The sequence below is a fragment of the Vibrio neptunius genome (assembly GCF_000967495.1).
Classification (GTDB): Bacteria; Pseudomonadota; Gammaproteobacteria; order Enterobacterales; family Vibrionaceae; genus Vibrio; species Vibrio neptunius.
The window spans coordinates 1-87155 of record NZ_JXXU01000020.1 but is presented as its reverse complement, the minus strand read 5'-3'; the positions used below and the strand labels follow the sequence as shown (position 1 = coordinate 87155).

64 protein-coding genes and 3 tRNA genes are annotated in these 87155 nt (G+C 45.2%); 38 read left to right on the top strand and 29 right to left on the bottom strand.

The genetic code is table 11. The features are described 5' to 3' along the window. The first annotated feature begins 431 nt into the window (after positions 1 to 431). From TW84_RS07890 to TW84_RS07875, 4 genes are all read left to right on the top strand, one after another. Positions 432 to 3044: a G8 domain-containing protein gene (locus TW84_RS07890; protein ID WP_045975113.1), complete on the top strand. Its 2613-nt coding sequence runs from the start codon at positions 432 to 434 to the stop codon at positions 3042 to 3044. Between the two features lie 364 nt (positions 3045 to 3408). Then, positions 3409 to 5037, top strand: a complete 1629-nt coding sequence (locus tag TW84_RS07885; protein WP_045975112.1) for an ABC transporter transmembrane domain-containing protein — start codon at positions 3409 to 3411, stop codon at positions 5035 to 5037. After that, a complete protein-coding gene (locus TW84_RS07880; protein ID WP_045975111.1) occupies positions 5034 to 7235 on the top strand; it encodes a peptidase domain-containing ABC transporter in 2202 nt (733 codons plus the stop codon). Before TW84_RS07885 ends, TW84_RS07880 begins: the two co-directional genes overlap by 4 nt. Further along, on the top strand, positions 7228 to 8541 hold the full coding sequence (locus TW84_RS07875; RefSeq protein WP_045975110.1) for an HlyD family type I secretion periplasmic adaptor subunit: 1314 nt from the start codon (positions 7228 to 7230) through the stop codon (positions 8539 to 8541). Before TW84_RS07880 ends, TW84_RS07875 begins: the two co-directional genes overlap by 8 nt. A 113-nt stretch (positions 8542 to 8654) precedes the next feature. On the opposite strand, the gene TW84_RS07870 is transcribed toward TW84_RS07875, so the two are convergent. Beyond that, entirely contained in the window at positions 8655 to 17165 is an 8511-nt protein-coding gene (locus TW84_RS07870) for a VCBS domain-containing protein (RefSeq protein ID WP_045975109.1), read from the bottom strand. Between the two features lie 365 nt (positions 17166 to 17530). Here TW84_RS07870 and TW84_RS07865 point away from each other — a divergent pair, with 365 nt between their 5' ends. The 4 genes from TW84_RS07865 (at position 17531) to TW84_RS07850 (ending at position 22431) form a co-directional block, all read left to right on the top strand. Beyond that, positions 17531 to 18226, top strand: coding sequence for a substrate-binding periplasmic protein (locus TW84_RS07865; RefSeq protein ID WP_045975108.1), 696 nt, complete (start codon positions 17531 to 17533; stop codon positions 18224 to 18226). A 337-nt stretch (positions 18227 to 18563) separates the two neighbouring features. Continuing rightward, on the top strand, positions 18564 to 20111 hold the full coding sequence (locus TW84_RS07860) for an EAL domain-containing protein (RefSeq protein ID WP_045975107.1): 1548 nt from the start codon (positions 18564 to 18566) through the stop codon (positions 20109 to 20111). Positions 20112 to 20265: 154 nt separating this feature from the next. Beyond that, positions 20266 to 21942 carry an LruC domain-containing protein gene (locus TW84_RS07855; protein ID WP_045975106.1) on the top strand — a complete coding sequence of 559 codons (1677 nt, stop codon included), beginning with the start codon at positions 20266 to 20268 and terminating at the stop codon, positions 21940 to 21942. A gap of 9 nt (positions 21943 to 21951) precedes the next feature. Beyond that, positions 21952 to 22431 (top strand): hypothetical protein, encoded by a 480-nt coding sequence (locus TW84_RS07850; protein WP_045975105.1) that lies wholly within the window; start codon positions 21952 to 21954, stop codon positions 22429 to 22431. A 26-nt stretch (positions 22432 to 22457) separates the two neighbouring features. Here TW84_RS07850 and TW84_RS07845 read toward each other — a convergent pair whose 3' ends face one another. Both TW84_RS07845 and TW84_RS07840 read right to left on the bottom strand, forming a co-directional pair. Further along, positions 22458 to 22715 (bottom strand): hypothetical protein, encoded by a 258-nt coding sequence (locus TW84_RS07845; protein WP_045975104.1) that lies wholly within the window; start codon positions 22713 to 22715, stop codon positions 22458 to 22460. Between the two features lie 245 nt (positions 22716 to 22960). Beyond that, complete coding sequence (locus TW84_RS07840; RefSeq protein WP_045975103.1) at positions 22961 to 24511, bottom strand: alanine/glycine:cation symporter family protein; 1551 nt, start codon at positions 24509 to 24511, stop codon at positions 22961 to 22963. A gap of 481 nt (positions 24512 to 24992) precedes the next feature. Between TW84_RS07840 and TW84_RS07830 the strand changes: the two genes are divergently transcribed. Together TW84_RS07830 and TW84_RS07825 are read left to right on the top strand one after the other, a co-directional pair. Beyond that, entirely contained in the window at positions 24993 to 25244 is a 252-nt protein-coding gene (locus TW84_RS07830) for a DUF6482 family protein (protein WP_045975101.1), read from the top strand. A 161-nt stretch (positions 25245 to 25405) separates the two neighbouring features. Further along, positions 25406 to 25657 carry a hypothetical protein gene (locus TW84_RS07825; protein WP_045975100.1) on the top strand — a complete coding sequence of 84 codons (252 nt, stop codon included), beginning with the start codon at positions 25406 to 25408 and terminating at the stop codon, positions 25655 to 25657. Between the two features lie 65 nt (positions 25658 to 25722). Here TW84_RS07825 and TW84_RS07820 read toward each other — a convergent pair whose 3' ends face one another. Next, positions 25723 to 26418: a pirin family protein gene (locus TW84_RS07820; protein ID WP_045975099.1), complete on the bottom strand. Its 696-nt coding sequence runs from the start codon at positions 26416 to 26418 to the stop codon at positions 25723 to 25725. A 24-nt stretch (positions 26419 to 26442) separates the two neighbouring features. Beyond that, on the bottom strand, positions 26443 to 26886 hold the full coding sequence (locus TW84_RS07815) for a DoxX family protein (RefSeq protein ID WP_045975098.1): 444 nt from the start codon (positions 26884 to 26886) through the stop codon (positions 26443 to 26445). A gap of 350 nt (positions 26887 to 27236) precedes the next feature. On the opposite strand from TW84_RS07815, the gene TW84_RS07810 reads away from it, so the two are divergent. The 4 genes from TW84_RS07810 to TW84_RS07795 all read left to right on the top strand — a co-directional run bounded on the left by TW84_RS07810 (position 27237) and on the right by TW84_RS07795 (position 30428). Beyond that, complete coding sequence (locus TW84_RS07810; protein WP_045975097.1) at positions 27237 to 27830, top strand: LysE family translocator; 594 nt, start codon at positions 27237 to 27239, stop codon at positions 27828 to 27830. 16 nt (positions 27831 to 27846) lie between these two features. Continuing rightward, positions 27847 to 28659 carry a helix-turn-helix transcriptional regulator gene (locus TW84_RS07805; RefSeq protein ID WP_045975096.1) on the top strand — a complete coding sequence of 271 codons (813 nt, stop codon included), beginning with the start codon at positions 27847 to 27849 and terminating at the stop codon, positions 28657 to 28659. Between the two features lie 10 nt (positions 28660 to 28669). Beyond that, positions 28670 to 29383, top strand: a complete 714-nt coding sequence (locus TW84_RS07800) for a helix-turn-helix domain-containing protein (RefSeq protein WP_045975095.1) — start codon at positions 28670 to 28672, stop codon at positions 29381 to 29383. Positions 29384 to 29486: 103 nt separating this feature from the next. Then, positions 29487 to 30428 (top strand): DMT family transporter, encoded by a 942-nt coding sequence (locus TW84_RS07795; RefSeq protein ID WP_045975094.1) that lies wholly within the window; start codon positions 29487 to 29489, stop codon positions 30426 to 30428. On the opposite strand, the gene TW84_RS07790 is transcribed toward TW84_RS07795, so the two are convergent. The 5 genes from TW84_RS07790 to TW84_RS07770 all read right to left on the bottom strand — a co-directional run bounded on the left by TW84_RS07790 (position 30408) and on the right by TW84_RS07770 (position 35361). Beyond that, positions 30408 to 31313 carry a hydroxymethylglutaryl-CoA lyase gene (locus TW84_RS07790; RefSeq protein ID WP_045975093.1) on the bottom strand — a complete coding sequence of 302 codons (906 nt, stop codon included), beginning with the start codon at positions 31311 to 31313 and terminating at the stop codon, positions 30408 to 30410. The genes TW84_RS07795 and TW84_RS07790 overlap by 21 nt on opposite strands. Then, positions 31310 to 32122 (bottom strand): enoyl-CoA hydratase/isomerase family protein, encoded by an 813-nt coding sequence (locus TW84_RS07785; RefSeq protein WP_045975092.1) that lies wholly within the window; start codon positions 32120 to 32122, stop codon positions 31310 to 31312. Before TW84_RS07785 ends, TW84_RS07790 begins: the two co-directional genes overlap by 4 nt. Before the next feature lie 9 nt (positions 32123 to 32131). After that, positions 32132 to 33736 carry a carboxyl transferase domain-containing protein gene (locus TW84_RS07780; RefSeq protein ID WP_045975091.1) on the bottom strand — a complete coding sequence of 535 codons (1605 nt, stop codon included), beginning with the start codon at positions 33734 to 33736 and terminating at the stop codon, positions 32132 to 32134. 10 nt (positions 33737 to 33746) lie between these two features. Further along, the gene (locus TW84_RS07775) at positions 33747 to 34916 is read right to left on the bottom strand and encodes an isovaleryl-CoA dehydrogenase (protein ID WP_045975090.1); all 1170 of its coding nucleotides are present in this window, start codon (positions 34914 to 34916) and stop codon (positions 33747 to 33749) included. A 67-nt stretch (positions 34917 to 34983) separates the two neighbouring features. Further along, a complete protein-coding gene (locus TW84_RS07770; protein ID WP_045975089.1) occupies positions 34984 to 35361 on the bottom strand; it encodes a MerR family transcriptional regulator in 378 nt (125 codons plus the stop codon). Positions 35362 to 35615: 254 nt separating this feature from the next. Here TW84_RS07770 and TW84_RS07765 point away from each other — a divergent pair, with 254 nt between their 5' ends. The 7 genes from TW84_RS07765 to TW84_RS07735 are packed head-to-tail and all read left to right on the top strand — an operon-like array spanning position 35616 to position 43157. Continuing rightward, positions 35616 to 36827, top strand: a complete 1212-nt coding sequence (locus tag TW84_RS07765) for an acetyl-CoA C-acyltransferase (protein WP_045975088.1) — start codon at positions 35616 to 35618, stop codon at positions 36825 to 36827. A gap of 17 nt (positions 36828 to 36844) precedes the next feature. Beyond that, entirely contained in the window at positions 36845 to 38338 is a 1494-nt protein-coding gene (locus tag TW84_RS07760) for a CoA-acylating methylmalonate-semialdehyde dehydrogenase (RefSeq protein ID WP_045975087.1), read from the top strand. 11 nt (positions 38339 to 38349) lie between these two features. Beyond that, positions 38350 to 39504 carry an acyl-CoA dehydrogenase family protein gene (locus tag TW84_RS07755; RefSeq protein ID WP_045975086.1) on the top strand — a complete coding sequence of 385 codons (1155 nt, stop codon included), beginning with the start codon at positions 38350 to 38352 and terminating at the stop codon, positions 39502 to 39504. An 18-nt stretch (positions 39505 to 39522) separates the two neighbouring features. Beyond that, complete coding sequence (locus TW84_RS07750; protein WP_045975085.1) at positions 39523 to 40311, top strand: enoyl-CoA hydratase; 789 nt, start codon at positions 39523 to 39525, stop codon at positions 40309 to 40311. Between the two features lie 8 nt (positions 40312 to 40319). Next, the gene (locus TW84_RS07745; RefSeq protein ID WP_045975084.1) at positions 40320 to 41450 is read left to right on the top strand and encodes an enoyl-CoA hydratase/isomerase family protein; all 1131 of its coding nucleotides are present in this window, start codon (positions 40320 to 40322) and stop codon (positions 41448 to 41450) included. Between the two features lie 33 nt (positions 41451 to 41483). Beyond that, entirely contained in the window at positions 41484 to 42386 is a 903-nt protein-coding gene (mmsB, locus tag TW84_RS07740; protein ID WP_045975083.1) for a 3-hydroxyisobutyrate dehydrogenase, read from the top strand. A 12-nt stretch (positions 42387 to 42398) separates the two neighbouring features. Continuing rightward, entirely contained in the window at positions 42399 to 43157 is a 759-nt protein-coding gene (locus TW84_RS07735; RefSeq protein WP_045975082.1) for an SDR family oxidoreductase, read from the top strand. Positions 43158 to 43219: 62 nt separating this feature from the next. Here the strand turns inward: TW84_RS07735 and azu are convergent, their stop codons facing one another. Then, complete coding sequence (gene azu, locus TW84_RS07730; protein WP_045975081.1) at positions 43220 to 43675, bottom strand: azurin; 456 nt, start codon at positions 43673 to 43675, stop codon at positions 43220 to 43222. Between the two features lie 101 nt (positions 43676 to 43776). Continuing rightward, entirely contained in the window at positions 43777 to 45444 is a 1668-nt protein-coding gene (locus TW84_RS07725) for an electron transfer flavoprotein-ubiquinone oxidoreductase (RefSeq protein ID WP_167336325.1), read from the bottom strand. Positions 45445 to 45661: 217 nt separating this feature from the next. On the opposite strand from TW84_RS07725, the gene TW84_RS07720 reads away from it, so the two are divergent. The 3 genes from TW84_RS07720 (at position 45662) to TW84_RS07710 (ending at position 48621) form a co-directional block, all read left to right on the top strand. Then, positions 45662 to 46411 (top strand): electron transfer flavoprotein subunit beta/FixA family protein, encoded by a 750-nt coding sequence (locus tag TW84_RS07720; protein WP_045975079.1) that lies wholly within the window; start codon positions 45662 to 45664, stop codon positions 46409 to 46411. Positions 46412 to 46422: 11 nt separating this feature from the next. After that, the gene (locus tag TW84_RS07715; RefSeq protein WP_045975078.1) at positions 46423 to 47361 is read left to right on the top strand and encodes an electron transfer flavoprotein subunit alpha/FixB family protein; all 939 of its coding nucleotides are present in this window, start codon (positions 46423 to 46425) and stop codon (positions 47359 to 47361) included. A 102-nt stretch (positions 47362 to 47463) separates the two neighbouring features. Continuing rightward, complete coding sequence (locus TW84_RS07710; protein ID WP_045975077.1) at positions 47464 to 48621, top strand: GGDEF domain-containing protein; 1158 nt, start codon at positions 47464 to 47466, stop codon at positions 48619 to 48621. Here TW84_RS07710 and TW84_RS07705 read toward each other — a convergent pair. From TW84_RS07705 to pdhA, 3 genes are read right to left on the bottom strand one after another with little or no spacing between them, the layout of a single operon-like run. After that, positions 48618 to 49754: a dihydrolipoamide acetyltransferase family protein gene (locus TW84_RS07705; RefSeq protein ID WP_205622475.1), complete on the bottom strand. Its 1137-nt coding sequence runs from the start codon at positions 49752 to 49754 to the stop codon at positions 48618 to 48620. The two genes, TW84_RS07710 and TW84_RS07705, sit on opposite strands and share 4 nt — an antisense overlap. Next, a complete protein-coding gene (locus tag TW84_RS07700; protein WP_045975075.1) occupies positions 49751 to 50734 on the bottom strand; it encodes an alpha-ketoacid dehydrogenase subunit beta in 984 nt (327 codons plus the stop codon). The genes TW84_RS07705 and TW84_RS07700 overlap by 4 nt, the downstream gene beginning before the upstream one ends. After that, the gene (gene pdhA / locus TW84_RS07695) at positions 50727 to 51821 is read right to left on the bottom strand and encodes a pyruvate dehydrogenase (acetyl-transferring) E1 component subunit alpha (protein WP_045975074.1); all 1095 of its coding nucleotides are present in this window, start codon (positions 51819 to 51821) and stop codon (positions 50727 to 50729) included. Before pdhA ends, TW84_RS07700 begins: the two co-directional genes overlap by 8 nt. 787 nt (positions 51822 to 52608) lie before the next feature. Here pdhA and TW84_RS07690 point away from each other — a divergent pair. The 6 genes from TW84_RS07690 (at position 52609) to TW84_RS07665 (ending at position 56871) form a co-directional block, all read left to right on the top strand. Continuing rightward, positions 52609 to 54921 carry a methyl-accepting chemotaxis protein gene (locus TW84_RS07690; protein WP_045975073.1) on the top strand — a complete coding sequence of 771 codons (2313 nt, stop codon included), beginning with the start codon at positions 52609 to 52611 and terminating at the stop codon, positions 54919 to 54921. Positions 54922 to 55200: 279 nt separating this feature from the next. Beyond that, a complete protein-coding gene (locus tag TW84_RS07685; RefSeq protein ID WP_045975072.1) occupies positions 55201 to 55545 on the top strand; it encodes a HopJ type III effector protein in 345 nt (114 codons plus the stop codon). Between the two features lie 46 nt (positions 55546 to 55591). Next, positions 55592 to 55948: an MmcQ/YjbR family DNA-binding protein gene (locus TW84_RS07680; RefSeq protein ID WP_045975071.1), complete on the top strand. Its 357-nt coding sequence runs from the start codon at positions 55592 to 55594 to the stop codon at positions 55946 to 55948. Between the two features lie 162 nt (positions 55949 to 56110). Next, positions 56111 to 56184 (top strand) — tRNA-Cys (locus TW84_RS07675). A 514-nt stretch (positions 56185 to 56698) separates the two neighbouring features. Further along, positions 56699 to 56785, top strand: a tRNA-Leu gene (locus TW84_RS07670). A gap of 12 nt (positions 56786 to 56797) precedes the next feature. Then, a tRNA-Cys gene (locus tag TW84_RS07665) sits at positions 56798 to 56871 on the top strand. A 104-nt stretch (positions 56872 to 56975) separates the two neighbouring features. On the opposite strand, the gene TW84_RS07660 is transcribed toward TW84_RS07665, so the two are convergent. The 3 genes from TW84_RS07660 to TW84_RS07650 all read right to left on the bottom strand — a co-directional run bounded on the left by TW84_RS07660 (position 56976) and on the right by TW84_RS07650 (position 61888). Continuing rightward, on the bottom strand, positions 56976 to 59375 hold the full coding sequence (locus TW84_RS07660) for a coiled-coil domain-containing protein (RefSeq protein ID WP_045975070.1): 2400 nt from the start codon (positions 59373 to 59375) through the stop codon (positions 56976 to 56978). Positions 59376 to 59503: 128 nt separating this feature from the next. Further along, entirely contained in the window at positions 59504 to 60739 is a 1236-nt protein-coding gene (locus TW84_RS07655; RefSeq protein WP_045975069.1) for an alpha-xenorhabdolysin family binary toxin subunit A, read from the bottom strand. A gap of 711 nt (positions 60740 to 61450) precedes the next feature. Beyond that, positions 61451 to 61888, bottom strand: a complete 438-nt coding sequence (locus tag TW84_RS07650; protein ID WP_045975068.1) for a DUF4174 domain-containing protein — start codon at positions 61886 to 61888, stop codon at positions 61451 to 61453. 108 nt (positions 61889 to 61996) lie between these two features. Between TW84_RS07650 and TW84_RS07645 the strand changes: the two genes are divergently transcribed. Next, entirely contained in the window at positions 61997 to 62191 is a 195-nt protein-coding gene (locus TW84_RS07645) for a hypothetical protein (RefSeq protein ID WP_240457323.1), read from the top strand. Between the two features lie 29 nt (positions 62192 to 62220). Here the strand turns inward: TW84_RS07645 and TW84_RS07640 are convergent, their stop codons facing one another. Then, the gene (locus TW84_RS07640; protein WP_045975114.1) at positions 62221 to 63381 is read right to left on the bottom strand and encodes an MFS transporter; all 1161 of its coding nucleotides are present in this window, start codon (positions 63379 to 63381) and stop codon (positions 62221 to 62223) included. Between the two features lie 199 nt (positions 63382 to 63580). Further along, positions 63581 to 64015: a thioredoxin TrxC gene (gene trxC, locus TW84_RS07635; protein WP_045975067.1), complete on the bottom strand. Its 435-nt coding sequence runs from the start codon at positions 64013 to 64015 to the stop codon at positions 63581 to 63583. Between the two features lie 175 nt (positions 64016 to 64190). On the opposite strand from trxC, the gene TW84_RS07630 reads away from it, so the two are divergent. From TW84_RS07630 to TW84_RS07615, 4 genes are all read left to right on the top strand, one after another. Then, positions 64191 to 65279, top strand: coding sequence for a ketoacyl-ACP synthase III (locus TW84_RS07630; RefSeq protein ID WP_045975066.1), 1089 nt, complete (start codon positions 64191 to 64193; stop codon positions 65277 to 65279). A gap of 83 nt (positions 65280 to 65362) precedes the next feature. Beyond that, a complete protein-coding gene (locus TW84_RS07625; protein WP_045975065.1) occupies positions 65363 to 66493 on the top strand; it encodes an exonuclease SbcCD subunit D in 1131 nt (376 codons plus the stop codon). Between the two features lie 9 nt (positions 66494 to 66502). Then, the gene (locus tag TW84_RS07620) at positions 66503 to 69550 is read left to right on the top strand and encodes an AAA family ATPase (protein WP_045975064.1); all 3048 of its coding nucleotides are present in this window, start codon (positions 66503 to 66505) and stop codon (positions 69548 to 69550) included. Positions 69551 to 69746: 196 nt separating this feature from the next. Continuing rightward, positions 69747 to 71792, top strand: coding sequence for a hybrid sensor histidine kinase/response regulator (locus TW84_RS07615; protein WP_045975063.1), 2046 nt, complete (start codon positions 69747 to 69749; stop codon positions 71790 to 71792). A gap of 35 nt (positions 71793 to 71827) precedes the next feature. Here TW84_RS07615 and cqsA read toward each other — a convergent pair whose 3' ends face one another. The 6 genes from cqsA to TW84_RS07585 all read right to left on the bottom strand — a co-directional run bounded on the left by cqsA (position 71828) and on the right by TW84_RS07585 (position 80040). Further along, positions 71828 to 73009, bottom strand: a complete 1182-nt coding sequence (gene cqsA / locus TW84_RS07610; RefSeq protein ID WP_045975062.1) for an alpha-hydroxyketone-type quorum-sensing autoinducer synthase — start codon at positions 73007 to 73009, stop codon at positions 71828 to 71830. Positions 73010 to 73226: 217 nt separating this feature from the next. Then, the gene (locus TW84_RS07605; RefSeq protein ID WP_045975061.1) at positions 73227 to 74201 is read right to left on the bottom strand and encodes a TDT family transporter; all 975 of its coding nucleotides are present in this window, start codon (positions 74199 to 74201) and stop codon (positions 73227 to 73229) included. Positions 74202 to 74317: 116 nt separating this feature from the next. Next, complete coding sequence (clcA, locus tag TW84_RS07600) at positions 74318 to 75718, bottom strand: H(+)/Cl(-) exchange transporter ClcA (RefSeq protein ID WP_045975060.1); 1401 nt, start codon at positions 75716 to 75718, stop codon at positions 74318 to 74320. A gap of 402 nt (positions 75719 to 76120) precedes the next feature. Then, positions 76121 to 77098: a CobW family GTP-binding protein gene (locus tag TW84_RS07595; protein WP_045975059.1), complete on the bottom strand. Its 978-nt coding sequence runs from the start codon at positions 77096 to 77098 to the stop codon at positions 76121 to 76123. 94 nt (positions 77099 to 77192) lie between these two features. Next, the gene (ylqF, locus tag TW84_RS07590) at positions 77193 to 78137 is read right to left on the bottom strand and encodes a ribosome biogenesis GTPase YlqF (protein WP_045975058.1); all 945 of its coding nucleotides are present in this window, start codon (positions 78135 to 78137) and stop codon (positions 77193 to 77195) included. Positions 78138 to 78555: 418 nt separating this feature from the next. Further along, positions 78556 to 80040 (bottom strand): lytic polysaccharide monooxygenase, encoded by a 1485-nt coding sequence (locus TW84_RS07585; protein WP_045975057.1) that lies wholly within the window; start codon positions 80038 to 80040, stop codon positions 78556 to 78558. A gap of 630 nt (positions 80041 to 80670) precedes the next feature. On the opposite strand from TW84_RS07585, the gene TW84_RS07580 reads away from it, so the two are divergent. Continuing rightward, positions 80671 to 81150, top strand: coding sequence for a GrpB family protein (locus TW84_RS07580; RefSeq protein WP_045975056.1), 480 nt, complete (start codon positions 80671 to 80673; stop codon positions 81148 to 81150). An 82-nt stretch (positions 81151 to 81232) separates the two neighbouring features. Here the strand turns inward: TW84_RS07580 and TW84_RS07575 are convergent, their stop codons facing one another. After that, complete coding sequence (locus TW84_RS07575) at positions 81233 to 81928, bottom strand: substrate-binding periplasmic protein (protein WP_045975055.1); 696 nt, start codon at positions 81926 to 81928, stop codon at positions 81233 to 81235. Between the two features lie 116 nt (positions 81929 to 82044). Continuing rightward, on the bottom strand, positions 82045 to 83577 hold the full coding sequence (locus TW84_RS07570; protein ID WP_045975054.1) for a diguanylate cyclase domain-containing protein: 1533 nt from the start codon (positions 83575 to 83577) through the stop codon (positions 82045 to 82047). A gap of 243 nt (positions 83578 to 83820) precedes the next feature. Between TW84_RS07570 and TW84_RS07565 the strand changes: the two genes are divergently transcribed. Then, a complete protein-coding gene (locus TW84_RS07565) occupies positions 83821 to 85383 on the top strand; it encodes a methyl-accepting chemotaxis protein (protein ID WP_045975053.1) in 1563 nt (520 codons plus the stop codon). Positions 85384 to 85413: 30 nt separating this feature from the next. On the opposite strand, the gene TW84_RS07560 is transcribed toward TW84_RS07565, so the two are convergent. Next, positions 85414 to 86376: a hypothetical protein gene (locus TW84_RS07560; RefSeq protein ID WP_045975052.1), complete on the bottom strand. Its 963-nt coding sequence runs from the start codon at positions 86374 to 86376 to the stop codon at positions 85414 to 85416. A gap of 151 nt (positions 86377 to 86527) precedes the next feature. On the opposite strand from TW84_RS07560, the gene TW84_RS07555 reads away from it, so the two are divergent. Beyond that, entirely contained in the window at positions 86528 to 86998 is a 471-nt protein-coding gene (locus tag TW84_RS07555; protein WP_045975051.1) for an Lrp/AsnC family transcriptional regulator, read from the top strand. Positions 86999 to 87155: the final 157 nt, after the last annotated feature.

Here is an 87155-nt window from a genome sequence, read left to right as displayed (position 1 = left end):
GCGTTCATATCATTTTCCTTGATGTCACTTTACACATAAGCGTAGCACACGGTCTTATTCACCATCTTCCATCTTGCTTGGCTTGCAATAGCTGAGAAGTTCACTGCGTCAGATTTAAAAAATGATATTCGTCAGAGCCAGAGAACCCTCAACATCGTTCGATGAGTGATGTGAAGGAAAACGTTGAATTTGTGCTTTCAACATTACCCAATTATGTCTTCTCCCGCTCTAATTGTTAGAGATTTCATACACATTTGTATGAATAACCTTGCTGTTATGTAAAGTTGCTGGTGTTCAGGGACCGCTATTATTACTCTCGCTTCTCTCGTAGTAGAGAGATAGCAGCTATCGGAGAAAAACTATATTCCTCAAGTACCTATAACCCTATAGCGAGCTAGGGTTGACATTGAACAATTCGTTTGGGAGGCACCATGCTTACAATGTCACGCAATATATTGGTCTTTATCGCGGCTTGTGTTTATGTCATGCACGGACATGCAAAAACACCAAGGGAAGTCGCGGGAACGGCGACAGTCACGGCCGTCTCATCAGGCCCCTGGACGTCGCCTGCGACGTGGGGCGGGGTTTTGCCCATAGATGATGACCGGGTCTTGATTCCCAGTGGGATTACAGTCACCGTTGACGGTCTCGTTCCAGAAGAATTTAAGTCTATTACAATCGGCAGTGGTGGTAAGCTTGATTTTGCGACTGATTCTAATACTGAATTGAGAACCGAGTATCTGTTTGGTGCGTTGAATAGCCAGCTGGAGATTGGAACAAGTAACAACGGAATATCGAAATCAGTAACAGCGAGTTTAGTGTTTGCAGAACGCGGAGGGACTTCGGAGTTAGAAGACCCTCAGCGATACGCTCCGGGTGCTATTCTCATGGGTTCGACTAAAATGCATGGTGCGAGCAAAACCAGCTGGTTAACTTTAGCTAAACACTTGTCAACCGGTGCTACAGAGTTGGTACTAAGTTCAACACCAAATGGGTGGCAAGTTGGCGATCGGTTGGTTATCGCTGGGACAGATCCTATCACCAATGCTTCTCGATATAGTACGGACGAATTCGAGCGTGATGAAGTTGTCACCATTACTCATATTAACGGTGATACTGTCTCGTTTACCCCTGCATTAGTCAGAGACCATAAGGCGCCATCTCAAGTACCCGATTTAAATGTACATGTAGCGAATTTAAGTCGAAACATCGTTATCTCATCAGAAAATACGAGCGTCAAAGCACTAAGTGGAGAGTTCCATAAACCGCGTGGTCACCTTATGTTTATGCATACATTGGATGTAGACATGCGTTATGTAGAGGCAAGCAACCTTGGTCGCACTGATAAAAGCATTATTTTGGACGACTGGGACTTCAGCGATCTGGATGCGAACAAAAACACAGGTTTTCCTGTTAATAATGGCTTACGCAATCCAAGAGGGCGTTATTCTATTCATTTCCATCGTGGTGGACTGGACACGTCAGTATTTCCTGCTCAGCCTCAAACCCCTCTTGCTACTCCTGCACATGTTGAGGGATGCGTGGTCAATAACGACCCAGGTTGGGGGTACGTAAATCATTCTTCCCGTGTCAATTTTGTCAGGAATGTGAGTTATAGTGTGGTGGGAGGCGCATTTAATACTGAGTCAGGCAATGAAACAGGATCGTTTATCGAAAATATTGCCATTCGTACTGTTAACCCTAGCAATCCAATCATGGCTGCACCAAGGCCAAGGAATTCATACTTTGATGGAGAAACCACTCAGTCCCTCGTTGATCTTAGAGAAAGCCGGCAGGATTTCGCATGGCAGGGAGACGGTTTTTGGTTCCACAGTACTGGGGTTAAGGTCGAAGGTAATGTGGTATCTGGTGCGAGTGGCCATGCGTACGTTTATTGGACTGAAGGGTTGGTTGAGAAGGGGCTTGGCATGGCGAGAGGGAGTATTGATGCTCATGTTCCTGCCTCTGAATTTCCTGTTTTGAACCAAGAGCTTAAGGCGTGGAAGCGGGCATATCCTAACTTTGTTCTGGATGTTTGGTACCTAAAGCCTCGTCCTTTTAAAAACAATACCGCCTATAATTTCGCCAGAGGTGTTCAGACTTATTACACCCATACAGAGTTTCATCGTAAGGTTTCTCCAGCAGAAACAGATCCAAATTTATGGATGAATGACTTACCTCCTATGTATAAAGATCAGCTTAACATGGTGTTTGATGGTACGACTTTATGGAATATCGGCCGTGTTGGATTTGAACATAATCATAGCGCCAATATAACTATCCAAAACTCGAAAATTTATGGCTTTGGTGCACGAACAGGGTTCGAAGACTACGGCAAGAATCCATTGCCAGCCTATGTCAATGATGAACCTGAAGTTATAGGATTAGATCTCGATTATTATCACAATACCCACCGATGGACACTGAGCGATAATCAAGTTGAGGGCTTTTCTGGAAACGCAATTGGTATTTCACTGCCCAAAAATGCGCAAGTAACAATCGATGGCGGCATTTTCAATAATTCAGGGATCGACATTCAAGTGAATGCTGCAAGTGAGCATCTAGTCAACGAGAATGGTGAAGGGTTTGGTGTAGGTATGTTGTCTACGGCTCCCACACAGTCAACAATACTGGTTAAAGGAAACATAGTTTTCAAAAACCCCAAAAATAACATAGTGATGGATGCTGAGATAATCTTCGATGAGGTACCACAGAAAGGTTTTCCAATGATTTCCGGCAAGAAGGTTGACCCGTTGTATTTCTTTGCACCTCAAGAAGTGTTGCTAGATTTTGAACCATTTTTCAATGCCCGAGCGTACTTTGATCAACAAGACGGTGGGTATATTCCATTGGTCTCTGGTTCGTCTGGAAATCTATGCGCAGTCAGTGAGCCTGAAGAGTGCGTTGAGCAACAGTATGCGGACAAGACCAACCGCCAATTAAAATCAGAGTTTAAGCGTTCCTTTCTTGGCGAAATCACACCTGAAAGCGCAACTTTACATAAAGTCGTTAGCGGAGGTAAAGTTTCGGGTATAACACTGTGATACGGTCAATCAAATCATAGCAACACAAACGCTGGAGGTCTTGAGTTTGCTATGGCGTATCAGTTAGCTAAATTTAGAGACGTTGGCACGCTGAACCGTTCGATCTTTCCGTAGAGTGGGATAACTCTAGCGCTATATATGCTAGAGTTATTTCCTAGTTGGTATGACTTGAGTTGATCTTGATGCTCATCATTGACGCAATGTGGTGGATGGGTCGTGAAACGCCTCCTATTTAGACTAGCAGGCTGTATTGAGACAACGGAATCTCACCTATATCTTAAAATTTCATTAAATCAGAACCTTACCTTGCATAACCCAATAGCTTATACCAATCTTATTTCATATTGATGGAAAAGGATTGGATATGTCCGCGAGTTTAATGAAAAAGGTCCGAGGGATAAGGCAGGTTATATTGCCTTCTTTGCTGGTTAACCTTCTTTCTTTAGCCGTGCCATTAACGGTTTTACAAATATACGATCGGATTTTACCGAATCAAAGTTACGGTACTGCCACACTGTTGTTAGTGGGGGCAACGGTGGCGCTGGCCATGGAAGCCTTCATACGATTTGCGCGGACATGGGCTTTATCCGCCGCGGCCAGTAATACAGAGAGTGTGACGTATCAAACCTTGGTCGAAAGAGTGACCTCAGCTTCATCAAGTCACCTTCGCGAGCTCGGTATTGGCGGAGTGGAAGAAGGTTTGGGCTCCGTCTCAAAAGTCAAAGATTGGTATTCTGGTGGCGTCATCGCAGGCTTTATCGATCTACCGTTTGCAATAATTTTTTTAGGATTGGTGGCCTACATTGGCGGTGAGCTCGTGGTGATACCGTTGACGGTTTGGCTAATGACGCTCGTTATTGTTTGGTTTTCTTCGCTTCGTGTGAAAAGCCTAAGTGAAAAAGCATCGCGTGATGAGCAGGAGCGTAAAGCCTTTTTGATCCTAATGAGCCAGACCCTTCAGGGGATCAAACGTCAGGCTGTTGAGTCTCGAATTTTCAATCAGTTTAAGTCTTTAAATAACGTACGCTTTTTGTCTAAGGCGAGAGAAGAACAACAGAATGCCTTTACTCAAGAATGTCTTCAGTTGGCCGCTTTGGCGACATCGGTTTTACTCGTGATCACTGGCAGTCTATGGGTGTTGGATGGTCAGCTTACCACAGGCGGACTGGCGGCATGTTCGATTTTGTCAGGCAGAGCGGTCGCGCCTTTAAGCGCGCTTATTGGGATTAGAATCAAGCTCAATACCATCCATAGTGCCAATCAGGCAATAGAAAAGTTGAGTGACTTAACGGTTTCCCATCGGTTTTTCCCCGGACTTGCGGTTGATGATTCTAGGGCCGATTTTGACGTGCTCGAAATCCAACGGGCGACTATTGAGCGATATGGTGACCTTGCCCAGCTTGATGTGATTCTGAGAGCTGGTGAATTGGTCTTGTTAGACAGTGAAGAGCGCCATACTAACAGTCATTTATTATCGTCTATAGCGGGTATTGATGAGCTAAAAGCGGGTGAATGCTGGATAAATGGCAACACAGTGTCAATGGATTCTGTTGCCAATATAACAGCTTATTGTGGCGTTAAAGGGCAATTGGTGTCGGGTACTATTCTCGACAACTTGTGTGGCTTCGATCCTAGTAAAACAAGGCGCGCCAATGAATATGCTCGTCGTTTGGGGTTAAGCCAAGCAATCACACGTTTGCCCGATGGACTGGAAACACAAATCGGCCATAAGAGTGTTTCTCTCTTGAGTATGGGCAACGTGAAAATGCTCAATATTGCTGCTCAATTGGCGAGCGACAAGCCGGTTGTACTGTTGGAAAGACCCGATGCTTCACTTGATCTTAATGCTTTAAATCATCTGGTCGAGGTGTTGCGGGAAGAGTTGTTGGGGGGGCGCGCGATACTGATGGTGAGCTACCATTCACAACTGCGCGAGTTGGCCAATCGAGTCATTGTTGTGCAGAGGGAACACAAGCAGAGGGTTGTCGCATGAATCGTTTAATTAATCGTCCATCTGGTGATTCGCACGGTCCTCACGATGAGTTGAACTCTCTTGAAGCAGAAAGCCTATCTGTGTTGAGGCATCTGGAAGTGAACGCGAATATCCAGTTGTTTGCGCACCAATGGATCGATGAAAATGGCATCGAGTCCATCGACGATATGTTCGCCATGTTCGATAGACTTGCCTTGCCATATCGCTTGGCGGCTAACTTAGATGAGGTAGGTGACCACAAACTGGTGCTACTGGTTCTTGGGGAGCATTCGCTGGTTTCTGGTCATTTGCATGCCAAGCAGTTTACCGCTTATAACTCCGAAGAAGAACCCGCTGACACGCCTCAATTTTGTATTGCCATTGACGGCCCACCCTTGGAGAGGACTTCTCCTGATTGGGTGGGCGAAAGGTTACATGCGTTTCGCCCGATTATACCTAAATTACTGTTTGTCAGTTTTATCACCAACTTGTTTGCCTTGGCTATTCCTTTTATCACGATGTCGATCTATGACCATGTGATTGGTGGCGATGCAGGACATGAACTACAAGGTATTGCTATTGGAGCTGTATTGTTGTTTGTGATGATGGGCTGGTTAAGAACATTGCGTAGTCGAGTGTTTGCTTCTGTATCCAACCGAGTCAGCCGCGAGATATCTCAGTCCCTTGTGCAGCGACTATTAAGAAATAGCTATGCTCAAAACCAGCAAACGGCCTTGTCTAGTCAACAAAACCAAGTGATGTTATCTGAGCGTATTTCAGGTGTGTTATCAGGACCACTCGGTAATGCGTTGTTTGACTTACCTTTCATTGCCATTTTTGTCCTGGCGATAGGTGTGTTAGGTGGCTGGTTGGTACTGGTTCCAATTGTCTCTTTGGTTCTGTATTACCTGTTAGCTAAGCGTTCGATACGTTCGAGTAGTAAGCGGTCAATGCAATCGACGGTAGCCGGCACCAATCGTCAAAATATGACGAATGAGTTGTCGTCCAAGCTTGCCTTTATTCGCAGTGCTGGGTTTTCAGAGCACTGGATTCAACGCTTCCAAAAAGCCAATCTGCTTGCCTCTACGGTTACGTTTAATCAATCGGTTCTGCAAAGTCGATACACCTCGATTTATTACTTCATTGGAGTGGGTTCAACACTGGCTGTTATGGGCTTAGGTATTGGACTTATTTTCGAGCAAGTGATGACGCCCGGTGGTTTGATTGCATCAATGATGTTGATTTCCAAAGTGACTGGGCCTGCACAGGTGTTGGCCAACAGCGCGATGCGTTTTAATAGCTTTAATCAATCCAAACTGCAGGTCAATCGTATTTTGTTTCAGCCGTCTGAACGTGAATTCAGTTACCAGCATCACCCATTGCCAACGGTTGCTCCGAACTTGAAGTTAGATCAAGTGACTCTCCGTTACCCTAAACAGAGTCGCCCTGCATTGAATGGGGTAAGTTTTGATGTTGAAGCCGGTGATATTGTGGCGATCACTGGCCCCTCTGGGAGTGGCAAGTCCACCTTGATTGAAGTGCTGGCGGGTCTGCAACCGATTCAAAATGGCATGGTTGAGCTGGAAGGCGTTAACCTCGCTCAATACGATCCGCAGCTGTATCGTCACTGGTGCTTCATCCGAGCAGCGTATCCTGATTTGCTCACGCTGAGTATTCGAGAGTGGTTAAGCGATGGGCATCAAGTCGAAGAACAGAAAATGATTTCTGCCATTGAAATGGTGGGCGGTGAGCGCTGGCTCAATACCTTATCTGATGGGCTGGATACGTCGATAAGTCGCATTCAACCGGACAGCCTTTTTGACTTGCTGTCAGGCACGGTCGCGCAGATCCTGATTGACGCGAAAGCCTTGGTTTATGATTACCCAATGTTCCTCATGGATAACCCAGTGCCCGATGCTCATCCTAATGCCAAACGTATATTTGGTGATTTCGTTCAATCGAAACAAGGAAACGCCACCGTGATTTTTACTTCCCACGATCCCGACCTTATCAAGTTGGCAGATAAGGTCGTGGTCTTGAATGAAGGGAGTGTCGTTTATGCCGGTCCACTAGACGCACAGCAGCCTATTGATCCTCAAGTGGGTCACGAACCGCTCTTGACTGAAGAGAAACAGCCATTAACACAGGAGCCTTCGGTTCAACCACATGCCTTCCAGCAGGAGCAAACCCAGTCAAATCAAGGAGTCGCGAATGGCTAAACACCCTATCGATTTTAGCAAGCGCTACGGTGAACTTGTCGAATCACAAAACACTGCTCGCACGTTGGCACTGGCGACATGGTCCGTTGCCTTGTGTGTTATTGCTTTTGTCACTTGGTCTGTGGTCACCCAAGTGGATGAGATCGCTAAAGCAAAAGGTGCGGTGATTCCTGAAGGGGAAAAGCAAGTATTACAGAGTGCTATTGGCGGTAAGTTAAAGCAAATTCTCGTCAAAGAAGGCCAACTGGTCGAGGTAGGTCAACCACTGGTCGAATTTGATGCCACTTTTCAGCGTACGGCGCTTGAAGAATTGAAATCTCAACAAGTGACGCTGCTCGCCAGCATCGAGCGTATGAATGCGTTACTTGATGACAGAGCACCGAATTTTGGGGAGTTTGAGGTCGATTATCCCCAGATTGTGAGCCAGCAAAAGGCGCAACTCAATGCTCAGAAAGGGCTGTACTTTCAAAAACGTATCGTGCTTGAAAAGGACAGCGAGCAGATCGCTGAGCAGCTTCGCAGCGTTGATAATTCTCTGCCTAGCTATGAGAAAGAGCTGAATGCCACTAAGCAAGAACTGACTATACTCGAGAAAGGCTATAAAGCAGGCAACATCTCACGTTTACGTGTGCTTGAAATGCGTCAAAAGCTGGCGAGTATTGAGCAGAAAATAGAAGAAGCCCGTGGCAAGAAATCGGTCCTCATCAAGCAAGCAGACAGCAATGAGCAAAAAATTGAGCAACTGCTCGCTGAGGCCAAAGCGGAAGTGAGTGATGACCGTTCTAAAGCGGTCTCTGACTTATCTGCGCTGAACGCAAGAGTGCGTTCAAGCCAAGCGAAGTTAACCAACACTACGCTAGTCTCTCCCTTACAAGGCTTGGTGCAAAGCCTGCCGAGCACCCAAAATGGGGGCGTGATTCAGCCGGGTGGGACAGTGGTTGAGATCGTCCCTGTCGGTGGTAAAGCGGATTTTAAAGCTCGTTTATCTCCGAGAGATATTGGTTTCGTGAACGTAGGTCAGCCAACTCGAATCAAGATTGATGCGTTTGATTACAGCCGTTTTGGTGCTTTAAAAGGCGAGGTTGAAAGTATTTCACCGACCACTAGCCAAAGTGAACGAGGTGAAATCTATTATGAAGTGGTGGTGTCTGTGGAAACGCCATACTTCCGTGATAACCCTGAAAGCTTCTCTATTCTCCCCGGCATGACGGGTGAGGTAGATATCACGACGGGCGAGAAGTCGGTGTTCCAATACCTTTGGAAGCCAATCTACACCAATATTAGCGTTGCATTTGGTGAAAGGTAATTCAAAGAGTCATAACCGTCTCTTTGTTCAGAATCATACAAGGAACACTCATAAAGAAGGGAGCACATAGCGTGCTCCCTTTTGTTTTCTCACTAATGATTAACCACCCACCATTAGTTATTTGGGTCTATGTCTGGTAGCCCATCTACGTCGTGGTGATGATGGTGTTCATCATCTTGGTTATGGTTATTGGCTGCATCATGGTGTTCAAGTGCATCCGACATATCCAAATGTGCTTGATCGTAATCTGCAGCATGTTGTTGGTCGACTTGTGCAAGCACTATGTCCATGTCAGCAGGGTGATCGTGTGCGGTGCTAGGCGATGCATTTGGCTGAATACCTAGGGCATCCAAGTAAGCCGCAGCACCAACAGGGTGTTCATGGCTAACTTGAGCATGATTTTCCAAAGGTGCGTCCGCACTTAATGAGTCGTCTAAAGTGACCGTAACGTCTTGTACGCTATCTAACGGTGAGAAGTCTGGCTCATCGTGTTGCACTGGCAGCGGTGGTGGAGGCGGCGGATTCACATGGCTTTGAATATGTCCGTGTAAATCTTCTGTTGTTACCGCGGTTACGCCTGTTACTGAGTTATGCGTAGTGACCTCTGTTTCAAAGTAGTGATGCCCGTTGTTGATTGGGTGTGCGGATATGACAACCAAATTCCCATTGGCTGGCACGGTGTAACTACCATCCTGATTAGCATTGATGTTATGCCCGTTGCTTTGCAGCGTTAATCCTTGTTGTAGGTGAGTAAGTCGAATACTCGAAACCGATTCATCATTGGAAGATAAATGTGCTTGGATAGTGACTGGTACTTCATAGTGATCGTTTGCGACAGAAGGGAAGTTCGGTGGCAAGTGACCTTTCAATACCGTTCCGTCACCTAAGATAACATTTTCGATGCTTTCTATTTCCATATTACCTATTTTGTCACTGTGCAATCTTGGTGCATTGTTACGATTATAAGCACCCAGAATAAGCGTATCGCTGCCACTCCCACCTTCTATTTCTTGGTCGGTCAATCGACCTCCTATATACAAGATATCATTACCACTCTTCAGTTCAGCCTCTTCGTGAAGACTACTTTGCACAATGAATACTTCACTCCGTCCGTGACCTTCAATTTCATGGTGCCCTGATACTCTTTGAGCGGATAACCCAACGCTATGGGCATAGGCTTGTACTGTGTTTGCGGTAATACCAGCGGTCACATGGTGAGCATTTCTCGTATCGACAGTAACACTGAGGGTAGGTGGAGTGTAGGGGACTGGATCGGTGTGACCGTTGATGGTCATGATAATCTCTTTCGAAACCTTGCCACCATGCCCGTCATCGACAAGTAATGTGAATTTATCTGTAAGTGTGTCACCGTCGTTTAATGCATCAACTTGAGGGTTGGCATTGTCCAAGTGATAAGCCCAAGTGTTTGTTTGGCTGTCAAATTGAACAGAACCGAATTGAGCACTATGGCTTGGGTCTACAGTTACGCTAACTGCATCACCATCAATGTCATTTATATCAAGTAGCCCTCTAGCGTTCGGGTTAGTGTCTTCATCTACTGAGTGACTGGTACCTATGGTGTGTTCTGAGACAGTAGGTGCATCGTTAGTACCCGTTATCGTAATAACGATGTCATGAGTTGTACCATCTTTTGCTTGTACGGTGATTGTCTCAGTATCAGTTTGTCCTTGTTTTAACTGTTGAACATTCGCGTGGTTGTTATAAAGGTTGTAGGTCCAATGCCCATTACTGTCTATGTGGCCATGTCCGTATCCTTTGCTTCCCACAATGCCTACGCCACCTTGAACGGTAATGAAACCTTGTGTGCCATCAGGGTCAGTAACACTTAATGTGCCAGAGGTTTGGGTATGGGTATCTTCTTGAGCTTGACCTGTGGAATCACCGCTGAATGTGGCAGGATCAGGAACCGCAACGATATTAATTAGATACATGCCGGATTTAGAGTCGGTATGACCATCGTTCGCCGTAAATTGAATGCCTCCAAGCCCACTCGCACCGACGCTATGGTAGTCCTGTGCCGGGGTGTAAACTAAAGACGCTAAATCGGAAGCCGCTACGTCATCACCGACAGAAACTGCTCGCCCATTGAGTGACAATGAGCCATGAGCGATGTTGGTAATGGTAATGTGATGTAATGAATCTCCATCAATATCTGTGTATTTGAAGTCGGCTTTGGTAAAGCTGTGAGGTGTATCTTCCAGTAAGCTGGTAAAACTTGAGCCCACGGTCGGCGTATCATTAACAGCATTCACATCGATGACCATCGATGTACTTGTTGAATCTTTATGTCCATCATTCGCACTGAATTCAAAGTGTGCATAATTAACGCCGCTCTGATTTTGTATTGGCGTGAAGGTCAAATGCCCAGCGTCTAATTCCGCTTTAGAGACTTGTTGATTTGCAGTGACAGCCAGACCGTTGAGCGTTAACAGGCCATGAGAAGGCAATTGAGTGATCGTAATGTGGTTTAGTGCGTCATGATCAGCATCTTGGTAGCCAAATTCTGCGGCGGTGAAAGTATGACTTTGATCTTCATCGCTTGTGACCGTTTGGGGTGTAACCGTTGGCGCATGTTGAGCTGGTGGCTTAACCTCTATTGATAGCGTGTTTTGAGAGAAATCATTGAAAGGTGTTCCGCCATCGTCACCAACTCGATACACCATGTTTGGTACTTTCCCAGTGAAGCCCACTTCAGGAGTAAAGGTGTAGTGACCATTGGCTTCAATGGCTAGTGTGCCAATTCCTGCTATGGCATGAGGATGACCTGGGGTGATAGCCACGTAGTTGCCCGACACAGGATCTTTTATCTGTATATCTTGAAGAATAAGGTGAGCGTTGGAATCAGAGTCCGTTGCTGCTGCCGCTGTACCTTGTGAAGTGCCTACTCCAGAAATTAGATTGCCCTCAATTGGTCCAGTGTTTTGGACGCCCGAGTCAGTGAAGCTATGTATCGTTGGTTTGTCTGTTGAACCACTGATCGTCACGGTAATCGAATGTTTGGTTCCATCTATCGAGGTAACATCAATGCTGTCAGTTAAGGTCTGGCCATTGTCTAAATCTTGAATATTCGTATTGTTGTTGTCGGCTGTATAAGCCCATGTCCCATTTGGCTTAATCAAGAAGTGACCATAGGTACCATCTTGCGATATTTGTTGCTGACCTTTGAGGTCTAGTGCCGCTTCTCCTTGCCCGTCGACATCAGAAATTACAAGGCTTCCACGACAAAATAGTGCATCTTGAATAGTGGATGTGCCGGAAAGTTGAGTGTTGTGGTGGAGGTTAGTATCTTCGACAAGACTCGCTGAATCGCCCGTAAATGTTGCCGTGTCATTAACAGCAGACAGACTCATTGTGGCGGATGTGGGTACCGAAGCGCCATGCTCATCTTTGATGTCATAAGTAAACTGTATTTGTCCGTGATAGTTTTTCTCTGGGGTGAAGTTGAAAGTTCCGTCCAGATTGTCGACCACCTGACCATGATCGACACTCAAATTGTGAACACTCAATTGGCTGTGGTCATCAACATCACTGGCGTGGGCGAGTAAATCCGCCGTTTTCAATGTAACTAGCGTGTCTTCTACGCCTTGAGATAAGCTAACCGCAGAAGTAACGACAGGCGTGTCGTTGGTACCGTGTACAGTGACGGTGATCGTTTGCTGAGCCGTTCCATCAATCGATTCAACCGTGAAGGTTTTCTGGTAGCTTTGCCCCTCACCCAAATGCTGCAGTTTGGCATTGTCTATGGTGTACTGCCATCCGCCACGAACATTAATGGAGAAATGCCCACCTTCTGGTGTATCAACACTCTGAGTAACAAATCCCGCTTGACCATGATCGGGATCGATCACATGTAAATTGCCGCCACTCCACACTTGATTGTGTGTGCCTCCCGGCGCTATGTTGTCTTCGTTGGCGTGATTGTTGAGCGACGAATACTGACCGACAGTGATTCGCGCATTGTCGTCCTCACCTATCACTTTGACAATGATGTTGAGCCTTTGACCGTCGCTTGTTCTAATTTGGTATGGGAACTCTAAAGATTCCCCCTTATGTAAGCTATCAACCAGATCATCCGCATGACGGTTTGTTGCTGATTCCATACGAAATTCGTAAGAACCATCTGGCCAAATATAAAGACTCCCTGGGGCATAACCCTGTCCCATATAACGTCCACTAAATGCGAACTGAGTGTGGTCACCTGTGTCTGGATCGGTTAGTTGTAAATTCCCCTGATAAACTGACGTTTTACTTTTTAATGCCTCAGATTCGGTCATCTGAATCACATTGGATGTGAGTAAGGCTTTGTCATCCGTTCCTTCAATAGTAAAGGTTGCCGTTTGAGGAGTTTGCCCACCATGCCCATCACCAACAATATAATTCACCACAACTTGTTGCGTCTGCCCAGCTGCTAAGTGCTGAAAAGCAGAATGAGTTGCATCGATTACCAACGAGTGGCCGTCAGCCCCAAGGGCAAAACCATCCGGTACATTACCCGTTTGAGTCGAGCCATCGACCGAGTAACCGATATGGGAAATTGACAGTGCATCGCCTTCTTTATCTGTTGCACCAGTGAGTAGGTCAACAGCGTGGTGATTGCTTGAATCTTCTTTCAATCGTTCGGTAATCGGCTGCACATCAGGTCTATCATTAACTGCATCCACAGTCATGGAGGCAGAGGCAGGATTACTTCCTCCATGGGCATCGTTCACTTGATAGTGAAAGTGAAGCAGACCGCTGTAATCCGTTTCTGGAAGTAGGGTATATGTACCGTCGCCATTATCTAAAACTGATCCATGATCCACGGTAAGTTGAGAGATAGAAAGCTGACCTTGGTCGTTATTATCGAGATCAGTGGCATTGGCAAGAAGGTCGGCTTGGGTGATGACTTGAGTGGCATCTTCTTTGCCTGGATTTAGCTGTACATCAGCTGATACTGTTGGAGCGTCATTAGTGCCGTGAATGGTGAGGGTAATGGTATGTTTATCACCGCCTGCACTTTGAACTTCATAACTGACTTGGTGAGTTTCACCCTTACCTAAATGCTGTACATTGCCATTGGGTACACTATAAGACCAATCGCCTGCTTTACCTATTGTGAGTGTCCCACCGTATGGGTCATGCAATGCGTGAGCGTTTCGAGTTGCTCTAAAGTGGTCTTCCCCAGCGTCTGGGTCGACAACATCCAAAACACCCGTTGTAAAGATGGTGTGCTGTGCATCGCCCTGAACATGCTTATCTTCGGTAAGATTTCCACTATCAGTTCCTGAGAAGTGAGCGGCGTCGCCTGTTGGAGTCAGTACCATATTTGCCCCGGTATGCGTTGTACCGGAGTGGGCGTCTTTCACATCATACGTGAAGTGTACTTGCCCGTTGTAGTCTTTATCGGGTGTGAAAGTATAGGTACCATCTTTATTGTCGAGAATAGAGCCGTGATCAGCATGCAAATTAGCGATAGTGAGCTTGCCTGCATCGTTGGCGTCAACGTCAACTGTATTAACCAACAACTCGGTTGCTGTAATGGTTTGAGCTAGGTCTTCTTTACCTGAATTGAGCTGTACTTCAGAAGCGCAGTAAGGTCGGTCGTTACTGCCGTGAATCGTAATGACAATATCGTGCGATGTACTATCTTTTGAATACACGGTAATGGTGTCAGTCAGGGTTTGATTTTCACCAAGCTGGTCGATGGCTGTTCCTCGGGTGCTTGCGAGCCCACCTGTGCTACGAATTTGCCCCGTATCAGCGTGATAAAACCAAGTCCCGTCTTTTCGAAGAAGTAAGTCGCCATATTGGCCAGAATAATTATAGCCGAGTCCGTGTGTATCAAACTCCGCTTCACCTGTATCAGTGTCTGAAATAGTAAGCTTGCCACTGGCTTTAATGGTGCTTCGTACCAAGTGCGCCATGCCTGGTTGGGCATAATCTGGAGACATGTCTTGCCCAGCATTACCTTCGGTTACGTCACCCGTGTCGACACCGCCAATAACGGCAGAATTATTAACCCCTGTAATCGTTATTGAGAGGTTTTGAGTGCTGCTCGCATTATGTTCGTCTGTGACTGTTACGGGCACAGTTAACGTTTTCGTGACACCTGATGCTAACGATTGATAGCTAGAGTGAGCGGGGTTGAAGCTATAGCTGCCGTCCGGGTTAATCACCAAGCCATCAATCTGCGGTGCGCTGTAAGTCAATGTCGCACCAGTATCTATATCGTGACCAACCATTTGTCCATTTAGAACGCTTCCACCTTCAGTCACTGAGTGGGACTGAGCATTGATGGTTGGGGCATCGTTGGTACCATGAACCGTTAGTTCTATCGTGTGTGTTGTACCATCTGCTGAGCGTATAACGGCTGAATCGTGTTTAACTTCCCCTTGCGCTAAGTTCTGTATATTGCGGTTGTCGAGCGTATAGGTGTAATGACCATCACGCATGAGCAGTATGTGCCCACCGAGCTTGGTGTCGTAGCCAATACCTTGATAGGTTTGCGGACCAATATTCGGATCAAATTGAGCCTCTCCCGCATCAGGGTCTTGGATGTTTAATTTGCCGTCGTAATGCAATTGGTAGTGGGTATCTATATACCCACGATCTTCAGTCACTCCCCTTAAGTCAGCATTGGTTTGTGCGTCGGTAATAATCGCGTTATCTGGAGTTGCGGTAAGGTCAAACTTAGCTTGAGTGCTGATGCTACCACCATGGCCGTCAACGACATCATAGGTGAGTCGAATTTCACCGTTAAAATCTTTATCTGGTGTGAAGGTATAAGTACCGTCATTGTTGTCGGTCAGACTGCCGTGGGTCGCTTGGAGATTACTCACATGCAAAGTGTCAGTAGCATCCACATCGCTAGCATGCGTTAGCAAATCAGAAGCTTTTATAGTTACTGGCTGATCTTCTTTTCCTGCAGGAAGCTGAGTCCACGCACTGACGATTGGTTTGTCGTTGCTACCTTGCACATCGATAACAATTTTATGAGTGACTGACGCCCCGGCTGAATCGGTTGCTGTAACCCAGAATGATTCAGTTTGATGTTCACCAGCCGCTAACTTATCTGCCGCACTACCGGTTGAATTATCGAGCTGATAGTGCCAATGACCATTTTGATCAATCGACAGCGTTCCCCATTGGCCTTGAGGTTGGTTGACTGCCCACGCAATGGTGTCGGACTTATCTATATCCGTTGTGATTAAACTCCCTGTCGCATCAGGGACTCCTACTGCGTTTAAACCCTGTTCGATGACTGCACCATTTGAGGCTCCGGACACAATAGGGTGATCATTGGTACCGTTAATAGTGACTGTGATTTGATGCGGTGTACCATCTGCCGAATGAAGGGTAATCGTATCAGTAGCCGTCGAGCCTTTACCCAAGGCTTGCACGGTTGGGTTCACGTTATCTAGAACGTAAGTCCATGAGCCGTCTTTGGTGATGGTTAATGTGCCCAGTTGCCCGTTAACTTGAGTGGCTTGAAAATGGTCCTCTCCAAGGTCCGGGTCTGCTACCGCAAGCTGGCCTTGTACTTGAGTTGTTAGCTCTTCTATGACCGAGCCCGCATCTACTCCAGTAATTAACGCATTGTCATCGTTGCCACCGATCGTCATATCGATAGTTTGCGGTGTGCCGTCTTTAGTGTGAATAGTGAAGCTCTCGTGTAAGGATGTGGCTGAGGTTAACGCTTGAACGTTAGAAAGCGAGTTGTCTACCTGATACTGCCAGTGACCATCTGTGTCTATGGTTAATGAACCATATTTACCTGAGAGAACTTGTGGTGTGATTGAGCTTTCATGTTGGTCAGGATCAACGATGTCAATCTTGCCGTTAGCATGCAGTAAACCTTGTGAATCAATATTGTGATCTTCGGTGACGACGCCGGTTAAGTCTCCGGAAATACTTGGCGTGTCTTGCTGACCTGTAACCGGTATTTGAACAATAATGCTCGATCCGTTGGATAGATGTAACACAAAATGATCAGTCCCTTGTTGATGCTGATTCAATAGAATGTATTGAGGCGATTTGGGGTTTAATACAAATGTATATCGTCCATTTACATCGACATGCAGTTCTCCGTATGTGCCTTTAATGACCTCGGGCACAAAGGTAACAGGTACATTTTGGGCTGGAGGCGTGTCTGAGTGAGCGGGCTGACTTTGCCCTACAGAGGATATAGTTGGCATCGAAACGGAAGGGATGTAATGGATTTGTGGATGAGGGAATGTGGATAAATGATGAGAAGAAGTAAGGTGAGTGTGCGAACTGTCACTTGACTGATGTGTGCTTAAAGTCGCACTCGTATGACTATCACTTGTTTTACGATCTTGATGAGTAACTCCTATGGTCTCCGCTTTGCTAGGCTCTTTGATTACCGCTTTTTCTGTGACGCTATGTGTGGTGGCGAGATCAGCGTCATTGCTAGATTGGTCGACAACCTCAGCTTTGGATTGCTTAGCCAATGATGGCAAGATCATCATCAGAGATTGAAAAAGGGGAATGTTAACCTTGAGACGAGAATGCAGTCTGAGTTTCTTTTTTTTTATCTCATCGCTTTTTTTGTTTTTTATTTGTGTATTTTTATCGTTAACTGTGACGTTGTTTTTGTTAGCCATCTTTCTATCCGTGAATCTTGTTTGCACCTTGTTTAGTAAAGTGCACAGATAAGGCTTTCGCTAGCTAATTCAATAATTTTTATTTAAAAAACTAAGAGTTAGGAACACTCGCCGTTTTTTAATGTGAAGGTAGCAAATGTCTTGCAAGTTGCTGTTGTGGAATCAGTACTTAACCGAACAGTGGGTGGCATATACAATGAGCGGATTGTGAAGCCAAACGACTAGGGTTTCATAAAAGGTCTTTAGGACACTATGCAGGCAATCCAAGCATTAGCTTGAACTGCATCACTGTATAAACGTTAGAAAAAACAAACAAGCATTCCCTAGCTATAATCAACTAAATGATAAAGAGATCGTTAATTTCAATGATGTTAAAGCCGTTACTTACCTCCGGTTTGGTTCTAATTTTGGCCCATGCCAAAGCCTATGCAGCATACAATATGCATTTTTTCCTTCCAGATTTTCCACCTTATACCACCATCGATGAACTGGGTGAACCTACGGGTATTGGCATAGATAAAGTGCTACCTATTTTGTCATCGATAGGGGTGGAGTACACGATGACCGTTTCATCAAATCATGGTAGAGCGTTGTCTGAGCTGAGAAAACAGCGTTCAGATGGCTTCTTTATGGCTTCACAGAATGAAGAGCGAGACGAGTACGCGGTGTTTTCGGCACCCGTGATGAGCAATCGCTGGGTGTGGATTGTGCGTAGTGAAGATGTCGAACAGTTTGCCCCTCATGATCCTGTGTTTAAGAGCCAAGCCAAGGTGACCAGTTTGCTCAATACCAATACGGCTTTTTGGCTGAAAAATCAGGGGTATCAAATCGCCTCTCCCGCCACCCATATCTACGGCTTAATCGAAAAATTGGATCTTAAAGTCGTCGATGCTGTCTTAGTCGCTGAGTCTGTGTTTATGCATAATTATACCAACTTGAGCGGTTATGGCGTGATTCTTGAGGAAGAAAAAGAGTTTGGTCTGTACATCTCTAAGCATTTCCTAGAGCAGCACCCAGAGTTTATGGAACGCTTAAATGAAGCCATTCGACGATTACGCTGATCTCTTGATGATTCTCTACAATTTTTAGGTAAAAGAGTCACATACACTATCCAAACAAGGTGCGATGTACTCAAGTAAACGTGAACACAACGACGTTTATGGCTTCTCATTGATGGAAACCTTCTATCGGTAATGAGACGATTATCACGTAACCAAGATGTTAGGGTGTCTGGGCGTCTTAGTTTTGTTACATTTCGAAATTATTCATAATATTGATTCATAAACAAAAATACATGTTCATTTTTAGTGCTTTGTGTCGCGCTACTCTACAGCGCCTTGAACCTAGCTTCTAATAAAGATGTCAATATTAACCGGAGCAGTGCAAGGTGTTTGAAAAATGAGTGCGATAGTGTTGTCGGATCGGGTTGTTGTACCTAACAAGCACTTATTTTCAATATGGTTACTTGGCCTATTCAATCTCGTATTGCTTTTCGTTCTTATCGGTTGTGCCAACCTTCACTTAGATTCTTCTACTCAACAAGCAGCTAGAGACATTGAAACACACTTAGATCGCATTAAAACTGACTTTGATTATCTATTGAAAGACAACAAGTTAGCAGAAAGTTGTCAATACTTGTTAGTCGACATGCGACAGTCCGTGTTCGAAACCCATATGGCAAAGGAAGTGGCGGTCTTTAGGCAGGGAGGTCAGTTCTTCTGTGCGACCAATAAAGGCAAGGTATCGTTCCATCTCTATCCGCATATCTATCAAGAGCTTCAATCTGTACCGCTTCATCAAACCGTCGCCTATTTTAACGCGGCGATAAATCGTCTTAACTCGATCGGCTTGTTATTTTTGGATGAGCAGCAGCGCGGCGTCAGTATTTTGATCCCGCCGGGCTATCTTTACGAGTTAGTTGCGCAGAAGCTTGCAACTCAACGCATTGATTTTGAGCTTTGGATCGGTGGGCAACGGGTAGAAAATAGGTTGATGCTAACAGCCTTGAATTCGGATTCGGTCAGGGTGAGTGAGTTCAAGGGGGAGCATTTCCCTTTTGCAGTAAAATCCCAAGTGGGTTATGCCTACTACCTGTCTTATATCGCTGATAAATATTGGTTGTTTCTGTTGGTGTCTACTGTTGTTATCGTTTGTTCTGTTGTCTCAAGTAAACGACGTATTGCAAAAAACAGTTTGGAGTTTGCCCTCGTCGATGCGCTCAATCGAGGATATTTCGAGTGTTATTATCAACCGATCGTTGATGCGCATAGCGCTAAGGCAATCGGTTGTGAGGCTTTACTTCGTTGGAATGATCCCAAGCGAGGGTTCGTATCACCGAGCATATTTATCCCTTTAGCTGAAAAGCTAAATTTGATCAATCGCTTGACCTATTATGTCTTTAATCAGGTTGTTGATTTTATCGCTAACAATGAAAGTGCTTTAATTGGCAAATACATTAGTATCAACATAAGCCGTAAAACGTTAATTGCGCCAAGATTGCTTCGTATTGTTAAGCAATTGCAAAAAGCTCATCCTCATATCCTAAACAAGCTGGTATTTGAAATCACAGAGAATGGCGAATACACCGATGAAGAGCTAGAAATTGCAAAAAATCATATTCAGGTTTTGTGTCGCATGGGGGTAAGAATGGCAATTGATGATTTCGGAACTGGGTATTCTGGTCTCAATTTTGTTAGTCAACTTCCTTTTGAAATCATGAAGATAGATCGAGTTTTCGTTAAGAATCTTGACAAGCAGCAGAGTACACGTCCTGTCCTTGACTCGATGCTCAACCTTGCAAGAAGCCGCGACATGATGGTGGTCGTAGAGGGCATCGAAACGGATACTCAGTTGCAAATCCTGTTGGGTATGGGGTTTGTCTATATTCAGGGTTTTCTGTTGGCTAGGCCGATGCCTGAAAAGGAGCTGTTAGATTTTCTTCGCTAACTTAATGGGTAAATAAATATTCACCTTTATTCTCAAAATGAGAATATGGGTCTCTATATTCATAAGTGCCTGTTAATAAATGAAAAAATAATAGGTATCATTTTTGCTCTGTCCCTTATTAGTGTGATTCCAACTTGATAAGGGACCAGATTCTATGAAACTCCAAAGCCTGATTTTTCTTGCAACGAGCGCTATCCCTTTTGTTTCAGGGGCGATAACGACCAGTGACTTTACTTTTGAGTCTGGTGCAGATGCATCTAATTATTCCGCCAAAGGAAAGCCAAACAACACTTACTCTATTGCGGGATCTCTACCAAGCGATGTTCTTCAGAACGTTTATTCAATGCTGCCTGAAGGAACTGTGGTAAACAGCGACTTTATTGCACCCGAACGCTATTCAAGTATAGATATCGATGACCAGTTGAATGGGGCGCCTTACGCTACCGCGACGGTGACTTTTCTCAATGAAGGCGCGGGGTATCGAAATAGTCTCGGGTACTTTGTCTTTGATACCAATAACCCCCCAACGTCTAAAGAAGATATTAATGCACATGTGATTATCTTCCCGAACACCTCGAAACCACGAGAAGGCGAGATGCAGGAGGGTGACTCGATTGATTTGAGTGTTCAACTGACCGATGGTCAAACACTGGCGTTTTTCATCATTCCCAATGGCTGGGGGTGGAGCGGCTCATACAACAATATTTCGAGCCTCGGTAACTGGGGCACACCATTTTATAGCTATCCATCATTGAATCCAGAGAGTACCGCAGAGCATCGTAGGCACAATGTGGCATTTATTGATACGGCGAATGAATTTCTCGTATTAGGTTTTGAAGACATTCGCCGACCTCAAGGTGACAACGATTTCAATGATCTGATTTTTACCGTAAATATCTCTCCGTTCTCTGCTGTGGATGGGGTCAACACCGATGGTTCCACGGACTCAAAATATGAAGTATTGACGCAAAATAGTGACCCAGATATTTCAGTGACGTCGGTTTATCCAAGTTCGGACAGTTACGCGACCATCGCCTTTGAAGACCGCTGGCCATTGATGGGTGATTACGATTTTAATGATGTTGTTTTACAATACCGGGTGACAGAGACCTTGAATGGAGTCAGGGAGCTGAAAAGTATTACGATAGATTATACGCTTCAGGCCATGGGAGCGGGTTACTCAAACGGATTTGCCGTTCAATTACCCAATGTCGATCCCTCTACTGTGTCTTCCGCCACTGTAACGCGTAACGGCGTAGAGGTCGGGCATACCGTCGTTGAATCCGACAACGGTGAAACGGTACTTATCGTGTCTGAGAGTGTCAGAGATGACTTAGATGAACTGGGCGTTTTTTCCGGCAGTTGCAAGTTTTATCGGACTCAAAGTACGTGTTTGGATCAACAAACAGCAGGCGTGCTGGAGTACCAACTCAATGTTCAACTGTCGACCCCAATTGCTCGAGATCTTGTTGGTTATCCCCCTTATGACTCGTTCATTTTCGCAGCCAAAAACACCTACCACGGAGACTTCTTTACTTCTTCCCCGGGGATGCAGTGGCAGACCCACTTCAAACAATTCCCTGGTACCAGCAGCATGGATAATAGTTTGTTAAATCAACACGATGACCGTTCCGCTGGCGGGGTATGTTTTGTAACTGAAAACAATATGCCTTGGGTGATTAATATCCGGGACAACTGGCAGCACCCGATTGAGTATATGGACATCAGTAAGGCGTACACCAGCTTCCCGACTTGGGTCGGAAGTAATGGGGAAACCGATGGAGAATGGTACAAATCTCCGCAAGTGAATCGTGTTATTTCAGCGCAATAGGAGAGTACTATGCAGGGTTTAAATCGAATGACTTTGACCGTTCTAGCGTCACTCTGTTTCACTGGTTGTGGTGGAGGCGGGGGAGGTGAAGCAGGGTCCTCTGGAGGTGGTGCATCGACGACCACTCCCACTGTCACTGCCACCAGTACGCCCATAGAGAATACTGCTGACATTGTCGCTTCTAGAGACTTTTCGTTTGATGTAGGTCAGGTGATTACTCTGAGTGTCGATTATAGCGGTTCTAGTGACGGTGCGGTTCATCTCTATTCACAAGCTGCCTTTACCAGCGATAGTGGAGAGGTCATTGCCGATCCGACCTCGCGTATCACTACTATCTACCCAAGTAGAACGTCAACGGTGACGTTGGAAGTCAATAGTAACTGGCAGCAGATATACGCTCATTGGGTACCGATGGCGAGCAACGAAACAGAACTCAGCCAAGTTGTGAAACTTGATCAGGCTAGCCATAGCTATCAAGTATCGTTCTAATACGGATCTTGAACGCTCTAGTTTGGTCAATCGAGTAACAGTGAGACTTCCAGTAAGTGGGTTAACTTATCGGAGAATTGGTTAAAGTCCTTATCAATTCGCAGATATTTTTCATCAATCGAAGAAAGACTGGTGACCGCTTGTAGTGAGTGGATGACTTCCGAGCGGTGACTATGGAGGTGTTGTTTGAAACTATCGAGTCGTATTTTATGGATATTCTCGACTTGAGTGACTGCTTTGAGGATAGACGCTTGGGTTATTTTGATTGTTTCTGTGTGGTTCATGGAGTGATAGCTTCTGTAGTGTGATCGCAGAAAGCTAACATCTTCATCATTGCAGGGCTATGAACCAGATCAAAAGAGCGTTGAATAATGCTTATGGCTGAGAGAGCAAAAAGGAGCCATTTAGGCTCCTTTCAGTTTAGTACGCGATACCAATACGTTGATTGATATGTCTGGCAAGCGCTCATTTATCCATCATGGCAACGGTAAAGATGCCGGGCTTGAGTGACTTAGAGGCTGATTTTGACTTATTGTTCAGCGACTTCTGTCTGAGATTGCTGTTGTTGAACTTTGTACACTTTACCTGCATTGAATCGTTCTAGGTAATCGGCTAGGTCGCGCTTTACTTCCGGAACTAGGATGTATAGACCGACAATGTTCACCAATGCCATAGCAAAGATCATCGCATCAGAGAAATCGATAACTGGGCCTAAGTTCATTGCTGCACCAATCACGACGAAGACACAGAATTTCACTTTAAAGATAAGCTCGGCAGTTTTGCTCTCACCAAATAGGTAAGTCCACGCTTTTAGGCCGTAGTATGACCAAGAGATCATGGTAGAGAAAGCAAACAGTACGACAGCAATGGCAAGGATGTAAGGGAACCAGCTGATTGCGCTACCAAATGCCGCAGAGGTCAGCTCAACACCCGCAAGGCCAGTATCGGTATCAAGGTAACCAGTAATGATGATAACTAGTGCTGTCATGGTACAAATGACGACGGTATCGATGAAGGGTTCTAGCAGAGAAACGAAACCTTCTGACATTGGTTCTTTAGTTTTCACTGCTGAGTGAGCAATCGCTGCCGAACCAACCCCGGCTTCGTTCGAGAACGCTGCACGTTTGAAACCTTGAATAAGCACACCGATCACGCCACCAGCAATACCTTCACCAGTGAATGCACCGTTGAAGATAGCTGCAAATGCGTCATCAATACGGTCGAAGTTCATTAAGATGATGATCAGGGCTGCACCGACGTAAATGGTCGCCATGAAAGGCACCACTTTCTCTGTTACTTTAGCAATCGATTTGATACCACCGATAATAACAATACCAACGATGACTGCGAGAATAAGGCCAAACAACCAACCTTTATCGGCAAAGAACGAAGCATCACCACCGGTTACGCCAACGACTTGCTTAAAGGCTTGGTTTGCTTGGAACATATTACCGCCGCCGAGCGCACCACCGATAGCAAACACTGAGAAAAGCACTGCTAGAGTACGACCAAACGCTGCGTTGCCGCGTTGCGCCAAACCTTTGCTTAGGTAGTACATAGGACCACCTGAAACAGAACCATCTGGGTTGGTGTTGCGATATTTCACACCAAGTGCACACTCGACGAACTTGCTCGACATGCCCAGAAGACCGGCAAGAATCATCCAGAATGTTGCGCCAGCACCACCGATAGAGACGGCGACCGCGACACCAGCGATGTTACCAAGACCAACCGTACCCGAGAGAGCGGTAGTCAGAGCTTGGAAGTGAGATACTTCACCATCTTCTTTGGCTTTTGGGTCAGAGAATTTACCCGAAACCAACTGAACGGCGTGTTTGAAGCCGCGGAAGTTGATAAAGCCAAGATAAAAGGTAAAGAAGCTCGCAGCCACTACCAACCAAAGAACAATCCAAGGCACCTGCACGTCTGTAAAAGGGAAAGGAATGGTCGAAAAGATCATGCCTACAAATGGGTTGACGATAGGTGCAACGACTTCGTTGATTTTGTCATCCAAGTTGGATGCCGCAGCGCTACCCGCAAAAATACTTGCCAAACTGGCAAGCGCTATACGCTTTGTCATGCTTTTCCTGCCTATGCATTATGGTTTATATGAATATTATTTATATAGATGTTGTGTTTGTTACATGTGTGTAACAAATGGCTATTATTCATTTTATAAATAGCTCCGCAACATCTTTGGCGGAAAACTTGATCCAGCAAACAATTCTGACATTCGCTAACACTAGACAGTTAAATTGAACTTCTTCACTGCTTTTTATTAAAAAAGTGGAACATTTGGCGATGGTTTCGTTTTTAATATAGTTGTTAATACTGTATTGAAGGCCGAAATATAAAACTGTGTGATTAAAGTTTGAACAGCAGACAAATTCGTGTTGAAGCCAATAATAAGTGAATTGTGATGATTTATGTTTTTTGGTTGCATACCAATTCATCACGGTCAGTAGGCGACTCGTGAGCCCTCATGAATCAAATCGATGATGGGTAATCAAAATGGCTTTCTCTCTCGTATACAAACTTAACACCAGAGAGGAGAACAATGTATGGAACTTCAAATTGAATCATTGGAAGGTGGTATTTACCTAGCGTATTCAGTACACGAAGGCGATAGGATGCTTTTGCGCGATACTAAGCAAAATCCGCTCAAATTTTGTAGCCTTTCCCAAGCCAAAGAACATTTTAAAGACCAGTCGTACCAAAGCGCATCATTGGTTCATCAAAGCGCTTACGATGAAATGTGTGGTGAGAATATAGGCTCCAGTCACTCTCTTAAAACCAATCTGATGTGGTTTTAAAAGCGTTATAAGCGGCGGGAAGGACAGCGAAATGTGCTTCCTGTACGCTTTACGGAACGCTGTCACTTGATTGTCATACTCGATGGGTATGTTTCTGCACGGATATTATCCATAACATTTTTAGAACGATATACGAATGTTAAAGCCAGAAGCAGAAGAAAATGACAAGAAAGTTAAATGAACTAGATGATGTGATCATCAAAAACCTGCAAAACAACGGATTTATCAAAAGCGAAGCTGAGGCGTATTTAAAGCGTAATGTGTACAAGCTGGACAAGCATGAAGTGGACACAATTAAGAACTACGCAGAGCACTTCGGCCTCAACGCAAAAGAGCGAATCATTGAAGATATCCTTGAGCTTCGCAGAGAAGCACTGATGGTAAAGCTTATCTCGCAAACAGCGTTAGGGTAACCGTTAGCGCAAGAAAGGTCGCGCCGCAGCGAGTGTCAGACTCGACCTGAGGCGCAGCGCGGTGACTAGGGCAGATCAAAGATAAGCGCAGTGGCGGGGGCGTGACTTGAATTGGTTATCGAAATCGATGTCACTCCTTCAACTTTTGCCCCATCTCCCGAGTTGATAAGGGTATTGTCTATGGTCAGTTGTCCTTCTACTTGATGAAGGTAAACGTTTCTGCCTTGGGCGACCTCAAAGTCAATCTGTTCGCCAGCAGGTAAAATCAATTGATGAAGAGAGGCATCTTGCTTTATTTGTAAGGTACCATCGTGTCCATCGGGTGTTGCGATAGGCGTTAAACCTTCCGCTTGACCAAAATCTTTCTGTTGGTAGCCAGGTTCATTGCCAAAGGTGTTTGGTTGAATCCAGATCTGTAGAAAGCGCAGGGTGTCTGAGTCAGACGCATTGTATTCGCTATGATAAATCCCACGACCAGCGGACATTAATTGAAACTCACCGACGGGCAAGGTCTGAATGTTGCCCTCACTGTCCTTGTGCTCAATGGTACCTTTCAATACGTAGCTAATGATCTCCATATCTCGATGACCGTGTGTGGCAAAACCGGCACTTGGCTGAACGATATCGTCATTAATCACTCGCAGAGCAGAAAAGCCCATGTGTTTGAGATCATAGTAATCACCGAAGGAAAACGTATGTTTACTGTCCAGCCAGCCAAAACTAGCACTACCACGATCATCTGAGTGTCTAACTGTAATCATAATATTACCCTCCTAGGGTTGGTCTTAAGCGATTTTGTTTGCGATAAATTGATCAATAGCGGCTTTGCCTGAACCTGATAATGCTAGCGAAACACTCGCCGCCATAAGCGCTAGGCCAAATTCATAGCCGTTGTTTGACATGAAAAGTCCGTTCTTAAAGTGAACTGAGAAAATGGCTACAAGCATGGTAAATGCAAGAGCAATGGAAGCCGGACGGGTAAGTAGGCCAAGCAAAATTAACAGACCACCAAAGAACTCAGCACTCCCCGCTAACAACGCCATTAGCACACCAGGCCCTAGACCGATAGACGCCATCCACTGACCTGTTCCTTCCAGTCCATAACCGCCAAACCAGCCAAACAATTTTTGTGCTCCATGGGCCATAAAAATAATGCCAACGGGGAGACGTAGTGCCAACGTGCTATACCCTGCGTGTGATTCTGTCAGTGTTTTCAGTAGAGATTTCATAGTGTCTTCCTCAAATATTTCAAATTAAATTTCCGCGGTTATATGCGTTTACCTCAGTGATTTGAACTAAGTTTAGGCGCTGATGAAGTGAGATTAAATCGTAGAAAATTAACATACTCGTTCGAAATATTTGAATAAGTGTATGTGCGACGGGAGAGTCTCAAACTAGGGAACTTGGCTAAGATTGGATTGGTGACTGCAAAGGTAGCGGCGCTCATTGCTATGGTTTGGCAAACTAACCAGACCTCAAGTCTCTATTGCACTGGTTTCCAACGAATGCGGCTGTGCAATATCGTTCAATACTGTTTCTTTCTTAGGGATTATCTTGCTCAAAAAGAGGAGACAACGAGATGGAAAATCTGATTTTGGCGATGGTGGTATTTGCTTTCGTGGGGGCCGTGACGCCTGGGCCAGTGAATTTGTTAGCGACAACGACAGCGGTAAATGATGGCCTAAGGGCAGCGTTAAAGCATGTTTTGGGCGCATCAATAGCCTATGCGATTGTTGTGTTTGCGACAGGACAGATGATGCAAACCTTGGTAGCTATATTGCCGAAGCTTGAAGTTTGGATGCAGTTGATCGGCAGTAGTTTTTTGTTTTACCTTGCTTATCAAATCTTCGCGGCACCAGTGAAAGGGGTTGCTGTCGAGCCAGTAAAGAGTTCAGGCTGGTTAACTGGAAGTTTGACTCAAATAGTCAATCCCAAAGCTTGGTTGGTCGCGATGTCTGGTGTCAGCCTTTATGTGCTAGGGCAGGAAAATGAGCAGTATTCGTTGTGGCTCTTTACTCTCGTGTCATTGTTCGTCTGTGTGATCGGTGTTGGCGTATGGGCGATGATTGGCGGGGTTTTGGCGAATCGACTTGCAAATCCACGAGTTCATCGCCAATTTAATAGATTGATGGCCATAATGTTATGCGCATCTGTTGTGCTGATCTGGCTCTGAGTGGAGTAGTGGGTGAATGAAGAGAGATAAAAGTGCGAGCTTCAAGCAGAGTACGATGCTGCCATGGATCGAGCTGCGTGTCGCCAACCAGTCGACGGCATGCTACGACGCCCACTCTCATGACGAGTTTTCCTTTGGCATTATCCATCAAGGCCGAGCAGATTACCGAAATCGACGCAATACACATCAGATTGGCCAAGGGGATATCGTGACGATTAACCCTGCAGATGTCCATTCCTGTAATCCATATCATGGCACTTGGTCCTACAGTATGCTGTTTGTTGATGCGTTGGAGATGGGAGAGATCCAGCAGGAAATGACGTCAAAGCAACATTATGATTATGTGGCCTTTAAGAATGATCTAGAGCGTCATCCTGAATTTCAGCAACGATACTTGGCACTTTTTTCGGCGCTTCAGAATGAAGAGGGTCTGTTGTTAGCTCAATCTTGCTTGTATGACTTTGTTGAGCTCAGTTTCCAGCATGGAGTCAAAACGATGACCAAGACAGGCTTATCGAGTCTCGCGATGGTCCGCGATAAGCTAATGGATGAACTGGGCCACGCTCACTCTTTAGAAGCGTTAGCACAAGAAGTAGGGATGAGCCGATATCAGCTTTTACGTGCTTTTAAGGACCACTATGGGTTACCGCCCTATGCCTATCTAATCGATGAGAAGATCAAGCGTGCGAAAGTAATGCTCAGATCAGGAGCTGATATCGTTGATATTGCTCACCGCTTAGGGTTCTCGGATCAGGCGCATTTTCAGCGACATTTTAAAAAGAAACTGGCGGTAACACCTAAGTTTTATCAATCTCACTTTGTGGAGTGAATCCCGCCTGATGTTGGAAAATAATCTCACCATTCGTGCTTATACCCGTCAACGCAATGGGCATGCACATGAACACCATCAACTGGTACTACCTATCTTGGGCACCATTATTATTGAACTGGAAGGTTACCAAGGCAAAGTGTCAGTCGGTGAATGCGTGGTAATCAAGGCCAACACCTTTCACCATTTCCGCGCTAATGAAGCTGCGCGTTTTGTGGTCGCTGATTTGAACATATTACCAGATAGTTTGCTGGACATGGACGCATTGGTTTTTCCGATTTCAGCGCCACTCCGTTCTTATCTGACCTTCGTCGAATCTCAGCTTCAGCATCGAGTCACCCCTGCTATTGAAGCCCCTATGGTTGATATGTTTGTCAAGCTATTGGCGGAGCAACAAGCTGGGCAGCGACTTGATCATAGAGTCAGGGCGGTGTTACATCATATTGAGGAAGATCTGGCGAGAGAGATAACAGTTGAACATTTGGCAAAAGTCGCCTGTTTGAGTGCGACGCAGTTTAAAAAAATTTTTAAACAATCCACTGGGTTAAGTGTTCTTCAATACGTGACCAAACAAAGAATGGAAAAAGCTAAAGCACTCCTGACGCATACGGATATCCCTGTCCAGCTTATTGCAGAGAGAGTCGGGTACAAGGACCTATCAGCTTTCAGTCGTCGTTTTTCATCATCATTTGGACTTTCTCCTCGCGCATTGCGCGGCGGATGAAATTGAGTCTGTAAAATCAAATAGAGTGTCTTTTCTGCAAAGTTAAGCGTTAATTTATTCTTTATTCTGTGTCTATCAAAATGATACGACAAAGAGTATAGATATGAATCAGACACTAAAAGCTCGTCAGGAAGGTTTCGGAGTTTTGGTCATCCTGTTTGCTTCTTTATTGTGGGGAACGACCGGTACCGCAGCCACGTATGCCCCCGATATCAGCCCGCTGGCGATTGGCGCTTTTTCGATGGGCGTTGGCGGCATTATGATGGCTCTGTTTGCCTGCGACACGATCAGAAAAGACCGACAGATACTCGTTTCCAATAAACTTGTTTTATTGCTGGGGGCACTGGCTTTAGCGGTTTATCCTCTTGCGTTCTATAGCTCGATGAGAATGGCGGGTGTCGCGATTGGAACCGTGGTATCTATCGCGAGTGCACCGTTCTTCGTTGCATTGCTGGAGTGCCTGTTTGGCAAAGAAAAGTCAATTGATACTCGCTGGGTGATAAGCTTGACAGTGGGCGCGACTGGCATCGTTTTACTGACTCTATCAGAGACATCAACGTCAATACAAACCGGTGTAGAGCAAACCAAATATATAGGGATAGTGCTTGGATTGCTCGCGGGGTTCACCTATGCCACTTACGCATGGACGGCAAAAGCGCTCATCATCGAGGGCGTGCATTCCAAATCTGCGATGGGGAGCATATTTGGCTTGGGTTCACTATTGCTGCTACCTTCATTATTTTTTACTGGTGGTAATTTGTTTGCGACATCTATCAATGCATCCGTTGCCTTGTATATGGCGTTGGTTCCAATGTTTCTCGGCTATGTCTGCTTTGGTTATGGGTTAACAACGGTATCAGCAAGCAAAGCAAGTTTACTAACGCTGTTTGAGCCTGCTGTGGCCGCTGTACTTGCTGTGGTTGTAGTGGGAGAACATATTGGCCTACTGGGGTGGATAGGAATTGGGCTGATCATGGTTTGCTTGTTACTTCAATCCTATCAGCCCAAACATAGAGAGCCCTTATTAGCGGCGCAAAGCCAGTGACACTTTGGAAGTCGGTTGGCGCCCTAAGGCGTCGCTGATTTCCCACCCTGCTTGGGCAAGGCGATGTAAATCCACGCCCGTTTCAATCCCTAAACCTTGGCAAAGGTACACAACATCTTCTGTCGCGACGTTACCCGACGCGCCTGCAGCATAAGGGCAGCCCCCTAAGCCCGCGACGCTGCTATCGATAACATGGACCCCCATTTGAAGGGCTTGATATATATTGGCGAGCGCTTGCCCCCAAGTATCATGGAAATGAACGGCGACCTGATGGGAGGGCACTCGCTCAAAAACCGCATCGAGCATGTTGGCCACTTTTATTGGTGTACCTGTGCCAATGGTGTCGCCAAGAGACACTTCATAGCAACCAAGTTCTAATAGTGCTTGGGCAACTTTGGCGACCTGAGAAGGCTCGGTTGGACCATCATAAGGGCAATCGACGATGCAGGATAAGTAACCTCTAACGGGGAGGCCTTTGTCTTGTGCTTCAGCCACCAGAGGCCGGAATCGTTCAAGGCTTTCTTCAATAGAACAGTTAATGTTTTTCTGACAAAAGCCTTGTGAAGACGATGTGAATACCGCGACTTCGTCGGCATTGGCGTCGATAGCCTGCTCAAACCCTCTCATATTCGGTGTTAGGGCAGCATACTTCACGTTCGATGCGCGAGTGATTTTTGCCATGACTTCCAATGAGTCCGCCATTTGTGGCACCCACTTAGGTGAAACAAATGATCCCGCTTCGATGTGGGTGAGACCGCAGCAAGAGAGTTGATTGATCAGCGCGACTTTTGCCTCGGTTGAAACGGCTTGCTCATTTTGCAAACCGTCGCGAGGACCAACTTCGACTATCTTGATCGACTCTGGCAGTAGCGAGGTAGTCATCATTCACTGCCTCCTATCGCCCAATTTGGTGGCCGCTTATCAAAGAAAGCCTTTAGACCTTCTTGCCCTTGGTCGGATACCCTAACTTGTGCGATTAATTGACTGGTATATTCAATCAAAGCATTATCAAGCACCTGAGTATCACACTCTCGGATCAGTGCTTTAGTTTGAGTCAGGGCCGCGGGGCTATTGAGCAGCCATTGATTGACGATATCATTGACGGTTTTTTCCAGTTGGCTGATTTCGACAGCTTCATGAATTAAACCAATCTCAACCGCTTTGTTGGCGTCGAAACGTTCAGCAGTCAGCATGTAGCGCCTTGACTGGCGAGCACCGATCGTGCGGTTTACATAGGGCCCAATGGTCGCTGGAATTAATCCTAGCTTTACCTCACTGAGGCAGAATAGGGCGCTATGGTCAGCAATAGCGACATCACAGCAGCAGATTAGCCCGAGCGCTCCGCCAAACGCACAGCCATGAACAACAGCGATAGTTGGGTGAGGGAAGTTGTCCAAGCAATGCATCAACTGAGCAAGTCTTGAAGCATCTTGCTGATTTTCCAGTTCACTTTTAGCTATCATTGACTGCATCCAGCCAAGATCAGCGCCTGCCGAAAAGTGTTTTCCGTTACCACGTAACACTAAACATCTCACCTCTGAGCGCTGAGCCAGTGAGTGAATCGATTCTATCAACTGTTCTATGACCTGAGCGTTGAACGCATTGTGCTTGTCTGGCCGATTAAGCAACAGAGTGGCAACGCCTAAGTCATCGATGTTGCCAGTGAGATAGCTGTTATCGATTAGATTTGTCATGCTATGCTCCTACATTCTAAAGATACCGAATTGGCTATCGGGCATCGGAGCATGCTCGGTTGCGGTAAGCGCTTGAGCCAAGACATGTCGGGTCTGTTTCGGATCAATGATGCCATCATCCCAAAGGCGAGCACTCGCATAGTACGGGTGGCCTTGTTCCTCATACTGATCAACGATAGTTTGCCTAAACTGGCCTTCTTCCACTTCTGACCAAGGTTCACCTTGGCGTTTCAAAACCTCACGCTTGACTTGGGTGAGTACGCCCGCGGCTTGTTCTCCGCCCATTACTGAGATTCGGGCGTTAGGCCACATCCACATCAGCGTTGGCTCATAAGCTCGCCCACACATGCCGTAGTTGCCCGCCCCGTACGATCCGCCGATGATAATGGTGAACTTAGGGACGTCAGCGCACGCCACTGCCATGACGAGTTTGGCGCCATGTTTGGCGATGCCACCTTCTTCAACTTTTTTGCCGACCATGAATCCGGTAATGTTCTGTAGGAACAGCAATGGAATTTTTCGCTTAGCACACAGCTCGATAAAGTGGGCCCCTTTCTGAGCTGATTCCGCAAACAAGATGCCGTTGTTGGCGACAATACCAATGAGTTTGCCTTCAATACGAGCAAAGCCACACACCAGCGTCATGCCGAATAAGGCTTTAAATTCATCGAAATCGGAATCATCTACAATACGTGCAATCACTTCTCTCACGTCGAAAGACAAGCGCAAGTCAGCATTGACGACGCCATAGATGTCCTCAGCGGGTAGACGTGGTGGTAAAACCTTGTGTGTTTGAGGGATCACAGGTTCTTGGTTGCTGCTAGCAAGTGCTTCTCTCGCCATATGGAAAGCTTGTTGTTCATTTTCCGCGTAGTAGTCTGCTACCCCAGATTTACGGCAGTGAACATCCGCGCCGCCGAGTTCTTCGTCCGTGACGATTTCACCTGTGGCGGCCTTAACTAAAGGAGGCCCTGCTAGGAAAATAGTGCCTTGTTTTTTTACGATGACCGAGACGTCGGCCATGGCAGGAATATAAGCTCCCCCCGCGGTACAAGGACCAAGAACTACCGCTATTTGGGGTATGCCCTTGGCGGACATACGTGCTTGATTAAAGAAAATACGCCCGAAATGGTCTTTGTCTGGAAACACCTCTGCTTGGTGAGGTAAGTTCGCACCGCCCGAGTCGACTAGATAAACACAGGGTAAGTGGCAGCGCTCGGCAATTTCCTGAGCTCTGAGGTGCTTTTTCACTGTCAGTGGGTAATAAGTCCCGCCTTTAACAGACGGATCGTTGGCAAGCACCATACAGGTTACCCCTTTGATCTTGCCGATACCTGCAACGACACCGGCGCAAGGGATGGATTGTTCGTAAACATTCCAGGCCGCGAATTGGCCGATTTCTAAGAAATCTGAACCTTGATCGAGCAGCAGATCAATGCGCTCTCGTACGGGAAGTTTGCCTTTCTTGCGCTGTCTTTCAACAGCCCTAGCGCCGCCACCTTGTTTGATGGATTCAACATCTGCGTTCAATTTTTCGACCAGTCCACTCATCGCTTGCTGATTCTTAGTGAACAGGGGAGAGTCGGTTTTGATTTTAGTTTTTATGATTGCCATAACATCCTCGTTAGCGTGATTCTTCAAACAGCTCACGCCCGATAAGCATCCTGCGAATTTCGGAAGTACCCGCACCAATTTCATAGAGTTTGGCGTCTCTTAATAAACGACCTGCAGGGAACTCATTGATATATCCATTGCCACCTAGCAACTGGATGGCATCCAGTGCAAGCTGTGTGGCTAATTCGGCACTGTAAAGAATCACACCTGCGGCGTCTTTTCTTGTTGTTTCACCTCGGTCACAGGCAGCGGCTACGGTATACACATAAGCGCGTGCCGCGTTGGCACGGGTATACATATCCGCCACTTTGGCTTGCACTAGCTGGAATTCACCGATGGATTGACCAAATTGTTTACGGTCATGAACGTAGGGTACGACAAGGTCGAGACAGGCTTGCATAATACCGAGCGGGCCCGCTGCCAGAACAACGCGCTCATAATCTAAGCCACTCATCAAGACTTTGACACCTTGATTAACTTCACCAAGTACGTTTTCAACCGGTACTTTGCAGTTGTTGAAAACCAGTTCACAGGTGTTAGAGCCTCGCATACCGAGTTTGTCGAGCTTTTGAGCGTGGCTGAATCCAGCAAAATCACGTTCGATAATGAAGGCAGTGATACCCCGTGAGGCGGCGCTAGGGTCTGTTTTGGCATAAACCACCAGTACATCTGCATCAGGGCCATTAGTGATCCACATCTTGGTGCCGTTCAACACATAGTGATCGCCGTGTAAATCAGCTTTGAGCTGCATACTGACAACGTCTGAGCCTGCATTGGGTTCACTCATTGCTAGTGCGCCAATGTGGGAGCCGTCGATTAATTTAGGCAGGTATTTCTCTCTTTGAACCGCATTTCCGTTGCGAAAAATCTGATTGACGCATAGGTTTGAATGCGCACCGTAACTCAATGCAACAGAAGCAGAGGCACGGCTAATCTCTTCCATGGCGACCACGTGTGCCAAATAGCCCATACCTGCGCCACCATATTGTTCGTCTATGGTCACGCCAAGCAAGCCCATTTCGCCCATTAGCGTCCATAAGTGGTTTGGAAATTGATTTTCCTCATCCACTTTGGCCGCGATAGGTGCAATGTGCTCGCGGGCAAAAGCATTGACGTGTTCCCGCAACATATTGACAGACTCATCGAGCCCAAAGTTGAGGGGGGTGTACTGAGATATCATATCGCCTCCGATTCAGCGGTTATTGCTGGTTACGATCCCTGGCAGATACATGATGTCTCGCGAAGTGCTAGCTGGCTTTAGAGCGCTGTAACGCTTCTTCACATCGCTGACGAGCGGTATTCAAATCGTCAAGAACAATGGTGATGTCCTCAAGTTGGCGTTTGAGTACTGCTTCTTTTTCGTCAATGATTTTGAGCATCTTGATCAACTGGGTATCTATTTGATTCGTGTCGTAAAGCTCTAACAAGTCGCGTATCTCGGCCAAGGAAAAACCAAGTCGCTTGCCTCGTAAAATCAACTTGAGACGAACCCTGTCTCTGCGCTGATAAATCCGCATACTGCCCTTGCGGTCAGGCTGAATTAGGCCCATATCTTCGTAAAAGCGGATACTTCTTGTAGTGATATCAAACTCTTTAGCGAGCTCGCTGATTTTGTATGTTTCCACCAGATGAAACTCCCCAACTGCTAGGTATTAGACAATCACACTTTCCACTACGACGGTAAAAAAGATTTTACAGGTTGTGAATGTGTTTCTTTACGTTAACGTAAATGTTAGTGCTATGCTTACGTAAACGTCAAGAAAATAACCATGCAAAAAACAAATGGCTTTAAAAAGTGAAAGCGGCATCGTGAATTGAGCCGTTTTGTCGTCGCTGAATGAATAAAGCCGTCACTCAACAATCTTTTGAGGAGCAGGCAATGCAAGAGAAAGAGATTTGGATAGTTGCAGCAAAGAGAACGCCAATGGGGCGTTTTCAAGGGATGCTTTCTGAATATTCTTCCCCCAAGCTCGGGGCGGTCGCGATTAAAGCGGCAATGAAAGAACAATCTTTATCGCCAGATTCAGTTGACGAAGTGTATATGGGATGTGTGTTACCTGCAGGCTGTGGGCAAGCCCCTGCGAGACAAGCGGCTCTGGGAGCAGACTTACCGACATCGGTGGGTTGTACCACTATCAACAAGGTGTGTGGCTCAGGCATGAAAGCGGTGATGTTGGCCCACGATCTGATCCAAGCTGGTAGTGCCAATTGCATTGTTGCGGGTGGTATGGAGAGCATGACTAATGCGCCGTACCTACTGAAAGAGTCACGCTCTGGCATGCGAATGGGACACAAATCGACCTACGACCATATGTTCCTCGATGGTTTACAGGATGCGTACGAAGGTGAGCTCATGGGTGTCTTCGGCCAACAAACCGCTGATAAACTTGAATTTACTCGTGAACAAATGGATGAGTGGGCCACTTTATCGGTCAACCGAGCGATTGAAGCGCAACAGCAGGCGTTATTTGCCGACGAAATTGTGCCCGTTGCCCTAAAAAAAGCGCCACCTCTTGATTATGACGAGCAACCGCGCTCAATAAAGCCCGAAAAAATCCCTCAGCTCAAGCCAGCCTTTGCTAAAGAGGGCTCGATTACCGCTGCCAACTCCAGCGCAATATCCGATGGTGCTGCCGCTCTTGTGGTGATGGATGCGCAAACTGCCAAGCAGCAGGATTTGGAACCACTGGCCATTATCAAAGGTCATGCAACGCATGCCCGTATTCCTGCTGAATTCACATTAGCACCTGTTTATGCGATTGAGCAGCTTCTATCGCAGCTAGATTGGGCGGTGGACGAAGTGGATTTATGGGAAATCAACGAAGCCTTCGCTGTGGTAACGCAGATCGCGGTGAAACAGCTTGGCCTGGATAGCGAGAAGGTCAATGTAAAAGGCGGGGCGTGCGCATTAGGTCATCCGATTGGCGCAAGCGGTGCAAGGATTCTTGTCACGCTGATCCATAGCCTACGTCAGTTACAGGCTCTGGGTACAGATGGAAATCAGAACAAAAAACGCGTGGTGCGAGGTGTTGCATCACTCTGTATTGGTGGCGGTGAAGCAACCGCAATGGGTATTGAGATCCCACTATAAAAGAAAAGGACATCATTATGATTCAGTCAGTTCCCTTATTTATTGGCGGTGAGTTCTGCCAGTCACAGACCAATGAATGGGTTGAGGTGACCAACCCGGCAACCAGTGAAGTGATTGCCAAGCTTCCTTGTGCGACCGAGCAGGAAATGGAACAAGCGGTGCAGAACGCCGCTGAAGTGTTTAAGTCTTGGAAGGAAGTGTCAGTGTCTGAGCGAGCTCGTGTGATGCTACGTTATCAGCACTTACTTAAAGAGCACCACGATGAGCTAGCCGAATTGATTTCGAAAGAGACCGGCAAAATTACCATCGATGCAAAAGGGGATGTGTGGCGCGGCATTGAGGTCGTAGAGCAAGCCGCGAATATCGCCAGCAATATGATGGGTGAAACGGTAGAAAATGTGGCAACAGAAATCGACACTTACTCTATGATTCAGCCGTTAGGGGTGTGCTGTGGTATTACGCCATTTAACTTCCCTGCGATGATTCCACTGTGGATGTTCCCACTAGCGATTGCCGCAGGTAACACCTTCGTGCTCAAACCTTCAGAGCAGGTCCCTTTAACAGCGATGCGTTTGGCGGAGTTGTTTGAACAGGCTGGCGCACCAAAGGGTGTTCTTCAGGTTGTTCATGGTCGCAAGAATCAGGTCGACAAACTACTGGTTCACCCTTTGATTCGTGCCGTGTCATTCGTCGGTTCTGTGCCGGTTGCTCAGTACATTTATCAGACGGGTACTAACTTCAACAAACGTGTGCAGGCATTCGCTGGTGCAAAAAACCATATGGTTGTGATGCCAGACGCCAATAAAGCACAGGTGATCAACAACTTGGTCGGCAGCTCTGTTGGCGCAGCAGGTCAACGTTGTATGGCAATCTCTGTCGCTGTATTTGTTGGTGAGTCGAAACATTGGGTCGACGATCTCAAGACAGAAATGGCGAAGATGACTCCGGGCGCATGGGATGATGGCAATGCAGCGTATGGGCCATTGATCAGTAAAGAAGCTAAGCATCGTGTTGTGAGCCTGATTGAAGAAGGCAAGGCGCAAGGCGCAGTGTGTGAGTTAGACGGAACTCAGTGTCATGTTGCTGGAATGCCAGAGGGTAACTGGCTTGGCCCAACCTTGTTTACCGGTGTCACTACTGATATGTCAATCTATGAGCAGGAAATCTTCGGCCCTGTATTAGTTTGCTTACAAGTCGATACGTTGGAAGAGGCGATTGAACTGATTAACAACAACCCCTATGGCAACGGAACGTCGATTTTCACCGCAAATGGTGCAGCAGCACGTAAATATCAACATGAAATTCAGGTCGGTCAGGTGGGGATCAATGTGCCGATTCCTGTGCCATTGCCATTCTTTTCATTTACAGGTTGGCGTGGCAGTTTCTATGGCGATTTACATGCCTATGGTAAACAAGCGGTGCGTTTCTATACCGAAACTAAAACGATTACGTCACGCTGGTTTGATGATGATATCCCAACAGGGCCAAACCTAACCATTCAACTGCGATAACGGGAGGACAAATGGATTTTGAACTGAATGAAGACCAACGTGCGTTTGCAGAAACTGCTCAACAGTTTGCCATGGATGAGTTAGCGCCGATGGCTGCCGAATGGGATGAAAAACAGCTATTCCCAAAAGACGTACTTAAAGCAGCGGGTGAATTGGGTTTCCTCAGCTTGTATACACCAGAAGAACAGGGGGGCTTGCAACTGAGCCGCCTTGATTCCTCAATCATCTTCGAGCAACTGGCAATGGGTTGTACGTCTACCACGGCATTCATGACCATTCACAATATGGTAACTTGGATGATTGCCAGTTTTGCCACTGAAGAAGCGAAACAAGAGTTTTGCCCAAAGCTAATCACGGGTGATTGGCTTGGTTCATATTGTTTGACCGAGCCGAACGCAGGCTCCGACGCCGCTTCATTGACAACCTCAGCGAAAAAGCAGGGCGATCAGTACGTTATCAATGGTGGCAAAACCTTTATCTCTGGTGCAGGTGATACAGAAGTACTCGTGGTAATGGCACGCACAGGTGACCGCTCAGCAAAAGGTATTTCAGCTTTTGTCGTTCCTGCAGATGCAGACGGCATCAGTTATGGGCGAAAAGAGCCCAAAATGGGGTGGAACAGTCAGCCAACACGCGCCATTACTTTTGATAACGTTGTGGTTCCTGAAAAGTACTTGTTAGGGAAAGAAGGGGAAGGCTTTACTTTCGCCATGAAAGGGCTGGATGGAGGACGTATCAATATCGCGACCTGCTCCATCGGTACTGCGCAGCAGGCGCTTAATGAGGCGATGCAATACGTCAAAGAGCGCAAACAGTTTGGTAAAGAACTGGCTCAGTTTCAGGGGCTACAGTTTCGGTTAGCCGATATGGTCACTGAGCTCGTTGCGGCCAGACAAATGGTGCGCCTCGCCGCGAGCAAATTGGACAATCAGGACCCAGAAGCCACGGCATATTGTGCGATGGCGAAACGATTTGCGACCGATGTCGGTTTTAAGATTTGTGATCAGGCACTGCAGTTATACGGTGGCTACGGCTATATCAAAGAGTATCCGATGGAGCGTCATTTCCGTGATGTGCGTGTTCACCAAATTCTGGAAGGTACCAATGAAATCATGCGATTGATCATCGCACGTCGCATGCTAGCTGAAGGCGCTCAAATACTCTAATCGAAAGGATGCTCAACAATGAATCATTCAGAAGGAAGTACTATTCAACATACGATTCGCAACCATGTAGCTATCGTGACCATGAACAACCCTCCGGCGAATACATGGACAGCACAAAGTTTGGCGCAATTGAAACAACTTGTCCTAGACCTTAACGACGATAAAGACGTTTACGCCCTAGTCATTACTGGACAGGGTGAGAAGTTCTTCTCCGCCGGCGCTGACCTTAAAGTGTTTGCTGATGGCGACAAATCCGTCGCGGTGGATATGTCCCGCTTGTTTGGTGAGGCATTTGAAACCTTATCTGCATTCCGAGGTGTTTCTATTGCTGCTATTAACGGCTACGCGATGGGGGGCGGTCTTGAAGTGGCATTAGCTTGCGACATTCGAATTGCGGAAGAGCAGGCGGTGATGGCGCTGCCGGAAGCTAAAGTCGGCCTATTGCCATGTGCGGGTGGAACCCAAAACTTGACGGCGTTAGTCGGAGAAGGGTGGGCGAAACGCGTCATACTATGCGGTGAACAGCTTGATGCGGCGAAAGCACTCAACATAAAGCTGGTGGAAGAAGTGGTAAGCAAAGGGAACGCTCTTGATGCAGCCATTAGCCTTGCAGAAATGGTAGCAAATCAATCGCCATCTTCGGTCACGGCTTGTAAGTCATTGATACAAAATACGAGAACGAGTCCACTAGCTCACGGTTTGATGAAGGAACGTGAGCTGTTTACTCAGTTGTTCGATACCCAAGATCAAACCGAAGGTGTCAATGCGTTCCTAGAAAAACGTCAACCTCAATGGAAAAATAGCTAGGAGGCAATATGACAGCAACCGTTTATTTCAAGGAGCAACTTTGCCAAGATGGGAGTACCAAGATAGGTGTAGCAACGCTTGACAATGCGCCTTCACTCAATGCCTTGACTTATGACATGTTAGCCTTGCTCAAACAGAAACTGGAAAGCTGGCAAGCAGACGACAGTGTTGTCTGCGTTTTGCTGGAAGGGCAAGGTGAGAAAGCGTTTTGTGCTGGTGGTGATGTACGCACCATGCACGACGTAATGCGAGATAAATCCAGTCAAGACATCGAAGCGTTCTGTACGACTTTTTTCAAACTTGAGTACCAATGTGACTATCTGATCCACACCTTCACTAAACCAATTATTGCTTGGGGTGAAGGTATCATCATGGGTGGAGGAATGGGCTTGTATATGGGCTGTAGTCACAAGGTGGTGACGCCAACTACGCGTTTGGCCATGCCCGAAGTGAGTATTGGCCTTTATCCGGATGTCGGCGCCACTTGGTTTCTTAACCGGCTTGAACCTGGTGTGGGGTTATTCCTAGGTTTAACGGGAGTGATGATTAACGGTAGTGATGCGCTTGATGTCAACTTAGCTGACCATATGGTGCTCTCAAAAGAGAAGGAGTCGCTGATTGAGCGCTTGTTATCTCTACACTGGCACGACAAAGAGGATGCTTATGACGCTGTGACAGACTTGCTGATTGAATTTGGTGATAACGTTAATGGTCATAGGCCAGACCCACAAATGTTGCCTTTCATGCAAGATATCCAACGTGCATGCAGCGCAAGTACTGTTGTCGAGGTAAGTAACAACATTCTGGCGCTGAAAGGGCAAAGTAAGTGGCTCGATATTGCGAAAAGCAATCATGCTTCCGGTAGCCCGATCACATCCCATATTTGCTTCAGGCAACTCAATCAATACAAAGATCTGTCATTGGCGGATTGTTTTCGTCTTGAATTGAATCTCTCGGTACGTTCGGGGCTGCTAGGAGAATTTCGCGAGGGCGTCAGGGCTAGGCTGATTGATAAGGACGGCGAACCTAAATGGCAGTTCAGTCGTGTCGACAATGTTGATGAAGCGGTTATTGATACCTTGTTCACATCACTTTGGGATGAAAAATCACATCCACTGGCAAAACTGGGCCATTACTAAGCTCTCAGAGCAGGGAAAGAAGGAATTTATTCAATGAGTACCATAGCGTTTATAGGTTTAGGTAATATGGGCGGCCCAATGGCCGAAAACTTGCTGGCTGCTGGTTTGAAAGTACAGGTATTTGATTTGATGCCGCAAGCTGTCAGGAAATTGGAGTCTGCTGGCGCGGTTGCTGCGCCCACCGTGGAGGATGCCGTGAAAGGCGCAGATACGGTAGTAACCATGTTACCGGCGGGCGAGCATGTCCGAGCGGTTTATCTTGGCGACCATAGCGGTGGTGTTGGCTTGTTAAACATGGTTGAAGATGGCACTTTTCTTATTGATTCTTCGACGGTTGACCCTGAGTCGGCACGCATTGTTGCCCAGTGCGCGGCAGAAAAAGGTCTCGACTTTGTTGACGCCCCTGTCTCTGGTGGTGTAGCAGGAGCACAAGCGGGTACGCTGACTTTTATTGTCGGAGGCTCGGATACCGCTTTCGTAAAAGCAGAGTCTGTACTTAAACATATGGGTAAAAACATCTTCCATGCCGGTAAAGCGGGTGATGGTCAGATGGGAAAAATATGTAACAACTTAATGCTCGGTATTCTCATGTCAGGGACATGCGAAGCACTGAACTTAGGCATAGATAATGGGCTGGATCCTAAAGTACTTTCCAACATCATGCTGCAAAGTTCTGGCCGTAACTGGGCGCTTGAGCTATACAATCCTTGTCCGGGGGTAATGGAAACCGCACCGGCTAGCAACGAATTTAAGCCAGGGTTTATGAGTAAACTGATGTTGAAAGATCTCGGGCTTGGTTTAGATACGGCTGCAAAGAGTCAATCTTCGGTCCCAATGGGCTCTTTAGCACGAAATCTTTATGCTTTTCACAACGCAAATGGCAATGAAGAGCTAGACTTTTCAAGTTTGTTCGAGTTTTATCAATCTAAAAAGTAACGGAGTTTGCAAATGGATCTAAAACAGAGCGTGATAGCGATTACAGGTGCAGGTCAAGGCCTAGGTCAGATGATGGCGATTACATTAGCGCAGGCTGGTGCTGAGCTTGCCCTGCTTGATGTTAACGAAGAAGCCCTGATGGATACCAAAGAACAATGCAATATGCTCGGGGTCAAAGCATTAACATACAAAGCTAATGTGACAGACGAACACGAAGTGGAGCAAGTCTTTAGTGACATTGTCGCGGATTTTGGTCAGTTGGATGGACTCATTAATAACGCTGGTATTCTGCGAGATGGTTTACTAGTTAAAGTCAGAGATGGAGAGCTGACTAAAATGTCGCTGGAGCAATTTAGTTCCGTGATTGATGTCAATCTTACTGGGACGTTTTTATGTGGCCGAGAGGCCGCAGTTCAGATGATCAATACCAAGCGAAAAGGTGTCATTATTAACATTTCTAGTGTTGCTCGTGCGGGAAACATTGGTCAAACAAACTATGCGGCATCGAAAGCAGCAGTCGCGACGCTAGCGGCAACTTGGGGTAAGGAGCTAGCACGTTATGGTATTCGAGCAGCCGCTATTGCACCGGGTGTGATTGAAACTTCAATGACAGGGGCAATGAAGCGAGAAGCTCGTGAGAGGCTAGAAAAAATGGTGCCTGTAGGCCGCATGGGCGATGCCAAAGAAATTGCCAATACCGCTAAATTTATCTTTGAAAATGACTACGTGAATGCGCGTGTATTGGAAGTCGATGGCGGGATATTTATGTAACGTTAAGCTTTGAGACGGAAAAAAGGCACGTGATTCACGTGCCTTTTTGTTAGAGAAATACGTTATTTGAACTCAAATTTGCCTTTCATGATTGCCCAGTGTCCGGGGAAAGAACAGAAGAAAGTGTAGTCACCCCCTGGCTTCATCTTTTCTGTGCTGAACGTTACTGACGTACTTTCACCACCACCTATGATTTTGGTGAACGCGTAGACTCTTGGGTCGTCCGGTTTGACGTAGTTGTTTGCTACGCCTGCAGACATGCCTTCTGTGCCTACCGCTTGGACATTGGCTGTGTCAGCAATAACAACGTTGTGGCCCATAGAAGTTGCTGCTAGCTTACCTGTATGGTTTAAAGTCAGAGTGACTTCCTTACAACTCGAAGGGACGCTGATGCTATCCGTCGAAAACTTCATCATATCGTTTGCATCAACAGATACAGAACATTCTGCCCCAGCCTGAGCTCCGAAACTGATTGCGCTAAGCACCACTGCAAGCCTTCCAACACTACGTTTAATCATACATATTCCTCACGTTTTGTAGTTGAGAGATATTCTCATATACGTTAGAAATACAAACTTTGATCACTTTCACTAAGTGCTGAATTTTTGTCGATAACCAGTTACATATTCTGATAATTGGGACCGCCACCACCTTCTGGAGGTAGCCAAGTGATATTTTGCGAAGGATCTTTTATATCGCAGGTTTTGCAATGGAGACAATTGGCGGCATTTATCTGCAACTTGGGTGCATTATCAAGGGTCACAATCTCGTAAACACCCGCTGGGCAGTAACGTTGACTCGGTTCATCATAGAGAGGGAGGTGATTCTTAATCGGAATGCTGTCATTGGTAATGATAAGATGACAAGGCTGGTTCTCTTCATGCTGTGTCCCAGAGAGGTAAACAGAAGAAGGTTTATCAAAGCTTAACTTTCCATCAGGTTTAGGGTAATCAATCGCGTTGCATTGCGAGATTTCCTTTATTGAAAGATGATCAGCCTTCGGGTCTGATATCGTCCATGGTACCCCCTTGTTAAACAGAGGTTGCCAGATATTTTGTTCGAACGTTGCGAGTGCACCTCCTAGCACGGCACCGTATTTATGGATTGAAGACGCAAAATTGCGGCTTTGTTTCAGTTCTTCATAAAGCCATGATGATTCGAATAGACTCTGGTAATCTGGTTCCTGCTGGGTCTCACTTGCCTCAAGGGCTGAGAACACGGCTTCTGCGGCAAGCATGCCTGATTTCATTGCAGTGTGACTGCCTTTAATTTTTCCTGAATTTAGCGTGCCTGCGTCACACCCAATCAACAGCCCGCCCGGGAACTGCTGTTTAGGTAATGAGTCAAAGCCGCCTTTAGCGATAGCTCTAGCGCCATAGGAAATCCGTTCACCGTCTTCGAGATATTGTTTAATCGCAGGGTGGTGCTTAAAACGTTGAAACTCATCAAATGGGCTAAGGTAAGGGTTCGAATAGTTCAAATCAATGATCAGCCCGACGACAACTTGATGATTTTCTAGGTGGTAAAGGAAACTGCCGCCACTAGAATCTGATTCGTTTAGCGGCCAGCCGGCGCCGTGGAGGACGCTGCCTGCTTGATGGATTGCGCTGTCTTCGGGCAGCTGCCAGATTTCTTTCAACCCAAGTGCATAGTGTTGTGGCTGGCGACCTTCATTTAGATTGAATTTGTCGATCAATTGTTTACCGAGATGGCCACGTGCGCCCTCAGCAAAGACGGTGTATTTGGCTTTTAGCTCAATGCCTGCCTCGAAGGTGGGCTTTTGTTCACCGGCTTTATCCAGCCCCATATCTGATGTGTTGACGCCGGTCACAGCTCCAGATTGGTCATAATTGATGCTCGCTGCCGCAAAGCCAGGATAGACTTCAATCTCTAGCTCTTCTGCTTTTTGTCCGAGCCAACGGCATAGATTAGACAGACTGATGACATGATTGTCTGAGCTGTTGTGCATCAGTTTGGGCGTTGTAAATGCAGGCATTTTTATGTGATTGCTTGCTGTCGTCATGTATATGAACTCGTCATTAGTGACCGGGTTGTTGACCGGTGCGCCAAGAGATTTCCAAGCTGGGAAAAGTTCATCCAGTGCTCTCGTTTCGAATACGGCCCCTGAGAGTATATGTGCACCGACTTCAGCCCCTTTTTCAACAACACAGATTGATAGAGGTAATTGTTTGATTTTGCTGAGCTGGGCAAGTTTGATTGCGGTGGATAACCCCGCAGGGCCCGCTCCAACGACGACGACATCAAACTCCATACATTCTCTTTCCATGGTGTAAACCTACCTTGCCAATTAAATCTTATACATAACTATAGTGCAGTTGACGTAAACGTAAACTTTACTAAGCTGAGTATAGGCAAAAAATCCGACATGAAACAGGTTTAACGAGATGTTAAGCCGCTCATTAAAATGAGTGAACTGTACATAAGACGATGAGTTATCCAATTGTAATCGTTGTGAAAAATGCTGTTAGCACCAAGGAGGAGCTGTGAAAGTACTAGTAGCCATAAAGCGAGTGATTGATCCTTATGTGAAGGTGAGGGTGAAGAGTGATGGCAGTGGTGTGGAAACCAATAATGTCAAAATGTCGATGAATCCCTTTTGTGAAATTGCAGTGGAGGAGGCGGTGCGCTTGAAAGAGGCAGGCGTCGCTCAAGAAGTGATTGTGGCCTCTATTGGTGATGCTGCGAGTCAGGAAAATTTAAGAGGCGCACTCGCATTAGGGGCAGACAGAGCGATTCACGTTGAAACGGATGTGTCACCTGAGCCTTTGGTTGTCGCCAAGTTGCTCAAATCGTTAATGGAACAAGAAAAACCAGGTATTGTTCTGGTTGGTAAACAGTCTATCGATACAGACAATAATCAGGTTGCACAAATGCTGGCTGCATTGACGGAACGACCACAAGGTACGTTTGCATCGCATGTGAAGGTAGAAGGTGATCAGGTAAGTGTGACACGAGAAGTTGACGGCGGTTTGGAAACGGTCAAGATGACCATGCCTGCGATTATCAGTACCGATTTACGTCTTAATGAACCACGTTATGCTTCACTGCCAAATATCATGAGAGCAAAGAAAAAGCCATTGGACGTTATCCCAGTAGCGGATTTGGGTATCGAGCTGAAACACAGCCATGAAATTATCGAAGTGATTGCACCTGCTGAGCGTTCATCAGGAGAAATGGTTTCCAGCGTGAGCGAACTGGTCGACAAGCTTAAGAATGAAGCCAAGGTATTGTGAGAGGAATGAATATGAATGCAAAAACGTTAGTCATCGTCGAGCACGATAACCAATCCTTAATAGCAGATACTTTGAAAACTTTGTCAGCGGCCGCTTCATTGAGCACTGAAGTGAGCGCGCTTGTGGTTGGAGGAGATTGCCAGTCAGTGGTTGAGCAGGTCGCTAAAGTTGGGCTGGTAAAAGAGGTGCTGGTGGCGGATTCTGAAATCTATCAAAACCAGCTGGCTGAAAACTGCGCGTTGCTGGTACAACAGATTGCGGCCGATTTCACGCATGTTCTGGCTCCTGCGACCACGTTTGGCAAAAACCTGATGCCTAGAGTCGCTGCTTTACTCGACGTTGGTCAGTTATCGGATGTGGTCACGATAGAATCAGAGGACACCGTCATAAGACCTATTTACGCCGGTAATGCTCTGGCTAGAGTAAGATCATCAGATCGAATCAAAGTTATCACTATTCGCAGCTCTGCGTTTGACTTAGCAGGCAAAGATGACAGCTCATCGGCCATAATCAAACCGATTGATATCAATATAGGCAATCCACTTTCTGAACTGGTCGAACGCCAAAAAACACAAAGCAGTCGCCCTGATTTACCAGCGGCAAGAGTGGTTGTGTCAGGTGGGCGTGGATTAGGTAGTAAAGAAAACTTTGTCATGGTCGAGCAACTTGCTGACAAGTTGGGTGGTGCCATTGGTGCGTCTCGTGCTGCTGTGGATGCGGGGTTTGTATCGAATGATCTTCAGGTTGGACAGACAGGTAAAATCGTCGCACCGGAGCTTTATATTGCTGTTGGGATTTCGGGAGCAATTCAACATTTGGCAGGGATGAAAGACTCTAAGGTAATTGTGGCTATCAATAGTGACCCAGAAGCGCCAATATTTCAGATTGCCGACTACGGTTTGGTTGGAGACTTGTTTGAAATTCTACCAGAGCTAACCAGTGCTATCTAAAACCCAAACAGAACGCCTGCTCATTGAGTGGGCGTTTTTATAAGTAAATAACCGATATCTCTCCTAAACTGTAGCTATTAGCTGCATAGTGGGAGAGGCTCTATGGGCATACACTTAGATATCACTACCTTGTCCATCATCTGTGTTTTGTTGTCTTTGTGCTATTGCATAGGGTTGTTATTGATTCAACAACTTCAGCCTACCGTTAGAGGGATCAGCACGATTGCCTCTGCACTTCTGCTTCTCTCCATCAGTTTTCTTCTCTTGAGTTTTGGCAACCAAATTACTCACTGGGTTTCCAAGATACTCGCCAACTCCTTGATGGCTTTTAGTTACATCATTTTATTATTGGGCGTATGCCAGTTTAGGCGGTTCCCTAGGGTCATGGCCAATATCGGCTTCTATAGTTTTCCGATATTGGTCATCGGACTGACATATTTTACGTTTTTTATGCCGTCGACCAATGCACGTGTCATTTTGATGACCATTTATGTTTCTAGTTTGTGTTTTATTGCGATACTTGCCAATCAAAAAGGGCAAAGCACAGATATTACTCCCTCCAAATTTTTGCTCTCGTTCGGGCTGGCGACTCAGGGTGGCTACAATTTATTTCGCTTTACTTGGACGCTGTTTGAACAACAGATTGACGATTTCATGATTTCGGGTATTGCACATCAGTTGGCTTTTGTTAGCACATTGCTGATGATTGTTTTTGTCGGATTTTCAGTGACGTGGATGCTTACTGGGCGACTCGTCGCGACAATTTATGACACATCGATCAAAGATGAGTTGACTCAGCTTTATAATCGTCGAGCGTTGGAAGAATTACTGCCAAAAGAGTTAGCCAGATCAAGTCGGCACAGGCAGCCGTTGTCTGTGTTGCTGCTTGATATTGATCATTTTAAAAAAGTGAACGATACCTACGGTCACCAGGCAGGAGATCGTGTGTTACGCACAACGGGTAAGTTATTAATCCTGCAAACTCGAAAAGATGACTTAAGTTTTCGCTATGGCGGCGAGGAGTTCTTGGTACTCTTGCCTAATACTGATGTGGATAATGCGGTCATTGTGGCAGAGAAACTCCGAGAAGCGATAAAAAGAGCGAGGATGTTACCTACGAACGTTGAGTCTTGTACGGCGAGCTTTGGTGTCACTCAGTTCAATGGGGATGACGATTGGGAAAGCGTTATAGAGCGCGCAGATCAGGCACTCTATAACGCTAAGGAAAATGGCCGTAATCAGGTTACGGCGAGAACTTAGTCTAATTTCTTCTCCAAGTGTTCAACCAGTAGCTTGGTAAAACGAGCGGCTTCGCCGCCTGTACAAGCTCTATGATCAAAGGTGACAGAGAGAGGCATAGCTTTTACAGCCACGGCTTCATTATTTCGCATTACCACTTTTTCAATGATGCGACCTGCACCCACAATCGCGACCTGAGGTGGAGAGACGACCGGCGTCGCGTAGATACCTGCAATCGCACCAAAGTTAGAGAGAGTAATGGTACCGTGCTGCAACTGTTCACGTCCGATTTTACGGTCACGGATGCCAGTCACTGTTTCATTGAGCCAAGAGCGTATGTCTTCCGTTTTTACTTCGTTGGCGTTGCGTAAAACAGGCACATATAACCCATGACTGCTATCGACAGCAATGCCTATGTTCACCGTGCTATGCACACAGCGAGTCATAGTTTCAGCATCAAACCAAGCATTGAGTGCTGGCTCTTGTTCACATGCATATACGACGGCCTGGATGAGACGCCCAGAAATGTCTTCGCCTTTATTCCAGTTTTCCAACAGGGCTTCTTCTGTAATGGTGACAGACGCGACGTTGTGGTGCGATTCAGCCATGGTTCCAGCCATGGTTCGACGCGCACCTTTGAGCACTTCAGTTCCTGGTTGTTGCTTACCTGCCTCTTCATAAATATCGGCGTCGGTGATCAGGCCACCATGACCACTACCTTCTACTTGAAGAAGGTCCACTCCCAACTTCTTCGCGAGCAAACGTGCAGAAGGCATAGCCGTGACGGGTGAACCTTCGCTAGTATTGTGTGAGGCGCCGATCCAAAAATCGTCAACATCGACTTGGTGAGTTTGACTTGATACGTTGCCGACTACCGTAGCAGCATCTTTTTGTTTTGATTCTGATTTTTGTGCAGCACCTTCTTGTTCGATTTCAAGTAAAAGGCTGCCAATGTTGATCACATCACCTTCTTCGCCATGGCGACTTACTATCTTACCACTGTATGGTGCGGGCACTTCGACGACGGCTTTTGCGGTCTCAACGGTCAAAATGATCTGGTCAACTTCGACCATGTCACCGACATTGACGTGCCATTGCACTATTTCCGACTCTGCAAGTCCTTCACCAAGATCTGGCAGTAAAAATGATCTCATTTCCATCCCTCCACGAGTTCTTTTGCTGCAATAACAATGTCTTCTTCCTGAATCATAAAATAGTCTTCATTTCGATAGTAAGGCATAACCGTGTCCATGCCTGTAACACGTTTCGGTGGCGCTTTGAGATTACACATCGCATGTTCAGCTGCTCGAGCGATGATCTCTGCACCAACCCCGCAGGTTTTACTCGCTTCATGGACGACAAGTAAGCGACCTGTTTTGTCTAAGGATTTCAAAATAGTATCCATGTCGATAGGCTTGATGCTGGCTAAATCAATCACTTCAGCTTCAATACCCTGTTCAGAGAGAGCTTGTGCTGCTTGCAGTGACTCAACTACGCAAGCTCCCCACGTCACTAAAGTGACATCGCGTCCTTTGCGTAACGTAAAGCAGCTGTCCAAAGGAAGAGCCTCACCATTATCAACGACATTAGATTTCACTGTGCGATAAATACGTTTTGGTTCAAAAAACATTACTGGATCGTTGCTGCGGATTGCGGCCAACAGCAGTCCGTAGGCACGTTGTGGAGAGGAAGGAATTACTACTCGAAAGCCAGGAATGTGGGCAAATAGAGCCTCGATACTCTCCGAGTGGTGTTCCGGTGCATGGATACCGCCACCAAATGGGGCTCGGAAAACGGCTGGACAGGTTAAACGACCACGTGTCCGGTTGCGCATACGTGCAGCGTGGCACATTAGATGTTCCATAGCTGGGAAAACAAATCCTTGGAATTGAAACTCAGCCACAGGACGTAGCCCCTGAGTGGCCATACCAACACTGACCCCGCCGATAAGTGCTTCTGCAAGAGGTGTGTCGATAACTCGCTTGAAACCGAATTTTTCTTTTAAGCCAACCGTAGCGCGAAAGACACCACCATTGTCACCGACATCCTCCCCCAGTAAAACGACCTTGGAATCCTTGCTCATTTCATGGTGCAAAGCGAGGTTTACTGCTTCAACTAGTGTAATCTCAGACATTTTTGCCTCCCTGCATTCGCATCGCTTTGTTGATCAGTTCGTCTCTTTGCTTGTTTAGCTCTGTGACTGGGGATTCATATAAGTAATCAAAAGCAGACTCAGGTGCTTGAGGCGGTAAGTTAAGATAACGCTCGACCGCTTTTTCGACTTCAGCTTTGGCTTGCAGAAGCAGTTCTTGCTCTTCTTCTTCAGACCAGTGTCCTTGATCAATAAGGTAGTTTTTTAGCCTAAGAATGGGTTCATATTGCCACGCCTGATTGAGCTCATCTTTGCTGCGATAGCGGCTAGCGTCATCGGCGGTGGTATGGTCACTGAGTCGGTAGCTTACCGCTTCAATGAGTGTTGCTCCTTTGCCTTTTCTCGCTCGGTCTAGTGCTGTTGACACTGCATCGTACATGGCGATGACATCATTGCCATCGACAGTGATGCCAGGGATTCCGGCTCCACTGGCTTTCTCGGAGAGAAAATCAGCTGCACATTGCAGTGATCGTGGCACTGAGATGGCCCACTGGTTGTTGTTGACGACAAACACGAGTGGGATGTTCCAGGTGCCCGCGCAATTGACAGACTCAAGGAAATCTCCCTTGGAAGTTGCACCATCGCCACAAGTGACGAGCGCAGCATTGCGGTCGCCTTCAATTTTCAATGCTGCAGCGACGCCGACGGCGTGGGTACATTGCGTAGCTATAGGGACGCAGAAAGGTAAGTCTCGGCATGTTAGATTATTTTCATCTGGACAGAAATCGCTACCACGCTCATCACCTCCCCAATATTGAAGATTTTTTTCCATACCTATACCGCGAACCCACATGGCAGGCATATCACGGTAGTAAGGGATAAAGACATCCTGTACACGAAGGGCGTGGCCTATGGCAATTCCAAACGCCTCTGCTCCTAAGTGTGAAGGGTAGGTTCCTAGCTTTCCTGTTCTTTGTAAGGCGACAGCTTTGTTGTCGTAGGTGCGTGCGACAACCATGTCGCAGTAGAACTTTTTCAGTGTTGCAGCATCGGCCCACTCAGGAAGTGGTTTAACGACTTGACCATGATGATCGAGAAATCGATTCATGGGTAAGGCCTGAACGTTCATCTCAAGCTCCTTGTTGCTCTGCATTCTATGGCAGCAATTAATTAACATCCTCCGGGCAAAACCTTATTTATGACATTCTGAGTTTTCTCTTAATATGAAATACTATTCTATAGAAGTTGCCATAAATGACTTATCACACTGTTAAAGATAAATAAACCAGTGATGAATGTCGGTTTTACCAGTTGATCTAAGTGTAACCAATTTGTTAAATTTCGCCTGATCTGAGCCATTTTTCAGGAGTAAACTATTTCTTACAAAGGTTAAAAAACAGATGAAAGTACTGGTTTTTTCAATTGCAAATGACCAAACATGACAATATTCACTATCGATTTAAGGAATCTTACTAGAATATTATCTGGAATTTTTTGCAAAAATTATCGAAATAACTTCTTTTTGATGCCAAAAGCAGAGTCAAAGTTGGCCGAGAGTGCGCAGTTTTGTTGTCCAAATTTATCTCTGTTCGAAGTGGATACCTGACAACTGATTGAATCAATTATTAATTACTGTCTGTTCTAATCAGACTATGTGAAATGACAGGTTATACCAGATTTTTTTCTAACGCTAAACCGGTGGGATATTTGGATTATTCTTATTTGTTTTCATCTGGTTAGTGAGACGACCTTTTTAGATAACCGCCATGATTGCAATTTTTATCGTGATCTAAATCGAAAGTTTATTTATTTATGATTACAATTATATCACTAAGTGCATATAAATCGTACGTCGGTTGGCAAAATTCTTCGGATAAACAGAAGCGGAGAAGGACTCTCTGCGAAGAGGTTTGGTTATGAAGATTGCCACTAAAATAGTTTTGGCTTCAACCCTATTGTGCAGTATCGCGATTATCTCGACAGGAACTTTTGTTGGGTGGAAGGCATCTGATTTGTCGGAGCAAGCGCTCTATCAGCGCGCTACAAGTCAATTGACTTCCATTCGAGAAAACAAGAGAAGCGAGATAGAGAATTACTTTCAGCTTATTAGGGGACAGTTATTGACCACCGCTCATTCTATTGGTGTGAGAGATGCGATGATCGCGTTCAAAGATACGTTTAAGCGTTATCCCGTCGATTTGGTCAGCGCTAGTGATCTGTCGACACTTTCGAATTATTACACCTCCAGTTTTGGAATGAATTATCGAACGGTTAACGGTGGTGACTCAGCGAATGCGTTACAAAAGCTCAATATGCTGTCTCCCAGAGCCAAGGCGCTACAGGCGCGTTATATTGGGGTTAACCCAAATCCACTTGGCGAGAAACACAAGATGATGGTTGATTCGCTAGGGACTGAATACGACCAAGTGCACAGCAAATATCATCCAAGCATCAAAGGATTTCTGGAAGAGTTTGGCTATTATGATATTTTTCTCGTCGACACAAATGGAAACGTCGTTTATTCGGTTTTCAAAGAACTGGATTATGCGACAAACTTGAACTCTGGTCCTTATGCAGGTAGTGGTATCGCTAACGCGTTTAAAAATGCGCTAGGTAAAAGTGCAACTCAGTACCATCTTGAAGATTTCGCTCCCTATTTCCCTTCCTATGAGGCTGCTGCTTCATTTATCTCCACACCGATAAAGATTGACAACCAAACCATTGGTGTTCTCATCTTTCAGATGCCTGTAGATGAGATAAATAGGATTATGACTTTTGGTGAAAACTGGCGTCATGCGGGATTGGGCAACTCTGGCGAAACCTATCTCGTTGGTCCAGATAACTTGCTACGCAGTGAATCCCGTTTTCTGCTTGAAGAACCCGAACTTTATTTTGAAGAGCTTAAAGCATTAGGTGTATCGCAAGGTGTTATGGAACAGATACAAGGCAAATCTTCAGCGATTGGTCGACAGAGCGTTAATACGGCAAGTGTAAAAGCGGCGCTTCGCGGGCAAAGTGGGTCTGAGGTGATTGAGGATTACCGTGGTATAGAAGTGTTGTCAGCCTATTCACCTTTAGATGCTGCGGGCTTGCAATGGGCAATTGTGACAGAGATAGATAAAGCAGAAGCTTTCGCTGACCTTGACGCACTGGTTCAGACGAAGATTGTTACTGTGTTAACCAGTATTATTGTCGGCGTAATTGCTGCTGTCTGTGTTTCGTACTTTCTTGGCAACAGTATTGCAAAACCAATCCGTGTGGCAAGTGAGAAAATTCAACGAATAAGTAGAGAAAATGATCTGACCGAAAGGTTAACGGTCGAGGGCAAAGATGAAATGACAGATTTGTCTGTTTCGCTCAATTCTCTGTTTTCTCATTTGCAGGATATTATACGAAAATTCGCTGAAGCAACCGAGAATCTGAACCACAATACGCACAGTATGACCGGCAATATGAACAGTGCTCGTGATGCTGTCCAAGACCAGAACCGAAGAACTGAGTCTGTCGCTACCGCTGTTAATCAAATGAGTGCCTCTATCTCTGAAGTGGCTCAGTTTGCCAGCCGAGCTGCTGAGTTTGTGAAGAATGCCAATGATAAAGGCAGTGAGGGCGTCGGAGTAGGCCGTGATCTCGGCAACGAGATTTCTCGTCTCAATGAAGAGATGAAAACCGCTGTTGAGGCGATTGGGCGTTTGCACAACGAAAGTAACTCGATTGCTGAGGTTCTCGATGTGATTCAGGGAATTGCCGAGCAAACAAACCTATTGGCGCTCAATGCCGCTATTGAGGCGGCGCGTGCGGGTGAACAGGGACGTGGGTTTGCGGTTGTGGCAGATGAAGTTCGTTCTCTTGCTGGTCGAACACAGTCATCAACGGAAGAAATTCGTGAAAAAATTGAAGCGTTACAGCGTGAAACCAATGAAGTTTCAAACAGTATTGAAAATGCCAATGGAACGGTGTTGCAAGGGGTGGATACGTGTGAGCAAAATGCAGGTATGCTTGAGCAGATAGTCACTATGCTTAATGACCTGAATGAGATGAACATACAAATCGCTGCTGCAACTGAGGAGCAAAAAGCGGTAACCGATGAAATCAGTGGCAGTATTACCTCAATTGCGGACGCATCTTCTGCTGTGTCTACTCAGGTCAGTGATGTGGACCATGTGTTGCAAGGTTTATCTTCTCAAGCTGAGCAGCTCAATGAAGCAGTGTCACAATTTAAGTACTAATCATAGGCAATTGGCCGACTCACAGGACGTCGGCCTTTTATTTCTTAACTCGACGATGGCTACCGCTGTAGCCCCAGTAGATTAACTGTTTCCTACCACTTTGATAGTCGTTGAATTGTCTGACTCAATGAAATAATGCTGTGTGTTGACCATGAACGATTCCTAGCATGATGTTGCCTAAGTTTAATAATGAGCGCCATCATAGAGATTTTAATCAACAGCACCTTTTGTATGGAAGAGCAATATCATAGACTTACTCTGTTTGAACGGGAGTAAAAAATGAAACTAGGTGAATTTATAGAACAGTTGAACCACAATCCAACTGAGGTAGAGTTTGAGCAAACCATGGCTGTAATAGACGCGAATTATGAGTTTATCCCAACGGCATTCATCAATGGAGAAACAAACAATGCAGCTAACCAGAATAATGGTTCGTGCAAGATATTCGCGTTCGCTCAGTTGAATCTACTGTCTGAACAGGACACATTGGCGTGCTTTGGTCGTTTTTATCGTGAAGACGTGCTTCAGAACCCAGATGGAGAAGATCACGCCAATATCCGCAACTTTATTAAGTTTGGCTGGCAAGGTATTGAATTTGAATCAGAGGCACTTGTTGCTAAGTGATTAACTGAGGGGCGTTAGCGCTCCTTTTTTATGTGGGTAAACGACAATGGACAACAAACAGCTTTCTGATTATCTAGACACCTTTATGAGTGTAGATTCTAGTTATCCTTTTGGCCCTGAAGCGCGCGTCTACAAAGTGCGAGACAAAATGTTTGCTATTCTGTCGATGAGGGAAGGGCGTGAATACGTCACAGTGAAAGTAAAGCCCGCAGATGGCGAAGTTCTAACATCCCAATTCGCAGACATCACCCCTGGATATCACACTAATAAAAAGCATTGGGTGACCGTGTATTATCCTGGTGACGTTGAAGATGGTTTAATTCAGGATCTTTGCGAACGTTCTTATGCGCTGATTGTCAGTAAATTGCCAAAGGCACAAAGAGTAATATTGGGCTTCGACTAGAGTTGAGTGACACCAAACGTTGAAGTTAGATCAATTAATCAACCATTTGATTTAAATATCAGCAAACAATCCGCAATTAGGTATTTTTATTTGACTCTCATCGCTCAATCCGTAAAGTATGCATCGAACGCAGCGGTGGGTAACTAAAGCGTTAAAAGAAAAGGCGCGTTGGCAGAGTGGCTATGCAGCGGATTGCAAATCCGTGGACCTCGGTTCGACTCCGGGACGCGCCTCCATTCTTTTTCTTCTATTCTTGTAACATTTCTAATCAATATCTCATTCTCTTGTTTGATCAATGCCTTAATTTTTTAAGGTAAAGTACATACTGCATATAGGTTTAATCACGAGTTCATAATTGGCGATTGCTTTACTTTATTATTCGCCGCTTTTACTCGAAGCCTACCTCGCAAAAGCTTCGTTATCTACTGGACACAAAATAGGCAGTGTTTACTAACCTGTTGTCATTTCGATGTTAGTCGCTTTGGTAAATTTGCCGCGTGGTGTTCCATTATCAGCATGGTTTAGCAAGTACTGAATACTTGATGTTATATTTTAGTGCGTTTGAAAAACAAATATGACGGGCATCTTTTGTGCAAAATGATCGCCAATTGTACCGCAGAGTTTGGATTTTAACCGGTTGAATAAAAAAGATAAAATTTCTATTGACCTTAAATCTCAATCCGTTAAAGTACGCCTCGTTCTCACGGCGAAGTCCGATGAGAGATGGTGTTACCATCGCATGATTGCGTTGCCCTGGTGGTGGAATTGGTAGACACAAGGGATTTAAAATCCCTCGGCGTTCGCGCTGTGCCGGTTCAAGTCCGGCCCGGGGCACCATCTAAAAAATGAGGCGCGTTGGCAGAGTGGCTATGCAGCGGATTGCAAATCCGTGGACCTCGGTTCGACTCCGGGACGCGCCTCCATTCTCTACGAGAATACAGTAACCAGCTCCGGCTGGTTTTTTTGTATCTGCGTATCGAAAAAATCATTTCAGATAGTGATTTTTTATTGATTACCTCTATTCTTCTCAGTTTGAACAACCTCTTCCGTTTGGTATGCCGCTGCCAGAAAACTCAATTCTTAAACGTTTGACAGAATGAAGGTACTGATTGTTGTCTGCGTTATTGTGATCAAAGTTATTGAGAGCTACGTTCCAGCTCGTAAAGGGAGTTGGCTCAAAGTAGGCATAAGCGAATTTATTCGACAAAGCCCCGTCTGTGATGATACTGACCTGGTTGCTTAACGCATCATCGAGACGGTAGTAGAAAGCTCTTGTTAATGGATTAGCACTAAACTTGAATTCCTCTTGTCCAAATCTATCGTAATAGTTGCCACCATTTGAAATCGTCAGATTGAACTGCTTCCCATAAGGAAGATTCTCACCCTCAAAGAAGACGCGGATCTTGTCGAGCCTGACTCGGTCAAACGCACAAAACTGTGATTGTTCAAGTGGGATGTTGAAGTTAAACTCTCCCGTCTTAGCTAGAGCTTCAATTTGTTTCGTATCGTCAATGACAAAGTTATCGATGTTGAAGTCCTGTGGCGCAGGTTGGAAACGATTTAGTGCATTGACATACTCGTTTTCAATCGCCGCTAAATCAAATTGATAATCTAGATAGGACTTGCTCAGGCTGGGTTTGATATCGCTTTTTTTCAGTGCCCAATATTCGTAGGCTGCAACGTAATTTGAAAGCGCTACATACATAGGACGTTTAAAGTGCAATGAAACGCGAGATAATTCCTGTTCTACTTTTTTCAGTGCGTCACTATCTTGGTTTGCATTTGCAATCAGATGATTCAGGCGCTCTTTCTGGTTAATGGTCACTTTGCGTGTTAACAGGAGATCGACCAGTTTCGCTTGCTCTTGTACTAGGTTTAGCTGGGAAGCATTGATTGCTTTTCCTAGTAGGACTTGCTTTTCTAACTCAAGTAGATATACGCGTGCCCCTCTAATGCCAAGAGAATCCGCGTATCGTAGATTGCTCCTAACCTCAGCGATCATAAGATCCCAAGCTAAGTTACTTTCACTCAAAGATGGCACCGCGAAATCGAAAGAATCCATTTTCTCCGAGATACGCTGTATCCTAATTGTCGACTTTACTTCGTTGGTCAAGGAAGCAATCCCGGCGACGGTTTTGGTTATATTGTCGATAATCCCGGTTACATTTTTAACGTTAGTTACTAGATTTTTCGCTTTATCAAGGGCTTCGGGAGTTTTAGCCAGCTGCTCCGTCATATCATTAATCCCTGATAAGTTTCCAGTGAATACACCGCTCACTGCACTACCAATTTCTGCGATTGCTTTGAATATCGCTAACGCCGCGTTAAGCTGCTGTTGAGTTTTCCATACCTCAACACCATACAGGTAGTTACTACGAGCACTTAGTGCTGTAAGCTCCTGAGTTTTATACTGACTTTCCACCTCAGAGACACTATCAATCAGCTTGGAGATATTCTGCTCTGACTGCTCGACGACAGCATTCTGAGATTGCAGGACGTCTTCGATATTGCCCAGAGCAAGCTGAGCGTTTTCAATTTTATCTTCGACCTGAGTGTTTCGGCTTGTCACAATATCTCGCTTTTGTTCAAAAGCAATCATGGCATTGAGATACGCTCTGTATTTTTCCTGATACAGCGAGCGGTCAAGATAAGGTACGAAGTTATCCGACCGACTACTCAAATCAGTAAACTGTTTGAACGCAACAGTTTGAAAGTAGAGATCCGTCAGTAATGGGTCATCGGACACTGTCGCGCCTGCATGGCGCATGCTGCGTTCAACCCAGTTCAGTAAGGCTAAACTGGTCTGCGGCTGTTCGTCATATAGGCTGAGAGCCATGTCGAATGAACGGTTTACAATGTCAGAAAATTGCGATTTTGCTAGCTGAAAGTTGGCGGCAAGATCATCGGTTAGCTGTTGTTTGATATAATGCTCGCCAGAGAGAATGATGGAAGTGCCCGTATTCTCGCTGGTTCCAATTGTGTCGGCAGTAACGCCTCCTTCTGGGGTGAAAGCGAGTACATTAAACGGCGTTTCCACTTCCTCTGCGATTACTGTAATGGAAGCCGCCGCGCCTTGTTGGCCAAGGACGAAAGTAGGGGTGCCATTACCAACAATCTTACGTGCAAAGATAACAATGCTCTGGTTGTTCATCACCAGGTTGAAGTTGTCGGTCACGTCGATTGTGTCAGCAAAAATAAAGAGTTGGGTTGGTTTAGTTTGATAGAGGTTTTGCTGTGTTATCCATTGCTTAAGATTGATATACAGATCAGATGTTGAACGAGTGACTGAGTCTGTTTTTGAGTACGGGCTATCAAGCCACGCTGGGTATTGTGTGTTTGCAGGTAGGTTATTAATGTCGAGCCAATCTGAGGCCATAACCCCATTTGATATTGCTGTGGTCACAGCAAGTGCAAGGATTTTTTTCATTTTTATTTCCTTATGAGGTGCTACCCAATAAAGATTTTTGGGTAGGGTTTCCCGCACCCAGCGCATAAGCGAGGGTGGGGAAGCGGTTTAGGGACTGAATCCCGTTATGGGTTTATGCCGGAATAGGGCTATTCGGCTTTTTGAATGTACGCGTTGTTAGCGAATGTTTTCGCTTTTTCGCTGATAGTGTTCCAGTTTTGTTCTGCAACTGCAGTGTTTGCCATTGCTCCAGCTGCGGCTAGAACCGCATTAGATTGCAGAACTTCAGCATTTGACTCCGCGGCTTCAAGCGCGACGATTAACGAATCGAAGTCGGTATTCATCTTCTGCCAGTGAAGCTTTAGCTTGTTCACATAAGGGATCGCATTTTCGATTTTGCTTGAAATGATCTTGATGCTTTCTGTTGAACGAGTGTAAGAGTTATAGACCTTTTGAGTGGTAGACAGTTGGGCCTCAAGTACCTTCGCTTCATCCTGAAGTTGGTTACGGAGTTTTCTTGCCTTCTCTGCTTTGTCACCATAAACACCCATGATAGGAATGGCGACAGCAGGGAACCAAACGTAAGTCACGGCTGTTGCGGCAACAGTCACATAGTGAGAGTAATCTTTATTGAGTTGGTCGATACGATTGTTTAGGTCATTCACTCTTTGTTGTAGTTCGCTGCCATCATCTTCCAAATAACCACTGTGAGTGCTTTTTAATACATCTAATTGCAACTTCTGCTCTTCAATCTTGGTAGAGAACGTCAGCAAGTCTTCACTGGCTTTTTGCACCTTCTGTTGATTATTCACTGAGAAGTTTTTTAAAGCGTTTAAATACGCAATAGAAAGCTGGCGTGCTTGCTCAACTGCCTGAACATCTGCGGGTAGAGGAGAAAAAGACTTGTTGAGGATGACAGTGAGTTGATCGCTCAGAGGGTTTAACATGTACTTCTGAATATCGTTATAATTGGATAGAGACAAGGCTAAATCGACAATGTCGGGGTAGAGGTCCTGTTTCCAGTAAAACGCTTCTGCGTGAACTTTGCTGTATTGTTCAATCAGGGCTTTGAAGTTTGAAAACGGTACATCATCAGCGATATCAAATGCTGATTTCATGCTCGCCTCTGTAATTGGCAATGACAAAGCACCTTCAACATAGGTTTGAATCTGGAACCACTCTTTTTGATTTAAAACGAACTCATCGGTATCTAAATCGATAAAGGCACCATTCTCACCCAGAATGGTGTCATAACTGATCTGGCCGATTTGCTGCTCAGCAGAATTTGGAGACAGTGCCTGATAGGACGTAGAAGCGTGAGCACCGGCCGTGATCAAGCTCAAGCAAAGTGTTGATAACAGAAGTGGCTGTTTTATTTTTTTCATTCTAATACCTTATTTTTATTTGTACTCAACCCTGACATTAAAAGCCTTTATAAGTAACTGAAGGGTAGAGTTTTATATTTCTAGTAATCTGTGTTGTTTGAAAATATCAACCTTTAGTCGTTTGTTTAATAATCTCCTTTTATTTTTTGGATAAATCTATAGCAATGGAATTAATTAGAATGCGCTATAGATCACATTAAATGCAATTTAATGAGCAATGTTTGTTCTCATTGATTTTAGTAATATATAAATTAGTAAACGTTAAATAAATGGCAGGCTTTGAAAATAAAGGTCTCGTTAGTTGTATTTGTTTATAAGAAAACCTTTAAATGATAGAAATATTATTTTTAATTTTTTTATTAATCCATGAATTAAACAAGTGTTTTAAATATCTGTATACCTACATTTTAATTATGGTTATTAGAGTGGCTTCATTTAAATAAATCGCTTTTGCTTTTTAATAATCAAAGGTTAAATTCCTACCAGATAGGTAATCTTTGAGTAGAAAACTAACATCAGCATATTACATTATTATGAATTAATGCCCTCGCATTGGAGCGTTAACCTTTTGAGATATCTACGAAAGCGAGCCACAACGGCTATCAGTGGGTGACGTGAAAAAAATGGTGCTGACTTGTCAACTCGAGTTTGAAGTTGGGCGAGTGAACCCAGTGAACAAAAGTGAGCGACTGGAGTTTGTTTTTCATTTAATTATGCAGAGCAGGGGCTTGGCCTCTGCTTTATTTCGCGCTGACGCATTGGCATACGATCAATGGTTTGTTTAATGTTTTCCCAATCCGTTGCTTTGCCCCAACGCAATTTTTCTGAACCGTCTTTTCCAATCAATATTGCGGTATGTGTACCTGGTTCAACATCATAAACTCTAAACATACTGAGTAAGTTAAACTCGTTCTTGACCCAAGTGGGAATGGTAAACCCATCTTGAGTGACGACTAAAGTGATAACGTCTCGGTCGGAAAGTTCGCATTCATTGATTAGGGTCTCAAGTAAAAACTGCTTCACATGTTCGTCATTGGTTGGTGCGAAGTAAATGACGCTTCTATGAGCCCATTTTGGTGAGTAGGCCGGATAACTCCACGCAAGCCCAATACTCTGAATAAGCAGTAAAATGAGAATCAAACAGCGCATAATTGGCCTCCGTGAAACAACAATTGAGCTTCTAAACCTCAATCACTTTCTACGTTAAGTGTAGGTGGTAAGCTCACCATTTACCTGAGTAATATGTAAGTAACTGATATGGAAAATCTAGAAACTCGCCGTTGGAAACTGCGCTTACCAACCGAGGGAGATGCAACCTTTATACTGTCACTCTACAACACGGAAGGCTTCCTTCGCTTTGTGGGTGACAAATACGGCGATGCTGTCGACTATATTCGTAACACTATGCTCGCGATTCGTCGAGTTCAGGGCATTGCCCGAAAAGCCGATTAGAGGGACTACTAACCGGCATAAGGATTGATTCATTCACCAGCGATAGCTTGGTGTTTCGTCTTGATGCTAGCAACAAGCATATATAGGCAAGTTGCCAGCAGTATCGCGAACAGGTAGCCCATTAATCCGTGATCACCAGACATGTACCAGCCCGCAATGATTGGGCCGAAAACGGATCCCAAGCTATAGCTGAACAGCATGACTTGTGTTGCTGAAACAATGTACTGCGAGTCCAATTTGTCGCAGCCTAGATTGATTGCGATCGGGTACAGAGCAAAAGCAGCAACGCCTAGCAAAAATAGGCTAACGGCTAAAACACGGATGTTCTCGTCCAGCATAATTAAGCTAATAGACGCAGCGCCGAGTAGGCAGAAGAATGCCATCAACAAGGTTCGACCAAAATATTTCGACATCCATGGCACCATGGGTTGAACGGCCATACCACCAAGAATGACAAGTGCCATCAACCCGCCCAAATCGTCAGTGTCAATACCTTGCTGCGCCAGTTCCAATGGCATTAAGCCGTAAATAGCGCCAAGAATCAGGCCAGAAACAATGCAACCAATAATCGCCGCATGGCTTAATCTGGTGATCTGCTTAAATGATAGATTGCTCGTATGCGCAGATTGTGGCTGATCGGTTTCTCCAAACAGCAAAACCACGATAGCGAGTAGCAATAGAGTCAAGATGGCAATAAAAGGCACGCCACCGTTAACGCCCAATACCCCAATGCCCAATTGGCCAATTGCGCTGCCACCGTACAATGCTGCCATATACAGGCCAAGACGTTTTGCTCTTGCCGCTTCGTCGCCATGCAGCAACCATGATTCAACGATAACGAATACGCCAGCAACAGAGATACCGGCCAAAAAGCGTGCACACATCCATGCCACTGAGTTGGTAAATATCGGTAACGCGAAAATGGTCGTGATAAAAATACTTAAACAAAGAACAAAAGCGCTCTTGTGGCCTAATCGAGTGACTAACGGTTCAATCGCAATCGCACCAACTAAAAGACCGGCATAGAAAACACTGGCTAACCAACTGGCCAACGAGCTGTGTAGCCCGTATTCCGGTAGCATCAATGGGATCAAGCTCATTAAATAGCCTGATGCTACCGCATAAAGAGCCAGCGCGATAACAGGTACTGAGATGCGAGCTTTTGGTGCAGGAGCAAGAATGTTTTCCAACGTCGTAGCCTCTTGAGTTAGTGTATTAAATGGAACGTATTTCGGCGCGACTATGGAGCGATTTTGATATTGGGTAAAACGAATAATTTTAGTCGTGTCGATAAAAATCATTTTTCGATACGAGTTTTAGCTGTAGATAGAAAAAAGGCCGCTAGTCGTAGCGACTGGCGGCCTTTAAGAGCGGAACATTTTGTTTCTTTTACTTAGTTAAAGCCTCATTAAGCCACTGATCAAATTGCCCTTTAGGTAAGGCGCCATTGATAACATCGACTCTTTTGCCATCTTTGAATACCATGACAGTAGGAATGCTTCTAATTTGATACTTAGCTGCGAGATTTTGCTGGCTTTCTGTATCTATTTTTACAAATCGAACGTTATTGGCTCGCTCTTTGGCGACGTCAGAAAATACCGGCGCGAAACCGACACATGGGTTACACCATGGTGCCCAAAAGTCGACGACAACCGGTTGGTTGCTGTTCAAAATAGCATCAAAGTTGAGTTCGGTTCCTTCAATCGGCGCACCGTCGAGTAAATCCGATTGGCATTTACCGCATTTCGGGCTTTCAGATACTCGTTCATTGGGAACACGATTTACGCCAGAGCAAGAAGGGCAGCGTGTGTTGAATGTAGACATGACTTTTCTCTTGTTTGTGTTTTTCTACGCAAGTGTGACGTCTATTTTAGCAATTAGATGACACCACAGATAATCGCTAGTTATACTCTGAAAATAGTATTTACCCAAGAGTTCTATCCGTCTTACTGAACAGGTTGAATGAGACGCTAGCTCAAATAAGAATAAAAGGCTTCGAATGACAACATTCTACGCAGAAATAACAGGTTGGGGTAAATGCGTGCCGCCAACCACGCTCTCCAACGATGATTTAAGTACATTCCTTGACACTTCAGACGAGTGGATTCGTACGCGTACCGGTATTGAAAATCGTCGCATCAGCCACGTTAATACGTCTGATATGTCGACGGTAGCCGCCAAACATGCGCTAGCATGTGCTGGTCTTGAGGCGAATGATATTGATTTACTTATCGTCGCGACCTGTTCTCCAGATTCCCTTATTCCTAACATTGCATCAAAGGTATCTCAGAACCTTGGTATGATTGGAACAACGGCGTTTGATCTCAATGCGGCGTGTACGGGTTTTCTCTATAGCTTAGAGACGGCGACACGCATGATTCAGGCGGGTAACTATAATAATGCTCTGGTAATAGGTGCGGAGCGTCTGTCTTTCTATATCGATTGGACCATGCGTGATACTGCTGTTTTGTTTGGTGATGGAGCGGGTGCTGTGGTGCTAAGCAAAACCGATAAACCCGTTGGCTTGCAGCAAGCTCAATTAGGTTGTGATTCAAAGGGGCGAGACATTCTCTCTGTACCAAAATTTGGTACTTCAATGGACCGCTTTGCCGCAGATAGCGGCTATTGGGAATTCAACTTCGTAGGAAAAGAAATCTTTAAGCGCGCTGTTAAAGGCATGGGCTCAGCGGCTCAAAATGTCCTTGCGCGTAGCAAGCTATCTACCCAAGATGTCGACGTCGTGATCCCGCATCAAGCAAACATTCGCATCATTCAAACACTGTGTGATTTGTCTGGTATTAGTCAGGAAAAAGCGTTTGTGAACATCCACAAATATGGCAATACGTCTGCGGCTACTGTACCTCTGGCGTTATGTGAAGCCATGGAGGAAGGATTCGTTAAACCTGGCGATAACTTACTACTGGCAGCATTTGGTGCTGGACTGACGTGGGGAGCTGGCCATATCAAATGGGGAGACCGTGTAACGCCTTTGGGGCGCAGTGATGCGGCCTTACCTGAATGTGACAAATCAGCGCTTGAGTTGCTTGATGAAGCGATCAAGTTTTGTAAAGAGCATGCGCCAAGTTAGTTAAATGCAATACCATTCTGGATAGCAGACGGTTCAGAATGGTATTATCCTGCCTTAGACGATAAGAATAATGCAGGGCTTAAATGAAGTTTCTTCACACCTCTGACTGGCACCTCGGACGCCAATTTCACAATGTTTCTCTTCTGGATGATCAAAAAGCCGTTTTGGCACAACTGATTGAATATCTGCAATCTAATACCCTTGATGCTCTGGTGATTGCCGGAGATATCTATGACCGCTCGGTTCCGCCTACGGCGGCGATAGAGTTAATGAATGAATTTGTCCGTCAAGTGTGTAACGAGCTGAAGCTACCCATTATTCTGACACCCGGTAATCATGATGGTGCTCAGCGATTAGGCTTTGGCTCCTCGCAAATGAAAGGGGCAGGTTTACACATTATCTCGAATTTTGCAGAGATGAAGGAACCCGTTGTTTTGAGTACGGACATCGGTGAAGTGGCTTTTTATGGCATGCCTTACAGCGATCCTGAATCAGTGCGTCACCATTATGGCCAGCCTGTATCAACGTACGATGACGCTCATCGACTGTTAAGTGAAGAGATTAAGTCTCAGTTTAAACCAGATCAGAAGAATGTCTTGATCAGCCACTGCTTTGTTGATGGTGCGATTGAGTCAGAGTCCGAACGTCCTTTAGCAATTGGCGGCTCAGACAGAGTCAGCCATGAACATTTTGTCGACTTTGACTATGTCGCTCTCGGCCATCTGCACCAGGCGCAAAAAAAAGGTGAAGACTATATTCGTTACTCGGGGTCACTCATGAAATACAGCTTTTCAGAGCAGCACCAGAAAAAAGGAGTGACCTTGGTTGAGCTCAATGAAAAAGGCTTTGCTTCGGCCACTCATATTGACCTCACTGCTCCTCATCAAATGCGAATCATCGAAGGAGAGTTAGACCAAGTGATCGCCAGTGGCAAAACCGATCCGAATAATGACGATTATTTGTTGGTCCGTTTGTTAGACAAACACGCCATTCTCAATCCGATGGAAAAGCTTCGTGCGGTTTACCCAAATGTACTGCATATCGAAAAGCCAGGTATGTTAGTGGGTATAGAACAAGAAATGGCTCAGGCGAAGCTGGCGCGAAGTGAAGTTGATATGTTCAAAGACTTTTTTCTTGAAGCGCAAAATAGTGAGCTCACCGAAGATCAAAATCAGGCGATCACCAGCATTATCAAACAATTGACAAAGCAGTAAGGGCAAGCGATGAAACCATTATCACTGACAATGCAGGCATTTGGCCCTTTTGCTAACACTGAAACCATCGACTTTACGTTGCTCGGTTCCAATCCACTGTTTTTGATTAACGGCCCAACAGGTTCAGGTAAGACGTCAATTTTAGACGCTATGTGTTTTGCTTTGTACGGCCAAACAACAGGTAATGATAGAGAAGGAACGCAGATGCGCTGCGATATGGCGGCGCTTGCGTTACCGACCGAAGTGGTCTTTGAATTCGCACTTAAGGATAAGCGCTATAGAGTCACGAGATCACCCGATCAATTGGCACCTAAAGCTCGAGGCGAAGGTACGACAACACGCAAACATACCGCCTCTTTGTATGAGATTACCAATGATCAGAAACTTATCACGAGCAAGACAGCGCAGGTAAAGGTTGAGGTTGCAGAACTGATTGGTCTGAATGAAACCCAGTTTCGTCAGGTGATGGTGTTACCACAGGGTAAGTTTCGTGAACTCTTGCTAGCAAGCTCCAAAGATCGAGAAGCGATCTTCGGCCAACTGTTCCAGACTGACATCTACAAAAAAATTGAGTTTGCACTTAAGGACAAAGCGAGTGCGATCAGCAAGTCAAAAGATGAGTTTGATAACCAGATTCGCGGTGCTCTACAAGTGGCTGAGGCCAGTACAGAACAAGAGTTAAACCAGCAACTTGAAGTTGTTGCTAAGCGGCTTGAAGAGGTGAGTTTAAGTGAGAAGGTTGCCCTTGAAAAGTTAAATAAAAGCAAAGAAGCACAGCAGAAAGCTCACCAATTGCAAAGTGAATTTGATAAGCTGCAAAGCGCAGAGAAAGCGTTGTCAGAGCATAGTGATAAAAGCGATAGCAATGCTCAAATTCAACAAAAATTGGCGATCGCTCAGCAGGCTTCCAAGCTAGATGTGCCGTATACCAACTGGAGCTCATTCACAAAGCAGGTCCATGAACTGAATGAAAAAGCTAGCTCGCTTGAAAAAGCGCTGCAACATTCGAATGTTGCGATAGAAGAGCACCAACAGCAGTTCGATACGTTAACGCTGGAAGCTCAATCAATTCCGAATTTGACAGATAAGCTTTACCAATTGGAAGGCATCAAAACTAAGTTACACGAACAGTTGGAGTTGGAAAAAAACCTCAAAGATTCTGCTATCAAGAAACAAGAATCCAATGCGACTTTAATCAAATATCAGGCGCATAAAGAAAAGCTATTGCAAGAAGCATCCAAAGCTCAGCTAGAACTTGAAAAGGCTAAGCTGAAAGTTGGAGACAAAGCGACGATAGAGTCTGAACTAGCACGATTGCAGCGTCTGAGTGCCGATCTCAATAAACTGCAGTCGTTATCTAACGAGTTAATGGCTTTAGAGCAAGGTCAGCACCCCCTACAAGCTCATGTAAAACAGCTGAAGGTTGATTGGCAAGCCCATAGCAAGCAAGCGGATGACTATGAAATGCGATGGCATAGCGCTCAGGCAGCGGTGCTGGCTCGGAGGCTTCAACAAGGTCTGCCTTGTCCTGTGTGTGGCAGTGCTGAACACCCAAATCCTGCTTCGTTTGTTGGCGAAGAAGTGACTAAAGAGCAAGTGGAGTTTTATCGTAACCAAGAGCGTCAGTCCCTGAACTCTCTCAACGAGCAAACTCTCATTGTTGAACAACAGAACGTGCTGATCTCTCGTCTAAAAATTCAAATTGAAGCGTTTCAGGAAGAGTTGGGAGAGCATAGAGGCCAATCTTTGGACCTAGTGCAGAGCCAGCTCACTGAATGTCAGGCCAAGTTAGCGGGATTAGCTTCAATTGACCTTAAGCAGATGGAGTCAGAGGTGGCAACGCTCAACCAACGCTGTGAAAAAGGTGACAATGAAATTCATCGCCTGAGAGAAGAGATGTCTGCCCATGACGCTACAACTCAGGCGCTCCAACAGCGTTTCGAGGCACTAATACAGTCTATTGGCGAGCAATATCAATCAGTGGAATCTGTCGACGATGAGTATAAGCAAACCAAAGCCTCAATTGATACGTTGCAAACGCGCCTAGAGCAAGCCAATGAGCAGCAAAAACGACTGGTCAAACACCATGCCGAGCTTGAAGGACAAAGACAGAGCAACACACAGCTTTTAGCGCAAGCAAAGCGCGACTTAGATAAAGCGGAAACGCAATGGCATGTCTTGATTGAAAAAGCACAGTTTTCTGATGAACAAGATTACCTCAGCAGCAAAGCGACCGATGAACAATTAGAGTTTTGGAAAGCTTCGGTCGAGACTTACGCGCAAACGGAAGTCAAACTAAACCAGACGTTAGCGGACTTGAAACATGTGTTAAAAGATCAGCAAACGCCAGATTTAGACCAGTTGGCTAAGTGTGTTGAACTTAGCAGCCAAGAGTACGTCGAAGCCAGAAATACACTAGATACTACTCGTTCGAAGTTTGAACGATTTGAGAAAGTCCGCCGTGATATTGTCTTACTGCACGAAAAGAATGCGGAATTGGAAGCTGAGTATAGGGTGTATGGAACCCTGTATGACGTTGCTAGCGGTAAGACTGGAAGTCGGGTTAGCTTGCATCGATTTGTTCTTGGCGTATTGCTGGACGATGTTCTTATCCAAGCGTCCCAGAGACTCAGTTTGATGAGCAAGGGGCGTTACATTCTTGCCCGTAAAACCGAAGGCTTCAAGGGCGTTGCTGGGCGTGGTCTGGATTTGATGGTAGAAGATAGTTACACAGGCAAGAATAGAGATGTCGCCACTCTATCTGGGGGCGAGTCTTTTATGGCTGCTCTGTCTTTGGCACTTGGCTTATCGGATGTCGTTCAGTCATACAGTGGTGGCATTCGGTTGGATACCTTGTTTATTGATGAAGGGTTTGGCAGTTTGGACCCAGAGTCGTTAGATTTAGCGGTTCAAACGCTGATCGAGTTGCAGCAAACGGGACGCATGATTGGTTTAATATCCCATGTTAGTGAGCTTAAAGAGCAAATGCCGTTGAGAATAGACGTTGAAGCCTCGCGTTTGGGGAGCAGTATTCAATTGATTGGTATGCATACATAGTGCAGGCTAAAATTTACATAATTCACTATGTTGCGTATGCTCAATCTATAACAGTGGTTTATGTTAACAGCATAGAATCGATCACTTTGGGTAGGTCACACTTTGGTGCCTAGCGGTCACAATCATTTAAATGGGCTTAAGGCGCTTGTAACAGTGCTTTAGGCGAAAAAGAAGTAGCGCGTAGCGGTTTTAATGCATGAATGTAGTAAAGAAGATTTATCAATACGCAGACCCGAACCTTACACTCGTGGGTTGGATGGGCTTGCTTGGTTTTCCTGCTTACTACTACGTATGGACCTACCTGTTCCCTCAGCCATACGAAAGTTTGGCCCTCAGATTGTTTTGCGCATTTCTTTTCGCTATTCTCGTGGTTCGTCGTGCACTACCCAAGTACGTACAAAGATACCTGCCTCAATATTATCTCATCTCGATATCGATCTGCTTACCGTACTTTTTTAGCTACATGATGTTTATGAACGAGTGGTCGACGGTATGGGCGATGTCTTTTATGGCCTCAGTTTTTCTCCATGTTTTGCTGGTTCACCAAACGCGAGTTATGTTGCTGCAAGCTTCGATTGCGTTATTGTGTGCTTTTGTCACCGTTTACGGGTATGACTTTAGCTTGGCGTTGGAGAAAATAGTGTGGCCATACCTGCCGATTTTTCTGTTCACATATATTTTTGGTAACTTATTCTATTTCCGCAATCAGGCAGAGCATGAGAGTAAAGTATCTATAGCAAAATCCTTTGGCGCAGGAATCGCTCATGAAATGCGTAACCCTTTAAGTGCGCTGAAAGCATCTTTTGATGTTCTCAGTTCATTATTGCCTGATGAAAAGTCAAAAACTGATGAGTTTTACTCAATGTCGCATCAGGAATTGACCATAGCGAGAGAAGTGCTCAGTGATGCAGATGAAGTGATTCAATATGGTAACGAAACTATCGATCTTCTATTGACTTCTATTGATGAAAACCGCGTTTCTACGTCGACATTCAGGAGACACTCTTTAAAACGTGTAACGGAAGACTCTCTATCAAGCTTCGCTTACAAGAGCCCAATTGATAAGCAGGCTGTTCAGTTCAAATGTGAACAGGATGCTGATTTCTTTGGTAGTGATACACTCATCAAATATGCCTTGTACAATCTTCTCAAAAATGCCTTTTATTATCAGAACGGTAACCATTTTCAAATCACTGTTGAGCTAAAGAGTTTCGACAAAAACAACACCATTGTGTTCCGAGATAACGGAGTGGGTATAGCCCCAGAAGTCCTTAAACACATTTTTAAAGATTTTTACACCTTCGGCAAGTCAGGTAGCTATGGTCTTGGTTTACCATTTTGTCGGAAAGTGATGAATGCTTTAGGTGGCAGAATCAGTTGTAGGTCTGAACTAAATGAATGGACGGAATTCACACTGACTTTCCCTCGATACCAATCAGCGAGAGTGGATTACATCAAGTTGGACCTCATGAAATCTAAATCAGCCCTCTATGTCGGTGAAACAAGTGTGATTTCACAACTACTAAACGAACAGTCTTTTTATAAGGGATTTACTCTTAACGCCGTTGACCTCAAATTGGCTAACAGCAGGGAAGAGTACGAATTTGAATACGATTTGATATTTATTGATTTGGATGCAGTGATAACCTCACCAGACCAACTTTCGGCGTTAGAGAACAAGCTTCATTTCACTGAAGCGAGAATCGTGTTTCTCTACGACGAGAATAACTGCTATCACAACGATGTCGAAAGGCACTTGACTATTTACCCTGTTGAGAAGCATCGCATGTCTTTAGAACCTGCACGCGTCTTGGATGAATTGTTTTTTGAGTCTCCTGAACCTGATCGTAACTTACTGCCGAGAAAAGAAGTTCGTGTCGGTAAAACGATCGTTATTGCTGACGACAATCACTCACTTCGTACTTACACGTCTATTTTGTTAGAGCAGCAGGGATTTGAGGTGATTCAAGCCCAGAATGGGCAAGAAGTGTTAGACAAACTTAAAAACAATTTTGTCGATTTAGTACTGATGGATATAGAAATGCCTCAACTGAATGGCCTTGAGGCGGCAAATGCTATCCGTTCGTCAGATAGCGATTATGCTGATGTTCCAATTTTAGGTCATACTGGTGATTCGACTTCAACCGCTATTGATAAAATCCACCAATCAGGAATGAATGATTATATTATTAAACCAGCAGGTACCGAGGTATTGTTGGACAAGATTTCAAACTGGATTTAAAAATGGCCCACTCTCTATGGGCCATTTGTATTTGTTTAAATAAAGTACATATCTGGAAGGTCATAAGCTTTCTGACAAGCATACACAATTTTATCTACTTCATCTTTGGTCGTGGAGCTATTAAGAGAAAAACGTATTATGTTCTTATTGGGTGTCGTTGCCGGTCTACAAAAGACTGCACCAAATATTCCCTGAGATTCCAAAAAATCTCTCATTTTTTCAGTATTGCGCTCATCCCCTGTTTCAATAGCTACTATTTGAGATTGGCTTCTAATTGTTAACCCGATATTGATTAGGTTAGTTTTCAAATATTCGCTCAACTTTTGCAAATAAGCCCTTTCTTCTTCTTTTTCCTTAATGATATCCAGTGTTTTATCGAGTCGATCTAGTTCATGTGGCAACATGGTCGAGCTAAAAATCGCAGGGTAAGCCACGAATGGAATACAATCATTAGTTCGATTGTTACACCAAATTGCCCCTGCTCGGTAGGCAAATGTTTTTGCTAAACTGGCCGTCATGAAGTCCACCTGATGACTCAGCTTTAAGCTTTGTAACAAACCTGCCCCATGTTTACCGTGAGTCCCTAAAGAATGAGATTCATCGACTACAACTGCACATCCATGCTCTTTTGCGATTAATACAATGTCGACCAATGGTGCTATAGTTCCTATAGTACTGTAAATCGAATCAACAAGAACAATGCCAGGACCATGTCTATTGATCAGTTTATTCAGATGATTAACGTTATTGTGCATAAAGGGATGAATATTAGCTCCAGCTATGCGAGCACCTTCCCATAATGACATATGAGCGAAAAAATCGATGTAGACATTAGTTTCACTGTCACAAATGGTTTGCAGCAAAGCGGTATTAGCTGCCCATCCAGACTGAGAAAGTAAACAAGATTGAAATCCGACATACTTAGCGAGTTTTTGCTCCACTTCGGGTTTAGAACATTCATCTTGTAAAAAAATCCCCGACATAAACGGGCTACTTTTTCGTGCCATAATAGAACTAATATGGTGCTCAATGATATCGGGGTTATTCGATAGATCTAGATAATCATTACTTTGTAAAACAAGGTCGCCATTTTGAGGCCTCTTTCCAAGAACTAAATGTTTACCGTTTTTGTTGTTATTAATTAAATCATTAAGATAAAATTCTATCTTTTGATTAATAAAATCTGGCAAAGGAGGGTAGTGGTTCAGTGTATTCATGACAAGTATATCCTTTTTGTTAAAACCATGTGCCAGCTGACAAAAGGATATATGAACCAAAATGGATATAAGTTCGAGCGCTGATATTGATTACTTTGTGGTTCGTTACAAATAAAAATATCAACTATATTTATATATGAATTCTTTCCCTAAGCTGACCCGAGCCTAACATAAGAAAAATTTCGATATACTGCCGTTAACTATTCAGTGCAGAGTGCTATTTGCTCATGGTGACGTTCTTGCTAGATGTATGGAACTCTGGCCAGTACATCTTGATATAGCCAATCAGTACCCATGCTACCAGTGCGGTGGCGACACTCAGCTCAAAAAATCCAAATTTGTGAAGCCAGTGCCAGTGCGGATGATACTGCTCGAAAAAGCTCGTCAGACGGTGCATCGCGATCGCACTAATGACAGAAGGGAAGGTGACTGCCGCAATGGAAGGTTGGAATTTTAGTCGCATTAGACGGAAGTAACACAAGTAGATTGTTAACGTCATAGTGATAGCGATACCAGCCAAAGCGCCAGTGAGAATTGGGTCTGGCTTTTGGAAGTTAACCAAATAGGTCGCCAATGACAGGTTGATTGGTGCTGCCATTATGGCGAGTGTTGGCCTTGCTCTGCGTGGGAGCCGGCCTTCAAACATCAGCCTATAGAGAACCAGTGGTAACATAAAGAAGTATATTGTAATACAGATGCTGACTAAGGTTTCTGAAAATACGTTATGACCGAACTTGGTGCCTGCCAACGAGCTACTAATTAACCCTACTGGATATAGGAACCAACTAGGAACAATATTGGCTAACTTGAAGCGTGTTATTTGAAAGAAGAAAAACAACACCATCATGGTGATGTGGAGCAGCAGCGCCGCAAACCACAAAGGGTAAGCGATCAAGGGCGAGATCACGGCGAGGTAATCACATAAGATCAACAATGCCATACTCATAGGGGCCATCAAGCTGCCGCTCAGTGGGTGTCTAATATCGTTGATGAAAGTGGAGTAACTGCTGAAGTATTTTATTAGCACTGGAAGCAGCAGAATAGCACCGCCTGCGGCAAGATAAGGGCGGATAAAAACGCCAATGTCAGGAATATACAATGCCCATGCATGACCGAGTCCTATCATGCCCAGCGCTAATGCGGCTTGTGAGGGGGGCACACTGTGAAAGTGTGTAAAGCGTTTCCAGTTCAACGGCGTAATCCTGACTAGCTTGAAATAAATGATTGGCACTAATGATTGAGCAAATCCGTGCTACAGATCATTCAGGGCAGAAGATCATATCAAGCTGAGCGGTTACTGTGCAATTGTCATTTTGAGTCGCAGGGAAGGTCTTCTTGTCTCAACTTCTCATTTTTTAATGTTCGATGTAACAGTTGGCTATAAATCGGCTGCCCACCGAGTAACTGAGCAAAAATAACGGCCCCCAAGCAGGTAATGATCAGTGGCAGTATTAGGTAGTAGTTGTTGGTCATTTCGATCACTAACAATATGCCAGTGATCGGCGCACGCACGGTAGCCGCGAACAAAGCCCCCATACCTGCGATCGCAAACATGCCGGGTGAAATCATCAATTCAGGCATTAAACCATGGGCGATTAAGCCAAATGCATAACCAAATAGCGTACCCAAAGCTAACATCGGCGCAAAGATACCGCCGGGTGCCCCAGAGCCAAAACAAATCAGTGTGGTGAGGATCCTTGCAGCGAATAAAAGCAGTAGCACTGTCGCACCGTAGCCACCGTTAGTGATGGTCGGTATTAAGCTAATACCGCCTCCGGTTATTTCTGGCAGATAAAGCAGCATCAAACCAAAACAACCACCTATACAGCTTCCAGTGATCAGGTAACGTCGACGATCATTCTTATGCAGTTTGACAAACAAGTCTTGAGAGAGAGTAACGAGGCGATTAAACACCACACCAAAAACACCAAACATGGCACCTAAAAGCAAGAAGAGCCACAAAGCTGCAAGTTCGGGCGGGTGATATTGCGGCATGGTGATCACCGCATCTTGACCATTAATGTAACGAAAGACAATGTTGGCGGCGATGGCCGAAATGATCACCGCTCGAATAGAAATGAGTGAATAGCGAAATTGGGGGCGCATCTCTTCAACGACAAACATGATGCCAGCCAGCGGGGCATTGAACGCTGCGGCTAAACCTCCTGCTGCGCCAGAGGCAAGCAATGTGTGTTTGGTATCGTCATTTTTGACCTGAAAAAGATCCGTCACCATACGGCCAATGGCTCCTCCCATTTGAACCGTTGGACCTTCGCGGCCAAGTACCATGCCTGAGCCCAGTGCGCCCATACCACCAAAGAATTTCACAGGTATAACACGCCACCAACGAACGGGGCGTATACCATCCATTGCACCTTCAATTTCTGGAATGCCTGATCCGGCAGCTTCGGGGGCAAAACGATGAACGAGATAGTAGCCAACAAATGCCAATGCGGCACTGATCAAAAATGCCGCGAGCCACAGCGGCAACGCGCTACCGATTGCTTGTTTGAGCCAGTCAGTCCGGGTTTCAGAGACAAAATGAACGGCAATCTCGAACAAGGTACCCACAATGCCGGCAAGAATACCGACAAGTAAAGAAAGGACGAGAACAGAAACAGGTGTTTTATCTTTAGAGAGAAACTGATTAATTGCATCCTTTGGCATACTCGCTAAAAGGGATTGCTTAATTTTCTCTCTCTTGGTCATAAAAAAGGTAACCTCATCCGATTGGTTGCATTGTAAATATTGATGTCTTACATGAGAATTATACGCTTGTGTAAGTTTAACTATAGCGTCAAGAATGAAATGTTGATTTTCAAATATGAAGGATGTGAGAGTTCAAAAATAGTCAGGAATTGGTCAGAGATCACGTTTATCTCCTTGCACTTTTAGCATTTTGAACCATAGTTAAGACGTAAGGCAATCTGAACCAACCCGCATGGAGGATTAAAAGCCTTACCTACAATTTGGATGGATTCAACACATCATTTTGAGATCCTCGTTTTATGATCAGGGCGCAAAAATATACGGTCCTGACTCGCAGACTCACGATTGAGTAACGAGGGATAGGGCGCACTAAAGGGTGCGCCTTTTGTCGTTTGGAGAAGGCTAATCAAGTGAGGCAATTTGCTTGAGTACTTTTTCTAACTGATCCCATGGAAGCAGTTGGCTATCGATCACTTCCAGACGGCTTTCGAAACCCTCCAATGACATTTCATTAACAGAGACAATGCCGTGGCTTACATTGAAGGCATAGCAGCCTCTGTCGGTGTTCATTACGCCTTTGACACGTTCGGCAGTTAAGTCTGATAACACAGAGAATAGGTCATCAAAACTGAAAGTGACTTCTGCACCAAATAACCAGCCACAACTAAAGTAGCCTTGGCCTTTGTTTTCTTTGCGGACCATTACCTGATCCGGTGCTAGAGCAAATTGTGGTTCTTCCTCAGCGTGTTCATGATGGTGCTGTGCAATATCCGTTGACACTGTTGGTTCCCTTCTCTGGTTGTCGAGAAGTTCTATAGGGAAACGCCCTTGCTTGACAAGTTGGCTATAAATCTTGGGTGGATTTTGATCTGATACCCAGTCGTTAAACGCATCGATATCACTGACATGACACGCGTCTACTTTATTACCAATCACAATATCTGCGATGTTGAGTTGGTCGTTAAAGTTTTGATTCTCGACATACTTAGGGTTAGATAGGTTGCGAGGATCGACTAATCCTATGGTGGCTCTTAAGTCGATGTAATCTCGGAATTGAGCCGAGGTTAACGTTGCGAGAATCTTGTGGGCGTGGCCTAAGCCAGTAGGTTCAACTATTAGACGATTGGGCTGCGTACGAAGCAATGCGGTAAGGGCAACAGAAGTCGGGACTCCAGCAGCACAACACATACAACCACCTGGTACTTCTTTGATCATTGCGCCTTGTTCTGTCAACATTGCGCCATCAATACCAATCTCACCAAACTCATTGACTAGAACAGCCCAATGTTCGTCAGCCGGTTTTGCTTTCAGCAGGTTAAGTATTGTCGTGGTTTTTCCGGTCCCCAGAAAACCAGTAATGATATTGGTTGGGATTTTCATTGTGCGAAACTCGTTGATAACATAGCTTTGACTATATCAAAGGTGAGTGTAGAAGCGAGAATAAAAACGGCGGTAGATACCGCCGTTGTAGTGATTAACGTTTGTTTTTTAAGTATCGCTTACGACGCTCTTCTTTTTTCTTGGCTTTCTCTTCGGCCTTACGTGTCGCTTCAATCTCTACTTCGACCAACTCTTTAGTGATCATCTCTGGCAACTCAAGTGTTACTTGACCTAAGGTCCCACTGCGCAATTCATGAAGTAAAATTTCCGAACACTTATGCAAATCGACTCGTCCGCCAGAGCGTAACGCGCCACGTCGACGGCCAATCTCTTCCATGAGCTCGATGTCGCTTTCCGGCATTTCTTCGATCTGATAGCGCTCTTTCAAACGCTCCGGGTAAGCTTTTGCAAGGTACTCAACCGTGTAGAAAGCGACTTCTTCGTATTCCATAGCCGTATCTTTAACAGCACCGGTTGCCGCGAGACGGAACCCACTGTGCGGATTTTCCACTTTAGGCCATAAAATGCCTGGAGTATCTGATAAAACAATACCGTTTTGCAGGTTGATGCGTTGCTGACGACGTGTCACGGCAGGTTGGTTGCCCGTGACTGCAATGGTGCGACCTGCAAGAGCATTGATGATGGTTGATTTGCCTACATTCGGTATGCCCATGATCATGGTACGAATGTTTTTGCCAATTTCCTCACGGTGAGGAGCCAGTTTACGAACTAGCTCCATTATGCGGTTTACTTCTTGTTGTTGAGAAGTGGTAATCGCAATCGCTTTAACATTGTGCTCTTTCTCAAAATGGTCAATCCAAAGTTGCGTTCTCTCAGGGTCGGCGAGATCGCGTTTATTGAGAACTTTAACCACGGGCTTATCCCCCTTTAACTCGGCGATCATGGGGTTTTCGCTGCTAAAAGGGATACGAGCGTCAAGTACCTCAATAATGACATCAATTTGAGGGATGGCTTCAGCTATCTCTTTTTGGGCCTTATGCATGTGGCCCGGAAACCATTGAATTGTATTGTTAACCATTTGAAAATATTGCCTTCTAATTTAATGGTTTAATCTGCTGTTCAACTTTAAACATAACAAAGCGTTCGTTTATCACAAGTTTGTGATGCCGATTAAGGTAGGGCAGATTGACTTGGTCGCAATATTAACACCGACTTGAGTAATCTCATAACGAAGGGCGGGAGAAAAGCGACTAATCACATCAATTGTTTAGCTTGTAGTCAATCAGTAACTTTGTTTAAGACTTGAACGTTATTCTTTGCATGAGTTCGATTGGGTTACTTGGTGATGGCGTAGCCAGTATTCACGTCGAATCATGAGTGTGGACTTTGGATTGAAAACTGAGCACAAAAAATAGCCACCACGCTGTAAAAGGCGCGATGACTATTTGATAAAAATTGATCTACTTATTTAGATGATGAGATAGGTCGCAGGAGTTCTAGTTTGCGGGTCTCCAAACGCCCCATTTGTCCTTACTGTATGTCGTTTCAGGATCATCACCGCCTTGCGTCCACCATTGTGCTTTCCACGCCTTACCAGCATAGTAAACCACTTCACCGCCGATGTAAGTCGCTGATGAGCTCCAAGCGTTGCCTGTATCTGGGCCCGGTTCTGGAGTCGGTGGTGGTGTGACGCCACCGTCATCTACCACCACCTCAAAGGTAAAGGTTTCAATACGATCACTGCTGGTCGCGCTCGCCGAGAAAATTAACGTTTCATTTTGGCTGATAGTTCGGGTATCGATAATGATCGAAGAAGAGCCGTTATTTTGAATCGATACAGGTGTGCCCTGAGTTTGAGTCAGCGTTGCATTTTCTTCTGTAACGATGACGACTTTATCACCCGCGTTTACGACATTATCACTTTGCGATAGCTCGTAAAGTTGTCCTGCTAGCGGGTCTACATTGCCATTGCTGTCGCGGGAAACGCTCATTAACCCTGAAGCACGACTGTCTTTGGAGTTAAAGAAATTGCGTGACGGATCATTCTGGAAATACATGTAGTGTTGCATTTCTTCATGCCAATCACCGATAAAGACTGCGCCGTCTTTGAACTCGGCGTGCCAACCATTAATCTCTGATGCTAGGAGACGAGCCCAATCCCCAACGTTGCTTGAATCGACTTTTATATCAAAGCTACGTGCAACCGCGCCATCTTTGTTGATGATGTCATACTTTACGACATCGCCAATTCGAGGCGCTTCCAGTTCACTCGGGATAAAGGATGAGCCACGATGCAAATCGGGTTGTGGTGCTGGTTCAGGAGGCGGAGTGTTACCATTCTTAATCGTAATATCAGAACAGTTGTAGAAACCTTCACCTGCGGCATCATCTCGTTGCCAACGCACAAAGAAGATAGCGTCGCCCGATCTGTCCGATGGGATAGTGACATTGATTCGGTATTTCCCGTTCTCTACTGGCACATTGCCCGTTTCTTGAATCAAATCTAAATCGCCCCAAGTGAGCCCTTTAGACAGGTCAGCATTTGGTTTGGTTAAGTAAAATTCCCAGAATGAAGGGTTGTGCGGTGCGGTAGCATTAAACACATATTCGAATGTACCCGTGTTCATTTCTGTGCGGGTCCAGGCGGTATGAGGGGCTCCCATGCCACGTTTCTGAGGATCGTTTGCGTAGCATAAAGTACCATCTGGAATCGCGGCTTTTACTGCGCTCGGGTTGTTAAAGTCAGTAATGTTTTTGGCGTACTCGTTGCGCTGTACGAATGGGTAAGACCCCGAAATGCTTTTGGCATTTGCACAAGCGGCATTGGGGGGACTACCAGACCAGATACCGCCTTGTTCGTAGCAGATGTTTTGTCGAGCACTAGGATATTCAGACCAACCATGTGCATAGACATGAGTAGGCATGGTAGATAGCAAGGCGCTACCCACCGCCAGTTTTAAGATGTGCTTATTCGCTGTCATTTTCTTACTCTATTCCGTTTTATAATTAACATTGCCAATCAATGATTTTTATTTGTTGGCTGGGTGGTTTCTATTATTTTTATTTCTATTAGAAACGGTTGAAATATAAGACAAGATTATTTTTATTACAGTTTAAATATTCATATTGTGAATTAAGATCGCAATTGTCGAATTTCTTGCATATCTGTGTTAATTTTTGCTATGTAAAAATAAAGTATTGATATTTAAGGTTAATTTTATTCTTTGTTAGAGTTTAAACAAGGGCTTTAAAGAGTTTTTTAATATGTGAGTCGGATCCAATAAATAATATCAAGGTATATTTGATCGATTTATAAATGAAAAAATAACGTTTTTATGACACTTTAATTCATTTTTCATGCTTATTGAATTTGTACTTATCATTCTTAATGATTATTATACAATCGATTTAAATTTCCTTGCCGAATGTTTGTGATTGGCTTTGTTTTTATAATGAATGGATTTGGGTGTGTCATTTTAGCTGACAAATAGTCTCAGTTATTTGTAGGTCATAAGGGTTGCTGTGGGTTGAGGAACAACAACGTTGGATTAACTGAACCAAGAAGGTGCTTTATTGGTTAGTCTAGTTTCACTTACTTGATTGAGGATAGTATGAAGTTTTATTTACCAGAAGAGTATCAGGATTTGTGTCGTGCACAATTTCAATCTTATAAAAGAAGAGTGAGTTTATTGCTCCCCAATGCGGTTGTAGAGCATATCGGCTCTTCGGCAATCCCAGGAGCGATTTCAAAAGGTGATCTTGACATTTATGTTGGGGTCGAGCTATCACAATTTGAACAGTCAGTTCAAACATTGACCACGTTAGGGTTTTCAGAAAAACAAAATACCTTGCGCACCTCCGAGCTGTGCATGCTTGAGTCGAAGACAGATGACGTAGCGTTTCAAGTTGTTGTGAATGGTTCACAACATGAATGCTTCCTTCGATTTCGTGATTATCTCGTCTCAAATCCTGAGTTAGTGAAATATTACAACAAACTGAAACAGTCTTGCGAGGGATACTCACATGAGGAATACCAAACGCTGAAATCTGACTTCATTGTGCAAGCCTTGAATGATTCTTTGAAGGGCTAATCCGTTACCTAAGCTTCGACGATTTATAGCACTAAATAGGAACGAGTAATCAATGTGCCGTCAAGATCTCGGAAGCTGTCGTTCACTGTGGTAGTTCGCGATTCGGTCGATTGGCGACTAAATCTCTAACGGCTTGCTCTAACTGAGGCAGGAGGTGTTTATTTGAAATGTGAATGTAGTGATACAGGGGTTCGTGAATAATCGCCTTACTGACGGGTTTAATGTTTGGATACTTGGCTTTGAGAATCTCGTAAACCACCTTAGGTGCTAACCACAAGTCTGCGCGTCCTTTCTTTACCATTAATGCCGCTTGTTCCGCTTTTTCAACCAAATAAAGCGCTTTATAGCTTTCGATTTCTTCTGTAAATTTCATACCCAATTGTGAGACGAGTACTTTTTCCGAAACTTGGCTCAGCTCGTTGTAAAATTGCCCTTCAAAGCCATATATGAAGATACTGATATAGTAGAGAGGAACGTCAACCTTGATCATATTCTCGTCTTGAGCAAGCCTCGATATCCTCAAGTCCAAGCCTTGATATCGACCTTGGCTGACTGCGCGAATAGCCCTCGCATTCGGTAAGTAAACAAAATCTATCTCGACACCAGACTTTTGGTATATGAATTCGAGATCCTCAATCAAAGTAAAGCCGGCAAGCTTGTTTAGTTCTGGATTTTGATATACTTCACCTATTGCAATGACCGTCGTGTCAGCAACGGCCGACCGCATAAAACAAATCAGCAACGCCAGCCAGTAGAGACTGCAATATCGAATTGACATATTTTGTGTGACCCTTGATAGAACATATCATTGGTATAGTCTAACTAAGGGCGTTGGTAAACTCGTAATGCAACTGTGTGTAGGGGAAATATCTAGGCTCGATGCTTGAGCAAAACTTAATTGGCGGAAATGATTTGGTAGCCGTTTCTACCGTCTTGTTTGACCTGATACAGTGCTTGATCCGCATATTGGAATAAGCTTGTTAAATGCTCGTAGGTGTTAGTTTTCTTCGACGTTGCACCAGCACTTATAGTGACATACGGTCGGGTTGGCGAATAGGCATGCTCTAAAGACAGATTACTGATTGCTCTCACCAATTGATTGAGGTAACCATCAAGCTCAAGTTCGATGTCGCTTGCGAGCAACACACAAAACTCTTCACCTCCATAACGGCACACCAAGTGCTCGTAGGGTGATTCAACGTCTCTCAGTGCTTCTGCAACGAGACGCAAGGCGCGATCACCAGCAATGTGTCCATAGTTGTCGTTGTATTGTTTAAAGTGATCGATATCGACTAAAGTAACTCCTATATAATTGTAACCTAGCACTTCAATGAAGTAACGGGCCGTTTCGTAGAGGTGTCTTCGATTCGCAATCCCGGTAAGTGGATCGACAATAGACTGCATTTTTAGGATTTCACGTTTCTCATCAAGTTCAGTAATGAGGTGATTGATGTCACGAGCAAAGCTTCTCATCTCTTTTGAAACAAATGTGGCTTCGTTTGGTAGCATGTCTCCTGATTTCTGAAACTGGCGAAGTGTTTGCTGTGCCTTTTCTAGGGGTTTAATTATTCTCGATACGACTATCAAATTGAGTGCGAACATCACGAGCGCAAAACAAGCTAATACGCTAGCTTCGGGCACGGTTAGAAAAGCGGGTAGCTTTTCATTGTGGGTAATTTCGATAGCAATGTTATCACCGTCTAGAAAGTCTTCGCGATAAATCACGGAAACATTCTCTGCCTGAGCCGTACTTTGTACAGCCTCATGTTCATTGAGTGGATGAACAACGATCTTGACACCAGTCGCATCTTCAATCTCTGCGATAAACTCATTGCGGATCTTGCGAATAAACACTATGTAACCAAAATCGCACGATTTTCCGTCGCTGAGACAAATTCGAGCAGTGGCTACCATGTATGGCTCGCTTTTATGTACAGCGTATTCCAACTGCGAGGAAACTTTGGCATTTGAAGACTGTATGGCTTGAGTAAGAAGCTTGTCGACCATCTCAGGGTCATTGAGCTCGATAAACTGAGCGGAATGAACTTGTCCATCTCTGTATAAAGCGCTCCATTTTACGTCCAGTTCATGACCGAAAATGATCATACCGTTGACCCGCTTGGACTCAAATGCATGCGGACCTATGCTGTCTGTTATGAAAGCGTCACTAGGCTGCTGTACATAATGTGCCAACGTTGTCCAAGCGGCATAATCTTCAAGAGATGCTCTCAGTTCGAGTTCTTCCATTTTCAATACGGTTTGCACACGCTCGATCTCGAACTCTTGTCTCTTTTTTGAAGCATCAACGGCCAGTTCATGGCTCCAAAGCGCCTTAAACGTAAAATAGAAAACGAGAAATAAGAGAACAACAGAGATAGAAACCAGAATGGTTAACTGTTTCAGACTGAAGTGTTTTAATCTAACCACTAAAAAAGCGCTACCTGAACAAGGAGTGGGCAATACTACACCGTCATTGTAGAGATCATTTCTGACTTGAGCCAGTCATTAACGGGCTAGATTGCTTCGATATGAGCGAAGGCATTGTGTTTAAAACAAAAAAAATCTTCAAATAATCTAAAAATGTTACATGTGACTACTTTAATATTTTGTCATGATTTCATTTATTGTTTATATTTCCGTGCCACATAACTACAACAAAAGTTTACATTCATGATTGCTAGTCAAACTTCGTCGGAACGCGAAACCTTGCTTGACGCCAACGAACAGTTGGTGTCGACTACTGATCTGAAAGGCGTCATTACCTACAGTAACGAGGCTTTTTGTCGTATTGCCGAATTCACTCAGGAAGAACTGCTGGGTCAAAATCACAATATTGTGCGCCATAGCACTATGCCTAAAGCTGCATTCGCAGATATGTGGGCGAACCTAAAACAAGGTAAAGCATGGCGGGGTATTGTAAAAAATCGCACTAAAACAGGAGGCTTCTATTGGGTAGATGCCTACGTAACGCCTATCTACGCAAATGGTGAGATAACGGGTTATCAGTCGGTGCGTGTTAAACCCAAAAGAGAGTGGGTCAAGGTGGCGGACAAAGCCTATCAATCTTTGCTGCACGCTGAGAAAACAGGCGCGACTGTCTCACTGAAAATTCCCGACACTCTGCGTTATGTGATGTTAATTGGTTCTCTATCTGCCCCCATCATTGCGAATCTATTGTCACTCGAAGGCATTGCGAGTTGGGTCGCTAGTGCACTGCCAATCTCGGTGACCGCATTGCTTTTCAGGCAAGAATTGGTCGATACGCCTAAACAGTTGAAAAAGCTTCAGTCAAAATATGATAGCGTAAGTCGTCTGATCTATTCTGGCAATACTCAATTCTCAATTGCAGATTTCCATATTAAGCTTCTTTCTGCACGAATTAGAACCGTGCTAGGTAGGATGACGGATTCAGCTAAACCGCTGCAAGATCTGTCTGATGGCTTAAGCGCAACAACCCTGCAGGTAACGCAAGCTCTTGAGCAGCAAACGAAAGATATTCGCCAAGTTCGTGAAGCAACCGAAAACGTGGAAGCATCCGCAAACGAAGTTTCAACCAGCACACACGAAGCACATGATTTGATTGATGTGACACTCAAAACGTGTCTGCTTGCGAAAGATACTATCGACCAGACTCATGTCAATTTAGAGAAACTCAGTGTTCAGGCTGAAAAAGCGACCAATACTACTTATCAACTGAGTGAACAGGCTCAAAACGTCAGTCATATGATGGAAGAAATCGGTGGGATCGCAGAACAAACCAATCTACTGGCGTTAAACGCTGCGATTGAGGCCGCCCGCGCTGGTGAGCAGGGACGTGGTTTTGCGGTGGTAGCGGACGAAGTTCGTGCATTGTCAGGCAGAACTTCCAATGCCACGTTGCAAATTAAAGACAGTATTGAAACCATGTTGACGACGATTGAAGGTTGGCAACGCGACATCATTGCCAACCGTGAACAAACAGATGCATGTGGTGCAGTAGCAGAAGTTAGCGCGAAACGTTTATCTGAAGTCGAAACCATGATGCAATCGATGAACGACTTGATGAGCACGGTTGAAGATGCGGCAACGAAACAACGCCAGCTTTCCAGTGATGTAAATTTGCACATTCAGTCAATAGCCTCTGCGGCTGAGCAAAATCTAGCAGCGACGCATTCCGTTAATCTGCACTCACAAGAGTTACGCAATCAAGTCAACGAGTTTTATCAGTTAGCTCAGCGATTTGAAGAAAAATAAACCAAGGCCCTGCAACAGCAGGGGCCTTTATTATTGCTGAACGCTTTTGTAAAGATATCTCTGACAGGTGGGCTCGCTTATGCGCTTAAGGATCTGTGACATAATAGCGATGACGACAAAAGCAAACAGCAACCTTCCCCAAAATATCGATACGAAGTCTGCACCAATCAACAATACGAGAATGGTGTCTTCAATCATGCTGTGGGCCAAGTTAAGCAACATGACGGCGGTAAACACATCTCGTGCTGGTATGTGGCCTCGTTTCGCTTCGTTGATCAGCAGGCCGCCACCGAAAGAAATACCTAATGTAATGCCGACTATGGTTAGGTTAGTCGCTTCTCTGCTGATGCCTAGCACAGAAAGAACAGGCTTGAGTGCCATCGCCATTAACTTCTCCACCCCTAATAGCTTTAGCATCTTTAATGTAAATAGTAAGATTGCAATGATGACAAGTATCGCTATCAAGTTTTCGACTTGTGACCACGCCCATTGCAAATAAGTTTGCTCTGGGGGGATTTCGGGATTCCAAACGATCTGGGCAGGTGTATTTAGCAAATCGCCGAACTGATAAATCTGGTCGAGGACCCACGCAAACACCAGTCCACCCCCAACTCTGACTAACGTTGTCATCGCAATACTCACACCAGCGCGCTTGGCAATAGCAGCTTCAATCGGGATCGAGTGTGCGATGAGCATTAATGACCCCAAAATCGATACCTGAGCCACGGTGAGTTCGCTGTTGGTGCTCATAAAGATCAATAGACCCGCATACATATTAGTAAGCAGAGTTGTCGCCCATACCAAGCCCATTTCATCGGGTAAACCGACAAAATTCATCAAAGGACTCAGCCATTGGCTAAGCAATGCAACGCCTCCTAGCTCTTCAACAACTTTAATTACGATGATGATTGGAATCATCACTTTATACAGAGTCCAGGTGACATCGACTATTTCTTTAAAAAGGTCATAAAAGAAACGTTGTAACTTTTCCATGTTGAATTCCACACTGAATGATTCGATGGCACAAATATTAATAAAGACATGAGAAATATGGATGTGTAATTTGCATGTTAACTATGCCTCATATTTCTTTATTGAGTTGATCTTGTGTTAAAGTTTCTTAAAAGTTCCCTCTGGAGAAATTATGGAAATTGACCGTTTAGACAAGAAGATTTTGTCGATACTGCAAAAGAATAATCGTATTCCGAATGTAGAGTTGGCGGAAGAAGTGGGGTTGTCGCCGCCAGCTTGTTTGAAGAGGGTAAAACGGCTTCGAGAAGACAACGTGATAACGGGTGATGTCTCTATCATCAATCCCGAGCTGGCAGGTAATAAGATGAACTTGATTGTTTCAGTCGAAATGGAGCGGGATAGACCTGATATATACAGCGTGTTTCGCCAATCAATAACAAAAGCGCCTGAAGTCACTCAATGCTATCAGATCACGGGAGGCTACGATTTCATGCTGGTGGTAAGCGTTCCAGATATCAAAGCGTATGAAAAGTTTATTGAACGCGTATTGCATCAAGATAAGAACATTCGCAAATTTCAGACTTCGGTTTCTACTCGTACAGTCAAGTTCAGCACTGAAGTGAATGTAGAAGAGATTCAATAAAAAACGCCCCGCTAGTGTCGCGGGGCGTTTTCGTATCAAGGTTCAGTGATTAAGCTAAAAGCTCTTTCGCTGTGTTCACAACGTTTTCAGTGGTGAAGCCGAACATCTTGAATAGCTCACCTGCTGGTGCAGATTCACCGAAGGTGGTCATACCGAT

What these genes read in the sequence shown, in the direction of transcription:
- TW84_RS07715 (WP_045975078.1), top strand. Translation starts at nt 46,423, where the DNA reads ATGAATGCAAAAACGTTAGTCATCGTCGAGCACGATAACCAATCCTTA.
- TW84_RS07860 (WP_045975107.1), top strand. Translation starts at nt 18,564, where the DNA reads ATGAGTGCGATAGTGTTGTCGGATCGGGTTGTTGTACCTAACAAGCAC.
- TW84_RS07815 (WP_045975098.1), bottom strand. Translation starts at nt 26,886, where the DNA reads ATGAAATCTCTACTGAAAACACTGACAGAATCACACGCAGGGTATAGC.
- TW84_RS07620 (WP_045975064.1), top strand. Translation starts at nt 66,503, where the DNA reads ATGAAACCATTATCACTGACAATGCAGGCATTTGGCCCTTTTGCTAAC.
- TW84_RS07735 (WP_045975082.1), top strand. Translation starts at nt 42,399, where the DNA reads ATGGATCTAAAACAGAGCGTGATAGCGATTACAGGTGCAGGTCAAGGC.
- TW84_RS07690 (WP_045975073.1), top strand. Translation starts at nt 52,609, where the DNA reads ATGAAGATTGCCACTAAAATAGTTTTGGCTTCAACCCTATTGTGCAGT.
- TW84_RS07645 (WP_240457323.1), top strand. Translation starts at nt 61,997, where the DNA reads ATGGAAAATCTAGAAACTCGCCGTTGGAAACTGCGCTTACCAACCGAG.
- TW84_RS07560 (WP_045975052.1), bottom strand. Translation starts at nt 86,376, where the DNA reads ATGGAAAAGTTACAACGTTTCTTTTATGACCTTTTTAAAGAAATAGTC.
- TW84_RS07845 (WP_045975104.1), bottom strand. Translation starts at nt 22,715, where the DNA reads ATGAACCACACAGAAACAATCAAAATAACCCAAGCGTCTATCCTCAAA.
- TW84_RS07650 (WP_045975068.1), bottom strand. Translation starts at nt 61,888, where the DNA reads ATGCGCTGTTTGATTCTCATTTTACTGCTTATTCAGAGTATTGGGCTT.
- TW84_RS07805 (WP_045975096.1), top strand. Translation starts at nt 27,847, where the DNA reads ATGAAGAGAGATAAAAGTGCGAGCTTCAAGCAGAGTACGATGCTGCCA.
- TW84_RS07760 (WP_045975087.1), top strand. Translation starts at nt 36,845, where the DNA reads ATGATTCAGTCAGTTCCCTTATTTATTGGCGGTGAGTTCTGCCAGTCA.
- TW84_RS07870 (WP_045975109.1), bottom strand. Translation starts at nt 17,165, where the DNA reads ATGGCTAACAAAAACAACGTCACAGTTAACGATAAAAATACACAAATA.
- TW84_RS07785 (WP_045975092.1), bottom strand. Translation starts at nt 32,122, where the DNA reads ATGACAAATCTAATCGATAACAGCTATCTCACTGGCAACATCGATGAC.
- TW84_RS07865 (WP_045975108.1), top strand. Translation starts at nt 17,531, where the DNA reads ATGATGTTAAAGCCGTTACTTACCTCCGGTTTGGTTCTAATTTTGGCC.
- TW84_RS07680 (WP_045975071.1), top strand. Translation starts at nt 55,592, where the DNA reads ATGGACAACAAACAGCTTTCTGATTATCTAGACACCTTTATGAGTGTA.
- mmsB (WP_045975083.1), top strand. Translation starts at nt 41,484, where the DNA reads ATGAGTACCATAGCGTTTATAGGTTTAGGTAATATGGGCGGCCCAATG.
- TW84_RS07885 (WP_045975112.1), top strand. Translation starts at nt 3,409, where the DNA reads ATGTCCGCGAGTTTAATGAAAAAGGTCCGAGGGATAAGGCAGGTTATA.
- TW84_RS07750 (WP_045975085.1), top strand. Translation starts at nt 39,523, where the DNA reads ATGAATCATTCAGAAGGAAGTACTATTCAACATACGATTCGCAACCAT.
- TW84_RS07790 (WP_045975093.1), bottom strand. Translation starts at nt 31,313, where the DNA reads ATGATGACTACCTCGCTACTGCCAGAGTCGATCAAGATAGTCGAAGTT.
- TW84_RS07825 (WP_045975100.1), top strand. Translation starts at nt 25,406, where the DNA reads ATGACAAGAAAGTTAAATGAACTAGATGATGTGATCATCAAAAACCTG.
- TW84_RS07615 (WP_045975063.1), top strand. Translation starts at nt 69,747, where the DNA reads ATGAATGTAGTAAAGAAGATTTATCAATACGCAGACCCGAACCTTACA.
- TW84_RS07820 (WP_045975099.1), bottom strand. Translation starts at nt 26,418, where the DNA reads ATGATTACAGTTAGACACTCAGATGATCGTGGTAGTGCTAGTTTTGGC.
- TW84_RS07580 (WP_045975056.1), top strand. Translation starts at nt 80,671, where the DNA reads ATGAAGTTTTATTTACCAGAAGAGTATCAGGATTTGTGTCGTGCACAA.
- TW84_RS07830 (WP_045975101.1), top strand. Translation starts at nt 24,993, where the DNA reads ATGGAACTTCAAATTGAATCATTGGAAGGTGGTATTTACCTAGCGTAT.
- TW84_RS07745 (WP_045975084.1), top strand. Translation starts at nt 40,320, where the DNA reads ATGACAGCAACCGTTTATTTCAAGGAGCAACTTTGCCAAGATGGGAGT.
- TW84_RS07630 (WP_045975066.1), top strand. Translation starts at nt 64,191, where the DNA reads ATGACAACATTCTACGCAGAAATAACAGGTTGGGGTAAATGCGTGCCG.
- pdhA (WP_045975074.1), bottom strand. Translation starts at nt 51,821, where the DNA reads ATGAACGTTCAGGCCTTACCCATGAATCGATTTCTCGATCATCATGGT.
- TW84_RS07725 (WP_167336325.1), bottom strand. Translation starts at nt 45,444, where the DNA reads ATGGAAAGAGAATGTATGGAGTTTGATGTCGTCGTCGTTGGAGCGGGC.
- TW84_RS07685 (WP_045975072.1), top strand. Translation starts at nt 55,201, where the DNA reads ATGAAACTAGGTGAATTTATAGAACAGTTGAACCACAATCCAACTGAG.
- TW84_RS07795 (WP_045975094.1), top strand. Translation starts at nt 29,487, where the DNA reads ATGAATCAGACACTAAAAGCTCGTCAGGAAGGTTTCGGAGTTTTGGTC.
- TW84_RS07890 (WP_045975113.1), top strand. Translation starts at nt 432, where the DNA reads ATGCTTACAATGTCACGCAATATATTGGTCTTTATCGCGGCTTGTGTT.
- TW84_RS07880 (WP_045975111.1), top strand. Translation starts at nt 5,034, where the DNA reads ATGAATCGTTTAATTAATCGTCCATCTGGTGATTCGCACGGTCCTCAC.
- TW84_RS07565 (WP_045975053.1), top strand. Translation starts at nt 83,821, where the DNA reads ATGATTGCTAGTCAAACTTCGTCGGAACGCGAAACCTTGCTTGACGCC.
- TW84_RS07780 (WP_045975091.1), bottom strand. Translation starts at nt 33,736, where the DNA reads ATGGCAATCATAAAAACTAAAATCAAAACCGACTCTCCCCTGTTCACT.
- TW84_RS07625 (WP_045975065.1), top strand. Translation starts at nt 65,363, where the DNA reads ATGAAGTTTCTTCACACCTCTGACTGGCACCTCGGACGCCAATTTCAC.
- TW84_RS07655 (WP_045975069.1), bottom strand. Translation starts at nt 60,739, where the DNA reads ATGAAAAAAATAAAACAGCCACTTCTGTTATCAACACTTTGCTTGAGC.
- TW84_RS07840 (WP_045975103.1), bottom strand. Translation starts at nt 24,511, where the DNA reads ATGACAAAGCGTATAGCGCTTGCCAGTTTGGCAAGTATTTTTGCGGGT.
- TW84_RS07855 (WP_045975106.1), top strand. Translation starts at nt 20,266, where the DNA reads ATGAAACTCCAAAGCCTGATTTTTCTTGCAACGAGCGCTATCCCTTTT.
- ylqF (WP_045975058.1), bottom strand. Translation starts at nt 78,137, where the DNA reads ATGGTTAACAATACAATTCAATGGTTTCCGGGCCACATGCATAAGGCC.
- TW84_RS07850 (WP_045975105.1), top strand. Translation starts at nt 21,952, where the DNA reads ATGCAGGGTTTAAATCGAATGACTTTGACCGTTCTAGCGTCACTCTGT.
- TW84_RS07810 (WP_045975097.1), top strand. Translation starts at nt 27,237, where the DNA reads ATGGAAAATCTGATTTTGGCGATGGTGGTATTTGCTTTCGTGGGGGCC.
- TW84_RS07705 (WP_205622475.1), bottom strand. Translation starts at nt 49,754, where the DNA reads ATGAGATCATTTTTACTGCCAGATCTTGGTGAAGGACTTGCAGAGTCG.
- TW84_RS07755 (WP_045975086.1), top strand. Translation starts at nt 38,350, where the DNA reads ATGGATTTTGAACTGAATGAAGACCAACGTGCGTTTGCAGAAACTGCT.
- TW84_RS07765 (WP_045975088.1), top strand. Translation starts at nt 35,616, where the DNA reads ATGCAAGAGAAAGAGATTTGGATAGTTGCAGCAAAGAGAACGCCAATG.
- clcA (WP_045975060.1), bottom strand. Translation starts at nt 75,718, where the DNA reads ATGACCAAGAGAGAGAAAATTAAGCAATCCCTTTTAGCGAGTATGCCA.
- TW84_RS07800 (WP_045975095.1), top strand. Translation starts at nt 28,670, where the DNA reads ATGTTGGAAAATAATCTCACCATTCGTGCTTATACCCGTCAACGCAAT.
- TW84_RS07595 (WP_045975059.1), bottom strand. Translation starts at nt 77,098, where the DNA reads ATGAAAATCCCAACCAATATCATTACTGGTTTTCTGGGGACCGGAAAA.
- TW84_RS07555 (WP_045975051.1), top strand. Translation starts at nt 86,528, where the DNA reads ATGGAAATTGACCGTTTAGACAAGAAGATTTTGTCGATACTGCAAAAG.
- TW84_RS07585 (WP_045975057.1), bottom strand. Translation starts at nt 80,040, where the DNA reads ATGACAGCGAATAAGCACATCTTAAAACTGGCGGTGGGTAGCGCCTTG.
- cqsA (WP_045975062.1), bottom strand. Translation starts at nt 73,009, where the DNA reads ATGAATACACTGAACCACTACCCTCCTTTGCCAGATTTTATTAATCAA.
- TW84_RS07700 (WP_045975075.1), bottom strand. Translation starts at nt 50,734, where the DNA reads ATGTCTGAGATTACACTAGTTGAAGCAGTAAACCTCGCTTTGCACCAT.
- TW84_RS07775 (WP_045975090.1), bottom strand. Translation starts at nt 34,916, where the DNA reads ATGATATCTCAGTACACCCCCCTCAACTTTGGGCTCGATGAGTCTGTC.
- TW84_RS07875 (WP_045975110.1), top strand. Translation starts at nt 7,228, where the DNA reads ATGGCTAAACACCCTATCGATTTTAGCAAGCGCTACGGTGAACTTGTC.
- azu (WP_045975081.1), bottom strand. Translation starts at nt 43,675, where the DNA reads ATGATTAAACGTAGTGTTGGAAGGCTTGCAGTGGTGCTTAGCGCAATC.
- TW84_RS07575 (WP_045975055.1), bottom strand. Translation starts at nt 81,928, where the DNA reads ATGTCAATTCGATATTGCAGTCTCTACTGGCTGGCGTTGCTGATTTGT.
- TW84_RS07660 (WP_045975070.1), bottom strand. Translation starts at nt 59,375, where the DNA reads ATGAAAAAAATCCTTGCACTTGCTGTGACCACAGCAATATCAAATGGG.
- trxC (WP_045975067.1), bottom strand. Translation starts at nt 64,015, where the DNA reads ATGTCTACATTCAACACACGCTGCCCTTCTTGCTCTGGCGTAAATCGT.
- TW84_RS07710 (WP_045975077.1), top strand. Translation starts at nt 47,464, where the DNA reads ATGGGCATACACTTAGATATCACTACCTTGTCCATCATCTGTGTTTTG.